Here is a 115,343-nt window from a genome sequence, read left to right on the forward strand (position 1 = left end):
GGACGAACGTGTTGCTGAAGTACGCGGCGGCGATGCCCATGATGCTCGCGCCGATGCCGAGCAGCACGGTGCGCCAGGCGGTGCGCAGGACCTCGACCAGCGGCACCTTCGCGACGGCGGCGTTCGCCTTGGCGCGCACAAACTCCGCCGGTTCCTCGACCTTCAGCCGGATCACCAGTCCCAACGCGACGAGCACGCCGGACAGCAGGAACGGCACCCGCCAGCCCCAGGTCAGGAACTGCTCGTCCGGCAACGCCCCCACAGCCAGGAAGACCACTGTGGACAGAATCGATCCGGCGGGCGAACCCTGCTGCGCGAACATGGCGAAGTACGAACCGCGTCCGGCAGGCGCGTTCTCCGCGGCGAGCACGACCGCACCGCCCCATTCGCCGCCGACCGCGACGCCCTGCACCGCCCGGAGCGCGACGAGCAGCAACGGAGCGGCGATGCCGATCTTGGCGTAGGTCGGCAGCAATCCGACCGCGAAGGTCGCGAAGCCCATCAGCAGCAGCGTCACGACCAGCGTGTTCTTGCGCCCGACCCGGTCGCCGAGGTGGCCGAACACGATCCCGCCCAGCGGCCGCGCGAGGAAGCCGACCCAGAACGTGCCGAACGCGGCGAGCACGCCGGTCGCCGGGTTCAGTTCCGGGAAGAAGAGCTTGCCGAAGACCAGCGCGGAGGCGGTTCCGTAAAGGTAGAAGTCGTACCACTCGATCGCCGTGCCGGCGAAGGAGGCGAGCGCGGCCCGGCGCCCGGCAGTCGGTGCGGCGGCGTGATTCATGGGCTACTCCCTGGCGGCGGTGTTCCCCAGAGTCTTCGTCGCGGGGCCTATGCTGTCCAATACCTGTCCGGACCGATTCCGATACCTCGGAGGCATAGGTGGAACTGCGCGTGGTGCGTTATTTCCTGGCCGTCGCCCGCGAGGGCTCGGTCACCGCCGCGGCACGTGCGGTCCGGGTCGCGCAACCGTCGCTGTCGCGGCAACTGAGAGCGCTGGAGACCGAACTCGGGGTGACGTTGTTCTCGCGCTCGCCGGGTTCGCTCACGCTCAGCGCGGCGGGCACCCGGTTCGTGCCGATCGCCCAGGACCTGGTGCGCCGCGCCGAGGAGGCGAGCGCGGTGATGGCCGCGATCGGCCGCACCGAAGACACCCCGCTCACCCTCGTCGCGCCGCCGAGCACAGTGGACAGTCTGCTGGCGCCGTTCATGGCCAGCGGCAAGGCCGGGCCGGTGCTGCGGGACGCGTTCCCGGTCGCGCCCGACCAGGTTTTCGACCGGCTCCTGCACAGCAGCGCCGACCTTGGCATCTCGACGTCCCCGCCGCCCGCGCAGCTGGAAACCGCCGCGCTGGGCCGGGTGCCGGTCAGCGCGCAGGTGCGGCCGGATCACCGCTGGTACGAGGCGGACTCGATCCCGCTGACGGAGCTGGCCACCGAGCCGCTGCTGGTGATGAACCGCAGCAACGCGGCGCGGCTGGTGGTGGACGAGGCGTTCCACCGGGCCGGGCTCGTGCCGTCGGAGCTGAACGAAACCGGCTCCCCCAGCGTCGCCCAGGCCCGCGCGGCCGGCCGCGGCGAGGTGTGCCTGGTGACCGACCTCGTCCGGTTCGGCCTGCGTGCCATCCCGATCGAAACCGCCGACGGACAGCTGACCGTGCCGCTGTACGCGGGCTGGCGGCCGGATCACTACGCCCGGCCATCGATTCTCGCGTTGATCGAGGGATTACGGGAGTTCCGCGGTGCGCTGGCCTGATTGCCGAAAGTGGGCCGACAGCCGGGCGGATCCGTGCTAGACAGTGCGGCGATGGGAAAACTGACCCGCCGGGCCCGGGCCACGGCCGACTATCTCTTCTTCGTCGGAGCCGGGGAATGGCCGGTCGCGGTGTCCGCGCTCGGCGTCGTGCTCGGGGCGGTCACGATCCTGCCGAGCGCGTTCGGCGTCGTCGTGTCGATCGTCGCGCTCCTGCTCGGCCTGCTGACGCTCGTGCGCGACATCCGCTTGCTGCGGAAACGCTGGGCAGGCTACGAGTTCACCGCGATCGTCGCGCCGTTCCCCATCGCCGAAACACCGCCGCCACGCGCGTATCCCGACTCGCAGTACGTGGCGATTCCGGCCCGTGGCACGGCATTGGTCAGCGACGGCATCGACGCAGCGCTCACCGAAAGCACCTTCAGCATCACCGTCGCCGAGGACCCCTACCGGCTGCCCGCGAAGCTGAAAGCCACCGCGCCGCACGTGCTGCCGCTGCGAGCCCGCGGACGCCTGCTATTCAACGGCCCGATCATCGGCATGCGCGGCGAACCATTGCCCGCGTCCGGCGCGCGCCCGGCCCCGATCGTCCTGCACCGCGCCCGGTTCTTCGACGCCGTCTGCAGCAACGAACTGGCCTCGCTGCGCATCACGAACACCGCCGACGGCCGCGAGTACGACCTGCGCCACGAGGAACTGACCGACTCGTCCGGTGCCCTGCGCAGCCTCGCCGCGAGCACGCTCGCCGATCTCGTCGGCGTGTCCACGATCGCGTTCACCTCCGACGGCCTGCTCGTCGTCGTCCGCCAGTCGGCCCGGAACTCGGCCAGCGGCCTGCTGCTCGCCCCGTCCGGCAGCGGGAGCCTCGAACCGCAGGATCTCCTTACCCCGCAAGGAGGAACCCGGCGAAGCCTGCACACCGCGGTGTGCGCCGGAATGGAACGCGAACTGTGCGAGGAAGCCGCCGTCCGCCCCGACGAGATCTCCTCGACACGGCTGACCGGCTTCGCCCGCTGGCTGGAACGAGGCGCGAAACCGGAGTTCTTCGGCGTCACCCAGTTGTCCGTCGACAGCGCCGAGCTGACCAGCCGCCGACCGAAGGGTGCGGAACGGCTCTACAGCGCCGGAGTCACCGTCCTCGAAGTCGATCTGGCCGCGCTAGGCCAGGAACTGACCGACGGCGTGCCGCTGAGCGAAGCGACCGCACTGCCCGCCCGGCTGCGCGACGACAGTTCGCTGCCGTTGCTGCTGTGCCTGCGCAGCGCCGCGCTTCGGGTCAGTACTCGTTCTTGATGACGAAGTAGGACCCGCGAATCGTCCCGGCCAGCTTCGATTTCTGACGCGCGAACTTGAAGCTGCCGAGTTCTTCGGGGACGTCCATCCCGTCGGAGAGCTTGAACCCGACGGCGCGTTTGCCGGACGCTTCGAGGGTGTACATGACGTTGATCGAGAGGCCGCTCTCGTAGAAGACGTACGCCATCCGGATGCCGTCGACCTCGAATTCGGTGGCCTCCAGCGGCGGTGAGGAAATGACGATGTCGCGCTCTTCCCGGAGAATCCGGTGCACCCAGCCGACGGTCGCCTCGGCCTCGGCCGCGGGCTCGACGGTGAAGACGTGGTCGTACTTGTTCTTGAAGTAGCGCGCCTCATTGGCCCGCAGCCCGGCGAGCGCGTCCGCGACCGGAGAGGACTCCAGGCCGACGGTCGACACGGTGGTGAAATCGACGGCGTAAGACATGATCCGCACTCCCGGGCTGGGTCTGATCGCGACGCCGGGAGAGTACCCGGGCCTGCGGCCGATCGCGACTCGTTCGGCGGCCGGGCCGGGCAGCGTGCGGAGGGCGCTGCCCGGCCGGTGGATCAGCCGAAGAAGTTGCGTGCCTGCGTGATGCGGTCCTTGTCGAACGTGAGGACGCCGTATCCGGCGGCCACCGGCTCGGCCTCGCTGCCGAGGTGCCACGCGTACAAGGCCACGTCGTGGTGCGCGCTGATCAGCCGGGTCAGGCCGAGGGCGAGATCGCCCAGCTTTTCGCGGGCCGCGCCGACCGCGTCGACGATCGCGTCCCGGCCCTCGGCGGTCCAGTCCGGGTCGACGATGCTGGCGTCCTCGGCGAAGATCGTTTCGAGTGTGCTGCGGCGCTGGTCGGCGTCAAAGGTGTTCCATGCCTCGAAGTAAGCCCGCACGAGATCGCTGCCATAGGTGCTCATTGAGGTTTCTCCCTTTCAGTGGATTATTCGGCGGAAGCGCCGACGGCGTCGGGTGCCGTCGGGGTGTGCTCCCGCGAGCGTTTCGCCAGGAACGCGAGGAAGCCGCCGGCCACCGAGGCGATCCCGGCGACCCACAGCGCGACGCGAAGTCCGCCGACCGCCGCGGACGGCTCCGGCGTCGCGCCCGGATGCGGGTCGAGGCCCGCGTTGGCGATCGCGACGAGTACCGCGAGGCCGATCGCGCCGCCGATTTGCTGCGAGGTGGTCGCCAGCGCGGAGGCGACGCCCTGTTCTCCCGGCGCGACGCCGGAGGCCGCGGAGACGAACATCGCCGGGAAGGTCAGTCCGCCGCCGATCCCCCAGACGACAAGTCCGGCGAGGACAGTCCAGAACGACGCGCCGACGGCCATTCCCGCGGCCAGCAAGGCCAGCCCGACGCCGTTGACGAGCATGCCGGTGAGCAGTGTCGTGCGGATTCCCCAGCGGCCGAGGAGGATCCCGGTCAGCTTCAGAGACGCGGTCATCGAGATGAGAGTCAGCGGCAGGAACGCGAGACCGGCCTGCAAAGCGTTGTACCCCAGTACGTTCTGCAAGTACGCGGTGAACAGGTAGTACGCCCCGCCGAGGCCGCTCTGGAAGACGAGGATCACGCCCATCGCGACGATCAGGCCTCGGTTGCCGAACAAGCGCGGCGGGGCCAACGGGTCGCGAGTGCGCTTCTCCACGACGACGAACACGGTCAGCAGCAGCGCCCCGCCGAGCAGGGCCCCGATGCCCCGCCAGGAAACCCAGCCCGCCTCCGGTCCGTTGACCAGGCCGAGAACCAGCAGCGAGGATCCGGCGCTGGCGACGATCGCGCCGGCGAGGTCGAATCCGCCGCCGGGCGCGGAACGGACGGGGTCGGCGGCGAGCACCGGACGGGCGGCCAGCGCTGAGCCCAAGGCCAGCGGTACCAACAGGAACAGCACCCACTGCCAGCCCAGCGCGTTGGTGAGCACGCCGCCGAGCAACGCACCGGCCGCGAGTCCGCCGCTGCCCGCCGCGCCCCACACCGCCAGCGCGCGGTTGCGAGCAGGACCTTCGGCGAAGCTCGTGCTGATCAACGCGAGCGTCGCCGGGGCGAGCAGCGCGGCGCCGAGGCCTTGCACGGCGCGCGCGGCGTCCAGGATTCCGGGGCTGGTCGCGAAACCCCCGGCGAGACAGGCGAGCCCGAAGACAACCAGGCCCGTGACGAAGGTCCGGCGGGCCCCGAATCTGTCGACGATCCGGCCGCCGAACAGCAGGAATCCGCCGAACCCCACGGCGTACGCGCTGACGACCCACTGCAGCGACTGCGCGGTGAAGCCCAGTTCACGGCCGATGTCCGGCAACGCGACGTAAACGATGTTGTAGTCCAGCGCGATCACGAACTGGGCGAACGCCAGCAGCGCCAGGGCCAGCCCGGACCGCCGGGCGACTGAGGTCTCCATCGAGTGTTTCCTCCGAGCCGTTCTACACGGCTATCAATTACTACACGGCGTTCAGTAACAGTACGGCGAATAGTAGCCGAGCACTGTAGAGTGTCAAGCGTGGAAGCTCGGGTGCCCAGCAGACGGGAACGGCTGCGCGCGGAAGCCAGCCAGGAAATCAAGGCGATCGCGCTGAGGCTGATGGCCGAAGGCGGGCCGTCCGCCATTTCGCTGCGGGCCATCGCGCGCGAGATGGGCATGACCGCGGGCGCGCTGTACGGCTACTACGCCACCCGCGACGACCTGGTCAACGCGTTGATCGCGGAGATCTACTCCGCGTTGGCGGACAAGGAAGAAGCCGCCCGCGACGCGGTGCCGGAGGACGATCCGGCCGGCCGGGTGCTCGCCGTCGGCGAAGCCTTCCGGGACTGGGCGGTCGGGCGCCCGGAGGAATTCCAGCTCATCTACGGCGATCCGCTTCCCGGTTACCAAGCCCCCGAAGGCGGGGCGGCGGCGGACGCGGAACACCGGGCTTGCGCGGTGCTCACCGGCCTCGTCGCCGACGCCTGGCCGCAGGCGAGCAAACGACTGTCCGACGACGGCTACGAATGGCCGGATTTCGACCCCGGTTTCGCCGCGGTGATCCGGAAAGGGTTCCCCGGCCTGCCGCCCGCGGCGGTCGCCCTCGCGATGCGAGTCTGGGGGCGGATGCACGGCCTGGTGGCACTGGAGGTGTACGGGCATCTGCGGCCGCAGGTGCTCGACCCGGCGCGGCTGTACCGCGCGGAACTGCTGGACCTGACGAAAACGCTGGGCATCACCCCAGCCGGCCGCACGCGGTGAGCACGCTTCTCCTGATCCACGGCGGACTGTGGGACGAGATGGACGCCGAGCGGTTCTGGACGCGGCCGGGAATCGCCGACGGCCTCCGCCGCGACGGTGCCACGGTGCTGGCCCCCGATCGCCTCCGCCGTCCGGCGGACTGGCTCGCCGAAGCCGCGCATCTAACGGCCGCCCTGCCCGGGCAGCCGGTCGCCGTCGTCGCCGGTTCGAACGGGTGCTCCGCGGCTGTCCGGCTCGCGCTGGCCGTTCCCCAGCGGATCGACCGGCTGCTGCTGGCCTGGCCAGCCACCCCCGTGGACTCCAGCGCCGATCTGGCCGCCCGCGGTGCCTCACCGGAGACGGTCCGCGCCTTCCTGGACGGGCAAACCCTGCGCGGCGTCACCGACGACGAGCTGGCCACGCTCCCCATGCCAGTCAGCGTGCTCTCCTCAGTCCCGGACAACCCGTTCCACCAGCGCCGCACCGTCGATTCACTCCGTCGGCTCCTGCCCGGGTGCGCCGAACTCCCCGGCTGCCCCGAGCCGCCCCGGCCAGGGTTCGAGCCCCACCTGGACGGCCTGCTCGCCTCGATCCGCTCCTTCGCCAGCAGCTGATCTTCCCGCCCCGGCCACGAGGTCAGGGAATTTCGGGCAACGCCTACGGTGGTCTGGTGCGCAACCGCTTGATCGACCTCGCCGTCGCGCTCGGCGTGCTCGGGCTCACGCTGGCCGGCGAGCTGCCGGGGGCGAACCGTCCGTGGTTCTGGCCGATCGCGGTCGCCGTGACGTGCGTGGCGGTGCTGCTGCGGCGGCGGTTCCCGCTGATCGCGATGCTGGTGACAGTCGGGGTCGCGCTCGCCACGCCACCCATGTGGGCGACCTCAGTCACCCTCTACACCGTCGCTTCGGTGCGCGGGCTCCGCTGGCCGACCGCCGTCGCCGTGCTGGCGGAAATCGGGCTGATGGCTTCGTTTTTCCGGCCGTCGACTCTGGAGGACTGGAGGTCGTTCGGGATCTCCCTGCTGCTGGTCGTGCTCCCGGCGCTGGCCGGGCTGTGGATGCACCAGCGCGCGGCCTTGCTCGCCGCCTTGCGTGACCGTGCGGAGCAGGCCGAACGCGAGCGCGACCTGCTCGGCGAGCGGGCCGTGACGGCCGAGCGGCGGCGGATCGCGCGCGAGATGCACGACGTCGTCGCGCACCGGGTCAGCATTGTCGCGCTGCAGGCGGGCGCGCTTTCCGTGCGGGCGAAGGACGACGAGACCGCGCAGCTCGCCGAGGTGATCCGCGAATCGAGTTCCGCCGCGCTCAACGAATTGCGCGACATCCTGCAGGTGCTGCGCGACGACGGTCCGGAGCCGCGATCGCTGCCGGACCCGACGTTGAGCGGGGTCCTCCAGCTCGCCGACGACCTCGCCGCCGCCGGTGCCCAGGTGCGCGCCAGCCTGCCGGACCCGATGCCGGACGTGCCCGATCCGGTCGGGCGCGCGGCTTACCGGATCGTGCAGGAAGCGCTCACCAACGCCGCGAAACACGCGCCGGGAACGGCGATCGACGTGCGACTGTCCACTTCGGACGACGACCTGGTGGTCGAGGTGGCCAACCCGCTCGCCGACTCGGCCGGGCTGCCGGGCGCGGGCTACGGGGTGATCGGCATGCGGGAACGCGTCACGCTGACCGGCGGGACGCTGCACGCCGGTCCGGACGGCGCGGGCAGCTACCGGGTGCGGGCCGCGTTCCCGTTGCGAGCGGAGGAAAAGTGCTGAAGGTCCTGCTGATCGACGACGAGGTGCTCGTGCGCAGCGGCATCCGGATGATCCTCGAGTCCGATCCGGGGATCGAGGTGGTCGCGGAGGCGGGCGACGGCCGCGGGGTGCTGGCGCTGGTCCGCGAGCACCGGCCGGACCTCGTGCTCACCGACGTGCAGATGCCCGAGGTCGACGGACTGGAGGTGACCCGACTGGTGACCGCCGAACCGGACGCGCCCGCGGTGGTGGTGCTGACGACGTTCGACCTCGACGAGTACGTGCACGAGGCGCTTCGCCACGGTGCCACGGGTTTCCTGCTCAAGGACACGCCGCCGCGCGAGCTGGTCAAAGCGATGCACGTGGTCGGCAGCGGCGAGGCGATGCTGTCCCCGTCGATCACCCGACGGCTGCTGACGCACTTCGCCACCGCCGCCACCCCGACCTCCGCCCGTGCCCGGCTCGAACCGCTGACGCCGCGTGAACGCGAGGTGGCGGTGGCCGTCGCGCAGGGTTCAAGCAATGCCGAGATCGGCCGCACACTCGGGCTCAGCGAGGCGACCGTGAAAGTCCACCTTGGACGAATCATGACCAAAACCGAAGCGGCGAACCGGACTCAGGTCGCCATCCTGGTCCACGACGCCGGGCTCGCCTGAATCGTCAGGGCGCGCCCGGCGGAACGAACGGCAGCCCACCTGGAGCGCCCGCCTCCGCCAGCGCCATCAGCATTCCGGTGTCCACTTCGGACTGGATCGCGTCCGCCAGCCGGTCCAGCATGTCCTCGCGCAGGTCCGCGAAGCCCGGTGCGCCCTCGGCCGCCTGCCACTCGATCCCGGCCTGCGCCGCCGCTTCGGTAAGCCAAGCGCGGCGGAACCCGTCGTTCTCCAGCGCGCCGTGCCACGTCGTGCCCCATACCGAACCAACACGGTAACCGTCCAAAAACGACTCCGCGTCGGCCGGACCGGCGCTGCCGTGGTGGATCTCGTACGCCTCGACCCGGTGCCCGCGCCATTCGCCGACCGGACGGCCGAGCACCTTCTCCCCCGCGAACGTCACGCGCGTCGGCAGCAGGCCGAGCCCGTCGACGAGACCGGCCCCGGATTCGACGTCGTCCTCAATGGACTCCGCGAGCATCTGGTACCCGCCGCAGATCCCCAGCACCGGACGTCCCGCGGCGGCACGGGCGGTCACCGCGTCCGCCAAACCTCGGGTACGCAACCAGTTCAGATCGTCCACAGTGGCCCGAGAGCCGGGCAGCACGACGAGATCCGCCGCGGCGACCGTGTCCGGATCGGCGGTCAGGCTGACCGTGACGCCGGGCTCGGCCGCGAGCGCGTCCACGTCGGTGGCGTTGGAGGCACGGGGGAATCTCACGACCGCGACCCGCAAGCCGCGCTGCGCGGCTTCATGCCGCCATCCGGCCGCGGCGAGCGCGTCCTCGGAGTCGATCCACACCCGGTCCAGCCACGGCAGCACCCCCAGAACCGGCCGTCCGGTGGCCTTTTCCAAACTGTTCAGGCCAGGTTGCAGCAGCCCGACGTCGCCGCGGAATTTGTTCACCAGCCAGCCCGCGACCAGCGCCTGGTCCTCGGCCGAGAGCAGCGCGAGCGTGCCGAACATCGCGGCCAGCACCCCGCCGCGGTCGATGTCGCCCACCACCAGCACCGGCAAGGAAAACCGCCGTGCCAGGCCCATGTTCACGTAGTCGCCGGAGCGCAGGTTGATCTCGGCCGGACTGCCCGCGCCCTCGCACACCACGAGGTCAAACCGTTGCTGCAGCTCGGCAAACGCGCCGAAAGCGATCTCCGCGAGCCCGGCGCGCCCAGTGGCGTACTCCCCGGCTTCGAGCGTGCCGTACGGCTTGCCGAGCGCGACGACATGGCTGCGCCGATCGCTGCCCGGCTTGAGCAGCACGGGATTCATCGCCGCTTCCGGCTCCACCCGCGCGGCCCGCGCCTGCAGCCACTGCGCCCGGCCGATCTCCGCGCCGTCCGCGCAGACCATCGAGTTGTTCGACATGTTCTGCGCCTTGAACGGCGCGACCCGCACCCCGCGCCGCGCGAACCACCGGCAGATTCCGGCGGTGACCAGGCTTTTCCCGGCGTCCGAAGTGGTCCCGGCGATCAGCAGCCCGCTCATCGCGCCACCGCGATCCCGGCCGCGACCGCCAGCGCCGCCGCCCCGACCAGCCTCGACAACCGCACCGCCCGGCGCAGATCGCTCGCTCCCGGCGGACGGCCGTCACCCAGCGTGCTCCGGCGTTCGACCTCGCCGTGATAGGTGTTCGTGCCCCCGAGCCGGACGTCCAGCGCACCCGCGAACGCGGCCTCGACCTGGCCCGCGTTCGGGCTCGGGTGCGAGCCGCCGTCGCGTCGCCAAGCCCGCCAAGCCGACCGCGCGCGTCCGCCGGCCAGCGGTGCGGCGACCACCGTGAGCAGCGCGCCGACGCGCGCGGGCACCAGGTTGACCCAGTCGTCCGTGCGCGCGGCGAACCAGCCGAAGTTGCGGTGTTTCGGTGAGCGGTAGCCGACCATCGCGTCCAAAGTGTTCACCGCGCGGTAGCCGAGCAGGCCCGGCACGCCCGCGACCGCACCCCAGAGCAACGGCGCGACCACAGCGTCCGATGTGTTCTCGGCGATCGATTCGGTGGCCGCGCGGGTCAGCTCGGCCGCGTCGAGACCGGTGGCGTCGCGCGCGCAGAGGTGGCTGAGCCGCTGCCGGGCAGCGGGCAATTCACCCGATTCGAGTAATCGCGCCATTTCGCGCCCCTCCGCGGCGAGCCCGCGACCGCCGAGGACGGCCCACGTCGCGACAGCGATCAAGACAAAACGGACACCCGGCCGGTTCCGGACGGCTCGTTCGGCCAGCATTCCCAGCCCGGCGACCGAGCCCGCGCAGACCGTCGCATACGCCGCGCCGCGTGGCTTGGAATCGGCCCACCACCAGCGTTCCAGCTGGCCAGCGGCGGTGCCGAAGACGGCGACCGGATGGCCCCGGCGCGGGTCGCGCAACCACGCGTCGGCGGCGTATCCGGCGATCATCCCGGCCGCGGTGACGGATTGTCGGAGTGGCACGTGGCGAACCGTAGCGCGCGGGAGAGAATGCCGGGTATGACCAAGCTGACGCACCGGCTCGCCGGGTCTCTCGAAACCCTGGCGCAGGCCCTCCGCCGGTACGGACGCGACGACGGCAAGGTGCTCGTTCTCGGCGGGGTTCGCTCGGGCAAGTCGAGGCACGCGGAGCGGCTCGTCGCGCACCACCCCCACCTCGTGTACGTCGCTCCCGGGCTGCCCCCGTCCGCGGAGGATCCGGAATGGGCCGCGCGCGTCGAGGCGCACCGGGCGCGGCGCCCGCGCCACTGGACGACGGTCGAGACCACCGATCTCGCGACCGTGCTGCGCAACGCGACGAGCCCGTTGCTGATCGACTGCCTCGGCACCTGGCTCTCCCGGGTGCTCGACGAGGTCGGCGCGTGGACGGGCAAACCGGGCTGGGAGCACAGACTGGACGACCGGCTCGAGGATTTCCTCGCCGCGTGGAGCCAGGCGCGGGTGCCGGTCGTCGCGGTCAGCAACGAGGTCGGCAGCGGTGTGGTGCCCGCAACGGTGTCCGGACGGCTTTTCCGTGATGTGCTGGGCGCACTCAACAACCGAGTGTCCGCCGACAGCGACCGGGTGTCGCTCATCGTCGCCGGGCGGGTGCTCGACCTTCCGTGAGGAGCTAGCCGTGCCGCGTTTCGCCATCCCCGTCCCGGACGCCGCCGCCCGAGCCGCCGCGCTGGAGCGGCTGGACGGCCTGGTCAAACCGGTCGGCGCGCTCGGCAGGCTGGAGGAACTGGCGGCCTGGCTGAGCGCGGCGCACGGCGTCGTCCCGCCGCGCCCGCTGGACGATGTCCGCGTGGTCGTCTTCGCCGGCGACCACGGGGTGTCGGCCCAGTCGGCTTACCCGCGCGAGGTGACGGCGGCGATGGTGCGCGTGTTCCTGGCCGGCCGCAGCGGGGTGACCGTGCTCGCGGCGCAGGTCGGGGCTCGCGTGCGGGTAGCCGACATAGCGGTCGATTGGGATGCGACGGACGTTCCCGACGAGGTCACCGCCCACAAAATCCGCCGCGGCTCGGGGGCGATCGACGTCGAGGACGCTTTGGCCCCCGGCGAGGCGCTCGCGGCTTTCGAGGCGGGCCGGGAGATCGCTGCCTCGGAGTCCACTGCGGACGTTCTCATCCCCGGCGACATGGGCATCGGCAACACGACGGTCTGTGCCGCGGTCGTGGCTTCGGCGTTGGGTTTGCCCGCTGCCGAGGTGGTCGGGACGGGCACCGGCGTGTCCGGGGAGGCTCTGCAGCGCAAGACCGCGGTGATCGCGGCCGCACTGTCCCGGCGACCGGTGACCGACTCGTTCGACCGCCTCACCGCCCTGGGCAGCGCCTGCCTGGCCGCGACGGCGGGCTTCCTGGTGGAGGCGGCGGTCCGGGGAATCCCGGTGGTACTGGACGGAATCTTCTCCGCGACGGCGGCTTTGGTGGCCCGGGACATCGCGCCCGGCGCGGAGCAGTGGTGGCTGGCCGGGCACCGTTCGACCGAACCGGCGCAAGCGTTTGCGTTGAAGGCACTGGGGTTGACGCCGATCCTCGACCTGGGCCTGCGGCTCGGGGAGGGCAGCGGTGCGGTCCAGGCGGTACCTACGCTGCGGGCGGCCCGGGCGGTTATCGCGGACATGGGTTTGCTGGCGGACCTCGGGTGACGGGGTTGGGTAGGGCGTCGGCTTTGGCTTTGGCTGGGACGCGATTCGCGGTTCGACCCTCGGTTCGGCCTGTGGCACCCCGGCGTTGGTCCGGGGTTCGGTTCGCCGAGGATCGCCCCAATGTGGCATTGGGTGCATCTGACGCACCCAATGTGGCGTTCGGTGCATCCGGCGCACCCGGAACGGCATCCATCGCGGCCAGTTCTGCGTTCGGCGCGGCATCCACTCCGCTACCGCATGCACCCAAAGCGGCATCCGGTGCATCCATCGCGCCCGGTATCGCATCCGGCGCGCACGGTTCCGCGTTCGGCGCGGCATCCGCTCCGCCACCGCATGCACCCAACGCCACATTGGGGCGCAAGCCGTGACCCCGCTCGGCGATGGCATCCGGCTGGCCGTCGGCACCCTGACCACCGTCCCGGTCCCGCTCCGCGCGTGATCGATCGGCGGGTGGCTGGGGTGGCGATGGCGCTCGGGCCGCTCGCCGCGCTCCCCCTTGCCGCGGTGGCGGGGTTGGTCGTGGCGGGAGGGACCGCGATCGGGTTGCCTGCGCTGGCCGTCGCCGCGTTGGCGCTGGGGGCGGTGGCGCTCGGTAGTCGCGGGCTGCATCTCGACGGGCTCGCCGACACCGCCGACGGCCTCGGTGCCTCCTACGACCGCGCGAAAGCCCTCGATGTCATGCGTCGCGGCGATTCTGGGCCCACCGGGGTCGCGACGCTGCTGTTCGTGCTGCTCGTCCAGACCGGCGCGCTGACTGGCGCGATCGCACACGGGCACGGGATCGCCGCGGCGGTCTTGTCCGTCCTGTGTGGACGGTGTGTGCTGTCGCTGTGCTGTGCGCGAGGGGTCCCCTCGGCCCGGCCGGAGGGGTTGGGCGCGACGGTCGCCGGGTCGGTTCCGGTGGTGGTGGCCGCGGTGGTGTTCGTGGTCGCGGCGGGGTGTGCCGCGGTGGCTCCGGGATTGCCGTGGTGGCGCGGGGTTCTCGCGGTCGCGCTCGGTTACGCGGCGGCGGGCGCTTTGCTCGCACGGTGCGTCCAGCGCATCGGCGGAGTGACCGGCGACGTCCTCGGCGGGTGCGTCGAGGTCGCGGTGGCCGCCGCGTTGCTGGCGACGGCTTGACTCACGCAAGATCCCGGACGAGGTAGGCAGCGCCCGTGTACTCCTCGCCAGCGACGATCTCCTCGGGGTCCCGCCAGTAACGCACATAGGCGTAATCCGCGCCATCTACCTGGGGCAGCGGGAATCGGTGTTCCTCCACGTCCAGCTCGACGGTACGCATCGCCGCTGGCTGGGTGACCACCACGGACGGTGGTTCGAGATCGTGCACAGTGGACTTGACCAGCTCCCAATCCACCTGCGCCGGAACGGTTTCCCTGATCCGCAGCGGCACGACTACGGCCACGGTGCGGCCCGTCCGCGCCAAGGGTGTCGCGGCGGTGTCGAGCACGGTCAGCCATCGTGCGGGGTGCTGCCAGTCCAGGCCCAGTTCGTCGAAGTGCGCCGAGCCGCCGCTTTCCGCGACTCGGTTCAGCCACTCCTCAAGCACACCCGGCACAGAGATCGCCGCGGCGTCCGGCAGGGTGGTCGGCGGGTCGGTGTACCAGGCGTATTCCAAACCGGACAGTACGCCCCGGGTGAGCCACACGAGGATCTCGCCGGCCTCCGCCACCATCGCCCGCCGGGGGAACACGCCGGTCAGGTCGCCGTCCGGGATCGCGTTGGGGACTGTGAGGTCGATGCTCACCGAGCCCGGTGCCCAGTTCGAGACGACCTCTGCTTGGTCTACTTGTGCTAGCAGGAGCGGGTGTCCAATCAGGACTCGGCGCAGCACCGCACGCTCGTTCGAGGTCAACGGCCGCGTCATGAGAGCTTCCCGGCGGTGATCCGGCCGGAATGCCAGTACTCGACCAGCACATTCCGGTCCGGCAGGTAGATCCACACGTCGTCTCCCGTGTCCATCAGTTCGCCCGCGTTCGCGGCGGCCAGGCGCGCGGGCAGGCGCACCGTCGGGATCGCCAGGTTTCCCCAGAACACCACCGCGTCGGCGTGCTCCGGCGAATGCTGGAGCACGAGGTCGCCGAGCAGTCGCGCGGCTCGCTCGTAGTCCGGCTCGACGGCTTGGGTCAGCACGTGCTCGGCCGGCCAGCCGAGGCCGTCGAAACGAGCTGGGAAAAGCGTCAGGCTGACCGCGGCCAGAGCTTGATCTTCCTCCCAGGAAAGCTCGTGCAGCAACCGGTTTTCCGGGCCGAGGGCGGTGCGCAGATCCCGCAGGGCCTGACGGTAGGTGCCGTAAACGCGAGCGGGATCTCCGGGCATATCAGTCAGATTACCGCTGTCCAGGCTGCGGCACGGGCCAATTTCGTGTTACCAAGGGATGGTGGCACCCAGCTTACCCCTCAACCGGCGACGGCTGTTCCAGTTGTCCGCGGTGGCCGGTCTTTCGGTTTTCGGCGCGGCCGCTTGTTCGACATCGGACAGTCCGGCACCGGACAAAACAGTGCCGCCGCCGGACGGTGTGCTCGGGGCGAACTTCAACGCCGATCCGGACACGATGGGCTGGGACGAGCTTCAGCGTTCCGGCACGAAGTGGGTCCGCGGGTTCACCGCGATGCCCGACCTGGACAAACACAGTCCGGCCGAAAACCCGACGGTCAAGACTTTGCTGCAGGCCGGCGACCGGGGATACGGAACGGTGCTGTCGCTCAAGTTCCCGTACTTTCCCGATTCCCATCAGCAGATTCCGCGGCCCGACACCCCGGCGATGCAGGCGGATCTCGCGCGGCTCGACAAGCTGCTGCCCGCGGTCATGGACAAGGTCGACATCCTGGTGATCGGCAACGAGCCGTTCATCGAATGCCCGAAGGCCGATTGGAACAACGGCGCGCTCAACGATTTCTACGAGGCCATCGCTGGCCACGTGATCAAGAGCCGCAAGGGCAAAACCGTCCTGTACATGGGCGCGCTCAACAATCTCGAAGATCCGAAGTGGACTGGCTCCGGCACTGAACGCTGGATGAAGTACGCCCGCGACACCCCGGAAATCGCCGGGACCGACATCCATCCCCACGTCGGTGCACCGGACGACGTTCAGGCCTTCCTCGACTACGTGCTGCCCAAGCTGGGCGAAAAGAAGTTCCTCGTCACCGAGTTCTCGCTGGTCCAGCTGTGGAAGAAACACCTCGCCGACCGGATCTCGGCCGAGTACGCGGCCAAATACCACGTCCCCGAGGACACGAAGGTCTGGCAGGTCATCCGCAACGCGCTGCACCAGCCGTTCCCCAAACCGCGATGGGACGATTTCCTCCGCAGCAGTCCGTGGTTCGAGAACAACAAGCACTTCCTGACCGACCAGATGACCAAGTTCCGCGCGACCGGCAAGCTCGCCGTCGCCGCGTACGGCATCGACCAGGGCATTGCCGCGCTCAAGGGAGCGGACTTCGGACCGCAGACCCCGCCGTGGTTGCTGAACAGCGTGTTCGCGCGGGCGACCGTCCAGAAAAACGCCGACGGCACGATCGCGCCGAACTACGCTTGGCTGGAGGAATTCACCGCGCTCCAGAACCATTAACCCAACGCGGCCAGGAAAGCGTCCGTTGTCGCGCGGTCGCGGACGGCGATTCGCAGGTGGTCCGGGCCGAGGCCGGGGAACGTATCGCCGCGGCGGACGGCGTAGCCTGCTTCGCGCAGTCGCAGCCGGACGTTTGCCCCGTCGGGGATGCGGATCAGCACGAACGGTCCGCGCGGGGTGCCGAGTACCGGAATTCCCCGTGCGGCCAGGCCGGATTCCAGGTAGTCGCGGTCGGCTTCGGCGGCGGCGGCCAGTTTTTCGGCCTCTTCCAACGCGGCCGGGCGGCAACAGGCGACCGTCGCCACGGCGGCCAATGTGGACACTGACCAAGGTGGCTGCACCGCGCGCAACTGGGCGATCAGTGACGGTTCGCCGAGGACGTAACCGGCCCGCAAGCCCGCGAGCCCCCAGGTCTTGGTGAGGCTTCGCAGCACCACGACGCCCGGGATTCGTTCTCCGGCAAGGCTTTCGACCTCTCCGGGGACAGCGTCGAGGAAAGCTTCGTCAACCACGAGCACCCGGCCGGGGCGCGCCAGGGCACGCAGAGAGGAAGCGGGGTGCAGGACCGAGGTCGGGTTGGTCGGGTTGCCGACGAAAACCAGGTCCGCCGAAGCGGGAACAAGGGAGGGATCCAGCCGGTATCCGTCCACTTCGGACAGGATGACGCGGTCGACCGCGCGTCCGGCGGCGCGCAGCGCGGCTTCCGGTTCGGTGAATTGCGGGTGCACCACCACCGCGTGCTTCGCCGGGATCGACGCCAGCAGCGTGAACGCTTCTGCGGCGCCGGCGGTCACCAGCACGTCGTCGAAGTCCCGGCCGTGCCGGGCGGCGACGGCTTCCGCGGCGCGAGTCGGGTCCGGGTAGGCAGCGAGATCGTCCAGTGCCGCAGCGAGTTCCGCACGAAGCCACGCGGGCGGAACCGGGAGCCGGACGTTCACCGCGAGATCCACGAGACCGCCGCCGACTTCGCGATCGCCGTGATGGTGGAGGTCGTACTCAGCCATGGGCCGCCGCCAGGGAATGCGCGCGTACCTGCGCGGCGAAGCGGTCCGCCAGCTCGGGATGTCCGGCCCAGTGGACGTGCAGGTACGACGCGTGCAGCGAGGCTGACGCGAACCCGTCCAGGCCGCGATCCCAGCCCCAGGCCGCCGTTTCACCATGTGCGGGAGTGATTTCGGTGCGGTGGAATTCGTGTCCGGTGACCCGCTGTCCGGCCGCGGCGAGGACATTGTCGGCGACCGACACCGCACGGCGGTAACCGAGTTTCCCTCGCGCGGTCATGGTCGCTTCCGCCGCGACGGCACCCACCATCGGCAGGCCGTCCAGAGATTGGCATAGATAGAGCAAACCCGCGCACTCGGCGCTCACCGGCATCCCCGATTCAATCGCGGCACCGACAGAGGCGCGAAGCTCTACATTGGACGATAGCTCGGCGGCGTGCACCTCCGGGAAACCGCCGCCGAAGTACAGGCCAGCGCAGTCAGGCGGCAACGCCTTGTCCCGCAACGGATCGATGTCGACCACGTCGATTCCGCGTGCGGCTAGCAGCTCGATGTTCTCGGCGTAGCGGAAGGTGAACGCCGGTCCTCCGGCAGCGGCGAGTGTCGCACGTGGACCGTCCCACTCCGGACCGGCATTCCACAAAGGACCGGTCAGCGCGGGAGCACTCCGTGCAACCCGCACAACACCTTCGAGATCGACGCCCGCAGCGACCCAGCCAGCAAGCTCCGGCAGCAATCGCTGCGACTCCGCGGCCCGTTCCGCCGCCGGAACCAGCCCGAGGTGCCGACTCGGCGCGTGCACGTTTTCGTTGCGGCGCAACGCACCCAGCAACGGTACGCCAGTCGCTTCCAGCGCGGTGACGATCTCGTCCTCGTGCCGTTGCGAGCCCAGCTTGTTCAGGATCACCCCGGCCAGCCGGACGCGAGTGTCGTACTGCGCGAACCCCAGCACCGTCGCGGCGACACTGCGTGAAGCCGCCGAAGCGTCGACCACCAGCACGACCGGCGCGTCGAGCAACCGCGCGACGTGCGCGGTCGACGCATAGCCTTCGGTGCCCAAAGCACCGTCGAACAGGCCCATCACGCCTTCGATGACGGCGATGTCCGCACCTGCGGAACCGTGTCGCAGCAATGGAACCAGCGCGTCCTCGCCCTGCAGGAACGGGTCCAGGTTCCGCGCCGGGCGGCCGGTGGCCAGCGAGTGGTAGCCGGGATCGATGAAGTCCGGCCCGACCTTGTGCCCGGACACCGTGTGCCCGGCGGCGCGCAACGCGGCCATGAGCCCGGCCGCGATGGTGGTCTTGCCGTGCCCGGAACCGGGCGCGGCGACGACGACCCGCGCTACCACTCGATCCCCCGCTGGCCTTTCTGCCCGGCGTCCATCGGGTGCTTCACCTTCGTCATCTCGGCGACCAGGTCCGCGGCCTCGATCAGTTCCGGCGGCGCATAGCGGCCGGTGATGACCACGTGCTGGTGCCCAGGCCGGGAGACCAAAGTGGACACGACGTCGTCCACCTCGAGCCAGCCCCATTTGAGCAGGTAGCTGAATTCGTCCAGGACATAGAAATCGTGTGTTTCGGCGGCGAGCCGGCGTTTGATTTCCGCCCAGCCTTCACGGGCGTTGGCGGCATGGTCCTCTTCGGACCCTTGTTTGCGCGACCAGCTCCAGCCCTCGCCCATTTTGTGCCACTCGACCGCGCCGCCCTGTCCGGTGTCGTCGTGCAGCTTGCCGAGCGCCTTGAACGCGGCTTCCTCGCCGACGCGCCATTTCGCCGACTTCACGAACTGGAACACGCCGATCGACCAGCCCTGGTTCCACGCGCGCAGCGCCATGCCGAACGCCGCGGTGGACTTCCCTTTCATCTCCCCGGTGTGCACGGCGAGCAGCGGACGGTTGCGGCGCTGCCGCGTGGTGAGCCCGTCCTTCGGCACGACCTCAGGTTTGCCCTGGGGCATCAGGCAGCCCTCCCCGTTCGTTCGCGCACCGCCGAAGCGAGCGACTCAGCGGCCACATCGGACAGTGGCACGTGCTCGGCGCCCAAGTGCCCGGCCAATTCCGCGGCGAGACCGAGGCGCATCCGGCCGCTCTCGCAGTCCATCACGATCGTCGTCACGTCGGTCAGCAAGCCCGCGGCGGCCTTCTGCGCGGGCGACCGCGTCGGAACCGCTCGTGGCCCGGCCGTCGGTGACCAGCACCAGCAGCGGACGACGGCGCGGATCCCGGATCGCCTCGACCCGCAGCACCCGCGCGGCCTCCAGCAATCCCTCGGCGAGCGGGGTGCGCCCGCCGGTCGGCAGGCCGTCGAGCCGGGCCGCGGCGGCTTCGACGCTGATCGTCGGCGGGAGCGCCAGTTCGGCCTCCGCGCCACGGAACGTGACCAGACCGACCTTGTCGCGCCGTTGGTAAGCGTCCAACAGCAGGGAAAGCACCGCGGTCTTCACTTCCCGCATCCGCGCCCGCGCGCCCATCGAGCCCGACGCGTCCACGCAGAACAGCACCAGATTGCCCTCGCGGCCCTCGCGCAGCGCGAAGCGCAGGTCCGGCGACCGCACCTCCAGGCTCGGCCCGGACCGGCCCCTTGCCCGCTGATGCGGTGCCGCGGCCCGGATCGTCGCGACCAGATGCGGGCGTCCGTCGCGCACGCTGGGCGGCTGCACGCCGATCGTCCGGCCGGTGTCGGTGATGGCCCGCGACCGGCGGCCGCGTTCGCCCTCACCGGTGCCCTTCACCCGGAACACCCGCGCACGAAACGTATCCCCCGCATTGACCGTCTTCTGCGGCGAAGACCCGTTGCCCGAAGGAGCCTCCCCAGAAGAAGGCGGAGCCCCCTCGGACGGCCCACCGTCCGGAACCGGCCCGCCGTCGTCCGGACCAGGACCACCGCCAGGGCCGCCGCCGTCGTCGTCCGGCCCCTCGGGCGGCGGCTGCGAATCCTCCAACGCCTGCTCGAGCTGTTCCTCGGAAATCCCCGGCGCGTCGAACGGATTCCGCCGCCGCCGGTGCGGCAGCGCGAGCCGCGCCGCGACCCGGATGTCCTCGGTGGTGACCTCGTCGCGCCCGGCCCACGCCGCGTGCGCGACCGCGGTCCGCGCCGTGACGATGTCCGCGCGCATGCCGTCGACCTCGAACGACGCGCACACCTCGGCGATCTGCCGCAGCGCCTCGTCCGGCAGCTTCACCGACGGCAAAAGCCGTTGCGCCGCCTCGATCTCCGCTGACAGAGCCGCATCCGCCGCCGCGTAGCCGTCGGCGAAACCGTCCGGATCCGCTTCGTAGGCGAGCCGCCGCCGGACCACCTCGACGCGCTGCTCCGGATCCCGGCTCGACGCGACCTCGACAGTCAGCCCGAACCGGTCGAGCAGCTGCGGCCGCAGCTCGCCTTCCTCCGGGTTCATCGTCCCGATCAGCACGAACCTCGCCGCGTGCGAGACGGAAACGCCCTCGCGCTCGACCGTCGCGCGGCCCATCGCCGCCGCGTCGAGCAGCGTGTCCACCAGGTGGTCGTGCAGCAGGTTGACCTCGTCGACGTACAGCAGCCCGCGGTGCGCGGCGGCCAGCAGGCCGGGCTGATAGTCGGTGACGCCCTCGGCCAGCGCCTTCTCCAGGTTCAGCGAGCCGACGACCCGGTCCTCGGCCGCGCCGACCGGCAGCTCCACCAGCCGGGCCGGCCGCCGGTGCGCGGCAACGCCCGCCGCGTGCGGGCCGTCCGGGCACGCCGGGTCCGGGGCGGCCGGGTCGCACGAGAACCGGCAGCCGTCCACCACGTCGACGCCCGGCAGCAGCCCGGCGAGCGCGCGCACCATGGTCGACTTCGCGGTGCCCTTCTCGCCCCGCACCAGCACCCCGCCGACCGCGGGCGAGATCGAGGACAGGACGAGCGCCAGACGCAGGTCCGGCATCCCGACGACAGCGGTGAACGGATAGGGCTTCAAGAGCACTCCCTCGTGGGTCGGCGTCCGGCCGATCATCGCACAGGCAAGCTCTCGCTTAGGGTGGGAAATCGTGCGCGAAGAATCACGCCTGACGGTGGTCGGGATCGGAGCCGACGGGTGGGCCGGGCTCACCCCAGCGGCCCGTGACGCCGTGCGGCGGGCGGACGTCGTGCTCGGCGCGCCACGGCAGCTGAAGTCCTTGCCCGAGGACCTCCGCACCCAGCCCTGGCCCAGCCCGCTGCTGCCCGCGCTCGACGAGATCCTCGCCGGGCAAACCGGCCGCGTCTGCGTGCTGGCCAGCGGCGACCCGTTCCTGTCCGGCATCGCCACCACCCTCCGTGACCGCGGCTACGCACTCGACGTCCTCCCCGCGGTTTCCTCGGCGACACTGGCCCGCGCGCGGCTTGGCTGGTCGTTCGAGGAAACCGAGGTCGTCACGGTCGTCGGGCGCGCCGTCCACCGCGTCGCCCGAGCGCTCGCGCCCAACCGGAAAGTGCTGGTCCTCGGCGGCTCCGCGGCAGAACTGCGCGAGCTGCTCACCGCCCGCGGATACGGCGATTCCGCCCTGACCGCCTTGGAAAACCTCGGCGCGGACGACGAGCGGATCTCCGACGGCTGGGTCCACGACCCCGGCCCGCTGACCGTCTTCGCCGTGCTCTGCCAGGGCCCCGGCCTGCCGCTCACCGGCCTGCCCGACGACGCCTTCGAACACGACGGCCAGCTCACCAAACGCGACCTGCGCGCGTCCTCCCTCGCCCGCCTCGCGCCCAGCCCGGGCGAACTCCTGTGGGACGTCGGCGCGGGCGCGGGCAGCGTCGGCATCGAATGGTCCCGCGCGCATCCGCTCAACCGCGCCATCGCCGTCGAACGCGATCCGGCGCGCGCCGAACGCATCCAGCGCAACGCCAATACCCTTGGCGTACCGGAATTACAGGTGGTCACCGGCCCGGCACCGGAGGCGCTGACCGGGCTGCCCCGTCCGGACGCGGTGTTCATCGGCGGCGGCTTGACCGTGCCCGGCGTCCTCGACCACTGTGTCGAAACCGACGCCCGCATCGTCGCGCACGGTGTCACCCTTGAGGCCGAGCAGATCCTGGCCGCCGCGTACGCCCGGTACGGCGGGGAACTGCAACGAATCTCCGTCGAGCACGCGAAACCGCTCGGCGGATTCACCGGCTGGACACCGTCCCGCGCAGTCACGCAGTGGAGCTGGAAATGACCGTTTACTTCATCGGTGCCGGGCCGGGCGCGGCCGACCTGATCACCGTGCGCGGCCGTGATCTGCTCGCGCGCTGCCAGGTGTGCCTGTACCCGGGCAGCATGACGCCGACCGACCTGCTCGCCTATTGCGCGCCGGACGCCGAACGCGTCGACACCGCGAACCTCAGCCTCGACCAGATCACCGAGAAACTGATCGACGCGCACAAAGCCGGCCACGACGTCGCCCGGCTGTGTTCGGGAGATCCTTCGCTGTACAGCGCGGTCGCCGAGCAGGTCCGGCGGCTGGAACCGGAAGGCGTGCCGTACGAGATGGTGCCCGGGGTCCCGGCGTTCGCCGCGTCCGCCGCCGTGCTCGGCCGGGAACTCACTGTGCCGGGAATCGGGCAGAGCCTCGTGATCACGCGCGCGCAGGCGAGGTCCACCGCGATGCCGGACACCGAAACGCTGGAGAATTTCGCCCGCACCGGCACCACTCTCGCGCTGCACCTGGCGATCAACCACATCGAGCGCGTCACCGAAGAACTCGCCGGGCACTACGGCGCGGACTGTCCCGCCGCCGTCGTCGCGTTGGCCAGCCAGCCAGGGGAAACCGTGGTGCGCGGCACGCTCGCCGACATCGCCGGCCAAGCGCGATCCGCCGGAATGACCCGCGCGGCCACGATTTTCGTCGGCCGGGTCCTCTCCGCGGGCGGTTTTCCGGACAGTTTCCTGTATTCGAGCACCCGCGACCGGGCGAGCCAACCGGAGTCGTTGTGACCGAACTGCGCTGGGGCCTGCTGGCCACCGGGACCGTCGCCGCCGAATTCGCCGCCGGCGTCGAGCAAAGCCGCCACGGCGTGCTGGCCGCCGTCGCCTCGCGCACCGCCGAGCGGGCGCGCGATTTCGCGACCAGGTACGAAATCCCGAAGGCGTACGGCAGCTACGAAGAACTCCTCGCCGACCCGGACGTCGACGCGGTCTACATCGCCACTCCGCACGCGCAGCACGAGGAATGGGCCATCCGGTCCGCCGAAGCGGGCAAGCACGTGCTGTGCGAGAAACCCCTCACGCTCACCGCGCCGGACGCGGAGAAAGTCATCGATGCCGCGCGGCGCAACGACGTTTTCCTCATGGAAGCGTTCATGTACCGGCTGCATCCGCAGACCCGGCGGCTGGTCGAGCTGATCGAATGCGGCGCGATCGGCGAGGTCCGGGCCGTGGACGTCACGTTCAGCTTCGATTCCGACGAGAACGACGCGGCCCGGCTGGGCGATCCCGCGCTCGGCGGCGGCGGAATCCTCGACGTCGGCTGCTACTGCACCTCGCTGGCCCGGCTGGTTTCGCAGGCCGCGACCGGGATTCCGGCCGTGGAACCGACGCGCGTCACCGGTATGGCGCGGCTCACCGAAAGCGGCGTCGACGAGTTCGCGATGGGCCTGCTGCGGCTGCCCGGCGAGATCATCGCCCAGCTGTCCTGCGGATACCTGCTCACACAGAACGACCACATCCGGATCTACGGCACCGCCGGTCAGCTGTACGTGCCGAAGCCCGCCTGGATCCACGAGCTGCGCGCGCCGGGCGTCTCGACCATCGAGCTGATTCCGTCGGGCGGCGAACCGGAAGTCATCGAAATCGAAGCTACCCAAGGGGTTTACGCCCGCGAAGCGGATTACGTCGCCGCGCACGTCGCGGACCGGCAAGGCCCGGAACTGACCTGGGCCGAAACGCTCGCCAACATGCGCACCCTCGACCGGTGGCGCACGGCTGTCGGATACGGGCGATGACCGTCCTGATCCTCGGCGGCACCGCGGAGGCCCGCGACCTGGCCGCCCGGCTGCGCGAACGCGACGTCGAGGTGGTCTCCTCGCTGGCCGGGCGCGTCACGCGGCCGCGTCTGCCAGTCGGCGCGGTGCGGATCGGCGGATTCGGCGGCGTCGAAGGCCTCACCGCCTGGCTGCGCGAAAACCGGGTCCAGGCAGTGGTCGACGCCACGCATCCGTTCGCGGAACGCATTGGCGCCAACGCTTTCCATGCCGCACAGGCAGCGAACGTCCCGCTCCTGCGGCTCGCCCGTCCCGGCTGGCAGCCGACCGACGCCGACCGCTGGCACTGGGCCGCCGACCTCGAAGAGGCCGCCGCGCTCCTGCCCGGCCTCGGCTCCCGCGCGTTCCTCACCAGCGGCCGCCAGGGCCTGGCCGCGTTCGCCGACCTCGATCCGCTGTGGTTCCTGATCCGCTGCGTCGACCCGCCGGACCAGCCGCTGCCGCGCCGGCACGAAGTGGTGCTCGACCGCGGCCCGTTCCGCCTCGACGGCGAACGCGCGCTGATGACCGAGCACGACATCGACGTGCTGGTCACCAAGGACAGCGGCGGCGCGATGACCTCCGCGAAACTGACCGCCGCGCGGGAACTCGGCCTCCCGGTGGTCGTGGTGCGCCGCCCGCCGCGACCGGCGGGCGCCGAAACCGCGGACGTAACCGCCGCCGTCGAATGGGTGCTCCAGCAATGAATGAACAGTTCTACGACGTCCTGCACCGCCGCCGCGACGTCCGCGCCGAGTTCACCGGCGAGCCGATCGACGACGCCGTCCTCACCCGCGTGCTGGAGGCCGCGCACGCCGCGCCGAGCGTCGGGATGAGCCAGCCGTGGGACTTCGTGCTGGTCCGCGACCCGGGCACCCGCGAGGAATTCGCCCGGCACGTGCACGCGGAGCGCGACGTGTTCGCCGCGTCGCTGGAGGGCGAGCGCGCGGAGACGTTCGCCAAGATCAAGGTCGAGGGCATCCGCGAGTCGAGCCTCGGCATCGTCGTCACCTACGACGCGCAGCGCGGCGCCCCGGCGGTGCTCGGTCGGCACGCGATCGCCGACGCCGGGCTGTACTCGGTGTGCCTGGCCATCCAGAACCTGTGGCTCGCCGCGACCGCGGAGGGGCTCGGCGTCGGGTGGGTGAGTTTTTACCGCGAACCCGCGCTCGCGAAGCTGCTCGGCATCCCCGCGGGCATCCGGCCGGTGGCCTGGCTTTGTGTAGGACCGGTAACGAATCTCGCCGAGGTCCCCGACCTCGAACGGCACGGCTGGCGCAACCGTGCGCCGCTGGCCAGCGCGTTACACCACGAGCGCTTCACCCCGCGTGACGAGGGGTCAGCGTAAACCTCTCGGAGTGACCCAATAGATTTCCTCTAATGCGTCCGATTGCCGTAGTGCTGGGGTTGCTTTCGGCGCTGTGCGCCCTGGCCTATCCCTTCCTGCCGGTCGTGCAGGACACCGCGGAAGTCGTGTGGCCCGCCGCCTCCGACACGCGTTCCGTCAACGCGCCATTGACCGGGTACTGGGCACAGAACCTGAAGGCCGAGCTGCCGTGCGACACGATCCGGTCGCTCGACGCGCGCACGAACGGCCCGGCGCTGCTGTTCGGCACCGTCCCGGACGGGCGCACCGGCAAGAACGCGGCCAACGGCGTCGGCATGCAGCTGCGCATCGACAACGGCGTGCTGCTCGCGTCCAGCCAGGGCCAGCAGATCGCGCAGCAGCCGCTCCCGCAGGACGGCTGCGCGGTCACGCTCGACTCGGACGCGACCCAGATGACGCTCTCGGTCGGCAAGACCCCGATCTTCCACACCACCGGCGACGTCCGGCCGCGTGTGCTCGGCATCTACTCGTCGATCAGCTCCGCGCGCGACCCGATCGCCGGGCTGCACGTGTCGGTCGTCCCGGACACCCGCTACCAGACCTCGCCGACCACGCTGAAGCTCGTCGTCGGCATCCTCGCCGCGCTGTCGTTCCTCGGCTGCCTGATCGCGGTGTGGCGGATGGACTCCGGCTTCGCCCGCCGCGCGCCGCGCTGGGCCCCGGTCGGCTGGTGGCGGCTGACCGGCCGCGACGCGACGGTGTTCGGCGTGCTCGGCGCGTGGGTCTTCATCGGGCCGGTGACGTCGGACGACGGCTACATCCTCACCATGGCCAGGGTCACCGAGGCCACCGGATACCTCACGAACTACCACCGCTGGTTCGGCGTCGCGGAGGCCCCGTTCGGCTGGTTCTACCACCTGTACGAGCTGATGACCCACGTCAGCACGGTGCCGCCGTGGATCCGGCTGCCCTCGTACCTGCTCGGCGTGATCAGCTGGCTGCTGATCAGCCGCGAGGTGATGCCGCGGCTGGGCACCCAGGTCCGGCGCAGCCGCGCGGCCGGATGGGCCGCCGCCGCGGTGTTCCTGGTCTGGTGGATGCCCTACAACAACGGCGTCCGGCCGGAACCGGTCGCCGCGCTCGGCTCGCTGCTGGCGATCTGCGCGGTCGAACGCGCACTGGTCACCCGGCGGCTGCTGCCGCTGTGCCTCGGCCTCACCGCCGCCGCGTTCACCCTCGCCGCGACGCCGACCGGGCTGATCGCGGTCGCCCCGTTCCTGGTCGCCGGGAAACCGCTGTTCAAGCTGGTCCGGCAGCGTTCGGCGAGCGGCTGGCTGCCGATGCTCGCGCCGATCCTCGCGTCCGGCTTCCTCGTCCTCGTGGTGATGTTCGCCGACCAGACGTTCGCGACCGTCCAGGAAGCCACCCGCATCCGCACCGCGGTCGGCCCGAACCTGTCGTGGTTCCAGGAACTCGCGCGCTACCAGTTGCTGTTCGAGAACCTGCCGGACGGCTCCGCGCCGCGCCGGTTCCCGGTGCTGCTCGTGCTGCTCTGCACGGTCACCTGCCTGGTCGTGCTGCTGCGCCGCGGCCGGATCCCCGGCGCCGCGCTCGGGCCGAGCCGCAGGCTGATCGGCACCACCGCGTTGTTCTTCCTGCTGCTCGCGCTGACCCCGACGAAGTGGACTCACCACTTCGGCGCGTTCGCCGCGGTCGGCGCGTCGATGGCGGCGCTCACCGCGCTCGCGACCAGTTCCACCGTGCTGCGCTCCAACCGCAACCGCGCCGCGTTCCTCGCGGTCTTGCTGGTGGTCGGCGCGCTCGCCGCGACCGGGCCGAACACGTACTGGTTCGTCTCGCGGATCGGGGTGCCGTGGACGAACGTCGCGCCGTCGATCGGCGGCATCCCGCTGTCGACGATCCTGCTCGGGGCCGCCGCGATCGCCGGGATCTACGCGTTCGTGGAGAACATCCGGGCGCACCGGCCCGGTCCGGCGCTGACCCAGCAGGAGGGCCGGAGCCGGTCGCTGCGGCTCGGTTCGCTGTCGCTGGTCGTGGTGTGCGGACTGGTCGCGGCGGGCGAGATCTACACGATGGGCGCGGCGATCTACTTCCAGCGCGACAGCTACAGCCTCGGCGCGGCGAACGTCGGGCACCTGTTCGGCAAGAGCTGCAACCTGTCCGACCACGTGATGGTGGAGCGCGACGCGGCCAAGAGCATCCTGCGCGCGCAACCGGAACAGCGGACCGTGCCGGAGAAGCCGGTGACGCAGAACCCGCCGAACCCGCTGCCGAACCCGGACCAGGACAACGGCCGGATCCAGACCGGCTTCCACACCAGCCCGGTCGACGACAAGGATCCGCTGGCCGAGCCGCCGCACGGGTTCAAGAAGGACCAGGTGCCGATGTGGAGCAGCTACCTCGACACCCAGACCCGCGCCGGACGCCTGCGCAGCGACTGGTACGCCCTCACCGACCGGACCGAGAACGGCCAGATCGTGGTCGCCACCGCGAGCCAGCCGAGGCGGCCGGCGTCGGTGAGCCTGGAGTACGGCGTGAACACCCCGCAGGGCGTGCGGGTGCTGCGCAGCCAGTTCGCGCTCCCGCCCGGCGCGGGCACCGGCGGCTGGAACGACACCCGGATCAACCTGCGCGACCTGCCGCCGGAAACCACGTCGGTGCGCGTCGTCATGGTGGACGACGACCTCACCGAGGACGGCTGGATCGCCGCGTCCGCGCCGCGCGTGCCGACCTTCACCACGCTCACCGACAAGCTCGCGGGCAAATCGGTGTACATCGACTGGCCCGCTTCGTTCGTGTATCCGTGCGCGAACCCGGTCACCTCGCACGACGGCATCTCCGCGGTGCCCGACTACCGGATCACCCCCGGCCAGCTCGGCGACGAGGCCAAGTGGGCCTCCAGCACCAACGGCGGCCCGAACGGCTGGCTCGAGGAGATCGCCAAGGAGCCCGAGGTGCCGAGCTATCTGAGCGGCCAGCCGTACCAGTCGTGGGGGCAGTTGCTGCAGATCGAGCCGTATACGACGGGGATCGCGCCGACGGTGCGGCATGGGGAGAAGACGGTGTGGGGCTGGTGGTCGCCCGGGCCTGGGCCTTCGCAGCCCAACGGCAAGGACCCGACGCGCTAGTCCCGCGGCTCCCGCAACCTCCGCGCCGCGTACACCGACATCACTGGCAGCGTCGCCAGCGCCAGCAACGCCCACTGCAACCCGACCGCGTTGGCCAGCGCCCCGACCGCGGGCGAGACCACGCCGCCGACGCTCACCGCCAGCCCCAGCGTCACCCCGCTGGCGGTGCCAAGGCGGTTCGGCAGGTAGTCCTGCCCCAGCGTCACATGCAGTGAGAACGGCGCGTACAACGCCAGCGCGGCCAACGCGACCGGCAGAAACACGCCGTACCCCGGCACGAGCGCGATCCCGGCCACCGCTGGCACCGACACCGCATAGGAGACGTAAACCGTCCGAATCCGGCCCCAGCGTTCCGCCAGCACACCGCCGAGCAGCGTGCCCAGCGCACCGACTCCGAACAGCACCACCAACGCCACTTCCCCGGCGAGCGCGCTGCCGGTCCGCTGCGTGACCCAGATGGCGAGGAAGGTGTTGAGCGAGAAGGCCGCGATGGAGCGTCCGACCACCACGACGGTCAGCCAGCCGAACTGCCGCCAATCGTCACGACCTGCGTGCGCGCTTTGCCGCGCCGCGGAATGCAGGTCGCCCATCCGGCGGAACAGCGCGGTGATGACCACCCCGGCGACCAGCGCTGGCAGCACCAGATACGGCGTCGCGCCGAGACCGCCCGCCTGCAGCACCGGGGTGACGAGGATCGGCCCCAGCGCGAAACCGACGTTGCCGCCCAAGGAAAACCAGCTCATCCCGACGTGCCCGCGCCCGGCGATCCGGCGGGCGATCCGCGCCGACTCCGGGTGGTACGCGGCGACGCCGAGCCCGGACAGCGCGATCGCGAGCCAGGTCAGCGCGTAGGAATCGGCCAGCCCGGACAGCCCGATCCCGGCGCCGGCGACCGTCAGCCCGGCCGGCACCAGCCACGGCATCGGCCGCCGGTCGGTCAGCACCCCGAACAGCGGCTGGACCACCGAGGACAGCAGCGTCGCGGCCACCGTGATCCCGGCCGCGGCGAGGTAGCCGTAGTGCCGTTCGGCGACGAGAAACGGCACGAGCGCGGGGACTGCGCCCTGGTAGAGGTCGTCGACCGCGTGGCCGATGACCATGAGCGGCATCGGCCAGCGCGCGGTGCGGGCTGGAGCTTGGAGTGTTGTCACCCGGTCATGATCAAACCGGCTGCCCCCTTCGCGATTCCGTTATTATGCCGACTTGTGTCGATTTCCGGCCACCTGCCGACCGCACCCACGAACACCCGGGACCTGGCGGCGACCGCGAGCATCGCCGAGCACTGGCACGACGAGCACCAGGTCGTCTACGCCAGCAGCGGCGTCTTGGCCGTGCACACGGACCGGTCGCGATGGATCACGCCCGCACACCGCGCGCTGTGGATTCCGGCGGGCACCGTGCATTCCCACCGCGCTTACGGCGTCACCCGGCTGCATCTGTTCGGTTTTGCGCCGGAGCTGAGCCCTCTGCCGGTGACTGAGCCGACCGCGCTCGCGGTCACCCCACTGCTGCGCGAACTACTGATCGCGTACACCGAACTCGGCGAGGACCGCGCGACGCCCGCTGGCCAACGGATGCGAGCGGTGCTGTTCGACCAGCTCACGCTCGCGCCGGAACGTCCGGTGCAGGTGCCCGCCGCGCGCGATCCGCGGTTGGTCGCCGTGTGCCGGATGCTGGAAGAAGATCCGTCCGACTCGCGCAGCCTCGAAGCGCTGGGCCGCACCGTCGGAGCCAGCGGCCGGACGCTGACCCGGCTGTTCCGCACGGACACTGGAATGACGTTCCCGCAATGGCGCACACAACTCCGGCTGTACCACGCACTGCGCCTACTGGTGGAGGGCCAGTCGGTGACGTCCGTGGCACAGCGCTGCGGATTCGCCACGACCAGCGCGTTTATCGACGTGTTCCGGCGTTCTCTTGGCCACACGCCGGGGTCTTATCTCCACAGTGGACAATACCCGCCGCGAGCCGGTTGACTCCTAACGAGACTCAGCCGTGCCACCTCGCCGAGGCGGCACGGCTGCTCCATGCAGGTCAGGAATAACTCCGCGGCGTCCACACGACCGACCGCCCGTCCGGGCCTTCCTCCACCACCGTCCGCGACGAACCCACGATCAGCAGGCACCGCATGTCCACAGTAGACGGATCAAGCCCGCCAAGCGTGGTCACCCGGACGTCCTCCTCCGGTCCCCCGACGTCGCGCGCAACCACCACCGGCGTCTCCGGATCCCGGTGCCGCAGCAGGACTTCCCGCGCGTTCTCCAGCTGCGTCACCCGAGTCCGCGAGGCCGGGTTGTACAGCGCCAGCACCAAATCCGCCGCGCCCGCCGCGTCCAGCCGGCGTTCGATGATCTCCCACGGCTTCAACCGGTCCGAAAGGGACAGTACGCAATAGTCGTGCCCCAACGGCGCGCCCACGCGCGACGCGGCCGCCTGCGCCGCCGTCACCCCGGGCACGATCCGGACCCGCGCGCCAGCACCGTTACCGGCCGAAACCTGTTCCAGCACCGCCGAAGCCATCGCGAACACGCCCGGGTCCCCCGAGGACACCACGGCCACCCGCGCACCCGTCGCGGCCAGCTGCAACGCCTCGACCGCCCGGTCCGCCTCGACCCGGTTCCCCGACGCGTGCCGCTGCTGCCCCTCCCGCTGCGGAACCCGCGCGACATACGGCCCGTAGCCCACAATGTGGTCCGCCGCCGCCAATTCCGCGGAAGCTTCCGGCGTCAGCCATTCCGGCCCGGCCGGACCGAGCCCGACTACGACCACCTCGCCGCCTTCAGCCGGAGCAGGAGCCGCAGAAGCAACCGCGGGCTCACCCTCCACACGCGACTTGTAGGCCGGGCTTGGCAGCAATGCCAAGGAGAAATACGGCACCGACTCCGGATCGACGTCCGCGAACGGCTCGACCCGCTGCTGCTTCCAGGTCGCCCGCTCGATATACCAGGCGTCATCGAGCTTGCCCGCCTCCGCGAGCGCTTCCCGCACGGAACCGAAGGTGCGGCCCAATTTCAGCACCGCCGCCGCTTCGGTGTCCGCCAGCCGCCGCGCCAATTCGGGCGCTGGCAACGTTCCCGGCAAGACGGTGAGCACTTCGTCGCGCTGCACCAGCGGACGGCCGAGCACCGACGCCGCCGCGCTCACCGACGTCACGCCGGGAACCACCTCGGCCTCGAACCGCCCGGCGAGCCGCTCGTGCATGTACATGTAGGAGCCGTAGAAGAACGGATCGCCCTCGCACAGCAGCACCACGTCGCGTCCGGCGTCGAGATGCTCGGCGAGCTTTTTCGCGCTCAGCTCGTAGAAATCGGCGATCGCGCCCTCGTAGCCGCCCGGATGGTCGGTGGTCTCGGTGGTGACCGGGTAGACCAGCCGCTCTTCCAGCTGCCCCTCGCGCAGATACGGCTCCGCCACCGAGCGCGCGATGCTGCGCCCGTGCCGCGCGCTGTGGTAGGCGATGACGTCCGCCTCGCCGATCAGCCGCGCCGCTTTGACCGTCATCAGTTCCGGATCGCCGGGGCCCAGCCCGACGCCGTACAGCCGCCCCGTCATTCGACCGCGCTCGCAATCGCGTTCACGGCACCGACGGCCATCGCACTGCCGCCACGACGGCCGTGTACGACCAGGTACGGCGCGGGTGCCCGCTTCGCCAATTCCACTTTGGACTCCGCTGCGCCGACGAATCCGACTGGCACGCCGATGATCGCGGCCGGTGCGCCGACGCCCTCGTCGAGCAGCTCCAGCAACCGGAACAACGCGGTCGGCGCGTTGCCGATGGCCACCACGGAACCGGGCAGCCGGTCGCGCCACAGCTCCAGCGCGGCGGCCGACCGCGTGGTGCCGAGCCGTTCGGCGAGCCCCGGCACGCTCGGATCGTCCAAAGTGCACACGACGTCGTTCGACGCGGGCAGCCGTTTGCGCGTGATGCCGCTGGCGATCATCTTCGCGTCGCACAGGATCGGCGCGCCCGCCTCCAGCGCGGCGCGGCCCGCTTCGACCACGTCGAGCGAGTAGCGCAGGTCGTCGACCAGGTCGACCATGCCGCAGGAGTGAATCATCCGGACCGCGACGCCCGCGACGTCGTCGGGCAGGATCGCCAGGTCCGCCTCTTCGCGGATCGTGGCGAACGAGTGCCGGTAGATCTCGGCCCCGTCCCGCAGGTAGTCGATCACGAAGGTCCCTTTCTCGCCAACGCATCCGCTAATCCGGACGCCGGAGTCCAGCGTCCGTCGACACGGTAGCCGCCGTCCTCGGCGACAACGTCGCGGTGGGCCCTGGACGGCCGCCCGCAGCGGCGTGCACAGCCCGAGACGTGCACCCGCGTCCCATCCGCGACCAGTGTCGCCGCGTCGGCGCGGACGTCGGCGAGAGACTTCGCACACCCCGGCGCCCCGATGCACGCGCTAAGCTCCGCCGTCGCCGGATCCGTCGAAAGCCCCGCCGCGTGCAGGCGTTCGACGTCCGCGCCGCCGGGCAGCAGCATCGAACGCCACGGCGTGACCACCGCGTCGCCGCAGTCCGCGAGCGTGCGCAACTGCGCGGCAGTCAACTGACCGAACCGGGGCGCGACCCCCACTGCCTCGCCGCCGTCGTCGCGCCGGATCCGGCCGACCGTCGGGTCAATCCGCGTCGACATCACCTGCGGGGCTTCGAGCGGACCGTCCGGCAGCAGCGTCGAAGGATCGGCCAGTTCCCCGACCCGCCACGCCGAACCTCGCGTACGCGCAAACGTTTCCGCCACCGTAAGCAGCGCAGACACCGCTTCGACCCGCGATACCCGCCAGCCCGAATCGGCTCCGGCCAGCAGCACCGCACCGGTCGTCGGCCCGGTCGCCCGCCAGCAGACGTCCGTGCCCGCGACGTCGCCACGACCGTCGTCGAAACCGAACAGGAACCGGCCGGGCAGCTCCGCGAGTTCCGGCCGCGCGCACAGCGCACGATCCAGCGCCGCGGAAAGCCCCCGGACGTCCGCGAGCCCGCCACGCACCCCGCTCAACGGCGAGGCCAGCACGTTCCGCACGCGTTCGTGACTGGGCGACGGCAGCAACCCGGCTTCGGCCAGCCGTCCCGCCAGCCCTGGCCTTCGCACTCCGCGCAGCTGGACGTTCGCGCGCGAGGTCAGATGGACGTCGCCGTCGCCGAGGTCTTCCGCACAGGTTGCCAAGGCCCGCAACCGATCCGCGGTCACCACGCCGCCGGGAAGCCGGACCCTGGCGAGCGGCCCGTCCGCCGCGTCGTGCGTCGCGAAAACCCCAGGGCAGGCGTCGGCGCGCACGCGGGCAGGGGTGGACATGGCCTCACTGTAACCCGAGGCAGATTCAACAGGCTTGCGATCAGATGTAGTACATCTGCTACATTTCATCGCACAGGCAGGATGGGGGTCATCCAATGAGAGATCAAGCGGACACCGTGCTCCGCGTCGAAGGCTTACGCATGCGCTACGGCGCGAACGACGTGCTGCACGGCACGTCGTTCACCGCGCATCGCGGCGAGGTGCTGTGCCTGCTGGGGCCGAACGGGGCGGGCAAAACCACGACGATCGAAATCCTCGAGGGGTTCCGCATGCGGTCCGCGGGCGAGGTGTCCGTGCTGGGCACCGACCCCGCGAAAGGCGGCGAGGACTGGCGGGCGCGGCTGGGGGTCGTCCTGCAATCCTGGCGCGACCACGGCAAATGGCGCGTGCGCGAACTGCTCGACCTGCTCGGGTCGTACTACTCGCCCTACTCCACCGACCGGATCCGCCGGCCATGGAACACCGACGAGCTGATCGAGGCGGTCGGGCTCACCGAGCACGCGGGCAAGAAGATCCGGATGCTGTCCGGCGGGCAGCGGCGCAGGCTGGACGTGGCGATCGGCATCGTCGGCCGTCCCGAGCTGCTGTTCCTCGACGAGCCGACCGCGGGCTTCGACCCGCAGGCGCGGCGCGACTTTCACGAGCTGGTGCACCGGCTCGCTGACGACGCCACGACGATCCTGCTCACCACGCACGACCTCGACGAGGCCGAGAAACTCGCCGACCGGATCCTCATCCTGAGCGGCGGCCACATCGTCGCCGACGGATCGCCGGACCAGCTGAGCAGGCAGATCGCGGGCGAGGCCGAGGTGCGCTGGAGCGTCGGCGGGCAACGGTTCGTGCACTCGACCACGGAGGCGACGAAGTACGTGTACGAGTTGTTCAAGCAACACGGCGAAGCAGTCGCCGACCTGGAGGTCCGGCGCGCTTCGCTGGAAGACACCTACCTGACGCTCGTGCAGCGCGCGGAGTCCGGGCTGACCTCGGCGGGTGCGCTATGACAGCGTCGGCGCAGCGAACCGCGGCGCGGGTGGGACTCCGCCGCGGGTTCATCGAATTCCGCCAGCAGTGGACGAACCGCGACGATCTGATCGGCCAGCTCGTCTGGCTCGCGATGATCTTCGGCACGCTGTTCTTCATGCGCGGCGCACACCTGCCGGGCACCTCGTTCTCGCTGGGCGCCGCGACGGTGCCGGGCGTGATCGGCGCGGGCATCGTGTTCAACGGCCTGACCAGCGTCGCCGGATCGCTCGTCATCGACCGCGAGGACGGCACGCTGCTGCGCGCGAAGGCGACGCCGAACGGGATGTTCGGCTACCTCGTCGGCAAGGTCACGACGTTCTCGCTGGTGCAGGTCGCGAGCATCCTCGTGATGCTGGTGCCGGCGCTGTTCCTGTTCGACGGACTGGCCCCGGACGGGTTCTTCTCGATCCTGAACCTGCTGTGGGTGCTCGCCGCCGGGCTGGTCGCGACCCTGCCGATCGGAGCCGCGATCGGCTCGCTGATCCAGGACTCCAGGATGCTGGCCCTGGTCATGCTGCCGATGTTCGGGCTCGGCGCGATCTCCGGGATCTTCTACCCGATCACCTCGCTGCCGGGCTGGCTGCAAGACGTCGCGCAGGTGTTCCCGATGTACTGGCTCGGCCTCGGCATGCGCTCGGCGCTGCTGCCGGACCAGGCGGTCGTCGTCGAGATCGGGCAGTCGTGGCGGCCGTTGCCGACCCTGGGGGTGCTGCTCGCGTGGGCCGTGATCGGATTGGTGCTGGCCCCGATCCTGCTGAAGCGGATGGCCCGGCGCGAATCGGGGTCGTCGGTGGCGGCGCGACGGGAAAGGGCACTTCAGCGTGTGTGAGGCGCGGTGAGCGAGAACGTCTACAACCGCATCGCGGTGCTGCGCGCCGAACGCGGCATCTCGCGGCGGCAGCTCGCGGACGCGCTCGGCGTGCACTACCAGACCATCGGGTACCTGGAGCGCGGCGAGTACAGCCCGAGCCTCTACCTCGCGTTGCGGATCGCGGAGTTCTTCGAGGTCGCGGTGGAGGTGCTGTTCTCCACCGCGCCTTTCCCGCGCATCGGGGACGAGAGCAGGCCGGCGTGAGGGTCTGCTCACCTTGACGGCGTCCGCGCGCCCCGCGAGAGTAAGAAGGCACACGCGTCGGCACGCGGAGGAACCCGGTGGAAATCCGGGGCGGTCCCGCCACTGTGACCGGCGGCCCCGCGGCCGCCGGCAGCCAGGAACTCCCGCCGGCGTGCCCGACGACCCGGGGCGCGGACACCCCGAGTGAGGAACGCCGTGATCCTGCTGCTGTCCACTTCGGACACCGACCTGCTCAGCGCCCGGGCCAGCGGCGCGGACTACCGGCTCGGCAACCCGTCCCGGCTTCCGCTCGGGGACCTGCCCGCGCTGCTGGAGGGCGTGTCGATCGTCGTCGTCCGGATCCTGGGCACGCCGCGGACCTGGCAAGAAGGCCTGGACACGCTGCGCGCGTCCGGGGCGCACGTGGTCGTGCTCGGCGGCGAGCAGACCCCGGACGCGGAGCTGATGAAGCTCTCCACCACTCCCGCTGGGATCGCCGCGCAGGCGCATCTGTACCTCGCGCAGGGCGGTCCGGAGAACCTCACGCAGTTGCACCGGTTCCTGTCCGACACCCTGCTGCTCACCGGCGAAGGCTTCGAACCGCCCGCCGAACTGCCGTCGTGGGGCGTGCTTTCCCGGCCCGCTCCCGAGGGTGATGGACCGGTCGTCGGGATCCTCTACTACCGCGCGCACCACCTGTCCGGGAACACCGGTTTCGTGCACGCCCTCGCCGACGCGGTCGAGTCCGCGGGCGGCCGCGCGTTGCCGATCCACACGGCGTCCCTGCGCACACGCGCGCCGGAGATGATGGCCGAGCTGGGCAAGGTCGACGCGCTGCTGGTCACCGTGCTGGCGGCGGGCGGCACCCGTCCGTCGGAGGCCGGGGCCGGCGGTGACGACGAATCCTGGGACGTCGCGGAAATGGCCGCGTTGGACGTCCCGGTGCTGCAGGCGTTGTGCCTGACCAGCGACCGCGAAACGTGGTCCGCCAGCGACGACGGTCTGTCCCCGCTCGACGCGGGCAACCAGATGGCGGTACCGGAATTCGACGGCCGGATCATCACGGTCCCGTTCTCCTTCAAGGAATTCGACGACGACGGCCTCCCCCGCTACGTCGCGGACACCGAACGAGCCTCCCGCGTCGCCCGCATCGCGCTCGCGCACGCCCGGCTCCGGCACACCCCGCCTGCTTCTCGCAAGATCGCCCTGATGCTGTCCGCGTACCCCACGAAACACTCGCGCGTCGGCAACGCGGTCGGCCTGGACACGCCCGCGTCCGCGATCAAACTCCTCCGCCTGATGCGCGAACGCGGCTACGACCTCGGCCCCGACGCCTTCCCCGGCGTCAACCCGACCGGCACCGACCAGCCGGACGGCGACGCGCTGATCCACGCCCTGATCGCCGCGGGCGGCCAGGATCCCGAATGGCTCACCGAGGAACAGCTGTCGGGCAACCCGATCCGCGTCCCCGCCGCCCGCTACCGCTCTTGGTTTTCCCAGCTGCCCGCCGAACTGCGGGAAGCGATGGAAGAACACTGGGGCCCGGCCCCGGGTTCGCTGTATGTCGACACATCGGCAAACCCCGAGGGCGACATCGTCCTGGCGTCGCTGCAGTCCGGCAACGTCGTGCTGATGATCCAGCCGCCGCGCGGTTTCGGCGAGAACCCGGTCGCGATCTACCACAACCCGGACCTCCCGCCGAGCCACCATTACCTCGCCGCCTACCGCTGGCTGGAAGAGGAATTCGGCGCACACGCCGTCGTACACCTCGGAAAACACGGTTCGCTGGAATGGCTGCCGGGCAAAACCGCGGGCCTGTCCGCCGCCTGCGCCCCCGACGCCGTGCTGGGCAACCTGCCGCTGGTGTACCCGTTCCTGATCAACGACCCCGGCGAAGGCGCACAAGCGAAACGCCGCGCGCACGCGACGATCGTGGACCACCTGGTCCCGCCCATGGCCCGCGCCGAATCGTATGGCGACCTGGCCCGGCTGGAGCAGCTCCTGGACGAGCACGCGAACATCGCCGCGATGGACCCGGCGAAACTCCCGGCGATCCGCGCCCAGATCTGGACCCTCATCCAGGCCGCCAAACTCGACCACGACCTGGGCGTCGACGAACGCCCGCACGACGCCGAGTTCGACGACTTCCTGCTGCACATCGACGGCTGGCTGTGCGAGGTCAAGGACGCCCAAATCCGCGACGGCCTGCACATCCTCGGCGAGGCCCCGGCCGGCAAGGCCCGCGTCAACCTGGTCCTCGCGATGCTGCGCGCCCAGCAAATGTGGGGCGGCAAGCAAGGTGCCGTCCCCGGTCTGCGCTCCGCACTGGGCCTGAAGGAGAACTCGGACGCCCCACTGTCCGAAGTGGACGCCATCGAAACCACCGCGCACACGCTGGTTTCCCTGATGGAGACCCACGCATGGTCCCCCGATTCGGTTTCCTCCGTGGTCACCGAAGTCCTGGGCGCTTTCGACGCCGAAGTCGCCCGCGTCCTGACCTTCGCCGCCACCGAAATCGTCCCCCGCCTAGCCGGCACGACGTCCGAAGTGGACGCCGTACTCCACGCCCTGGACGGCGGCTACATCGCCGCAGGCCCCAGCGGTTCCCCCTTGCGCGGCCTGGTCAACGTCCTCCCCACCGGCCGGAACTTCTACACGGTCGACCCGAAGGCCATCCCCAGCCGCCTGGCCTGGGAAACCGGGCAAGCACTGGCAGACTCCCTGCTCCGCCGCTACCGCGAAGACACCGGCGACTGGCCGCGGTCGGTCGGCCTGTCGGTCTGGGGCACCTCCGCCATGCGCACCTCCGGCGACGACGCCGCGGAAGTCCTTGCCCTGCTGGGCATCCAGCCGGTCTGGGACGAAGCGTCCCGCCGCGTGACCGGCATCGAACCGATCCCGCTGTCCGAACTGGGCCGCCCTCGAATCGACGTGACAGTCCGCATCAGCGGCTTCTTCCGCGACGCCTTCCCCCACGTCATCACCCTGCTGGACGACGCCGTCCGCCTAGCCGCCTCCCTGGACGAACCGGAATCCTCGAATTTCGTCCGCGCCCACGTAGCCGCCGACCTGGCTCTCCATGGCGACAACCGCCGAGCCACCACCCGCATCTTCGGCTCAAAACCAGGTGCCTACGGAGCCGGTTTGCTCCCCTTGATGGACTCCGGAAACTGGCGAGACGACAAAGACCTAGCCGAGGTCTACGCAGTCTGGGGCGGCTATGCTTACGGCCGCGATCTGGACGGCCGCCCCGCCCGCTCCGACATGGAAACGTCGTACAAACGCATCGTCGTAGCCGCGAAAAACACCGACACCCGCGAACACGACATTGCCGACTCGGACGACTATTTCCAATACCACGGCGGAATGATCGCCACCGTCCGCGCCCTGACCGGCTCGGCCCCCGCCTCGTACGTCGGCGACTCCACCACACCCGACGCCGTCCGCACCCGAACCCTTGGCGAAGAAACGGCCCGCGTATTCCGCGCCCGGGTAGTGAACCCACGCTGGCTGTCGGCAATGCGCCGCCACGGCTACAAGGGCGCCTTCGAATTGGCGGCAACCGTCGACTACCTCTTCGGCTTCGACGCAACAGCGGGCGTCGTGGGCGACTGGATGTATGAGAAGTTGTCGCAATCGTATGTTCTTGACGAGGAAAACCAGCAGTTCCTGCGGGATGCCAACCCGTGGGCACTGCGCGGAATCATCGAACGCCTGACGGAAGCCGCGGATCGCGGACTGTGGGAGGAACCGGATCCGGATTTGCTGGCCCAGATGCGTGAGGTGTACTTGACTTTGGAAGGCGACCTGGAGAACGACTGAGCGGGTTCGCTGTCCTGGCTGGTTTTTGTCGAGTTCGCCTGTTCCGGTGCTCGGTTGTTGACGCTCGCCGCACAGCGACCGGGTGCCGCTCCTTACAGCTGCTTGGCTTCGTCTCTCTTCGCCGTGTGACTCTGCCGACGAACCCGCCCAGCCCGATCACGCCTCTGCCCGATCACGCCTCTGCCCTACTGCGCCTGCCCTACCGCGCCTGCCCGGCCGTGGTCCCTCCCCGGCCGACCGGCCATCACGGTCCCGCTGAACAACACCGCTCTTCCAACCACCCACGCCACCACTCATCAGCCGACGCGCCCGCCAACCAGCCACCACCGCGCTCGACCCCACACAACCAACCAGCCACTACCCGCGCTCGGCCTACGCCACCATCCGCCCAACCGCCGCCCCCTCCCGCGCCGACCAGTCACCACGACCCCGCTCCGCCTGCGGGTCCCCGTCCACGCCAGCCGCACCGTCACCGTCTCCCCCTCTCCCCAGCGGACCACTCGCCCCAGCGGTCCGCGTCCCTTTGCGCGAAACCGTTGCGCCGCAAGGGTGAACCCGCCGCACCGAATTCCGGCATACCTCCCGAACCAGCCCCTCACCGGACGAGAGCAGCCGCTCGCATCTTGACTTCATAATGGTCTAGTCCAATGCTTACCGCATCACTTCCGCATGTTCGCCGGAGGACAGATGCAGCGAAGCAGACTGGCCGCCACCCTCGTCGCCGCCGCGACCGTGGTCGGGACGGCCGCCGTCGTGGCCGCGACCGCCCACGCGCAGGCCGGAGCGTCGAGCGGCCTCGACAACAACTGGTACGCCGCCGCGCCGTACCTCATGCCGCAGAGCAACAACCCGCCCGACCCGGTGACCGTCATGAACGCGACCGGGCAGAAGGCGTTCCAGCTGGCCTTCATCCTCGCGCCCAAGGGCGGCGGATGCAGTCCCACCTGGGACGGCACCTCGCCGGTTTCGACGGACACGACGGTCGGCGACGCGATCAACCGCATCCGCGGCAACGGCGGCGACGTGTCCGTGTCGGTCGGCGGCTACGGCGGCACGAAACTGGGCCAGACCTGCGGCACTGTCGACGCGACCGCGGCGGCCTACCAGCAGGTCGTGACGAAATACAACCTGAAGGCCATAGACTTCGACCTCGAAGAACCCGAATACGAGGACACCGCCGCGATCGCGAACGAACTCGGCGCCGCGAAAAAACTGCAGGCGGACAACCCCGGCCTGTTCGTGTCGGTGACCATGCCGGGAACCGCGGCGGGCACCGGCTGGTTCGGCACCCAGTTGCTGGACAAGGCGAAGTCGATCGGCTTCTCTCCCAACAACTTCTCGATCATGCCGTTCGACGGCGGCTTCAACGGCGGCGGCGCGTCGCAGGTGTCGGCGCTCGAGGCGTTCCACGGCCTGCTCCAAAGCCACCTCGGCTGGGACAGCGCCACCGCGTATTCGCACGAGGGTTTCTCCGGAATGAACGGGAAATCCGACACGTCGGAATACTTCAACGTTTCCGATTTCCAGACCGTGTACGACTACGCGACGAGCCACCACCTCGGCCGGTTCACCTTCTGGGCGGTGAACCGCGACCGGCAGTGCACGACGACGACCGACAACAGCGTGTGCTCGAACGTCCAGCAAAACGACTGGGACTTCACGAAGTTCACCACCCGGTTCGCCGGAGCCACCCCGCCGCAGACTACTCCGCCGACGAGCCCGACCAGTCCGACTAGCAATCCCCCGGGCACCTGTTCGGCACCGGAATGGCAGAAAACGCAGGTCTACACCGGCGGCAACGTGGTTTCGCACAACGGCCACAAATGGACCGCGAAATGGTGGACGCAAGGCGAGGAACCCGGCACGACCGGACAGTGGGGCGTCTGGACCGACAACGGAGGATGCTGACCGGCTAGTTTTCCCGATCGGGCGCTGCGGTTTCCCTGCCGCAGCGTCCGATCCGTCAAGTCAGGGACGCACGCCGGGAAGATGCGTATTCGCCCGGCGGACCTCCGAAGCCAGCGCCGGCACCTCGATCACCCGCCGCCCGGCCGCGACCAGCCGTTCAACCCCTTCAGCCTCGACAAACAACGACGGTTCCCGCCAGGCCATCACTACCCGCGGAATGGCCGTTTCGAGGATCAGCTGCGTGCAGCTCTTGGGATGGGACGCGCGATCGCTGCACGGCTCCAGCGAGCTGTACATGGTCGCGTCGGCGAGCCGCGGGTCACGCGGATCGAGCTTCGCCAGCGCAGCCTCTTCCGCGTGGTTACGCGGATCGCCCTCGCCCGAATGCCCGGTGGCGAGCACGGTTCCGTCCGGCAGCCCGACGACCGCACCGACCCGAAACGTCGAACTCGGCGGGCATTCGTCGGCAAGCTCGATCGCCTGCCGCAGCCGCAGCACGTCAAGCGACGACGGTTCAGCCGCGGCGCGATACCGCAACACCGCGACCTCCCCGAGCCGCCGCACTTCCGTCAGCTCCAACGGTCGCGGGAACGCACCCGGCCCGAGAAACCGCGGTGCCCGAGGGTCGCCGACCATGATCGGCGCGACCGCGAGCCGAAGCTCGTCGGCGAGCCCGGCGTCGAGGAACTGCGTGTGCACCGCCCCGCCGCCTTCGACCAGCAACGTCCGGATCCCGCGCGCGCCAAGGTCATCCAGAACGCGCTCGAGCCGCGGTGGGCTGCCTGCGTCCACCACAGTCGCAACCGCACTCAGACTGTCCGCGCTACCCAGCGGCGCGTAGACAAGCTTCGCGGCATCCCCGACGGTGAAGAACCGCGACGCCGGATCCAGCTTGCCGCTGCTCGTCACCGTCACTTTGACCGGTTGCTCCGGCCGCCCCGCCGCGCCCCGCTCCCGGCGCAGTTCAGCCGAGCGCACGAGAAGCCGCGGATTGTCGGCCCGCACCGTGCCCGCGCCGACGAGGATCGCGTCGGCCTCGGCACGGAGCCGGTCGACCTCGGCGAAGTCGGCCTCATTGGACAGGAGCAGACGGGTGCTGCCGGCGTCGTCGAGGTAGCCGTCCAGCGATTGCGCCGCGGACAGCAGGACGTGCGGCCGCCCGGTCATCGTGCCCATCCGCTCATCGTGCTCCGGCCAGGTCAGGCAGGCACCACGGCGTACTGGCGGACGTACAGGTCGGTGTACGTCACCGGCCCGCGCGGACCCGGCACCCGGTCGAGGTTGATGCCGGTTTCGGGCACCGCGAGCAGCTTGAAGCCGTCCAGCAGCCGGGTCGGCGCGTTCCAGAACACGCCGGTGCCGGTGTAGCCGTCGAAGAACTGCTCCGCGGCCGCCGGGTTCTCGGTCGCGATCCCCGCGGCCAGCCCGGACGTGCGCTCGTTCGCGATCTCGACCGCGTCGACGAGCCCGCCGACCTTCTCCACGGTGACCGTCGCCTCCCGCTCGGAGTCCAGCGCCCACTCGTAGCCGATCGGATGCTCGTGCGGCGCGAGCGACGGCGTGACGCCACGCTCGGCCAGCGCCGACTCGATCTGCGGCCACACCGCGTCGTGCACGTCCTCGTGGATCAGCAGCAGGTTCAGCCGGTTGCAGACGCCGAGCCTGTCCAGGCTCGCGAACACGAGGTCGCGAACCTTGGCCGAGTCCGCCGCAGCGTCGACGTACAGCACCCCGCCCCCGTCAGCGTGCGCCAACGTGCGCACCCCGTGCACTGCGGCCTCAGTCGCCAGCTCGCGCGTGCTGTCACCGCTGCCGCGCAGGATGACGAGCGGCACCAGCCCAGGCAACCGAACCAGCGCCGACGCCGCTTCCCGCTCAACGCGCGGCACCAGCTGCACGACGTCCGGGTTGATCCCGGCCGCCTCGAGCGCGGGCGCGATCACGACGTCCCGCAACCGCTGCGCCGACCCCAGCGCCGCCGACCCAGTCCGCAGCACGCCGCCGTTGCGCGACTTCACCAGCTGCGACGCCACGTCGACCGTCACGTTCGGCCGCGCCTCGTAGTTCGCGCCGATGACGCCCACCGGACGCCGCCGCTCGACCAGCCGCAGCCCACCGTCCAACGTGGACACGGGAACGGACCGCTCCTGGTGCGGCGCACCGGCCAGCAGCCGCAGCTGCGCGGCCATCCCGTCGAGCCGCTCGGGCGTGATGGTGAGCCGATCGAGCAGACCCGCGCTCATCCCGTCGGCCGTCGCCTTGGCCACGTCGGCCCGGTTGGCCTCAAGCACCTCGTCCCGGTGCGCGACGAGCCGCTCCGCCATCCCGACAAGCGCCGCATCCACCGCATCGTCCCCGGCAGCGGCCAACGACGGCGCAGCCGCCTTCGCCGCCCGCGCACACTCCTCGACGGCCTTCGCGACCTCGTCCATCGCCTGTCTCCCTCCGGCGGCTCAGCAGACGTCCAGTCTGCCGTACCGCCCACATGGGAAGACGACGGGCTCAGCCCTCGGGACACCCACGGTGCCGCTCACCTGGTCGACAACGCCGTCGACCACCTGGTCGGCAACACCGCTGCTCAGCTGGTCGACGACGCCGCTCAGCCGGTCGGCAGCACCGCCGCTCACCTGGCCCGGACGACGTCCGCCGCTCACGACCACCGCGCCTGGCCGCGACCGGCCAGCGACCGCCAGCCACCGACCAGACCAGCAGACAAGCCGCGACACCTCCAGCCCCAGCGAGGAGCCGAGGAGCCGAGGAGCCAGCCCAACCGTCCACAGCGTCCGCTGCAACCGAACGTCCACAAACGTCGCCACCGAACCATCACCGGCTCCGCCGCACCCCAGCCGCACCGCGCCCGTCACGCCGCACAATCCAGCCACCAGCCCGCCGCACCGCAAGCCAGCGGCGGCCAAGTCACAACGCCAACGGCTGCAGCAACCACAACCCGCCAGCGATGACACAGCTCACCGTGAGCACGCCGAACACCAGCACCCACAGCACCGCGGGCACAGCGGTCAACCGGCTCAGCTGGTCGGCGTCGGAGTCCCGTGCCTGGCCACGTCGCCGCTTGAGCTGGAGTTCCACCACCGGCCGGACACCGCCGAACAGCAGAAACCAGGTCAGCAGATACACGAACGGCGCCTGCACCACCTTCGGCGCGACCAGAGCCACCAGCCCGAGCACAACGGCGCTCGCCACCACCGTGAACACGCCGTAGGCGTTGCGCACCATGATCAGCACGCCCAGCAGCAGCAACGCGACCAGCACGAGCACCGCGGTGATCAGGTCCGCCCCGACCAGCGTCGCGAACAGCAGTCCCAGGACCGACGGGGCGACGTACCCGGCCAAGGCCGTGAACGCCATGCCCGGCCCCTCGGGCTTGCCGCGCGACACGGTGACCCCGGAGGTGTCCGAGTGCAGCCGGATCGACCGCAGCCGCCGCCCGACCGTCACCGCGGCCAGCGCGTGACCGGCCTCGTGCACGATCGTGATGACGTTGCGGGCGAACCGCCACGGCGTCCCGCCGGCAAGCACCACCAGCAGGGCAATCCCGCCGGTGACCAACGTGATGACGCCCGGCGTGTTCGCCTGCTCCAGCGCCGCACCGACTGTCCCAGCGCCCGCTGCCATGGCCACACCAGAGATTTCTCCGGTGCCCGGTCGAGCACTGAGCACAGTCGAGACGGCGAGTACAGGCGTAATCACGCGGACACCTCACCACAGGCCCTATTTGGCCGCTGTGAGTGCCCAGGCGACAACCGTCGACCGCGGTTCGATATAGGGCGCGGCCTCACTCCATAACGTCTCCCTCCTGCCGGTCCTTGACGTCAGCCGCCGCTCAGTCCGCCACCTCGCCTTCCGCCGTCTTCCTCAGCCGATCGAGCCGGAAAAGATGCGCGACCCACGACCGATACGGACGCCAGTCCTCAGCCAGCGGCTCAAGCTCGTCCGGTGGCGTATCGGGCGGCAATGCGTACTCCTCGCACAGCCTCTGGTGCAGCTGAGTGTCCAGCCGGGGGAAGAGATCGGGATGTCCCGCACCGTGCACCAGGATCTGCTCGGCGGAGAACGCCCCGATGCCCGGAATCGCGCAAAGCCGCGTGATCGCGTCGGAGATCGGCATCTCCAGCAGCTCTGCGGTATCCAGCCTGCCGTCGATCGCTGCCCGGGCGACAGCTCGGAGCCGCGCGAGCCGGAACGGTCCGACCGACGGCTCGTCCCCCAGTTCGGCCAGGATCTGCGGCGAGGGAAAGGAAAACGGCCCGTCCTCGCCGACCTGACGCCCGTGCCGAACCGCGAGCTGCTCGCGGAACCGCATCGCCTGCAGCGTGCGCATCCCTTGGGTGAGCACCGCCCAGCAGGCTGCTTCATACAGCGACGGAGACAACACCGGGCGCGCTCCGCTGTGGCGGGCGTGCAACCGCCGGACCACCGAATCGCGGCTTGCGATCTCGGCGAAACCGGACTCGTCGACATCGAGCGAGAGCATCCGGCTCACCTGCGCGACCACCCGCGCGGCGATCTCCACCGGCGCCGCCACGCCAACTTCGACCGTGCCAGGGGATCTCTGCCGGATCGCGGCTCCGGCATGGGTCCAGGTCCCTTCCACCGGGAACGCCAAGCGCAGCACGCCCGGCTCGATCGCGAAGGACCCCGCCGGCCCGGCCGCGGCGAGCCACTGCGACGCGGCGCTCAGGTCGAAGGCCCCGTGCACGGCGATTTCGCCGGTGGGCAGGTCGATCGGACGCAGGATCGGTGCGGTCATCAGAGTGCCCCTCCTCGCTGGTCTCCGCGGGTCGGAGACCGTGCGGACGACGTTAGGAACAGGCACCGACAATGCCGGGGCTCGAACGCTTGATCGGACAGATCTTCACTCGAACGAGCTAACGGCTCATGCCGCATACTGCCGGTATCCCCACCGAGAGGACCCCCGTGCCCCACCACAGCACTCAGCAGCGGCTCACCGATCTGCTCAGCGAGCCGGCCACGACGGTCGACGGCTTCCTCGACACGCTCGGCGACGCCGCCCAAGCCGGCCCGCCCACTGGACTCACTCAGCGGCTCATGCGCACCACCCTGCTGCCGCAGGTCTACGAACGCTACTGGCGGCCGGTGCTCGGCCGAGCCCTCAAAGGCCCCAGCGGCCCGAGCATGGCCGGCGAGGTCGAACTCGCCGCCGAACGTCTCGCACTGCGGCCGGGCCAGGTGGTGCTCGACGTCGCATGCGGGACCGGGCGGTTCACGCGCGCGTTCGGGGACGCCGTGGGGCCAGGCGGTCTCGCGATCGGCCTCGACGGCGCGCGCAGCATGCTCGAGCGCGCCGTCGAGGAAACCGATTCGCCGACCGTGACTTACCTTCGCGCCGACGCGGTCGAACCTCCCCTGCGATCGTCCACTGTGGACGCTATTTGCTGTTTCGCCGCGTTGCACATGTTCGCCGAGCCGGAACGCGCGCTCGATTCGTTCGCCCGGATTCTTCGCCCCGGCGGCCGGATCGTCCTGCTCACCAGCGCCCGGCGAGACTGCCAGCTGGCCAGGATTGCCGACACCGCAGGAGGAATCGCGAGCGGACAGCGCATGTTCGATCGCGGGGAGATCGCGGCCAGCTTGCGCGCGCGTGGCTTCGACGAGGTGCGCGAGAAGTACTTCGGCGTCGCCCAACTGGTGTCTGGCCGGCTTTCTGACGTGCAGTGATCCATTTTTGTCGGGGTTCGGCGATAGCATTCCCCGCATGACCCACGCCGCTCCCGTCCCGCCCGACGACAGCCACCTCCGTTCCCTCATCGAAGCCACCGCCGAAGCCGTGGCCGCCGCCGAACCGCTCGGCTCCGACCACGCCGGAGCCGACGCGGAAACCCGTGCCGCGGTTGAAGAAGAAGTCCGCTCCCGAGCCGACGAACTCGTCGCGCTCAGCCAGGATCTGCACGCACATCCGGAAGAAGGGTTCGCCGAACACCGGTCAGTCGGCGCGCTCGCCGAACTGCTGCGGGCCCACGGCCACGACGTCACCGTCGGTCTCGGCGGACTGGATACCGCGCTGCGCACCGGAACCCCGGACAACAACGGGCCGCACATCGCGGTCCTGTCCGAGTACGACGCGCTGCCGGGGTTGGGGCACGGCTGCGGGCACAACGTCATCTGCACTGCCGGAGCGGGCGGGTTCCTCGGCGCGGCGGCTGTGGCCGAACGGCTCGGCGGTCGTGTGTCGCTGGTGGGCACACCCGCGGAGGAAGGCGGTGGCGGCAAGGAAACGCTCGCGCGGGCAGGGGTCTTCGACGACGTCGACGCAGTGATCATGCTGCACCCGTTCAGCCATGACATCGCGCTGCACCCCTTCCTCGGCAGGCGGCAGCTGGAGATGGTGTTCCACGGCGTCGGCGCACACGCTTCTGCGCAGCCGTTCATGGGGCGCAATGCGCTCGACGCGGCGGTAGCGGCTTATCAGGGAGTGTCCGCGCTGCGGCAACAACTGCCGTCGAGCGACCGAGTGCACGGCATCTTCACCGACGGCGGCGCGCGGCCGAACGTCATCCCCGCTCGGGCGGCTCTGCTGTTCTATCTGCGGTCGGCGAATCCGGAGACGCTGCGCGACCTGGCCAGCCGGATGACCTCGATCGCCCACGGCGCAGCCGAAATGACCGGCTGCGGCGTGGAATTGCACTGGGACGCACAGCCGGCGTACCTGCCGATCCGGTTCAACACCACACTGGCCGGCCGATGGTCGGTCAATCAGCTCGGCACCGGACGGAAACCGCTGCCGCCGGGCATCGTGCCGGAGTTCCTGACCGGGAGCACGGATCTCGGGAACCTGTCCTTCCGGATGCCGGCGCTGCACCCGATGATCGCGGTGTCCGGGCCGACAGTCGCGTTGCATACCAAGGAATTCGCCGAAGCTGCTGGGTCACCGACGGGTGATCAGGCGGTAGTCGACGGTGCGCTGGGCCTGGCGCTGACTGCCGCCGATTATCTCGCCGACGCGGACCTGCGCAAAGCCGTGCACGACGAGTTCGAGGCATCGGGAGGGGCGCTGGACGTACCGAGTTTCTTCGACTGACCGGTGCCGGGAGAAGGAGGATGGCTGTGATCGAGAGGATGGAGAGGAGGTGCGTCGCCGGGATCGATGGGGCGAGCCGACAGCTGCGGCCGCAAGGGCAGTGAAGTGCTGGCAGCGCTCAGGTTGCACGGCACGGCACGGCACGGCACGGCACGGCACGGCACGGCACGGCACGGCACGGCACGGCACGGCACGGCACGGCACGGCACGGCACGGCACGGCACGGCACGGCACGGCACGGCACGGCACGGCACGGCACGGCACGGCACGGCACGGCACGGCACGGCACGGCACGGCACGGCACGGCACGGCACGGCACGGCACGGCACGGCACGGCACGGCACGGCACGGCACGGCACGGCACGGCACGGCACGGCACGGCACGGCACGGCACGGCACGGCACGGCACGGACGAGGATGCGCTCTTCCTGAGAATGGCTGAGAATTCTCAGCTGATTCTTCTCAGGAAAGCCTGAGGGTTTTCCACAGCCTGTTCATAAGCACGGGCGCGAGTCTTGGTTCATGACCGAGAACGAGAGCCGGCCCGGCCCCGCTACCACCGGTGGGCACCAGCCGCACCAGAGCAGTGAGCAGTACGGCCAGTACTGGGCCGGGTCGAGTCCGTTCGCCGCTGGGCGGGGACGTCCGGGCGATGCCGGAAGCGGTGCCGCTGGGCAAGCCGGGATGCCGGTGGGCGGTGGAGTCCCGGATCGCGGCAGGATCCCGGGCCACGGCGGGGCTTCGGCTGGCAGCGGCATCCCGGCTAGCGGCGGGGTCCCGGCTGGCAACAACGTCCCTGCTGACGGCGGCGTCCCAGCTGGCGGCAGAGTCCCGGCCAGCAACACTGTCCCGACTGGCGGCGGGATCCCATCGGGCAACAGCGACCTAGCTGGCAACGGCATCCGGACTGACGGCGGCATCCCAGGTGGCAGCATCCCGGCTGGCGGGCCGAACACCGCTCCCCTGCCGAACCAGCACACCGCGCCCCATCAGCCCGGCACCCCGCACTACGGACCAATGCCGCAGCCCCCGCAACCGCCCGCGGCTCTCGCTGGTCCGCGGAAGCGGACCGGACGACTGACTGCCCTCGTGGGAGCCACCGCGCTCGCCGCTGCTCTTCTCGGCGGCGGGGCTGGTGCGGCGATCGTCGGGCTGACCGGCGGTTCCAGCGCGTCCTCGAGCACCGCGTCGTCCTCGGCTACCGGGCAGACCATCAGCAACACCACGGCCTCCGGAGACGTCAGTACGGTCGCCGCGAAGGTGGTGCCCAGTGTTGTGCAGGTGAACGTCACGACCGGGCGGGGCACGGCGATCGGGTCGGGAGTCATCCTCACCGCCGACGGCCGGATTCTCACCAACGCGCACGTCGTGCAGGGCGCGCAGACGGTCACGATCACGACGTCGGACGGCAAGAAGTACCAGGCCAAGGTCATCGGTTCGGACACCAAGAGCGACATCGCGGTGCTGCAGGCGCAGGGAGCGAGCGGACTGACCGCCGCGACGCTCGGCGATTCGAGCAAGCTTTCCGTCGGGCAGCAGGTCATCGCGATCGGGTCGCCGGGCGGGCTGCAGAACACCGTCACCACCGGCATCGTCAGCGCGCTCAACCGGCCGCTTTCCGACGTCGGGGGCGGCGACGGCGGCCAGCAGGACTCGCCCTTCGGCAGGCAGACGTCGAACGTCACGTCCGGGCCCAGCTACACCGCGATCCAGACCGACGCCTCGATCAACCAGGGCAACTCGGGCGGCGCGCTCGTCGACGGTCAGGGCCAGGTGATCGGCATCAACTCCGCGCTCTACAGCCCGAGCGCGTCCGCGGGCAGCGTCGGGATCGGTTTCGCCATCCCGATCAACGACGCCAAGAAGATCGTCGACCAGATCGTGAACGGCTGACCGGATCCACGGAGGCGGACCGCGGTCGGGGCGGCCCGCCTCCGGGGCAGTGCGGGAAACCTGGCCGCTCTCTCCGGGAATTCGGGGTCCGGAGAGAGCGGCTTTCTACGCGTCCGGCAGCTCGTAGGCCAGCGTGAACGTGTGCTTGCCCGCCTCGTCCACGGCGATGTCGGCGGTCCCGGAGATGCCCGCCAGCTCATCCGTGCCCGAGCCGGGAAGCAGGACCAGCGACAGACCCTCGTCACCGGCCGTGTGTCGGAGGACGAAGCTGCCCTTCCGTCCGTCGACTGAGCCGGCGAACCGCTCGAATGCGACGTACGCGCGCGACGTCTCGTTCGACGCCGTCAGCATCTCGACCCGGCTGGTCCCCTCGACCGCGCCGGTGAACGTCTTCTCGATCAGCACCTGCGCGAACGCCGTGCCACCGGCCTCGTCCTGCGCCTGCGGCTCCCACTTGTCCAGCTCGAACGCGGCGACGGCGGTCCTGGTCATGCTGTTGCTCCTGGATAGTCAGAAACTCGGTCCAGGACAGTCAACCGCCGATACCTGCCATCTCCTGTCAGGTATCTCAACGCCGCCGGTTGCCGAACAGCCCGCGCGTGAACTCGCGCCCGAGCGAACTCGCCGCCGAGCGCATGAACGACTTCACCGCCGGGTTGCTCAACGCCTGCGCGAGCAACCCCGGCTCTTCCTTCTCCGCCTTGGGCGCGGCCGGAGCCTCGGGTTCCGCGGCCGGCGCGGAAGGCTCGGCGGCGGGCACGGCCTTGGCTGCCAGCTTCTCGTACGCCGACTCCCGGTCGATCGTCTCGCCGTACTTCGCGTTCAGCTCCGACGACGCGACCGCCGCGCGGATCGCGTCCGCCCCGATCGATCTCATCTTCGACCGCGGCGCACGCAGCCGCGTCCACGCGACCGGCGTCGGTGCCCCGCGCTCGGACAGCACGGTCACGATCGCCTCGCCGATCCCCAGCGACGTCAACGCCGTCTCGAGGTCGTAGTGCGGCGACTTCGGATACGTCTTAACGGTGCGCGCCAACGCTTTCTGGTCGTCCGGCGTGAACGCGCGCAACGCGTGCTGCACCCGGGCGCCGAGCTGGGACAGCACGTTGTTCGGGATGTCCGTGGGCAGCTGCGTGCAGAAGAACACGCCGACGCCCTTCGACCGGATGAGCTTCACCGTCTGCTCGATCCGCTCCAGGAACGCCTTCGACGCGTCGGAGAACAGCAGGTGCGCCTCGTCGAAGAAGAACACCAGCTTCGGCTGGTCGAGGTCGCCCTCCTCGGGCAGCTCCTCGAACAGCTCGGCCAGCAGCCACATCAGGAACGTGGAGAACAGCGCTGGCTTGGACTGCAGGTTGTCCAGCTCCAGCAGGGTGATGACGCCTTTGCCGTCCTGCTGGCGCATCAGGTCGTGGACGTCCAGCTCCGGCTCGCCGAAGAACTCCTCGCCGCCCTGAGCCTCCAGATTGGACAGAGCACGCAGGATGACGCCCGCCGTCGCCGCGGACACCCCGCCGATGCCCTTGAGGTCTTCCTTGCCCTCGTCACTGGTCAGGTGCGTGATGACGGACCGGAGATCCTTCGTGTCCAGCAGGGCGAGACCGCGCTGGTCAGCCCAGTGGAAGATCAGGCCGAGCGTCGATTCCTGGGTCTCGTTCAGCCCGAGCACCTTCGACAGCAGGACCGGGCCGAAGCTGGTGATCGTCGCGCGCACCGGAATCCCGGTGCCGCTGGTGCCGAGCGACAAGAACTGCACCGGACCCGCCGCCGGCGCCCAGTCATCACCGAGTTCCGCGGACCGTTTCGCGGTGCGGTCGCTCGCCTCGCCAGGCGCGGACAGCCCGGACAGATCGCCTTTGACGTCGGCCAGCACGACCGGAACCCCGGCTGCGGACAGCTGTTCGGAGATCAACTGAAGCGTCTTGGTCTTGCCGGTACCGGTCGCGCCCGCGACCAGACCATGCCGGTTCAAGGTCGCCAACGGCAGCCGGACCGCGGCCGACGCTTCGGTCTTCCCGTCGATCACGACGGCGCCCAGTTCGACCGCCGCCCCGTCGCTCACGTATCCCTGCGCGATCTCCGCCGCTGGTCCCGACGCTTGCTCGGCCACTGGCCGCACCCCGTTCCGAGTCCGAAATCACACCTCGCTGCACTGGCTGACCGAGCGTAACGCGCCGGAAGCGCAGGTGACGCCGCTGATATCCCCGTGTCGGGTTAGGGTGGTGCGGGTGAACGACCATCTTGTCTGGATCGACTGCGAGATGACGGGGCTGGACCTCGGCAAGGACGCGTTGATCGAAATAGCCGCGCTGGTGACCGACGCCGACCTGAACGTGCTGGGCGAGGGCGTCGACATCGTCATCCACGCCGACGACGCCAAGCTCGACGGCATGCCGCAGGTCGTCCACGACATGCACGCCAAGTCCGGCCTCACCGACGAAGTCCGCGCCTCGACGACCACGCTGGCCGAGGCCGAGCAGCGCGTGCTGGAGTACATCCGCGAATGGGTGCCGGACCCGGCCAGCGCGCCGCTGGCGGGCAACTCGATCGCCACCGACCGCGGCTTCATCGCCCGCGACATGCCGGAACTCGACAACCACCTGCACTACCGGATGGTCGACGTTTCGTCGGTAAAGGAACTCGTGCGCCGCTGGTACCCGCGGATCTACTACGCCAAGCCGGAGAAAGGCCTGGCCCACCGCGCGCTCGCGGACATCAGGGAGTCCGTCGGCGAACTCGAGTACTACCGCTCGATCGCCTTCGTCCCCCAGCCCGGCCCGACGAGCGACGAGGCCAAGGCCGCCGCCGCCGAAGTGCTGGAACGCCACCGAGGGTGACCCCCTGAAAAGCGCTCGCGGGCACCCGCTAGGATTGCTTCCAGCAAGGCGATCGCGAGATCTTTTTGCCAGATGGTGGCTATAGCTCAGCTGGTAGAGCACCTGGTTGTGGTCCAGGAGGTCGCGGGTTCGAGCCCCGTTAGCCACCCTTGCACCCCGGCTTCACCGAGATCATTCGGCGGAGCCGGGGTTTTTGTCATTTCCGGGGTTAGACTGCTGGTGTCGCGCAGGTCACGAAGGCTTCGCACCCGCCCGGGCACCTCCTATGGCAGGGTCGCTGGCCCGGGTTCACGGCGGGTTACCGTCGCTGACCTGGGCTGTTGCCCCGGCGCACCGGAAAGGGGACCCCCTGGAACGGGGCCTGAACGCCCTGCTAATCTTTTCCACGTCGCCGAGGGAAACCACAGCGGCGGGAAGCACCAAGCGCCATTAGCTCAATTGGCAGAGCAGCTGGCTCTTAACCAGCGGGTTCGGGGTTCGAGTCCCTGATGGCGCACCCTCACTCCCCAGGTTATCGGAAACGTTAACCTGGGGTTTTTGGTTTTCTGGAAGGATTTCTTCCGGTTCCGGACTGTCCATTGTGGTCGTCGGCGAGCCCGAGACTTCGCGTCTGCTGCCGCGGGACGATCGCCGCCGTCGCTTCCCCGCCGAGAACGCCACTTGAGGCAGGACGGTGGAGTAGGTGTTGGCGGTGACGGTGATCGAGGAGCGCCGCAGCATCCGCTGCACCACCTTCATCTCTACCCCTGCAGCGAGCGCCGGTGTCGCCGCGCCGTGGCGCATATCGTGCAACCGGATCGGCGGCAACCCGGCCAGCCGGCACAACTCGTAGAACACGTCGGTCACATGCGCGGGATGCAGCGGACTGCCGTCCCACTGAGTGAAGGCCAGGTCGTAGTCCCTTCCACTGCATTCCTACGCGCTCTCGTTCCGCGTCCTGCACGGCCAGACGCCGCGCCAGCACCAGGGCGGTGTCCTGGTCGATCGCGACCGCGTTCACCGACTCGTTCGTCTTCGGCGGAGTCTCGCCGGTTCCCAGCCCCACTGCACGATCTGGTTCGACGCCCGAACCTCCCCGGCGGCGAGATCGATCTCCGAGCGCCGCTTCCCACACGCCTCGCCCCGCCCCGCCGCAACCCGATATGCGCCGCCACGTCGAGAAAACGACCGGTCTGCTCCGGCAGTCCACACCAACGGCGTCCACCGCAAGCTCCATCAGCGGCGCCACGTTCACCGCCAGCAGACCCTCATTGGCCGGACGGTTCAGGCACGTCTTCAGCGTCCCGTTGATCCAGTGGATCGACGACGGGCCGACCGGACGCTGCCATTTCACCGCCGCGACCTTTCGCAGGGTCACCGCTGGCCCGGTAGACCGCGATCAGCTCGTTGTGCTCCTCGATCGCGTCGTACATCGCGTCCAGATGCCGCACCCGCAACTTCCGCGTCGCACCTGCCCCAGATACAACCGCACATGCGACTCGTACGACCGGATACGTGTTGCGCGAAACCTTTCGCTTCTTCGCCGCCAGGAACCCCGCGAACTCCTCGGCCGTCAACAGGTCATCGGTCACATCCGCGCGCGCCCGGACAAGTCGTCGCGTCTCGTCGACGTCCGGGAACTTCTCGCGATCAGCGACATCAGCAGCGTCGTTTCCCGCGCGGCGGGGGTGTGGTCCCGGCACGACCGGCTACACCACACTGGGCTGTCGTGTCTTCCCCGCACGAGCGGGGTGGCTGAGTTGTCCGCGCCGGGGCAATGTCACGATAGACATGATCACGACGGGTAGCTCACAAGCTGCGATCGCGCAGCATCTCCGGAATGCCGTGGTTTCCATGTAACGAGCCCGACTGCAGCGACGTCTGTCTTCCCGTAGGGACATTGAACAACGAAGGTCGGTAATCGGGATGGCCAGTCATGCGCGGCTCGCTTTCACCCGGAACTGCGGCGACATCGACCGGCTCCTGGCAATTCACACAGAACAGGCCGGTGACGGTCCCGGCCGCAAATGGCAGGTAGAGGCCCTTCACAAGTCCGCCATCGTACTGCTGACCGCATTCTGGGAAGCCTTCTGCGAAGACCTGGCCGCAGAAGCCCTACAACACCTCGTCAAACACGCCGACGACGTTGTCACATTGCCCAAAGCGCTGCGCCAGCGCGTCGCGAAGGAGTTGAAAGAAAACAAAAACGAACTCGCGCTCTGGGGGCTCGCGGGCAACGGCTGGAGAGATGTCCTAACCGACCGCCTCGACCGACTGCAAGAAACGCGGAACCGTGCTCTCAACACCCCCAAGACCAGGCAGATCAACCAGCTTTTCGATGAGACCGTCGGCATCGAAGGAGTCTCCAGCAGCTGGTACTGGCCCGGAATGAGCGCTCAGCGCGCCGGAGCCAAACTCGACGAGTACATCGTCCTCCGAGGCGCTGTCGCACACCGAGGCGCTGCAGCCGACAGCATCAAGAAAAGCCACGTCACCGCCTACTACACGCACGTAAAACGTCTTATCGGCCGCACCGACTCCCACGTTGCAACAAACATCGAAAGGGTCTCGGGAGTGGAACCGTGGCCCGACGGCGCGTGACCACGGGACGGACGAGCCGCCCTGGAATGCAGAGCAGCACATCACCGACTTGGGCACTGGCAGGACGACCAGCAGCAACGCGAACCGCCTCAGCGCCTGACCGACTGCGGGTGCCGAGCAACTGCGTCGGTGCTACTGATCGGGATCCTGTTCGGACACCCAGGTGTCCAGTTCAGTGAGGACTTCAGCCGGAGTGCGGCCCGTAGCGGCTGCCAGGTCCTCCAGCAGTTTCTTCTCCAGGGCCACGTGTGCTGCGACGGTCGTGGTAAGGACCCGGTTGCTGGTCTCGCTGAGGACACCGACGACATCTGCGACCAGCGCGCCTACCGCCTGTCCGAGATCGGTGCCGCTCCGAGCCGCTTTGCGGAACGATTCCCCTGCTCTGCGCGCAACCGGTTCGACTACGTCCTTGGGGAACCCGGCCTGGAGCGTGCCATAGATCGTCCGCCATTGGTCCAGGTCGTCCGTGTTGTCTGTGGCGATTGCGCGCAGCAGCTCCGCAGCCGCATGCACGGAGTAGCTGAACTCGGGAGCGCTCGCCGCGCGGGCGTCATCTTCTGGCACGCCACGAGCGTACGGGCGGGAACAGCGACCGGAACGTTCACCCTTTATGTCACGGTGTATCTGCGTTGTCAGCCGAACCGACGCGGGCACCAAGAGGGAACGGCCGACGCGCCGTGATCACCGCCCGGGTCGCCCCAGCCCCCGCTGCTGGATGCTGTTGCTATCGACGTTGTGGTCGAAAAGGAGCGAAGACGCTTCGTTCGTGCGCGCGAGCGGGGTGGTCCTCCGAGCCGCTCGTCGAGCGTCTGCAGCTTCGCGCGTGCTCCCCGCGCGAGCGGGAGTGATCCGCCCGAACCATCCGGGTCTGAGCCGGATGGTTCGTCTTCGCGCACGGCGACACTGAAATGCCTCCCGCACCCGCAGCGCGCCAGCACCGGCGATGACGTGCCGGTCCAGGATGGACACATGGGCCGAGATCGTGTCCGGTGACTTTGTGCATTCCTGCACATCCTGTCGCAGCTAGCCTAGCCAGACCTGACCGGGACCACGTCCTCGAGCCGCGTTCCGCGGGTAATCTCGCCAGTCGACGAGCCCTTCCATTCGCGGATAGCGTCGCGAAGCCGTTGAAACGATGTCGATCCCGCAAGGGAGCATCAAACGCGCCACGACAGTACTGCGGCCATTGAGACGATCAGGTGATTCTCGTCTTCTCAGTTTTCGACCAGCTCTTGTTCCGGCAAAGTCGAGCCGTCGCCCGACTCGACTCAGGAGCGCAGCGCGTGCCTTTCGACCCGAACCAGCCCAGAGGCCCCGACGGCAAATGGATCAAAACAGGCGGGGTTTTCGCCGCGGCAGCCTTGGCGACAGTCGTGGCGGCGGCAAGCGGCGGAGACGCAGTCACTTCGGTCGGAGCCGGACTCGACGCTGCGACGACCAAGAGCGTGTCCGACGCGGACGCGGCCAACAGCAAGAAGGCCGCGCAGAAGGGAGATCGCGCCGAGGCATGGCGACGGCTGACTCTCAAGGAAGTCAGGAAGAAGATCGAGAAAGACCTGCACTGCGCCGTACAATCGTACGGCCAGGTTCAGCAGTTCTTCCTTCGCCACCCGTGCAAGAAGCTCGACCAGCTGCTGTTCGTCGTGCAAGACAAGAACGGAAACACAATCGCCGGATCGGTCACCTGGGTGAAAATGCCGTCGGCCGAATCAGCAGCACAGCTCCGCAACCTGGAAGACACGTACGGATCCGGCGACGTCACCCCATTCGGAACAGAGGTTCTCGAAGCAGCAGGCTTTCGTTTCACCGGAAAGCGCTACCGATCGCGGCTGGACGGCAAGCTGGTCGTCATCGCCGAAACCGACCCGATCAACGGCCGCCCATCCGACGCGTTCCTCAAGCAGGTCGCCGATGTCGCGGATGTCCTCCCACCGCCATGACGACGTGGGCCGGTCCTCATGGATGCCGACCCGTTCTGATGGCGTCATGCTTCGGGATCTCGTCGAAAATCGACGACCTGCCGTACCTCGACCTCCGCATCGTCGAGCAGCACCGCCCAGCTCAGGGCCGTCCGCCGGACCGCTGTCTTGACGTTCTCCCCGCGCGAGCTGGGTGGCCCCGCGATCCGGGGACAGTTCGCGCAGCTCCGGTGGTTCTCCTCCCGAGCGGGGGTCCCGGCGGCGTCCGAACGAGACCGTCGATGCCGACGTTCTCCCCGCGAGCGGGGGTCCGTGTCGCGATCTAACACAGCAGGTTCTGGCCGCGTTCTCCTTGCGCGGGCGGTCGGCATGGACTGCGACCGCAGCTCGTGTTCTCAAGCACGCGCCTACCGGTTTCCTCGTGCCAGGGATTCACGCGCACCCGTCGGGCTAGCGGAATCGCCAGATATCGGTGGCGTTGTTGTCCTGCGGCGGCATAGGCTTTCCGGTGCGGGGAACAGCATGGAGTAGATCAGCGGCAGATCGCCCGGCTCGGGACAGGGAGGGCGCGGGTTCGAATCCTGCCTCCATGTCGACCCCGCGCGTCTTGGAGTAGTTCAGCAGGCAGAACACCCGGCTGTATTCCGGGAGGGCGCAGGTTCGAATCCTGCCTCCAAGTCTTGACACCAGGGGGAATCCGCATGGAACACACGGCGTCGCCGGGGTACGCCTACGGGCAGTTGCGGCGGGCTGCGCGCACCGCCCTGTCCGCGAAGGACAGCGCGACTCGCAAGCGGGCACAGGAGAAAGCAAGCCGGTGGCAGGACGTCCTGACCGGCATGGCCGACGGTTCCCTCCGGATCGGCTCGCGGACCCCGGTCGCGGACGCTCCGGCGTGGGTGACCCTCGAAGTCGCACACGGCGGATTCGCCACCGGCCGCTTCCTCGCCGAAGTCCCGCTTTCCCCTGCCGAGGCCGCTCTGTGCACCGACAGCCCGGGCACGACCGACCGCGAACGGCTCAACCTCTGGTACCTCACCGACGCCGGGCTCGCCGCGCTGCGCACCATGCTGGCCTCCGGCTCCTACCGGATCGAGGTCCCGGAGGACGCCGCGCTGCCGACCGTCGCGTGGCTGCTGGACCACGGGCACGCCGAAGCCGCGCTCGACCTCGTCGCCGAGCTGCGTCCGCACCTGCATCGCCTGCGCCTGGCCCCACTGCCCGGCACGGCACCGCGACCAGCCGGCGCGCTGGTACGGCTGAGCACTGTCGGCGAAGTCCGGGAATCGCTGCGGTCGGCGAGCACCCCGCCCGCAATTGCAGCGATGCTGGAAACGCTGACGGTGTGGCACCCGCTGTTCGACCAGTTGGTCGCACTGTGGTGCGACACCGTGGAGGGCGACCTGCCGCGGCTGGCCGAAACCGGCGTGACCGGCGGCTGGCCATGCCGCACCTGGCCGCGGGACTGGGCACAGCGCCGCGCCCAATGGCTCGCGGACTACGCGAGCGCGAGCGCCCAGCACACCAGGCCCACCGCCCACACCCACCCGAAGAGCAACTTCGCCCGCCTGCACCGCGCGTTGCTGGCCTGCGAACACGACAGCACGGAACTGGCCGGCCGCGACGTGGGCTGGATCCGCCGCGCCCTGGCGAACACGATCGCCAAACACGGCGAACCAGGCTCAGAACCGCGAGCCGCGCTGCGAGCGCTGCAGGCCGCAGTCGCCGCGCGACCCACCCACGCCGAACTCGCGGCCGCGCTGGCCGAACGGCTGGACCGCTACCCGACCGACGGCGGGATCCCGGCGATCGAGCCGATCACCGAGGACGCGCCCGCACACCTGGTCGCCAAAATCGCCCGCGCTCTGGAAGCACCGATCGAGGAACTGGTCGCGCGCAACGTGATCACCTCAGCCGACGTCCTCGCAACAGTCCTGCCGCAGATCACCGCACAACTGCTCGCGGCGAGCTTCGAAAACGAGCAGCTCGTGACGCTCTACGCCCAGACCGACGCGGCCTTCCGCCGCCGCCGAAGCCTCCTGCTGCTCGACCTGGAACACCAAGTCCGGATCGAGGAACTGCCCTGGGTCCACGCGATCGACCCATTACGAATGCGACGTCCGGACACCGCCCGGGCAGCACGCCAGACGCTGGCCCAGACAGTGCTGCTGGCGCTCAGCGCGTTCCCGCACGCGATCCTGCCTAACACGCTGGTCCGCGAACTGGGCGCGCTGGCGAAACAGGCCGGGCTGCCGATGCCGCTAGTGGAGGAGGTCGCCGCCGACATCTTCATGGGAACCTTCACCACGAAGTGGCGCACCGCAGCGGAACTCGCGAGCCGCACGATGGCGAGCACGCTCTACGCTCGCTACTACGACCTGCCGCAGTCCTGGCCTTCGACGCCGCGGCCGCGGCCGTTCCGCGCACTCGCCAAACACACCGCCGACGACTTCGCCGACGTATGCGAGGCTCGCGCCGCCGAAGCCCAGCCGACGCGCAAATTCCTCCGCTCGGTGGCCGCGAACGGCACAGTGCTGGAGCAGAGCCAGATCCTCACGACACAGAACCTGGCAGTTCTGGTGGACAACCTGGATCTGCGGGAACGGATCCGGGCATCCGCACCCGAACTGGCTGCCGAGTCGTTGACGTGGACGGTGAGCCGGCTGGCGACCCGCACCGACCACCACCACGCGGCCCTGCAGGCAATCAAGAACGCGGCCTACGCCTGGCGGCAAGCGCTGTACTTCTTGAGCTTCTGCGACATCGACACCCAGCGCGCGACCGTGCATCGGCTCGCAGAGCAGGCGACCCGAGCAGGCCTGACCGACCGATTCACCCCGGCAGTCACCGGTTTGGCACACGTAGTGGAAGGCGGCAGGTTCCCCCAAGACGGCCGAACGCCCGACGGAACCGGACGGCGGTTCCTCGGCTGGACCACCGGCAGGCACTGGTGCCTGCCGGACCCCACCGACCACGCACGCTAAAGCATCACCGCCCCGTTCACGACCGCAATGCAGCGCGGGGCCTTCGGACTCGGCGATAAACATCCACAGACCGCCTCGCCCGTGACCGCACCCACCCGGAATCCCCAACTACACCGACACCTCAACCCGCACCGCCACACAGACCAACAACACAACCGCCGGAGGAAAGTGAACGAGAACGCACCCGAAGCCCCGTAAACCTGCAGGTCACAAAGCGTCTTTCCCGCGCGAGCGGGGGTGGTCCTGCGTTTCCCTCAACGTAGTAGTTGATCGTGGGGCTGGTCGAGCCGCGCCCAGCCCTGAGTTCATCGGGATCCCGACGAGAAGGTGCCGTCGTGGCAGGAGATGACCCCAGGCGTATCGATCGATGCCGGGGGGAAGATCGTCTCGACGAAGAACGCGATGCCGTCCATGGTGAACAGCGGGCCGGCCACCTTGCCCGTAGGTGTCCACCTGCCAGGGCAATAGGACGTCCATCGCGGACCTGCGGATCATGTCCAACGGTGCGCCGACCGCGAACAGCGCTCCCATCCGCCTGAGCCGACCGCGTCCCGCCGCTCCGCGACCAACCTCAGCGCAGGCATCCCCAAACGAGAACTGCCCAAGGACTAGCGCCCCGGACGGATTCCCGTCCGGAGTGAGCACGCCAGGCAGTTCGTCGGGCCAGCTGTTCGTGTTGAGCGGGTGCACGGGCTCGTGGCAGGAGAAAGTGATCCGGCCGCGGCCAGGCCTCGCAGGCTCATCCGCGCGCAGCGTCGCGGTGCCGCTGCCGAAACCCGATATACGCCGCCGGACATTTCAACCGCGGGTGTCGTGGCTAGCACCATCGTCCGCTGTCCTTGTTCAGACGATGCCCTCGAGGACAGACCGTCAAGAACGCGCAACCCGACCTGCCGGTCGGGCGATCCTGCGGATGGGCCGGCTGAAGAGTCCCGCCGCGGCGCACATAAGCAGCCCGGCCGTACACACGAGGGCCCCGGCTCGAGGTCCGAGCGCATGGGCAACCGAGCCGATGATGTTGTTGGTCGCCAACAGGGTCACACTCTGGATCACCGAGAGGATTGCCTGGACCCGAGCGAGATGAGTATCAGGAGCGGCGCTGAGGAGCAGCGGGCTGAGGTGGCTGACGAACATACCGCTCGCTGCGCCGACGCCTAACGCGCCCGTGATGGCCATTAGCAGCGCCAGCGCGAAGCCGACCGCCAGTTCCCCCACGGCGACCACAGCCAGAGTGAGCGCGGCAACAATGCCGGGGCGGGCGAAGATCCCGCGGCGACTGATGATCAGGGTTACGACGATCGTGCCCATGCTCTGGGCTCCGACCACAAATCCCGCGCCGGTCGAACCCCATCCGTGTTCTCGCGCCAGCAGCGGGATCAGCAAAGTAGCAAAAGGCAGTACGAATCCCGCCGCTCCCGCGACGAGCAACAGGACGGGTCCCAGTCCGGAGGTCCTGACCGCGACCTGGATCCCTTCCCACACCTCGCGCAGGATGTGCTTGCGCTGTGCGGGCGACGGCGGGGTGAACGGCGGACGCACCATAACCAGCACGACCAGCACCACAGCGAAGGTAATCGCGTCGGCCCATGCCGCTGCGGAGAGCCCGGCGAATGCCACCAAGGCACCGCCGATGGGAGCACCGACCAGACTAATCACCTGCGTTCCGCTCTGACGAAGCGCGACTGCCCGCGGGAGCAGTTCGGGCTCGACGAGCCGGCGGGGCATCGATCCGGACGAGGGCAGGTAGAAGGCATCGTTCGTGCCGACGATGAGAGCGGCTATCACGAGAATGGCCAACGGCGCCCCAGTTGCCCCCGACACGACAGCCAGTGTTACGGCGACGACCAGCATCGCGGCATCACCGATGATCATGACCTGTCGGGCTCCGAGCCGATCGCCGACGGCACCGCCTAGCAGGAGCAGAATCGTCCGCGGCAGCGCGACCGCCGACAGCACCCATCCGGCCGCCAGGCCGCCGTGCGCCGAGGCCGCCCACCCCAATGCGAAATACAAAGCGGCGTCGCCAAGCTGCGACACCAGAGCACCGCCCAGCCACATATGAAAAATGCGGGGAAGCCCGGCTTTCTCCGCCGTACTGGACGACGCTGTCACCACGAATCTCCCCCACCGGCGCACGTGCGCGACCGGCATTCCGGCCGTCGGAAGCCACCCACAGCGCGCTCGACCTCAGCTGCAAATACCGAGGGCGACCGATCATATCCACGGTGTGCGGACAGCATTACAGCGGATGGGGCCCGGGTGGGCCGGGGGCCCAAACCGCCAGTGGCGCGTCCACGGGGCACAGCGGAGGCATGCTCTCGGTCCAGTCCCAGCCTTCGGTCGGATCGTCGAGGACCAATTCGCGGCTGCCAGGATTCCACGACACCATGAGATGGAAACCGGATCGTTCCAGCTCCGTGGTGGAAATCGCGCCGCGGAGCCAATCCTCGCCACCTCTCCGCAGGGGGACTCCGGGTCATCGTCGTGCCACGTCTCGAACTCTGTTTCCGCTCATCCAGCTCGCAGCAATGGGGCAACAAGGCGACACAGCATCTGCGGGCCCGCAGCCTCACGCGACCGCGGCGGTATCCTCCACGACCACACAGCCCCTACCTCCGTGACATACATCGACGTCAAATTTCCGCATGGCGCGAGACTCGCCATGCTCGGGCTCAGCATCCGAGCTGTGCATCCCGTTCGCTGGTCGCACTTCGCCGCTTCCCTAGCAGGAGTCTTATTGACGTGAGCCAGGTCGTCGCCGACTACGTGGTGCTGCTCCGGCAGCGAGCGCTGTCCCGTCTATCGCGGCGCTCAACGCCGGCAGGCATTGCTCACGGGTCAGTCTGGCGTCCGAGACACCGCTGCCGAAGCCGTGCAGGGAGGAGGACGACCGTTCTGTCGTCTCGCGCTCCGGTTCACGAACACCCGGCCCGCGTTCCCGAACGTGCCGGGCGAGGTCCGGCTGCCCGAGATCGATCATGAGGTTGCGCAGGAACAACGCGGCAGTCGATGCGTCGAAGCGGTGCATGCGCTCGTTGTCCAGCACGAGGCCGGTCAGGCCACGCTCGCGTTCGGTCAGGAACAGGCTGAACACCGCCGGCACTTTGGCCGCGATCCAGTTGAACTCGCGAGTATCGAGGCTCGCGTGCGGGATGACGGTGTCGAACAAGTCGCGCAAGTCCCAGCCAAGCCCGAGCCGGTACCGGTGGAACAGTGCGAAAACCTCGCCGGGATGCCCGATGGCGACGCCTTCCAATCGGCGGGTCCACGCCGCCGCTGTCGCCAGCCAAGCCTCTCGGATACTGCGGTGAAAGTCTTCACCTTCCTTGCGGTTCCACTGCTTCGCTCGTTCAACCTCCCTGTCGACACGCTTCTTGGTCTCGTTCGGAGGCCACGTACCGCGCGCGACGCCGGCCAACCAATACGGGAGCACCTTGTCGTTCGTGAAACTGCGAATGCCGGATGTCGCGTCGATATCACGTTGGTCGCACTCGTCCTCAGCCACCTTAAGGAACGAGACATAACGCTCCTGATGCTGGCGCGGAGTGCGACCGTTCTCCACCCACGCCGCAGCGAGCATGACAGGAAGCCGGTCGTCGAGCTTCCTGCGGATTTCCGACACAACACGTGCCCGCCGGGCCTTGCACCTCTCCCAGTACCCCGCCAACGGGTCCCCGCCGAGGACGTCTTCAGCCGAATCTTCCGCGCTCGCACCGTGCGCGCCGTCGTCGAGCACCGCCAAGGTCAGATCTTGGCGTTTCAGCGCGGCCGTGGCGGCGCAGGTGGCTTCGTCGAACGCCACGATGGCGTCGACGGCTCGCCGGTAGTCGCCAAGTTCTCCAGCCGGATAGCAATGCGTGCGGTCCGGCAGACGGATGTCGGCCATCGTCCCGGTGGCAGGCTGTAGATAAGCCTCGGTCCGTGCGCGGTTGCGCAGGCTTGAACAGTTCGGATCGCAGTGCCACACGGTGCCCGTCTTGCTCGCCCATGCCTGCACCTCCGCACCCGACCACGGTCCCAATGGAAGGTCGCAGACAGCCAACCGGTCGTCCGGCTGCCCGCCGCCTTCAAGCACGGTCAGCATGGCCAGTCCAGGCGATCGTCCCGACATTCAGTCATGACCAGCACGATGCACCACTCCCCAATGCGTTGCACTTCCCGCTAACGTCCTACGACGCCCGTGGCTGCACGTCACTTCTAGGTCGGAAGACCAGCACGGCTGGTTGCAGCTCCAGCCGAGCCAAACAGGTGGACCGCTCGTCACTGTGATCCCTCGAACAGGCCTAGCAGCAGCTTCGCCTTTTGCACCAGTTCGTCGAAGGTGATCACGTCAACGTCGGGCATGCTCGTGCGGAACAACTCGAAGCTGCGTACCCGGTCCGCGTCGTTCTCCCGTGCCAGATTCCCGATGATCAGCAGCAACTTCGGCTTGAACACCCGGAACTCCGGATCCGTATCGCTGACCAGCGACCGGTACGACTGGCGCAAGGTGTGGTGGTCTTGGAGAACCTGCTGCACCGCACCCGCGAGCTCTTTGCTCGGTGGGTAGGCGTTGTTCCGGTACTGCCCGTCCGTGGTCAGCTTCGTCGCAGGAGTCTTCATCTCGACGATCAGCGCATCACCGGTCATCTGGTTGCGCAGCAGGAAATCCGCGGTGTTGCCGCCGGTGTTGCGAATCGACTTACCACCCAAGTAAGCCTCGCGCTTCACCAGAACCAGCGGATGCGAGAAGATCTGGCCGATCACCCACACGTTGCGCTCGATGATCTCCTGCCAGCGCTTCTCGTCAGCGCTGTCCAGCTCTGCACTGGCTTCGGCGATGAAGCCGCGCAGACGCGCCAGCCCCGCGGCGACAACGATCTGGGATGAGACCTCGGGCTCCGCTTCCTGCAACGCCTCGGCGAGCTGGGCCGGGTCTTGTTTCGTCATCCATCCAAGGACCCGCTTGACTTCGTCGTTCTTCCCGATCGCGGCGATCGCGTCCAAGATCTGCGAGACATCGGCACCGACGTCCACCGGCAAGAGACGCTTGGTCCCGGACTGAAGTCCTCCATTGCCAACATGCTCGTACAGCGCGCCCACGCACTTGTACAGCTGCAGCAACTCAGCGCTGCCCAGCTTAAGCCGGACGCTCTCACCCGCCCCTACGCTGCGAAGATCAAACGGCGTGTCCCGTTCCCACTCGTCCGCGGCGTTCTTCGACTGATAAGCCAGCTCTCCACGCACTGAAGCCTCGGGATCCTTCCCGTTGTCCACCAGCATCGGCGTGAAGACCAGCCGCGTCCGCGGGCCTTCCCGCAGGACCACCTGAGTGACCTCAGCAGTGCTGCCGCTCGTGCTAGTGATCCGCACCAGCCCTGGCTTGACCACACCCACCTCCAACGACTCGTAACGATAGGTCGCAACAACGACGTCGATCGTTTCAGGAGGCAACCAGTCCCAAGCCGTCGCCACAGCCAAACGCCGACGGGCTGAGGAGCGCACAGCTCCGATGTTCGAGGCGGACGTCTTCTCCGCCATGCGCGGAAAAGACGTCCGCCCACTGGCAGTGAGGGGCCAGCCGTGCTGTTCCCACAGGTCAGGAACACCCGGCTAACACGGTCTCCCGATCCCGCACACCCCGCTCACGACTGCTCGAATACCTCCTCAACGAGATATACGGCTGCCACCTGCTCTGCGGCTCGCACTCCGACGGCGAGGACAAGGATGAGATCGAGGAACTCAACGAACGACTCGACAAATTCGCAAACGCGGTCCGGACCGAAGCCGCAGCCAACATCGATGCCTGGTCCCTGGTGTTCGAGTAGTGCCCCCCAAACTAACGGGAGTATTTGGATACACGGTGGCGAATTTATTCGTTTTGGTTATTCGAAGCAATCCGACCGGCACCCGCTCAGGGGTTCGCCACCGAAGATTTCCACCGTGGTCGTCTAGCTGCTTCCACATCCGGACCCCCTCAAGAACGGCACGCTCCCAGTCGGCTGCTGTGCGAGCACCGACCTCGAACTGGGCCGTAGGGGTCGCGATCGAGGCGAGGACGTCGCCGTCGACGTGGGTTGCGCGACTGAGGTAGTCACGCGTGGCCGCGCAGACGAAGATTGATGCCGCGAGCCCTTCTTCGAAATCGATCGCACGGCCGCCGTCTTCGTTCTCGTCGATCGCCGGATCGCTTCGGCTCTTGCACCCGAGCAACGCACGGGTGACCGGAGAGCAGCCGAGCAGACATGCGTAGCTCAGATGGAACACGTCGCGCGAGCGGTAGCTGTCGGCGTTGCGCAAAGCGTCGGTGAGGGTCGCGCCGACTGTTGACCGGAGCCTCAACCGTGATGGCAGTTTCCCAGGAGGTTGACCGGTCAATAACAAGTCGACCAGTTTATATTCAAGCCACAATAACCATTGCTCGTTCCAGGCCACAGGGCAGTTCAAGCGGAGTCGCGGACGTCAACCGCCTTTAAATCGTCTATCGATCATTCCACGCAACCCACGGGCAGCGCTTCGCAACAAAAATACTAGGATCGCATTCGACAACCAGCCACAACGATCTTTACACACCGAGCAACTTTCGCGTGAGACGCAATCTTAGTCCATCCCGGTGGTGATTCCACCATGCGACACAGCAGTGATCTACCTTTGGGATCTGGCGAGAGGGGGCCAGATGCTGTCCTGGTACGCGGCCATGGGGTGCGGCGCTATCGGCGGCTTGGTCGTGGAAGCGGTCGTGTTCTGGGGGCGGTTGCAGGCCTGGCGTGAAACACGGCTTCAGACACTGGCTACGGACAAGCCCAAACCCACACTCCGCGAGTTCCTCGATCCAGCTCCTGATCTGGCGGTCGCCGTTACCAGGGCGCTGCTGGGCGCTGTGATGGGCGCTTTGCTTCACAGCCAGCTGACCGGCGTCTACGCCGCCGTTGCGGTGGGTGCAGCCGCACCGAGCCTGCTCACCCAGATCAGCAGCCGAACCAACCTGCCTCCGGAGACGACCGAATGACCTTCATGCGTCGCTACTGGGATTCCCTCAGCGGCGGTGGGCACCCGCCGAGGATCGCGGCGCGCGTCCACGCGGGCTACGGCTTCTGGCAACGGTACTGGGCATCGCTCACCGTCAACGATCTTCCGGCAAAGCCAGCGCGGTCCGCCCCAGAGCGGGCGTTCGGCACGTCCAATTCGTTGGTGATGGCCGCTACCGGCGATCGGGTGATCGATGAGACCAGCTCACCCGATGGCAAGGTGGCGTTGTTCCTGCGCGCCTCGGGTGGATACCGCCTCGAAGCGGTGCTCCGGGACGCCGATACCGCCCCGGCGGTGGTGTCTGTGTCGTACGGTCCCCGTCACCTCCTGATCCCACTCATCAGGCAACGCCTTGGGCCCCCGACGGCCCAACTGCTGTTGCCGGGCTTCGAACCGGGAATGCCGTGGCAGAGCTCACCAGCGCTGCCGATGGAACAGACCAAGCTATGGGCTCCTGAGACGATCACTGCCTCTATCAACGCCGCCGCGAACCAGACAACCAGGCACGCCTGGCGCGCAGTCCGCGAGGTCGTCACCGAGGACCTCGCCGCCGTCATCGACCAGGCATTGCGATGAGAGAGCTGCCGTATCGGGCTGAACTGGCCAAGGTAACAGACGAGATCGGTTCCGCTACCAGCATGCAGGCGGTCTTCGAGGTGCTCACCGGACCTCGGCTGTTGTGGTGGCATTGCTGCCGGGAGGCTGTACGAGACGAACCCGGCTGGCTGGAGAGTGCCGCGGCCGAGGACGTCCGTACCTTCGTCAACGGACAAGCCTCCGGCGCGATGCCCGTCGCCGATCCCGCCTATGTGGTTGCCCGGTCCCTCACCGTGCCGGATGTTCCGGCCCTGACCGAGTTGGTTGGACACTGGTCCGGCACCCGGTTGCTGCTCAACCCGACACCGCCAGGCCGGGAGCTGCACGCGGACGGTGCGGATTCCACGGTCGAGCCACGGTTGCGTGGCCGGCTGGTGGAGTTCTTCGACGCGGTAGCCGCCTTGCCGGAGGACGACCCCGCCGCCGTCACCATGGTCGCGTTGACAGCGCTGTTGCTGGCCGGCCTAGAGCCCCGCGACCGGCCCGTGGTCCGGGTCTCGGTGGTCTTCGCCCGCCCGGAAGGCCAGGAGCAGGGTGTCTCCGGCGTCCTGGAGTTACGTGAGTTCCCTGCCGGCCCCGAAGGCTTCTACCCGGATCCGCGCGCCATGGCAGGTGCCAGCAGCCCCGGCACGGAGTTCCGGGAGTCGTTGAGTCACGCGTGGCAGGCCACGCCCTGGCCCGGCACTGGGCGTTGCGTGCTGTGGCGCATCGTGCTGGCCGACGAACCGGGGCAGCCGCCGGAGATCGACGGCGGCTCGTTAGGCGCTGCCTTCGCACTGGGGCTGAGGAAGCTGTTCCAGCGGCCTAGTCGCGTCAGCTTGCGCGGTCTGTTGTACGGTCCGCGTCCGCACACCGCGGTGACCGGGATCCTGCGAGGCGGCGAGCGGCTCGAGGCGGTGTCGGGGATAGACGCGAAGCTGCACGTCGTGCGACGGAAAAGCTGGCGGCTGGTCGCGCCCGAGCTGAACCGGCGCGATGTGCCCGCCGCTGATCTTCCCTTGGTGCGGTTCGCCGAAACCCTTGCCCAGGCGGACAAACATCTCCGGCAGTGGCGCACCGGGCGCCTGGCGGTGGCTACCGCGCTCGTCGTGGCGATGGTGGTCAGCGGAGTGCTGTTCTCCCGGCATGAAGCGGCTAATGATCGGGAGCGGACCGCCGCCGAGCTTGCAGCCGCCTCAGTATCGCTGAAGGACACCGATACGGGTCTGGCGCAACTGTTCGCCGTCCAATCCTATCGACGGAATCCGAATCCTCAGGCCCGGGCCGCGTTGTTCCAGGCGGTGACCGCCAACCCCCATCTGGTGCGCGCGCTGCAGACCGACGGCCAGGTCTCGGCGACCACGGCATCGGCGGATGGGCGCACTGTGGTAGCCGCGACGCAGACCGGGAACGTGCATCGCTGGACACTGCCGGATCGCACCGGGCAGATCGTGTTGCGGCTTCCGGGGTCGGTAGACAAAGTGGCGACGAGCCAGAACGGGGACGCCGTCGCTGCTATCGGCTCGGGTGTGGTGCAGGTGTGGTCGGCGAAACCGGGCACCGGCGAGCTACGGGTTCCGAAGAACGAGCAGCCCAAGACGATCGGGGTGTCGCCGTCGGGCCGGTTCGTCGCGGTGGTCAGCAAGACAGACCAGTCGGACGTGCCGCCGACGTTGCAGGTGCTGGACCGGACCACCGGGAGCATCACCCAGACCCGCCTGGTCAGCTATAAGGACTCCTCGCCGAACTCGGTCGTGTTCCCGGATGACAACACGGTGCAGCTATTCGACGGAAGCGGCTTCGGAGCGTGGGAACGACTCGCACTGCCTGAGCTCACTCACAGGGCCGGCAAGAGCCTCGGCTTCGGAGTGCACAACAGGGGGTCGGCGACCTCAGCCGACGGCCGGTACGTCAGCTACACCAACGGCGCCCCCAAGCTCCCGCTGTGGACGACCGAGGAAACCAGCGACATCGACATGCCCAATCTGATAGCGCGGATCAAGCCGACCCCTACCGCTGCACTGGCGATCAGCTCCGACGCGAGCTCAGTAGCGCAGGCCGTCGACAAGACCCTGTACGTCTCGGCCACCACACAGCCCACGCAGGAGCCTGCCGAGCCGGTCGCGCTCGCCGCCGGTGGTCCCGTCGTACCGGGGAGTGTGGTGTTCCTCGGAGCCAGCCGCACCTCATTGCTGTCGGCCAGTGGACACGCGGTGACGCTATGGGACCTCGGACAGTACTCGCGCATCGCCGAGTACACGCAGCTCGACATCCCAACGTCATGCAACGGCTGTGTGGGCCCGTACATCGGGCTGCAACAGGGCAAGCCGGGGGTCGCCGTCGTGCCCGGCGACGTCACCTCACTCATTACGTGGACACCAGGTCCCCGCGTATTCTCCGTGCAGTCACCGACCAAGTCCAACGTCTCGCCGCCGTTCTGGTCCAACGTCTCGCCGCCGTTCTGGCTGCCGGACGCCGACCAGATCCTCCTCGTCAATGATGAGGACGCTTCGGCCAGTATCCGCGCGGTTCGACCAGGCCTGCCCGAAGTCGGCACCTGGCCTCCCGCCCCGAATGCGATGGCCGTGCCCGACGGGGTGGCGCTGATGCAGCTCACACCGGATCGCAAACACATCTTCGTACTCCACAACTCCGGCGCCGTGCGGATCCGCCTTTTGAACGGTCAGGTCGTTCGCCAATTCGACGGACCGCCCAGCATGGCCCCTACCAGGAACAGCAGTTCCTTCCTTAGCCAGGGATACGCTGCCGTAGACGCCCAATCCGCCCATACCGCCGTCATCGACACCTCGGGCGGGTTCCTCGGCACAGGCCCTCGGAAGGTTCACGTGTTCACCGTCGAGCACGGCACCACTCGGACGATCGAAGGTGAGGACATCTCCGGTGTCGCCTTCGCTGGTGGTCACCTGTTGATCCAACGCAGATCCGGAGAATTGGAGGTCTGGAACGCTGACGGCGGTGCCCGAACCGGTTCGACCCAAGGACTGGCCAACACAGTGGTAGGACCGGTCAGCGACGGCGACCGCACCATCGTTGAGATATCCGCGGACGACACCGCCCACATCATCGACTATCCCTCGGGCGTATCGGTCGGCGTACTGCCACATCCCGCCGGAACAAAGGAAGTCTCCACCAGTCTGGCCTTCTCCGCTGACGGCAACCGTCTCGTATCCGTCACCGAATCCGGCTACGAGAACGCACCTGGCGGGCTCGTCGACTGGAGGATGAATCCGGAAAGCTGGATCCAGGCTGCCTGCGAGTCGGCGGGCCGGGATCTCACCGCGGACGAGTGGTCGCTCTACCTGAAAAGAGCCGTTCCGTCCGATCTTCGCTGTCAGGGGTGAGACGGTCTTCCCCACACGTGCGGGGTGATCCCGGATGCCCGCCAAGCGGTGGTTTTGCGAACAACCCCTCTGAGAGATTGCGCGGCGAAACCGGTTCAGCTCAGGAAACCCCCGACAGAGCAGAACCGGGCCTGTGGCGCCACTCCGCGCGGACCACTCGGGTCAAGATGCGGGAGCGTTTCGCCCCGGGCCCCCAATGCCTTCCGCAACACCTCGGCCGAGACCGGACGCTGATGCCGGGCACGATGCTCCGACCGCCGCAGTCCGCACGCCCGGCCCGCCGCCGCTCGATGATCAGAGGGAACGACAGGTGCCCGGGATGGTTGACTGTGACGTCGAGAAACGGCCGGTCCGCTTCGGGGCCACACCGTCACCGGGGCACCGTTGATCCGGTGGATCGGCGAAGGCCCGACCGGCCGCTGCCATTCGCCGCCGCGATCTCCCTGCGGGTCGCCGCAGTCGCGGTAGACCGCATTCACCCTCGATCGCGCCCAGATGCCGCACCCACAGCTTCTGCGCGCCGCCGATGATCCGCGACCACGTCGGTTCGCCCGCGACCGTCCACTGTGGTCAGCCGGGACTAGACCAGCGCGCCCCTTTCCACCTGCCGCGCAGGAACCTCCAGCACCTTGTCCGCCGCGACGATCGCCTCGTACAGCCGCTGCATTCGCGGGCACGGCAGCAGTCCCAGCTCGTCTCCGAGGACCTGGCTCAGCCGGTGGAACACCCGGACCGCCCCTGCCTGCCTGCCGGAGCGGTAGAGCGCGACCATCAGCTGTGCGTGGATGTTCTCGTGCATCGGATAGGCGGTGGACAGCTTGCGCAGCTCGCCGAGGAGTTCGCGGTGGCGGCCCAGTCGGAGGTCGGCCTCGATGCGGTGTTCGAGCACGCCTAGGCGGCACTCCTTCATTTCCAGCTGGTACGCCGAAATCGCCGGGCCGGGCAGCACGTCGCCCAGCACCGGGCCGCGCCAGAGGGTGAGTGCGGATCGGAACAGCTCCGCCGCGCGGTAGTCCTCGTTGCCCGCCAGGGCGGTGTGCGCGTCGAGGACCAGCTGGTCGAAGATCGTGCGGTCGAACCGTTCCCGGGGGACCAGCAACTGGTACCCCTGCTTCCGCGTGAGCAGCAGCTCGCCGCCGTCACCGTCCGGAATGGACCGCAGCAGCCTGCGGATCTGCAGCACGTAGGTCTGCAGCGTGGACATGACGCTCTTGGGCGGATCGGCGGACCACAGCTCCTCGATGCAGTAGTCCACCGAGACGAACTCGTTCGCGTTGATCAGCAGCAGCGCGAGCAGCTGCCGCGCCTTGGGTGCGCTCGGCACGTACGAAACACCGTCTTTGACCACGCATAGTGGTCCCAGAACGCCGAATTGCATCAGACTGTCCCCCAGCCGATTGGTTGCGAAAAGCCAAAGATTGTCCGTCGGGCCCCCACAACGTCGAGCCGCCATCATATCCGTGCCCCGCTGGTCCGCACGAGTGATTCTCGAAACGTGGCCGTTACGCTCCGCTGAGCCACCGGCGAAAACCAAGATCATGAACCGGATCGGCGCAGCTGAACGGTGGAAAGCGGGAACCGCCCGAACATCAACAACTCGGCCATTCGCCCCGATACCGCAACGAAATCACTACGCAAAGTAGCCGCGGCCGCGAACACCCGGATACTCCGGGCGCACAAGCGCTTTCGCACCGTTCCCGGACTCGCGAAGCCCCGATAAACGCACCTCCGGGCCACTCGGGCGAAACTCCATAAACTCCGCGGGAATCAATTGCCGAGGAACTCGCCCGGGCTACGGCGGAAATTAACCGACCCGCGCCCGTCCCCGCCGACATCGCTCGATCCTTTAGCCGGTCCTGCGACGGTATGGCCATGAGCCCGACACCACGAGCAGGAGGTGCGCCATGGCGACGCTGCCCCTGACCGGCAAATCCTTGCGACTGGCCCGACTGTCCCGGCATGGCGACGACCGCTTTCTCTTCATCCCTCTCGACCATACGATTTCCGACGGCCCGATCTCGACCGCCGCCGGGTTCAACCAGCTCGTCCGGGACATCGCCGACGGCGGGGCCGACGCGATCGTGGTGCACAAGGGGCGCGCCCGCACGATTCAGCCGGAACTGTTTTCCCGGTGCGCGCTGGTGGTCCACCTGTCCGCCAGCACCGCGCACGCCCCGGACACCAACGCGAAGGTTCTGGTCGGCGAGGTCGCCGAGGCGGTCCGCCTCGGTGCGGACGCGGTCAGCGTGCACGTCAACATCGGCTCGGACACCGAGGCCGCGCAGCTCGCGGATCTGGGGACCGTCGCCAAGGCCAGCGACCGGTGGGGCATTCCGCTCATGGCGATGATGTACCCGCGCGGGCCGCGGCTGGCCGAGCCCGGCGATCCGGTGCTGCTGTCGCATGTGGTCAACATCGCCGCGGACCTCGGCGCGGATCTCGTCAAGGTGCCGATGGCCGCGCCGCCGGACCGCATGGTCGAGGTGGTGGCCAGCTCCCCGCTGCCGATCGTCGTCGCGGGCGGTTCCGGTGCGGACACCAGCGTGGCCCAGCTCGCGACGAACGCCCTCACCGTGGGCTGTCACGGGCTGGCGGTCGGGCGCCGCGTGTTCACCAGCGCGGCTCCCCGGCAGACAGTGCACGAACTCGCCACGATCATCCATGGTCCGGAGCTGGGCTCCGAATCCACGCCCCAATCCCGAATGGCAGGTGTTCCGTGAAATTCGCCTGGATCGACATCCGTTCCGTCCCCGAGAACCAGCGGGAGGCGATCGTCGACGCCGCCATCCACGCCAGGGTGGACGCCATCGTCGACTCCGACCTCGCCACGCTCGAAACCCTGCCGAACACGGTGAAACGGGTGCTGGCCGGCGGAACCGCCGAGGGGGAAGGCACGCTCGCGCTGCTCGATGTCGCGAACGACGACGAGATCGGCGCGCTCGCGGGCCGGGTCCGCGGCGGGGACCAGAACGTCGCCGCGCTGGTGAACGTCGTGGACGACGCGACGCTCACCCTGGCCTGCCACGCCGCGGTCGCGCTGCCCTACACCGTGGTCCAGTTCCGCGATCCGACCAAGATCCCGCTGGAGATCGTCATCGCCGCGGCGGACCCGGCCCCGGGTTCGCTGATCTGCCAGGCGAACAGCCTCGAGGACGCGCAGATCATCGTGGACGTGCTGGAGAAGGGCTCCGACGGGATCATCCTCGCGCCGCGCAACGCCGACGACGTATTCGGCCTCGTCGAACTGCTCCAGGCGAAGACCCCGTCGCTCGCGCTGAACAAGCTGACCGTCGAATCGATCGAGCACTGCGGGCTCGGCGACCGGGTCTGCATCGACACGTGCACGCATTTCGAGGAGGACGAGGGCATGCTCGTCGGCTCCTACGCGCACGGATTCATCCTGTGCTGCAGCGAAACGCATCCCCTGCCGTACATGCCGACCCGCCCGTTCCGGATCAACGCCGGCGCACTGCACTCGTACGTGCTCGGCCAGGACAACCGCACCAACTACCTCAGCGAGCTGAAGTCGGGCAGCGCGGTGCTCGCGGTCGGCGCGGACGGCCGTACCCGGCGGATCGTCGTCGGGCGGATCAAGCTCGAATCCCGGCCGCTGCTGAGCATCACCGCGAGTTCCGAGGAAGGCGTGCGGACGAACCTGATCGTCCAGGACGACTGGCACGTCCGGGTGCTCGGGCCGGGCGGGATCGTCCTCAACGTCACCGAACTCAAGCCCGGCGACCAGGTGCTCGGCTACGTCGCCACCGACAAGCGGCACGTGGGCTGGCCGGTCGGCGAGTTCTGCGTCGAGAAGTAGCCCAGCCCGTCGAATCGTCCGCCGAAAAGGAGACCAAGGTGCCGCTGGATTCCTGGTGGGGTGCCGAACTGCTCCGCGGCGGTGCGGACGACGCGGTGTGGGCGCGGGCGGCGGGCCCGGTCACGAACGGCAGTCTGCGTGCCGAGGTGGCCCGGCTCGCCGCCCTGTTCGGCGGACAGGGCATCGGCCCAGGCTGCACCGTCGCGGTGCAGGGCACGCCGAGTTTCACCCAGCTGTGGTCGATTTTCGCGCTGTGGTCGCTCGGCGCGCAGGTGCTCCTGCTGGATCCGCGGCTGCGCGGGAACGACCGGGCCGCGCTGTTCGCCCAGTGCTCGCCGCAGGTTCAGCTCGTCCTCGGCGGCGCTCTCCGAACGGAAACGTTCACCGAGGAATGCGAGATCCTGGTGCGGCGGCTGCCCGGCGGCGCCCCGGCGCGCACCGGCCACTGCCTCGTCCAGTTCTCGTCCGGGACCACCGGGCGGATCAAGGCGATCGGCCGGACCCCGGAATCCCTGCTCGGCGAGCTGAACCGGCTCGCCGCGATCCCCGGCATGCCGGGACGCGGCGAGCGGGTGCTGCTGCTCGATTCGGTCACGCATTCCTTCGGCCTGATCGGCGGGGTGCTGCACGCACTCAACACCGGCGCCACCCTCGTGTTCGCCACCGGGTCGCTCGCGGCCGCGGCCCGGAGCGCCCACGTCATCCTCGGCAATCCGCGGCATTTCGAGCTTCTCGCCGCCGCCCCGGACGCGCTGTCGCTGCCCGGGCTCCGGCTCGCCGTGTCCTGCGGGGAAATCCTGCCGCAGCGCGGTTACGACGATTTCGCCGAACGGTTCGGGGTGCTCATCGGCCAGGCCTACGGCACCACCGAAACCGGGATCGTCGCGACCGATCTCGGCGGCCGGTCCGGGCCGCGCAGCATCGGCCTGCCAGCGCCGGGGATCCGGACCGCCATCATCGAAGGCGTCCTGCACGTGCACGTCCCCCAGTCGCCGTACCTCTACGAACACCATCCGTGGGTCGGCGGCTGGCTGTCCACTCAGGACCTGGTCGCCTGGAACCCGGAGCACCGCGCGCTGCGGCTGCGCGGACGCGTCGACGCCGAACGGGCCGGCGGCACCGACGTCGACCTGCTGGAGATCGAGACCGTGCTGCGCGCGCACCGGCTGGTGTCGAACGCGGTGGTGCTCGGCGATCCGGTGGAGGCGCACGTCGTCGGTGCGGCCGAACTGGACGAGGCGGAGTTGCGGGCGTGGTGCCGCGGGTTGCTGCGGGACGGGAATCTCCCGTCCCGCTACCACCTCATGCGCGAACTTCCCTTGACTCCCAACGGAAAGGCCCTGCGCAGCCGGAGCGGGCTGCGGAAGCACCGGCTCGCCGTGGAGAGCCGGTGAACAGGTCCGGCGGGGGGCCTGGCCGGTGTGCGCGGCCAGGCCCGCCGAGTGCGCCGACCATGTCGAGGGAAAGCCTCGAACGCGTGCTCGACGGCGGATCCAGGGTGGCGTCGGCGGACAGGATGTTGGTGTAGAACTCGTGCAGCCGCCGCGAAAGCGCGCCGCCCGAGTCCTCGGCCACTGCCTTGCGCAGCTGGTGGAACGCGGCCAGCGCGTCCACCTGGCGGCCCGAGCGGTAGAGCGCGAGCATCAGCTGCGCGGTGAACTCCTCGTGCGTGCGGTGGTGGTGCACGAGCGCGGTCAGTTCGCCGATCAGGTCGTGATGCCGCCCGAGTGCCAGATCGGCGTCGATGCGGTGGCTGATCGCGTCGAGCCGTTTGCGCTGGAGCACCGTGATCGCGGCCCGCAGGATCGGCCCGGCCACCACGTCGACCAGCGCGGGCGCGCTCCACAGCCGCAGTGCCTCACGCAGACCGTGCGCCCGCATCGCGGTGTCGGGCACGGCCAAAGCCGCGCGCGCCCGGTGCTCGAACACGTCGAGGTCGAGTTCGCCCGGGTTCACCACGAGTTCGTACCCGCCCTTGCGGGTCAGCAGCCGCCCGCCGGACCCGTCGGGAAGGCGCAGCTGTTCCAGCGCCTTGCGCAGTTGCATGACATAGGTGTGCAGGGCCGCGATGGCCCTGGCGGGCGGGGCCTCCTCCCACAGTTCCTCCACGAACTGCGGGAGCGGCACCACGCTGTTGGCCTTCAGCAGCAGCAACGCGAGAACCTGGCGTTGCTTCGCCGCGGTGGGCGTGCGGCAGCGACCACCGTCCTCCACGGACAACGGCCCGAGCACCCGGAAGATCATCGGCTCATCCCGGGATCGTCGCCGGCGCCGCGACCAGGAGGTGAGTCTCCAGCGGCAACGCGTGCACCGAACTCAGCGCGAACCCGGCCTTGTCCAGCAGCGTGCGGTACTCGGCCTCGTCCCGTTCCCGGCCGCCTCCGAGCACCACCAGCATGTGCATGCTGAAGCCCAGCGCGAGCGAGGCGTCCTCGCCGGTGATGAGCCGTTCCAGGATCACCAGCTTCCCGTCCGGAGCCATCGCGCGCCGGATGTTGGCCAGGATCCGGTGGCACGCCTCGTCGTCGAAGCAGTGCAGGATCCGGGACAGCAGGTAGACGTCCCCGGATTCCGGGACCGCTTCGAAGAAATCGCCGCCGACGCGTTCGCAGCGGTCGCCGTGGTCGAGGGCGATCGGGTACCGCTCGGACTCCTCGATCACGTGCGGCGCGTCGAACAGCACCGCACGCGGTTCCGGATTCGCCCGCAGGAGGTGGTCGAGCAGCGACCCGTGGCCGCCGGCGACGTCGACGATGCGCCGGGCCCGCGAGAAGTCGTAGGCGCGGCCGACCTTGGCGAAGAACGGCGCGCCCGCGTCCATCATCCGCTCGTAGGCGTGCGAAGCCTCGGGATTCTGCCGGAGATAGGCGAACAGGTCGCTGCCGAACACCCGGGAGAACGCGGCCCCGCCGCCGCGCAGCGAATGCGCGAGTTCTCCCCACGCGCGGTAGAAGTGGTCGCCGTAGAGGCGCATGTGGTGCCGCATGGCGCTGGGCGAATCCGAGCGGAGCAGCTCGCCGACTTCGCTGAGCGCGTAGCCGTCGGCCTCGTTCCCGTTCACCACTCCGAGGCTGCCGAGGTAGGCCAGCAACCGGCCCAGCGCGTCCGCGTCCAGATCCAGGGCCAGCGCCAGCTCGGTGCCGGACATCGGCTTCGGCCCGGTGAGGCGGTCGATGACGCCCAGCTCGGTCGCGAAGTAGACGGCCTCGGTCTTCCAGAAGCCGGTCATCAGCTCGATCAGGTGCCGCTCGGCGGAACTCGCGGTCGTCATGCGCCTTTCCCCTTTCCGGTCGCGGTGCGCGCGGCCGCGCCGCGGTCCTCCCGCACCAGTTTGGCCAGCTGGTGCCGCTGGATCTTCCAGGTCGAGGTCCGGGGCAGCTTCGCGAAATCGAACTGCCATACCGGAGCCATCGCGGGCAGGTCGCCGGTGGCCCGCCGCCAGCGCTCCGGATCGAGCGGGCCGTCGTCGCGGGTGGCCACCACCGGCACCGGCTCGCCGTGCGGCCCGGCCACGATCACGATCTCCCGCAGCTCGTCGAGCCGCGACATGAGGATGTCCTCGACCTCCAGGTTGCTGGTCATCGACTCGATCTGGTCGACCTCCCGGTCGAGCAGGTGCAGCAGGCCCCAGCGATCCCGGTAGCCCATGTCGCCGAGCCGCCACCAGCCGTCGCGGACCTCCTTCGCGTACCGCGCGTCCTCCCCGAGATAGGTGAGGATGCGGGTCCGGCTGCGTACCTCGAGATGGCCGACCGCACCGGTTTTCACCCGTTTGCCGTCGGCCCCGACCACGCGCATCGAAATGAATCCGGGCAGCGGCATCCCGACGCACCGGCCGTCGGCGTTCTTCGCGCTGCGCCGGGTGTACCACCGGCCCGCCACCGGGCCGATCTCGGATTGCCCGTACGCCTGCAGGAAAAGCGGCCGCCGGCGATGCGAGGCCCCCAGCATGCGCTGGATGGTCCGCGGGTGCATCGCGTCGAAGGTGGCGCCGAAGTAGCGCACGCCGGACAGCGGTTCGGCCGGATCGTCCGCGAGCACTTCCCAGTCGACGTAGTTGTTGGGATGCGTCTCGACGTAGCCGGGCCGGGTCCGGGCGAACAGCGGGCCGACCCGGCCCGGGTCCGCGTCCACCGCGATCACGAGCGGATTGCCCAGTTCCAGCCACATCGCCAGGGCCTGGTAGAACCGCGAATGCACGAACGTCATGCACAGCGCGGCCTTCTCCTTGCCCCGGATCGGCCAGGCCGCGAGCTTCTGCGGGATCAGGCGGTGGTAGCCCGCTTCCGGGCAGTGCACCGCGAGTTTCGGGATCCCGGTCGTGCCGGAACTGTGCGAGATCAGCGAAGGCTGGCGCGGATGCAGCAGAACCGCGTCGCGGCGCGGAGCCTCGGCGATGGCGGACAGGTCGACGGCGCCGACCCGTTCGGCCCCCGCCGCGAGCAGCACGCCCCGGGTCGCCGCGGCGACCGGGATCTCGTGCAGCGGACCGTCGATCGTGTCGCTGTCGGTGAGCAGCCACGGCCGCTCGAGCCGGTGCAGCAGCGTGAAGACGATCTCGCCGTCGAGGAACGGCGACAGCAGCGCGGGCACCGCGCCGATCCGGGCCACCGCACAAGCGAACAGTGCGATGTCGAAGTTGTTGGTCTTGTACAGGGCCACGCGTTCGGCCGGCCGCACCCCGGCCGCCCACAACCGGGCGGCGAGGTCGTCCACGAGGTCGGCCAGTCCGGCGACGGTGAACTCGGTGCCGCGGTCGGGTGCCCATCGCAACGGCTGGTCGAGGGTCACCTCGAGCCCGGGATCGCGGCGGGCGGCTTCCTCGAAGATCTTGCCGATGTAGAAACCGTTTCCGCGCAACGCGCGGCGGATCAAAGAATGCATCAGTCCTCCAGTACCGCTGAATGCGAATACTCGCCCGCCGCCGCAAAGACCACCCCAGATGCGGTGCGCCGGGTTCGCTGACCGATCGCGCGCGAGGTCTAGGAAACGACCTCGGGCCGATGGTCCCCCAGCGCGGCCCGTCCGTTCAGCGCTTCGAGCTGCGCCGGGGTCAGGGCCGCGTCAAAACCGTAAAGCCAGGCCAGATCGTTCAGAGTTTCGCCGGCCAGACGGAAATCCCGTTCCTGCTGCCGCGTCCCGTCGGCGAAATGGAAGGTTTCCGCCCGTACCCGGGACTGCCGGTGCACCTCGGCCGTCCTTGGCCGGCGCAGAGCCTCGTAGTGCCGCAGCGACCGCACCGGATCGCGGCCGGCGTCGTCGAGACAATCGGTCAGCACCACGGCGTCCTCGAGCGCTTGGTTGGCGCCCTGGGACAGATACGGCAGCATCGGATGTGCCGCGTCCCCCACGAGAGCGATCCGGCCGCTGACATACCGGTCGGCGAGATCCCGGTCGAACAACCCCCAGCGGGTCACCGAAGCCGCGGCGGTGACCACCCGCCGCACCTCCGGATTCCACCCGGCGAACGCCGCGGCGAGTTCTTCGGTTTCCGCTCCCGTCGTCGAAGAGCCGGACCGCCCGTCCTCGGTGGCGCACACGGCGCTGAAGTGAACGGTTTTTCCCGCGGCGATCGGGTAATACGTGACGTGCCGCCGCGGGCCGAGCCAGAAAATCACCCGGGGATCGGCCGCGAAGGAAGGCACCACCTCGGCGGGGATCAACCCGCGATACACGGAATATCCGGAAAACTTGGGCTCGTCCCGCACGACGGCGCCGCGGACGGCGGAATGCACCCCGTCGGCGCCGATCACCAGCTCCGCCGTGGTGTGTCCCCCGTCGGCGAAGTGCAGCTCGACATGGTCGGCACGTTCGACCACGCGAGCCACACCCCGCCCGAGGTGAACCGTGCCGGGGGCAAGCATGTTCACCAGACAGCGCTGGAGATCAGCGCGATGGATCAGGTAGTACGGCGCGCCGAACAACTCCTCGCACGCCGTACCGTGCGGGACCCTGGCCAGCAAACCGCCGTCGTCCCAGCGCCTCGTTTCGATCGAACGCGCCTGCACGCCGTGCTCCGCCAGTGCCGGGGCGACGCCCAGCCGGTGCAGGATCCGCACCCCGTTCGGGGAGAGCTGAATTCCCGCGCCGACCGCGTCGAACACCGGAGACTGTTCGTACAGTTCGCATCGCACGCCACGCCTGCGCAGGACGGTCGCGATCACCAGCCCGGCGATTCCCGCGCCGACGATCGCGACCCGTGCTCTTCTTTCGGAAGCCACCTTTTCCAAACCCCCCAGCTCGGATTTCTTGGGTAAGTGCTCGTTCCCCTTACTTCGACCGGGCCAGCCGCCGAGGCGACAGCCCCGCGATCGGGAGAACCATCAGTGCGGTGACCGCGGCCAGCAGGATGAACGCCAGCTTGAAATCGCCAGAGGCATCCCGCAGGAAGCCGACGAGCAAGGGGCCGACCGCGGCACAGGCGTAACCGATGAAGAAGGCCATTCCGCTGATGCGCCCGGCATGCGTCGCGTCCCGGGCCGCGGTGACCGGCAGTGCGAGCACGAGCGGGAACAGCCCGCCGTGGCCGACGCCCATGAGAATGATCCACAACCAGGTCGCGGTCCCCGGGAACAGCGCGAAGCCGAGGAATCCGGCGGCCGTCATCAGCGTGGTGACCGCGAGGCCGAGCCGCTGGTCGGTCCGCTCGCCCAGCAGTGCGGGCACCGCGAGCATGGCCACCACCTGGATCGAGATCATCGCGGTGAGCAGGCCGCCCGCGGCGGAAACGCTGCGGCCGCCGTCGTTGGTGAGCAGGGGTGCCACCCAAGCCAGCTCGCAGTAGTACAGCGCGGAGTTGCCCGCGGAGATCACGGTGATCTTCCACGCCGTCGCGCTGGTCCAGGGCAGGCCCTTGGTCATGAGCTTGCGCGGGGCCGCGTCGCCGAGGTCCAGCGACCGTTTGGCCGCCGACCACATCACCATTCCGGCGAGCGCGAGGACCGCCCACGAACCCACGGCGACGGGCCACGAACCGAACGCGTCGGCCAGCGGCGCCGTGACGCCGGCCGCCACCGCGCCGCCAAGGCCGAGGCCCGCGGTGTAGATGCCGGTGACCAGTCCCGCACGATTGGCGAACCGCGCCTTCACCACGGCCGGAAGCAGGGTCTGGGCGACCGCGATGCCCGCGCCCACCACGAACGCGGTGGTGAGCTGCAGCCAGGTGGCGTGCCCGAGCGCCCGGGCGATGGTGCCCACGCCGATGATCGCCAATCCGATGAGGACCCCGCCGTGCAGCCCGGACCGGCGCGCGACCAGCGCGGCCGCCGGGGCGCACAGGCCCATGGCCAGCGTCGGCATCGTGGTGAGCAGGGAAGCGCCGACGGCGGACAGGCCGAGATCCGCCCGGATGGTGTCCACCAACGGGGAAATGGCGGCGATCGCCGGCCGGAGGTTCACCGCCGCGACGAACAGCGCCACCGCGGCGAGTCCCAGCGCGGCCCGGTCGGCCGTCGTCGCGGAGCCGGAGCCCGCGGCGGGACTCGGCGACCGAGGCTGATTCTCAGTGTTGGTCAAGGCAAACCCCTCAACTCGGACAGTTAGTGTCCGGATCGTAGCACGCAACCGGGGCGACTTGGACATAAATTGTCCGAGACGTACACTGAGGCCATGAAGCTGTCCAAGGGCGTCGAGTGGGTGCTGCACTGCTGCGTCACGCTCAGCCAGGCACAGGATCCGGTGCCGGCACAGCGACTCGCCGAATTGCACGACATTCCGCCGGCGTATCTCGCCAAGCACCTGCAGGTGCTGTCGCGGGCCGGAGTGGTGCACTCGTCGCAGGGGCAGGACGGCGGATACGGGCTCACCCGGCCGCCGCAGGAGATCAGCATGCTGGACGTCGTCGCGGCGATCGACGGGCCGGCGGAATTCTTCCGCTGCACGGAGATCCGCAAGCGCGGCCCGCTCGCGGCGGCCCCCGAGCGCTGCTCGACGCGCTGTTCCATCGCCCGCGCGATGGCGAACGCCGAACTCGCCTGGTCCGAAGCCCTGTCCAAGATCACCATCGCCGATCTGGCCGCGAACATCGACGTCGACAGCGGCGGCACCGCGCTGGGCGACGTCCGGGAATGGCTGAAGGCGCGCTGACCCGGATATCGGCACGCGGTCCGGCTTCGGACACCAGAAGCGATACTGAACAACAATTCCCCCTTGTCGCCGCTAATGCGACAGCCGCGCGCGGTGCACTACGAAAACCGTCCCGATCAGGTCGCGGAACAGCCGTCCTGGACCGCGTTCCCCTTTCCCGGTTACGAATTCGGCGGGCACCGTCGCTTTCGAGCGCGTCTGCGACGTTGCCCGCCGGTGCCGCGCCGATCGCGGTGGGAAACTTACCGCGCCGCTCTGAATTATCGGTCAAGCCGCCGCGGAAATAGGGCCTCCAGATCAACGACTAGGCTGGATGTCGTAATTACCGCCGGCTTGTCTTGACGGTCTCGTCCGCCTGCCGCTAGCGTGCGTGGTCCCGCCAAGCGCACATATCGATCTGGGGTCGAATTCAAGCCGAAAGCATTGCGCTTTGGCCGACGTCATTCCGTTCTCTCGCAGGTTGTCGTGTCCACGCGAATGGACGGCGCCTGCGCACGCGGTGAGAAAGAGGCAATTGCATGTACACGCGAAGGTCATTTTTCCGGGTGGGCTCCGGCGTCGCCGCGGCCGCCACCCTCGGCGGCGTCGGAATGTTCGGCACCCCCTCAAGCGCGTCCACAACGGACTGGAACCAGTTGCGCGGGCAGCTCGCCGGCACCCTGGTCCTCCCGCCGGATTCGGGCTATCTGGAAGCCAAACGGCTGATCAGCGCGGAGTTCGACCCGATCAACCCGCAGGCGATCGCCTACTGTGTGTCCACTGAGGACGTTCGCCGGTGCGTGCTGTTCGCGCGGGATCACGGGGTGCCCGCGACGCCCCGCAGCGGCGGGCACAGTTTCAACGGCTGGTCCACGACCCCCGGGCTGATCATCGACACCTCGAAGATCAACCACGCCGCGGTGGGCACGACCGTCAGGTTCGGTCCCGGGCTCAAGGGCGTGGACTCGATCCCCGCGCTGAAGGCGCACGGGGTCACCCTGCCCATCGGCGGCTGCCCGACGGTCAGCCCCGGCGGGTTCCTGCTCGGCGGCGGCCTCGGCTGGCAGACCCGCAAGCACGGCCTCGCCGCCGACCGGCTGGTCTCCGCCCGCGTGGTGCTCGCCGACGGCCGCGTGGTGCGCGCCTCGGCGAGCCAGTACCCCGACCTGTTCTGGGCGCTGCGCGGCGGGGGCGGCGGGAACTTCGGCATCGTCACCGAGTTCGAATCGCGGCCGACCGTGGTGGACAAGGTGATCAGCTACCGGGTGACCTGGCCGTGGGCCAAGGTCTCCGACGTGATCGCCGCCTGGGCCCCCTGGCTGATCGCCGGCCCGGACGAACTGGCCACCACACTGGTGATCGTGCTGCCGGACGCCGCGCCCGGCGCGGTCCCGATCGTGCAGGTGGTCGGAGCCTACCTCGGCCCGAAGGCGGACGCGGACGCCGCGATCAACGGCCTGATCTCCGCGGTCGGCTCCCCGCCGGCGACCAACGCGGCCGAGGAACTGCCCTACGACACGGCGATGATGCGGGCCTTCGGCTGCGGGGACAAGACCGCCGACCAGTGCCACGTCGTGGGCCAGACGCCCGGGGCGCTGCTCGGCCGGACCAAGTTCGTCGCGCACCGGTACCGCACGTTCACCAGGCCGATCCCGGCGGCCGGGATCAACCCGATCGTCACCGCCTTCGACGCGGACCGGCGGACCGGGCAGAACCGGTCGCTCGTGTTCGCGGGCTGGGGCGGGCAGGCCAACCGGGTGCCCGTCGGCGACACCGCCTGGCCGCACCGCGACGCCGAGTTCGCCGTGGGCTTTTCCGGCGAGGTCACCAAGGCGGATCCCACCCCGGACGACACCGGCTCGGCTACGGCTTGGGCGAACAACGGTTTCGCGGCCATCGACCCGTACTCGAGCGGCCACACCTACCTCAACTACGGCCACAACGGGCTGCCCGACTGGCAGTGGGCGTACTACGGCTGCAATTACGACCGGCTGGTGACGGTCAAGCGGAAGTACGACCCGGGCAACTTCTTCAAGTTCTCGCAGAGCATCGGGAGCTGAGCGCATGGGAAGACGTCGCCGGTTCTCGATCGCGATCCTCGCCGGTGTCCTCCTGGGCGGCGGGCTGAGCCCCGTCGCCCAGGCGGACGAACAGGGCACCGGCTTCTCGGTGCCCGGGCTACGGCAACCCGTTCAGCTCATCGTGGACACCTGGGGGGTCCCGCACATCTACGCGGCGAACACCGACGACCTCTTCCTGGCCCAGGGGTTCAACGCCGCCCGCGACCGGCTGTTCCAGATCGACCTGTGGCGCCGGCGCGGGCTCGGCGAGCTTTCCGCCGTCCTCGGACCGTCCTATGTGGACCAGGACCGGGCCACCCGGCTGTTCCTGTACCGCGGGAACATGCGGCGGGAATGGGAAAGCTACGGGCCGGACGCGAGGCAGGCGGCGACCCGGTTCACCGAGGGCGTCAACGCCTACGTCGACTGGCTGGCGAAGAATCCGGCCGCGATGCCGGAGGAGTTCCGCAAGCTCGGCTACCTGCCCGCGAAGTGGAGCCCAGAGGACGTGGTGCGCATCCGCACGCACGGGCTCAGCAAGAACCTCACCAGCGAGGTGCAGCGCGCCAAGGTGGCCTGCGCCGGCGACGTGCGGCTGGACAAGATCCGGGTGAAGCTCGAGCCCGACGTGGATCCGGCCGTCCCGGCGGGGCTCGACCCCTGCACGGTGACCGACGACGTCCTGAACACCTTCAAGCTCGCGACCCAGGACGTCGTCTTCGCCCAGGGCGGGGTGCGGGTGGCCGCCGCGGAGGACGACGTGCCCGCCGAGGGGTCCAACAACTGGGCGGTCTCCCCCGCGCGCACCACGACCGGGCGGCCCATCCTCGCCAACGACCCGCACCGCGCGCTCAAGGCGCCCTCGCTGCGGTACGTCGCGCAGCTGTCCGCGCCCGGGATCGACGTGGTCGGCGCGGGCGAGCCGTTCCAGCCGGGCATCTCGATCGGGCACAACGGAACCGTGGCCTTCGGGCTCACAGTCTTCGGGCTCGATCAGGAGGATCTGTACGTCTACCAGCTCGATCCGAATGATCCGACCCGGTACCGGTACGGCGACGGCTGGGAATCGTTCCGCACGGTCACCGAGCAGATCCCGGTGGCCGGGCAGGCGCCCTGTCCGGCGGAGCTGCGGTTCACCCGGCACGGTCCGGTGCTCAAAGTGGACGAACAGCGCCACCTCGCGTTCGCGCTGCGCACCGGCTGGTCCGAACCCGGTATGTCGCCCTATTTCGGCAACCTCAAGCTGATGCGGGCACGCAACCTGGACGATTTCACCCGCGCGATGCGCAATTGGGGCGCGCCCGCGGAGAACCAGGCGTACGCGGACACCAGCGGCACGATCGCGTGGGTGCCCGGCGGGCTGGCCCCCAAGCGCTCCGGCTACGACGGCCTGCTGCCGGTGCCCGGCGACGGCCGCTACGAGTGGACCGGTTTCTACTCCGGCGACGAGCTGCCCCGTTCGGTCAATCCGCCGGAGGGGTTCGTCGCCTCGGCCAACCAGTACAACCTGCCGCCGGATTACCCGGCGCGGGACCGGAAACTGGGCTTCGAATGGGCGAATCCGTCGCGGTACCAACGCATCGCCGACGTGCTGTCCGCCACGCCGCGCAGTTCGGTGGAGAGTTCGGCGGCGTTGCAGAACGACCAGCTCGACCTGCCCGCGACCCGGTTGCGCGCGTTGACGGCGCACCTCGCTTCAGCCGATCCGGACACCCGCGCCGCACTCGACCTGCTGCGCGGCTGGGACGGGGTCGACCGCGAGGATTCCGCCGCGGCAGCGTTGTATCAGGTGTGGTTCTCCCGCCAGCTGCTGCCCGGTTTCTCGCGCGCCGTGCTCCCTCCCGCGGTGCAACCGCTCATCCCGGTACCGGACGCGGCGGTCGCCGTGGAAGCGCTGGAGCATCCCGAGACCTGGTTCGGCCCGGACGCGGCGGCAAAGCGGGACGCGCTCCTGCTGTCGACCCTCGCGGCCGGTTACGCGGACGCGAAACGCCTGCTCGGTCCCGACCCCGCCGCGTGGCGTTGGGGCAACCTGCACCAGACGACCTTCGGGCATCCGCTGGGCGCCAGCGTGGGCCCGCTCCCGCGCGGCGGCTCGGCGTACACAGTGGACGCCGCGACCTATCCGGCGACCGGTGCCTTCGGCCAGACCAACGGGGCGAGCTTCCGGATGGTGCTCGACGTCGGCGGCTGGGATAACTCCCGCGCCGTCAATGCTCCTGGCCAATCCGGCGATCCGGCCAGCCCGCACTACCGAGACCACGCCGAACGCTGGCACTCCGGCGGTTTGTTTCCCCTTCTCTATACTCGCGCTGCGGTGGAACGCAACGTCGAACACCGGTATCTGCTTCGTCCCTGTTAGCCCAGTTTCGTGCGGTTCAGCCCCCGGAGGTGCTTGCGCTTTCGGGGGCTGGACCGTTCGCCGACGAAGTGCGGGACAATGCCAGGGACTTAAGGCGGCGCTATGGGCACGGTTTCGCCGGGTCTGCCCAGATTGAAGGGCCGGGATGGCTCATCGCGGGGCCATGCGGGCGGAGGCGGGAGCGGGCGCTGTGGTCCGTGAATGACCCCTTAAGGGAATCAGATTCCCATGCCGGGGACCTAAGCCCGGCGGTCCCGGACCGCCGACCGTCCACAAAGGACTCCAATCCCGGTGAAATGCCGGGTTGATAACCATATGGCCATGCCTGCTTGTCCGTGAGGGACTCACGGACAACAACCCGCCCGCGCCGACCCGCGAACGCGAACAGGAACACATCGATCAGGCATTCGCACGGGTTGGCATCCTGGATGGACAGTCGGCAGGCAGGCTGAGGCCACCCGGCTTAAGTCCCTGGCATGGGAATCAGATTCCCTCAAGGGGCCCTTCACGGACCTGCCCGCGCAGCTTTATGCGGAGGGTGGGGGACCTGAATGCGGGATTCGCTCGCCGAACGGGGAACTCAGGCGAGAAGCGCAGCAGCCCGGGTGAGGACACGGGCGGTCAGCTCCGCCGAGGCACCCAGATATCCCTCCGGGGCCAGCAACTCGGGCAGCCGATCAGCAAGACCGTCGGCCAGTTCCGGAGCAGCGGCCAACACCTCAGCAAAGGAGCGCCCTTCCTCAACCGCCCGGCGCGCCACCCCGGCGAGGAGCTTCTTCGCGTTCGCCTTGCCCAAGACACCGGCCAGTTCGGCGTTGAGCCGTTCGGACACGATGCTCCCACCAGTCAGCCCGAGATTTTCGCGCAACCGCACCGGATGCGCGGTCAGCCCCTCGGCCAGCTCAGCGGCAGTGCGCGCGGCCCCGGCGGTGAGCCGCAACGATTCCCGCAATGGCTGCCATTCCGCGTGCCATCCGCCCGCCGACCGCTCGTCCTCGGACACCAAGCACTGCACCAGGATCGAGGCGTACGCCGGCACCTGCCGAGCCGCGGAAATCAGCAGCGTGGCCAGCACCGGATTCCGCTTCTGCGGCATCGCCGACGAAACTCCCCGGCCGTCCGCCGCCGGTTCGGTCACCTCGCCGATCTCGGTGCGGGACATGATCTGCACGTCGGCCCCGAACTTCCCGAGCGCCCCGGCCACGAACGCGCAGGCCGATCCGAGATCCGCGATCGGCGTGCGCAGCGCGTGCCACGGCACGACCGGCTCGGCCAGCCCCGTCTCCTCGGCGAAGGCACGCATCAGCTCCACGCCCCCGCCAGCCGGGGACCCCGTAGCGAGCCGCGCATAGGCCACATAGGACGCACACGTGCCCGCCGCGCCGCCCAGTTGCGCCGGAAGCACTACCCTCGACGCGCGTTCCAACGCGTCGAGCGCGAGCTGCAACCATCCGGCCGCCTTGAGCCCGAACGTGATCGGCACCGCGTGCTGGGTCAGCGTGCGCCCGGCCATCGGGGTGTTCCGGTGCTCGGCCGCGAGCCGTGCCAGCGCCCGGCCCAGCCGCCGCAGATCCGCCTCCACCTCGGCCAGCACCCGCCCCGACACGACCATCGCCGCCGAATCGAGGATGTCCTGGCTGGTGCCGCCACGGTGCACGAACTCCGCGGCCGCCGGATCCCGTGCGGCGACCGCGGCGGTGAACCGCTCCACCAGCACCACCACCGGATTCGCCGCACCCCGCGCCCGTTCGGCGACGTCGAGCAGATCGACCCCGCCCTCGCGGGCGACCGATGCGATGACCGCGGCCGCCGGCTCCGGCACCACGCCCAGCCGCGCCTGCGCCCGGGCTAGCGCCGCCTCGACGTCCAGCATCGCCTGCAACCAGGCCTCGTCCGACACCAGCGCCCCGAGCCCGGTGCCCGCCCAGACCGGAGCGAGCAAACCCGAATCGGTGCCGAGTGTCATGGCCGGTTCTCCTCGCGCCGCGGCCGGGTTTCGCTCAGCGCTTCGGGCTCGTCCATCGCCAGCGCGGTCCGCGCGATGGCGTCGGCGTCGCCGAGGATCACCGAGTTCACCCCGGGCCGGATCCCCGCCGCGGTCAGCCAGTGCACGGTTTCGGTCGGCACCCCGAACGCGAACCGCTTCGGATGCGCGCGGCCGGTGACGTCGACCAGGCGGTACGGGCGCGGGGTCACCATCAGCCCGCCGGTTTCGTAGGCCACGCCCGGCGCGTGCTCGCCTTCGGGAATCCGGTACCCGCGGCCCTGCCCGGTGGAAACCAGGTAGCGCAGCAGCGGATCGGTGGTCCGCGCGATGTCGTTTTCCGGCAGCCGCGCCTCCACCAGGGTCGTCACGTCGTACTGGGTGCCGGGCAAACTGGTCGCGCCGACGCGGAACTTCCGGCCGCCCGGCGCGGGCCCGGCCACCATGCCGGGCGGCAGCACGCGCAGCACGCCCGCCTCGATGAGCGCGATCATCTCCTCGATCCGCCGCACCGGCGGGCCGATCGACAGAAACGCGTTGAGCGGGTTGTACCACTGCTCGAGTTCGTCGCGATACGAACTTCCGCTCAGGCCGCCGTGGTCCACCACGAGCCGGATTTCGTTGCGCAGATCGCGAAGCACGTCCACGGCGGCCTTCAGCGGGCCGCGCACGTTGCCGAGTTTGGCCTGTGCCACGTCTTCGGCCAGATAGCCGAGCAGCCAGCGCAGGTACTCGTCGTGGTCGCGGAAAAACCGGGGGCCCCACGGCCGGACCACCCGGTCCCAGTTCCACCGGTGCACCGGCGCGATCCGGTACCGGTCCAGCAGCTCCGACTCGGACAGCCCGTCGACGTCCAGTTCGGCCAGCGCCACGTAATCCCGCTCGAACATCTCCCCGACGGCCACGCCGTCTCGTTCGGTGAGCAGGGTGCGGTAGTAGGCCAGCCGCACCTCGCGGGTGATCAGCGGCCACAGGTCGCGCCGGAAGCGCAACGGCGCGCCGTCGGCGACCCGGGAGCGGAACCAGCGGATCACCTCCGAGGTGAGGAACTTCGGCTCGTGCCGCCCCGAAGCGCCCTTCTGGTTCTCTCCCCTCGCGTGGTAGGGAATCCCGCGCCGCGAACCGGCGTACATCAGGGGTTCGCGTCCCGACGGCAGGTACTTCAGCCGCCCGGACGCCCGCCGGAAGGTCCCGCCGCGGCCGACGGTCAGCAGGGCCAGGCAGTCGAAGAAGTTCAGGCCCATTCCGCGCAGTGCCACGGATTCGCCCGCGCGGATCCGGTCCAGGTCCGCGTCGGCGGGATTCCCCGGCGGGAAGTACCGGAGCCCGTGGTCCTCGGCGAACCGGAGCAGCGCGCGTTCCGATTCGGTCAGTTCCATGCCGACGTGCCCCTGCGCCAGCACCACCACGTCCACGTCGCCGAGCCGGGTGCCGTCGTCGAGGGTCACCACCTGCGTGCCGTCGACGTTGTCGTCGAGCGCGACCGCGACCCGGCGGTGCGAGACGATCGAAACCCGCGCCGGCGCGGTGCTCACCACGCGCCGCAGCACCCAGCCCACGTAATGGCCGTAGAACGACCGGGACGGATAGGAGTCCGGGGTCAGCCGCCGCGCCTCGGCGTGCACCTGCTCGGGATACTCGTCCAGCCCGTCCATCACCGTGATGACCCTGGCCCAGTCGTACAGGCTCGGTCCGGTCACTATCGGGCCGCGGCAGTCCACGCTGTCGTCGGTGAACATGGTCACCTGCGAGGCCACGGTGTTCATCAGCAGTTCGCCGGGCTGCGCGGTGCGCCACACGCGGCCGCCGCCGTCGCAGGCCGCGTCGATCAGGTGCACGATCACCGGTGCGCCGGGCGCGAGCGCGGCGTTGGCGCAAACGCGTTCCACCACCGAGACGCCACGCGGACCGGCACCCACGACGCAGATCACTAGGGAAGCAGAACCGACCTCGTCGACCGACATCATTCCTCCGGCTAAGTGCCGTACTCGATCCGGCGGCAATCGAGTCCCACTTTCGCATTGCCCGCTAAAGAACCGAGCGACCGAGAGCAGGAACCGCCACAGACCGGCGAGCGCTTCGGGGTTCGCCGCGTGCAGGTCGTGGATTTCGAGGGCGGCGCCGCGTTCCGGGTCGAGGTAGGTGTTCTGCAGCACGACGAGGAACCTGGCGAAACCGTCGTCGCCGTCGGGTCCGGTGTGGACGGCGACGCGATGGTGGCCGCCGTCGGCGTAGAGATGCCAGTTGAACGCGATCGGCCACCACAGGTCCGGGCGGGCGAACGCGACGGCGAAGTCACCCCAGCCGCGTCGGCATGCCGTTCCGCGTACTGTCGTCGTGCTTCTTCGCAAACCCCGGCGCGACGTTCGGCTCGCGGTTCTGGCGTGGGCCGGCAACCGGTGGCGCTGTCCCGGCGGGCGGCTGGCGTTCCAGTTCGGCTTCCCATCTCACCATCGCCGACGGGTTGTCCCAGCTGAGCACCCCGACCAGCCGGTGTCCGGCGAGATATCCGGTGACGCTCGACGTGCCGTCGTTCTGCAGATCGACCGTGTACTGGCCAAGAGACGGCATTCCGGCCGCCTGGATGCGGACGCCGAACTGCTCGGACCAGAACCGGGGAACCGGCTCGAACGGCCGTGCCCGTCCCTGCCCGGCGAGCAGGCTTTCCGCCGCGGCGCGGCCCATTTCCACCGCGTTCAGCCAATGTTCGACCCGGCGCGGCTGGGTGTCGAACCGATGGTTGGGCCACGCGGCCACATCACCGGCCGCCACCGCGTCGCCCGCGCCGACGACATGGCAGGTCGGCCAGCACAGCACGCCGTCATTCAGGTAGAGATTGCCGCCGCGCAGCCAGCCCACCGTCGGCACGCCGCCGATCGCGACGACGACGCAGCCCGCCGTCAGCGGCTGTCCGTTGGACAGCAGCATCGTGACGCCGAACGGCTGCGAAAGCCATTGCACCACCTCGGCACCGGTGATCAAGGTGACCCCGTTCTCCCGGTGCAGCCGGGTGACGCGCTCCCCGATCGCCGGCCCCACGGCGCGGCCGAGCAACGTTTTCGAGCGGGAAACGATGGTCACGTCGCGGCCGAGTTCGCGTGCGGTCGCGGCCACCTCGCAAGCCGTGAAGCCGCTGCCGATCACCACCACCGGACCCGCGTCGGCGGTCAGCGTGCGGTGCATCGCGAAGGCGTCGTCGAGGGTGCGCAGGACATGCACCCTCGGGTTGTGCGCGGGAACACCGGGCATCTGCCGCGCGTGCACCCCGGTGGCGATCACCAGGCCGTCATACCGCAGATACTCCTGTCCCGGCAGTTCGAGCACGCGCGACGCGGTGTCCACGCGCAGCCCGGAAACCGAGTCCCGCCAGGTCGCCTCCAACGGCAGATAGCTGCGCAGCTGAAGATCGGCCGGCGCCAGTTCACCGGTGATCAGCTGCTTGGACAGCGCGGGCCGGTGATAAGGCCGGTGCTGTTCCCCGTTCAGCATCACCAGTTCGCCGCCGAAACCGAGTTCACGCAAGCGTTCCGCCGCCCGCAGCCCGGCGACCCCGGCACCGGCCACCACGATCCGTTCCGCCGTCATCGCCTCGTCTCCACCGTGATCGCCTGCATCGGACAGCAGCGGGCCGCCGTCCGCACCTCCTCGTTGTGCACCGATTCCGGGTGCACGGTGTACCGCAACTGGCCCCCGTAGTGATCTGGAAGACCGCGGCCGCTTCGCGCTGGCACACGCCGTACTGGTGGCAACGGCGGCTGTCGACGCTGACGGCCAAGCCGGACCACGGCGGGGGATCCCCTTCCGCACGGCTTCCCAGCCACCGGGCAGGGATGAAGCGCAAGACCGCTACCACCGCGGTCGGCAGCAACAGCGCCACGGCGCCGATCGCCAGGACCACGAGATGTCCGTTCACCACCGCTCCGAACACGGAGTGAACCGCGATCAGCACGAGCGCGGTGTAGGCCAATCGGTGCAGCCACAACCACCGCCGCAAGGACAGGAACCGGCGCACGGATACGGAGACCGCTATGGCGAGCATCAGTTCGAGGCCGATGATGCCGAGCGCGTGCCGCAGCGTTCCCCCTGCGGCGAACGGCACGATCAACCGCACCAAGCTGAACGGCGCGTTCGCCAGAAACAGAAACGCGGTGGCGTGGATACCTCCGAACGCGAGCGCGAGCGTGGCCAAGACCATGTGACTGTTCGTTGTCGCCTTCCGCCCGCTGAGCGCCCGCAACCACCCCGTCTTGACGAAAACTCCCCAGGAGAGCGCGAAGCAGGTCAAGGCAAACGACAGCCGCGCGGCCATCGCGGCAAGCTGCCGGATGCCCACGTCCTCGCGGGGCACGAAAGGAGCGGACAAGAAAACCGCACTGAGCATGAGTAGACACCCCCTCTTTCGCCGAATCCGATTAACGCGGAGCAATACCGGTGCTATCGCAGGATTGTCGGTGAATCGGCCGACGGCAACGGGAATGGCAGTTTGCTGACGTCTTGGCCTGTCTCGCCCAGACCCCGGATCACGCGAAAGCACCCCTATCCTCGCCCCGGGCAAGGGCGGTGAACGCGATCATTGGTCGCGTCCACCACTTTCTGGAGGGGAAACGTGCACAGATACCGGTTACTAGGCGGCGCGGTGCTGCTCGCCGCGGCCTTGCTCGTCCCGACCTCGACCGCATCCGCCGCGGCGGCCTGCACCTGGCGTCCGACGGCACTTCCCGTGCCGGGCGAAGGCGGGCTGCCGACCGCGACCGACCACCAAGGCGGCTTCGCCGGCCCTGCCAGGATCGGCATCCGCGACTGGCCGATCGCCTGGAAGAACGGCGCGTACTCCGTCTTCTCCGTGATGAACGAAGTGCTCGGCTACGAGGTGGCCGACGAGAACCGCGCGGGCACGATCGTCGGCACCGCACGGGTCAGCTTCCCGGGAGTCTCCGTGACCACGGCGTACCGCTCTCGCGGCAACGTGCTGGAAGAGCTGCCGAAGCTGGGGAAAAACACCAAGTCCGCCGCGCTCGGCATCAACGACGCGGGCGACATCACCGGCTACGTCTGGGGCGACGGCAGCGGCCTGACCACGGTGGTGCGCTGGCCCGCCGCGCAACCAGGCACCGTCACCACGCTCCCCGGCCTGCCTCCGGAAATCGGCGCGCCCCAGGCGGTCGACAAGGACGGTTCGGTGCTGCTGCGGCGCGAGTCCGCACTCGCGATCTGGCGGGCCGGCACGATCACCCAGCTCGGCATGCTGCCGGGCCTGCGCTTTCCCGACGGCTCGGCGTTCTCCAACGGGCGCGTGGTCGGCACCGCCGACTACAACGGCAAGATAGTCGGTGTCTACTGGGACCAGCAGGGCACCGCGCACGTGCTGCCCAACTCGGGCCACAACATCCCCAGCGGCAACCCGGATTACGACATCAACCGGGACGGCCTGATCACCGGCCGGATCGACGAGGCGCACGGCGGAAACGACAGCAAGGGCACCGGCTACGGCGTGTGGCGGCAGGGCGTGTGGGTGTCGACCTTCGGCGACGTCAAGCTCGACCTCCCGTCCCGGATCAGCGACGACGGCACGGTGGGCGGGGGACGCGAGGGCGACGACCAGACCTACCACCCGTACGTCTGGCGCTGTTCCTGATCGACAGCCGAGCATTGGCCCCGGTCGCCTTTCACGGGCGGCCGGGGCCGATGTCACCGGCGTGCGGTGTCCGAAGTCATGCGCTTCCGTCCGGTGTAGACAGTCCTCAGTGGACGGGAGGGTGGTAGGCGAGCGTGGGCGCGAGCAGGGTGAGCAGAGCAAGCACGAGCGGCAGCAGCACGATCAGGTAGGTGAAGGTGAATCCGACGATGTCGCGTGCCTTGAGGGACAGCACGCCCAGCAGCGGAAGCATCCAGAACGGGTTGATCAGGTTGGGCAGGGCTTCGGCCGCGTTGTAGATCTGCACGGTCCAGCCGAGGCTGACGTGCGCGTCGTTGGCGGCCTGCATGACATACGGCGCCTCGATGACCCATTTCCCGCCGCCGGACGGGATCAGGAAGCCGAGCACGATGGAGTAGCCGCCGATGAGCAGCGGGAACAGTCCGCCGACGGTGGCTCCGGTGAACGCCGCGCCGAGGTAGTGGGACACGCTGTGCCCGGCGCTGTCGGTGGCTTTGGTCAGAATCGCGGCGATGCCCGCGTAGAACGGGAACTGGATGAGCACGCCGCCGGTGGCGGGGACGGCTTTGGTGACCGCGGCGAGGAACCGGCGCGGACGCCAGTGCAGCAGCAGGCCGAGGGCGAGGAACAGCAGGTTGTAGGTGTTGAGCCCGGAGATCGCGGCGATCGGGTCCTTGCCGCCGAACTCCCCCACCGCCCAGCCGCCGACGAGCGCGACCACGACGATGGTGAGCAGCGGGCTGTACTCCAGCCATTCCCCGGGCCTGGTGCGGGGCGGGTCCTGCTCGACCGGATCGCGCGGGTCGACGCCGAGGTCGTCCGCGGTGCGGATCAGGCCGCCGCGCGGAGCGGAGAAGAACGCCACCGCGACGCAGACCGCCACGACGACGGCGGCCAGCAGCAGCGACTGCCAGGAGAAGATGGTCTCGCGGAACGGGATCACCCCGGTGACCGGCAGCAGCGACGACGGGATGCTGGCGCGGTTGGCCTGCAGCTGCGCGGCCGAGGAGCTGAGCCCGAGCGCCCAGCTGCCGCCGAGGCCGAGGTAGGCCGCCGCCCCGGCGGCCCGGTAGTCCATCCGCAGGTCCGCTCGTACGGCGAGGCGGCGGACCAGCAACGCGCTGAAGATGAGGCTGAATCCCCAGTTGAACAGCGCCGAAACGAGGCTGAGCGCGGCGACCATCGCGATCGCGCCCCGTCCGGTGCGCGGCAGCCGGGCGAGCCGGTCGATCGCCTTCCGGACCGGCCCGGCGGTGGCGACGACGTAGCCGCCGATCGCGACCATCGCCATCTGCATGGTGAACGGGATCAGGTCCCAGAACCCGCCGCCGAAGGTCGTGGCGACCCGCATCGGGGACGCCCCGATCGCGATCGCGGCCACGGCGACCAGCGCCACGACGAGCAGGGCGAACACGAGCGTGTTCGGGAACCAGCGTTCGGACCAGTTCGCGGCGCGGATCGCTGTCCTGGCGAGGAATCCGGCCTTCGGCGGTGCGGGCGGGGACTGGGACATGGCAGCTCCTTTGCTGCTCGGGACGTGCTGGCGGGTCAGGCGACGGTGCGCAGGACGTGTTCGGCGGCGGCGAGGTCGGCGAGGCCGCTGCCGACGGCTTTGAAAAGGGTGATCTGGTCCGGATCGCGGCGTCCGGCGACCTCGTCGCGGCAGAGCTGGCCCAGGGTGCCCGCGATCGTCTCCGGATCGAGGACCCCGTCGGCGACCGGCTGGACGAGGTCGCCGGATTCGGTCAGCGCGGTCGGGGTGTCGATGTACACAGTGGACAGACGAAGGCAGTCGTCGTCGGCTTCGCGCATGTGCGGGCGGAAGCTGCCGATGAGGTCGAGGTGGGTGCCGGGGCGCAGCCAGGAGCCGCGGATGATCGGCGTGGTCGCCAGCGTGGCGCAGCTGACGATGTCGGCGTGTGCGACCGCGTCGGCGAGATCCGCGACGACCTCGGCGTCGATGCCGTCGGTACGCAGGGCTTCCGCAAGCCGTTGCGCGGCAACGGGATCGGTGTCGTGGACCAAGACCGTGCGCAGGTCGAACTGGCTGCGATAGGCGGCGGGGAGCATTCCGCCGATGTGGCCGGCACCGACGACGAGGAGCACGCGGCTGTCCGGTCGAGCGAGGCGCGACGCCGCCAATACCGAGGTGGCGGTGGTACGTCGACGGGTCAGCTCGTCGCCGTCGATCACGGCGAGGTGCTCGCCAGTAGTGGCGCTGCTGAGGATGTAGGCCGACGACAACGCGGGCCGTCCGAGCGCGTTGTTGCCGGGGAAGATCGTGACGAGCTTGACGCCGAGATACGCGTCGTCGCTCCACGACGGCATCAGCAGCAGTGAAGCCCCGGAGGCCTCGTCGAGGGAGTGGGTGTGCCGGTCTGGAGTGTGGGCACCCCGGCGGAAACCCTCCCGCAGCGCGGGAATCAGCGCGTCGAAGCGCAAAGCGTCCGCCGCGTCGTCGGCGGTGATGGTGAGCAAGGGGTGTCTCCTCAGTCGTCGAGGTCGCCGCCTCGGACTTGTTACTCGTCGGTAATCGGTCACCGGTAACCGCACACCGGTGACGTGTAAGATGCATCGCGGAAGCCAGGAAGTCAAGAAACACCTCGAGGGAGAACGCGTGGCCGAGCCCACCGCCGGCCTGCTGCGGCACGCCAGCCTGCGGGATCAGGTGCTGGAACTCGTCCGGCACGCGCTGGTGTCCGGCGAGATCAAGCCCGGCGACATCTACTCCGCCTCAGCGCTGGCCGCGCGGCTGCAGGTGTCGAGCAGTCCCGTCCGGGAAGCGATGCTCACGCTGGTCAACCAGGGTCTGATGGAGCCGGTGCGCAACCGCGGATTCCGCGTGATCCCGATGAGCGATCAGGATCTCGACGAGGTCTACGAGATGCGAGTCCTGCTGGAACTGCCCGGCACGCTCAAGGCCGCGGCCCGGATCACCGACGCCGATCTCGAGCGGCTGCGCGCGCTCGCCAAGGACATCGAGGCCGCCGCGGAAGACGGCGACGTCGTCCGCTTCCTCGACGCCGACCGGCAGTTCCACCTCGACCTGCTCGGCTGCGGCGGCAACAAGCGCCTCGTCGACTCCGTCGCCACGCTGCGCGACCAAACTCGCCTCTATGGCTTGGAAAATCTCGCCGAACGCGGCGTGCTGATCGACTCCGCGCGCGAACACCGCGAGATCCTCGCCGCCATCGCCGACGGCGACACCGCCGGTCTGGAAGAACTCCTCCGCACGCACCTGCGGCACATCCGCTCCGACTGGGCACGGAGCTGAGGGCCGCCCCGCACGCTCAGGGAGCGACCAGCCCGGCTTCGTAAGCGAAAATCGTCAGCTGGACCCGGTTGCTGGCGTCCAGTTTCGCGAAAATCCGGGTGATGTGGGTCTTCACCGTGGCCTCGCTCAGGTGCAGTTCCATGCCGATCTCGGCGTTGGTCCTGCCTCGGGCGACGGCGGCGACGATCTCCCGTTCGCGTTCGGTCAGCGTGCTCAGTCCGGCTTGTGCCCGGTGCCGCCGCGGGCTCATCCGGGTCGCGACGAAGTGGCCGATGAGTGTTCGCGTCGTTCGCGGGGAAAGGATCGCCTCGCCGGCCGCGACCACGCGGACCGCGTCGATGATTTCCTGCGGGGAGCCTTCCTTCAGCAGGAAACCGCTGGCACCGGCGCCGAGCGCGTCGAAGACGTACTCGTCGAGGTCGTAAGTGGTCAGCACCAGGACCTTCGGCGGATTGGCCAGCGCGACGACGGCGGCCGTCGCGGCCAGGCCGTTCATCCGCGGCATCCGGATGTCCATCAGGACGACGTCGGGGGCGTGCATGCTCACCTTCGGCACGACCTCGTCGCCGTCGCCCGCTTCCGCGACCACCTCGATGTCGTCCGTGCTGGACAGGATCATCGACAGTCCAGTTCGGACGAGGGGGTCGTCGTCGACGAGCAGCACGCGTATGGGGCGCTGGTTCACCCGGTCAGATTAGTGCCGTCCCACGGCAGCCAAGCCCGAACGGCGAAAGTGCCCTCTCCGGTCGGCCCGGCGCTGACGTTTCCGCCGATCATGGTCACGCGTTCGCCGATCCCGGTCAGGCCCGCCCCGCCCGTTCCCGCGGCGTCTGTCGCGGGGACGGGGTTGACGACTTCGACGGTGATCCCGTTGCCGGGGCCGCCGCGGACGGAAACCTCGGCCGTGGTTCCCGGTGCGTGTTTCAGGATGTTGGTGAGCGACTCCTGGACGATCCGGTAGGCGGTCATGCCGAGCAGCGCGGGCGCGCCGCCGACGTCGTCGATCAGGATCGTCACGTTCGCGCTCAGCCCGGCCTGGCGGGCGTTGGCGATCAGCTCGGGAATGTCGGCCAGGGTCGGCTGCGGCGGTTCGGGGTGCGGTCCACGCTCGCCTCGGTCCTCGAAACCCTGCCCGTCGCGGAGGACGCCGATGACCTGCCTGAGGTCTTCGAGCGATTGACGCGCGGTCGTACGAACGGTTTTCGCCGACTCCGCGGTCGCCGGCCCTTTGCTCACTTCGAGCGCGCCGGCTTGCAGCGACAGCAGCGAAAGCCGGTGCCCCAGTACGTCGTGCATCTCGCGCGCGATCCGGGTGCGCTCCGCGCGACGCGTCATCTCGGCGCGGAGTTCCTCTTCCTTCGCGTCGCGGATCGCCAGCGTGTCCCGCATTCCGCGCACTACGCCGACGGTGAGCGGCACGGCCATCATCACGGACGCGAGCACCAGCGTCGCGATCACCTGCACCACGGAGAACTGCTTGCCGACGATCTGGCCGGCGATGGTCACGTCCGGATGGCGATTGGCGTCCCCGAACAACGCCCACGCCGTGGCGACGTAAACCGGCACGCTCCCGATCCACAAGAGACGGTCGCGGCGGCGGACGGCCAGCGCCGCGAGGGCGATCAACGCGGCCAGCGCGTCGGACCGGAAGCAAAGCGGCGGCACCAAGGCGATCGCGAGAACAAGTTCCGGCCACTGGTGCCGCCAGCAGAGCATGACCGCCGCGGCGATCCCGGTGCAGAACCCGAGCACGGACCACCAGGTCGCGGTGAACGACCCGGAAGCGGGCACGTACCCCTGGGTGCTGAAGACGAACACGCTGCTGATCACGCTCGCCGCGACCGCCACCACCGTGACCACCACGCTGAGCACACGCCTCCCCATGCGGTGAGCGTACGCGGCCGCCCCAGACCGCCCGCGTCGGCGGAACCGGTTCTTCCGCGGCCGCGGATTACGACTTTCGTCGTAACTGGTCCGCGCGCCGAGTACGACGTGCTCGCGTGGTGATCGCTGGTTGGGTGCTGCCCGCGATCATCCGTTCGGAAAGGAAAACCCTGTGACCCAGCAATCCCCCCACCCGCCGGTCTACGCCCCCGCCCTGCCGCCCCGCAACGGCATCGGCATCACGGGCTTCGTCCTCGGCCTGGTGGGGCTGGTCTTCTCCCCGATCCCGTTCGTCGGCGTCGTCGCCTGGCCGCTGGTGGTCCTAGGCCTGGTCTTCTCGATCGTCGGACTGGTCCGGGTCAAGGGCGGAAAGGCCACCAACAAGGGGCTGTCCATCACCGGCATCGCACTGTCCGCACTCGGCCTCGTCGTCTGCGTCGTGTGGGTCTTCGTATTCAACGCGGCTGTCGATGAGGTCCAGACTGAGATCAACCGCACGGCTAAGGTGTCTTACGAGGTCAGCGGGGATGCTAAGAACGTCGATGTTGTTTATGGCGAGGTTCTGAATCCGATTAACGAGACTGTTGCGGCGCTGCCTTGGAATAAGGAAGTTGAGAACAAGGGCGTTTACAAGGGGGGCACGTTGACTGTGACGACCAGCGAGACTGGTGGGTCGGTTACGTGCAAGATCACTGTGGACGGCAAGGTGGTCTCGACCAGGAGCGCTTCTGGCGAGTTTGCTACGGCGGCTTGTACGGGTAATTGACGGGGGTTCGGGGGAAGGCCTCCTTCGCCGTTTTCGGATGGCGAGGAGGCCTTCGCGGTTCCGACCTGGCTGTGATGCGCCGCCGCCGGATGGCGGCCGCACACGCCTGCAACACTCGGCAACTCGTCGCGCCAGCGATGACAGCCCGGCGCGAAGCGACCTGCCGGGCCAAGGACGGCCGGCCGGGGCCGTTGCCGGGAGCATCAGCATGCCAGGACCGAGTCTCAACGACCGCAGTCTCCGCGACTCCTGGTTCAGCACCGTGTGCGACCAACACAGAACACGGCGAGACACGGGCTCCGACGAAACCCGCCCGCTTGCCTACCGGCACGGGCAAGCGAGCCGCAGCCTCTAGCGGCTAGCGATACTCCGGCTTCGGCAGCCACACGCCGTTCCCCATATGCGTGGACGGAACACGGAATACCACCGGCTCGTCATCAATGGAGAATCAGAGAATATTGTCATCGCCTACCGGATGCACACTGCATCGCCGCTTCGATACATCGACCCGCATTTTCGCGACCCTCGACGATCAGCGGTAACCCGCATTCGCAATCCACTCGCCGCCCCCCAGATACGTCGACGGAACTCGAAAGACGGGCTGCTCATGGTCAAGATTGCGCCGGAGAATGTTGTCGCGACCTGCATGCGCGAGAACTTCCCAAATTATCTCAACCACTCCGCCGTCATGTTCGAACCATTTAAGGAAATCTGCACTGTAATACGCTATCGGCCATTGGTTCGGATCATCGGGTTCGGTCCGCCAGCAAAAGATGCCACCCTGAAGATCGTTTCCCCACGGCAGCAGGCCGCCAGACTGGGGGAAAACCTGGCAATCAGTGGACTGGAGGTATTCCAGGTCAGGATTGCCGAGCGCTCCGATCGTCCGCTGGACGCGGTTCCGCACGAAATCGTCCAGGTCGACACGGGAGTCGATCGGGTTCTCGAAAGACACCGCGTTTCTGAAGAATCCAGAGGGAAACCGGCCCATCATTTCCTTGTAATCATCCGGAAGAGCGGTCCCGATTCTCTCTTCCACAACGTCCCAGTCTCGCCCTTTTTTTATACCGCCAGACCAAGAAGCGGCCTCGACTAGCTCATCCATTGATCGCGACGGACGTGACTGAACCATGATTTCCACCTCTTCGACGGCGAGCAATCCGTGAATACGCTATCAGTAGCAGCCCTTACGCTCGACCTTGCCTCCCAGCCGCACGTTTTTGATGTTGGCGTAGCAGACGTAGCCGTTGTCGCCGATGGCGTCGATGAAGATCCACAGTGGCACTGCTGCGGTACTGGGCACGCACCTCGTAGATGATCTCACGGTTGGTGCGCAACGCCGCCGCGATGCGGCTCTCAATCCCTTTGACATCTATCTGGTTTACATCGATGTACTGGTTAACAATATTGATCAGCGACCCGGAGCCGCTGAACCGGTTGGCGATCAGATGGCCGCGCTGCATGGAACTCCCGTCGAATCCGGGCGGGATGGACCTCGTCCACCCCAACCAGCAATCGTCTGACCGCGCAACACCTTGACGGGCCGGTCGCCGACGCACTGCTCGGCGGCCGGCCCTCGTTGTTTCACCGGGGCACACCCGCGCTTCATGTCATTCGAGCACAACCGGGTCGCCGCGCGATGCTCCACCGGTGGACACAGCCTGGAGGCCGCAGCAGTCCGGTGACGTTCCGGCAACGCCACGATCGCAGTGCCGAGACGGGCTGAATGCCATCCTGCTCCCGCCTGGTACTCCGAGCTGACCAGTGAAGGCACCGGATGCCCCCACTCACGAAGGCCCGCGGTCCGCGACCGATCGCTTCGACGGCGTCGCCGGTTGTGCGGCGGCGTCCGGAGAATCCGAGCGCGACGGATCCGGGTACGGCGGATGTGGTCCGCGCGCGGGCGCAGGTGGGCAATGCGGCGGTGACCGCGGCGATGGGCGGGCTGCCGCGAGGTGCGGAGCCTCGGCAGTCGGCGTGGACCGGGCAGATGATGCTCGCTGCCCAGAATCTGGTGGGCAACCAGGCGGTCGCGAACCAGGCCGCGGCGCGTGTCCCGGCCAAGCCTCAACCGGTGCCGAAGCCTCTGCCTGCCAAGCCGGTCGTCCGGAAGGCCGAGGCACAGCCTGCGCCTGCCCCGGACAAGAAGGATCTGGCGAAGGACAAGCCGCCTGAGGAAAAGCCGGAGAAGGGTGCCAAGAAGGAGAAGAGCACGGGCGCGCGCTCGCCGGGTGCGGACCCGAAGTTCCAGGCGTTGAAGAAGGACGTCAACGCCAAGAAGAAGGCCGTCGGCGCGAGTCATCCGCCGGCTGCGGCCGAGGCGGGGGCGGCGCAGGACGCGGCGGAGGCTCCGGCGGACGACCGGGAGGCGCGAGGCAAGGCGGCGCATGCCGAGGACATGGATGCCGCGCAGCCGAAGGAGTTCAACAAGCAGGAGTTCATCCAGGCGGTCAAGAAGGCGTTGGCCGACAAGGCTCCGAAGAACCTGGACGAGGCGGACAAGTTCGGCGAGTCGGGCAAGGCCGAGGAGGTTAAGACCGAGGTCCAGGGCAAGGTGGGCCAGGGCAAGGACGCCTCGGCGCAGGAGATCGCGGACACGACCGCGGCACCGCCGCAACCGGCGCCGGACGCCAAACAGGTCGTGCCGATGGCCGCGGACAAGGTCCCGGGCAAGCCGGGTGCCCCGGACCCGGCTCAGGCGGCCCCGGACCAGCTGCCCGCGTCGGCCACGGACATGTCGGCCGGTCCGGAGCAGGTCGACCGGCAGATGGCGGACGCGCAGGTCACCGAGCAGCAGTTGGCGTTCAAGAATTCGCGGGAACCGCAGTTCGACAAGGCGGTCAAAGAGAAAAAGACCATGGAGGCGCACTCGGAGGCCGCGCCGAAGAAGCTGCGCGCCGGGGAGGCCGGAGAACTCAAGCAGGTCAAGAACTCCGCCGCCGTACGGGCTTCCGCCACGATGGCGGGCATCCACGCGACCCGGGTCGCCACCGGTCAGCAGGTCGGCACCGGGAAGAAAGGCGCGAAGAAGACCGACGAGGACAAACGCAAAGAGGTCACCGACCTTTTGCAGAAGGTCTTCGACCAGACCAAGTGCGACGTCGAGAAAATCCTGGCCGATCTGGACAAGAAGGTCGACGACCAATTCACCAGGAAAGAAAAAGAGGCACGCGACCGCTTCACCCGCGAACACGAAGAAGGCATGGAGCGGTACAAGGACGAACGCTACGGAGGCGCGTTCGGCTGGGCGCGGTGGACGCGGGATCTGTTCGCAGGCCTCCCCGAAGAAGCCAACCGCATCTACGAACGCGCGAGAGACCACTATCTGGCGGCGATGGACCAGATCGTCACCGAGATCGCCGACACGGTGGAAGCGGAACTGAAGCGTGCCAAGAACCGCATCGCCGCGGGCCGCAAGGAACTGAAGGCGGCAGTCGACAAGCTTCCGGCCGATCTGAAAGCGATCGGCCGCGAGGCCGCGACGGAATTCGAAGGCAAGTTCGACGAACTCAAAGACACGGTCAACGACAAGGGCACGGAACTCGTCGACACCCTGGCCACCAAATACGCCGACGCGGTCAAGTCGGTCGACGACGAAATAGCCGCCGAGAAGGAGAAGAACAAGGGCCTGGTGGCCAAGGCGGCCGACGCGATCGGCGGCGCCATCAAGGCCATCATCGAACTGGGCCGCATGCTGCTGGGCATCCTCAGCAAAGCCGTCGCGGCCATCGGCGCGATCCTCAAGGACCCGGTCGGCTTCCTGGGCAACCTGGTCACCGGCGTCGGCGGCGGACTGAAACTGTTCATGAAGAACGCGGGCCGCCACCTGGAAGCCGGCGTGCTGGCCTGGCTGCTGGGCACCGGCGGGACGATCGGCCTTCAGCTGCCCAAGACGTTCGACGTCCTCGGCATCCTGACGATGATCGCCATGATCCTGGGCCTGTCCTGGCCGAACATCCGCGCCCGGCTGGCCCGCAAGGTCCCCCACCAGGCCCTGGCCGCGGCGGAAACCGCGGTCCCGTTGGTCGCGCAGGTCAAAACCCGGGGCGTGGCCGGGATGTGGGACGACCTCAAGACCAGGGTCGGCGATCTGAAGAAGAACCTGATCAGCAATCTGGTCTCGTATCTGCTGCCCACGATCATCATCGCGGGCATCACGTGGATCGTGTCCCTGTTCAATCCGGCGTCGGCGTTCATCCGCGCCTGCAAGATGATCATCGACATCATCCGCTTCATCGTCACCAACGCGCGCCAGATCATCGACTTCGTCAACGCGGTCCTGGACGCGGTACTGGCCATCGCCCGAGGCGGCACGGGCGGCGTGCCCGCGTTGGTGGAACGGGCGCTGGCTCGCGCGATTCCGGTTCTTATCGGGGCGTTGGCGGCGTTGCTGGGTATTGGCGGGATTGCCAGCAAGGTCAAGGAGATCTTCCAGAAAATCGCGCGGCCGGTGAACCGGGCCATCGACTGGGTGATCGACAAGATCGTCGGGTTGGTCAAGAAGCTGTGGGCCAAGATCAAGCCGAAGCCGAAGCGGCCTCGCAGAAAGCCCTGCAAGGACAGTAGACCCGCGAGGCTACGGAGGCCGCGGGCAAAGACACGACCGCCCAAGCCCAAGGGTCGTCCGGACAAGACCAAACGCCCGGACAAGCGGAAAAGCGAACAAGACAGCCGCAACCGTGATCTCGAACGGGCGGCACGGGATCTGCCACCCAGGATCCGGGCCATGCTTGCCAAAGGCATCGGGAAGCTCCGGCTACGAGTCGCGTTGCTGCGCTGGAAGCTGTCCTACCGACTGCGCAAACTGGCTGTGGAGTTCGGCAGCGGCGCAGCACGGGTCATCGCCGCGAACAGCCCGGAGAAGACCCTGGTCGACCAGATCATCGACGCCCAGGGAAGAAACCTCAACCGGATGCTCCGAGACCTGTCGAACGAGGTGATGAACGATCCTCGAGTCCAAGCTCTCGCGGCACAGATAATGCAGCAGCGGCAAAGCGGCGCAGGCACCGCCGCTGACCCGATCAACGTGCCAGGCGGGTTCGGGGGTGCGGTCGGAGCACGCGACCTCCGGGAGCAGGCCATCACCGGTCCCGGAGCCCCAGGCACGCGCCGCGTCGGGCCTGGAGGAATGTTCACCGCCATGGCGGTCGGCCGTGGCCGGTCCTTCCCGCAGGAGGAACACCTGCGCTTGGCTCCCGAAGGCCCGCTCGTGCGGGAGCTCGCCGCGGGCAGTCTCCACCCCGGCCACGTCGTCGTCGCGGCTCCCGTTGGCCAACCGGGACAGGGCAGCTACCGCAAGGTCGCCCAAGACCCGCCCGGCGATCCGCAAAAGTTCATGCGAGCCCTGTTCGCGGTCCAAGCCGGCCAGGCACCGCCACCGGGCTTGTCAGTCGAGCAGCTGGCCAGGGTGACCGAGCTGGCGCGGCTGAGTCAGGTCGAGTCTGCACGCAGCACGAGCGGACTGGTCACCGAGCGCCTCGGCACACATCTGGCAGGCGAGGGAGCCCTGAGCTGGCAGAGCCGCTACGGTAGCCGGGAGCAGCCGATGGTGGCCGGTCGCTCAGGCGCGGTTGGCCGCCGTACGACTCGAGACCTTGGGTTGCCGCCGACGCCCGGACTTGGCGAAGGGATCGGACGTGCCACGGCGGCCGATGTGAACAACTTCCTGCGAATGGAATTGGACCTGGTGCGTAAGTTCGTGGAACGGCATGTAGCCACGCAGGGACACCTCTTCGACAACGACGCGGCGTTGCGCAGGTATGTGAAGAAGGAGCTGCAAGATCATCTGCGGACGGTGCTCTTCTCCCACCACCCGTCGGGCGGGAACAAACCATGACCAGTGAGCAACGAACGGTTCTGTCGCCAGTCGTCGGTCGCGAAGAATTCCAGGACCTGGCCCTTCTTTCTGGCTGGCAGTTGCACACCGTTGTCCAGCCGGACGAGAGCAGGCCGTACGAGGAAATTTGGACCGCCGACTACGGCACCAGTTCGGCGCACTACGTCGAAGATTACCTTCTGGGAGTGGCCTCGGTCGTTACCATGGGCGACCGCGCGGCCGAACTGGCGGAGTTCGTGGCTCAGAACCTCTCCACGCTGACACAAGCCGAAGTGCTGGTGTGGGTATACGCGGTCGTGGATGACCCAGGGCAGCGCGTCCAGGCCCTTGGCTATCTGGCCGCGGTAGCTCCCCCTCAGGCCGCCGACGCATTCCTTGCCGTGCTGGAGGATGCGCTGCACGCCAGCCAGCCAGAGGTACGCCAAGCCGCGCTTTATGCATGCGTATACCTATCCTGGCCCGAAGTCGTACCACTGGTAGAAGCCGTGCACAACGGCGACCCAGACGAGACAACCCGGTTCAACGCCGCGCAAGTCCTGGAGGCGATCCGCCGGCACCAGAACCCGGCATCCTGAGCTGAGTCAAGTCGCCGGGCTTCCGACCGTGGTTCGCGCCCGTCGGCTTTCCCGCTTCGGGACTGCTTATCGGGATCGATCTCATCGCAGCTCCGACGCCGGACCAGGCAACCCGTCCCAGCGGGTGCGAGCCCTAGGCAGGCCGCGACGCCATCCGATACCAGTGCGCCAGGCTGCGAACTGTTAGCTAACGAGTTCGGGCTTCGAGTTCTCCATGACGCACCTGCGCACTCCAGATTCGAGAGGCTTTCGGACCTGGGAATGTGTGACAGCCAGACCAGCCCCGGACGCAGGAACCACGGATCGAGGTCGCCCAGCAGCTCCTCGCGCACCCTCGCGAGCCCCAGAACTCCAGTCCACCGCAGACCTTCAGCTCTGCGTTCGGGTTGCCCCCGCTGGAGGCATCTCCCCCGCACCACCGTGCAGCGACTCCCAGCCTTGAGCCGATCGAGCGGCAACGCTCGCCACACCCGCTGCGCAAACCGCAGGCACGCAGGAAGAGCGATAGCCCATCGACATGGGACTCCATGAGTCGGTCTTCCCGGCTCATCAACTGTGTCTCGCTCGTTCGACTCCGCGATCGTCTCCACCGCTCTGCCGTCGACGCAGCGGGTACTGGCGATCTCCGCTGCAAACTGGCGACGGACGATGTACACAATGGAGCTTCGAAGCTCGACGTCGAAATCGCGCCAAAGCAGACACTCATCCCGGCCAGGGCGTCCGACCCCATACCCGAACTCGCGATAGTAGACTTGCCCGGGCACAGGAGCGAACCGGGGAGGGATCGCTGTGAGTCCGCTGAAAGCTACCGTCGGATGGCTGCTGCCAGCCGCGCTTGACCTGACGCCCGAGCTTGACCACTATTTGCCCCAACCTGGCCGTCGCCCCCTACGCCCCACTCGACCAGTCGTGACCACGCGCCTGCTGCTTGCACCCGGCTGCTACCTGCTCGCCCTGGCTCTGATCGTCTGTTTCGGCTCACTGCAGAGCCAAAACACAGAAGGGTTGGTTTCCGCACTGGGGCTTATCGGGATCCTAGTCGTCCTCTACCTGACCGCCGCCGTCCGACTACCGACTTACCGTTGGTCATTCCGGTCCGCCGACACATTGCAGCCGGGAATGTGGGTTTCTGTCAATACCGAAAAGAAGGGACTTACCCGAGTAACGCAGATCCTCTGCATATTCGAACATCACGGCCGAGCACATCCCATTATGGTCGGCCTACATAATGGCCGGCAGCTGCAATTAAGACGCGATGAAAAAGTACAAGTTTTCAAACTTCGCGATCCTTTCTCAATCATCCGTCGACCGCGTCCGAACATACAGGCGAGATTCAAGGTCCTCAGGTCGCCAGTCGCAGCGACGACGAGATTTCTTCACGCCAACAGAAACTCGACGATATCCGACATCTGCTCTGACTTATCCACGCATGGTCACGACCGCAAGATCATCCTAGATGCCATCGACGCTACCCGAAGGCTAGGCATCACCAGCCGGAGAACTCATGGGAAAATTGGACTGACCGCCGCAGGGGAGGTGTGGCATTACGAACAATCCCGCCGCCACGGCGTCGAGGTCTTTCATCGAGCAAAGGAGAAGGAACCGGTGAACATTGTCAATAGCGGGCTCATGCAATTCGGCAACAACAATAATGCACACTATGCACGAAGCTCTGGCGACGGCAGTGCGGCCCAGGCGTCCAGTTCAACGACCCCGATCGATCGCGACATTGATATCCTGCGCGAACTTCTGACAGTTCTGGCACGACCGGCCGTTCGAAAAGAGATCCACGAGGATGCACTGCCGGTCCTCGACGAGCACGTCCAGACCCTGTCCGACGCCGTCAACCATCGAACGCCATGCAACGAAGGAACCCGGCGCGCAATCAAAACTATCCTGGCCATTGCAGGTCAGTTGGTCATCGGCGCCGCAGGAAATGGGCTCTACGAAGCCCTCAAACAGATCGTTGCATAATCGCACTTATAGTCAACGTAACCCAAGGACAGCGCCGAGCCGCAGTAATCTAACACCTGCCAAGTTCACGACAGCTGATGTTCGCATTGATGTCGGCTGACTGAGGGTTTCCCTGGGCCGACCGAGCGGGAGACCCAGACAAGACAACGGGCCATGTTGTGGACAGTTTCCGATGCCGGTCAAGCTTGCGATCACGCTGGCAAGTACACGCCGACAGCAGCAGAACAATCCACACTGGGACGGTCTCGAAAGTCAGATGGCTCAGCATCCTGCCCGCCACCGCGATTGCCGCCCAACCAGCAGCACGGCCAACTGAGGGCTGCGGAGTTCTCTACGGTCCTGGGACCGCTTCTGCTGGATCCGGCCGCCAGCGGCACCCTGCGTCCACCCGCCTCGACCTTGGTCCCAGGCTCTCCTCAGAGCTGCAGGCGCACCCGTCTCTATCAACCAGATGCCTGGCGAAGACAGTAGACCGGTCTCCGCTAGCCGACAGACCGGTCTCCGCTAGCCGACCGGTAACACCGCATAGCAGCGGATCACCGCGGAACTGCGAGAACACTCACCGGCCACCGCATTGGCGATCGCACCTACTGGGTCGGCGGCGAGCCGGAGAGCCCGTTCCCGGAAGATCTCACCTGGTATTGCGCCGGTCATCCGAACCTGGCCTGCCGGTGGTCTCGGACGCCGTGCCGCTGGACGCCGGGACCGACTAGGCCGCAGTCGTCTCCGCCGCCATGCTGGAGAAACCGTTCCGGCCACCCGGCGTCGAGATTCGCCAGGCGTGGCTGGTCCTGCCGGAACGCATCGTCGAGCCGGAACGGCAGCGGCTCCTCGATCTGCTTCCCGGTGGCGATACGGAAGCCGACTGACCGAGGCTTTTGTTGCCTGGCAACGAGGAGTGGCTTTCATCGCGCCGGACGCGGCGGTGGCGTGCCGAGCGGGCTGCGGTCGGTGCAGCCGCTGGCTCCGCATTCGCAGGCCCACCGGTACGGCACCGTGGTCACGTCGCGTCCGGTGGCCGCCGCCCAGAGGTGTCCCTGGCGGGCGGCGACGTCGTTCTCGAATGCTCGCTGCGCGGCCAGTTCGCGTCCCGCAGCGAGCTTGGCGGTGATGCCGGGTTCGAGAGCGGAGTACACGGCATCGTACGTCGCCGGCCAGTCCGGGTTCTCTGGCACCTCGATCACCGGGCGGCCCGTGGCGGCGGCCTCGCTGCGGACCAGGTCGGCGAGCACGGTGTCGCGAGCGACGAGGCGTTCGAGCCGATCCGGGCGAGTATCCGGCCGAGACGCGCGCCCTGCACGGGTCCGCTCCGGTGTGGGGAGGAGAAACACAGCGCTTCCGATCGGCAGCGGGGCGGCCATCGACGGCATCAGCTGCGGCCCCTCGACCAGGACGGGCACCGGTTCCGTGGCTCGGGCGCGAACGTCGGCGATGACGGGTGGTAGGCGCGCGTGCGCGGTGGCGACGAAGGCGGAAGCTGCCTGCTCAGGGCCCTGCGCGAGTTCTTCGTCAAGTGTCGTGCTCGCTGCGGGGAGCCGCTCTTGGTGGTCGTAGGTCCACATGTCCACTGGATGCAGCGGCAGGTCGAGATGACGGCTCAACAGCCACGCGATCGTTGACTTGCCAGCTCCCTGCGCACCGCCGAGCCAGAGCATGGCCGGCCACGAAATGTCCTCCGCTGACACCGGTACTGACACCGCCCCTCCCCGCGTCCGCGCCGTGACAGCCCCGTGTCCGCCCGGCTGGCGAATGTGGTCACAACAAACCACAAACCCAGCCAGGGAGAACCGAAAATGTCCACCTTCACCACCCCCAACCCCATCACCGCCGCCATCACCACCGCTGGGGCGAACGTCCGGATCACCGCAGGTCAGAGTGCCGAGACCGTCGTGCAGGTGCGGCCGGTTGACGCGGCGAACTCCACCGATGTGAAGGTCGCCGAGAAGACCAAGGTCGACCTCGCAGGCGGCGTGCTCTCCGTCAAGACCACCAAGTCCGGCCGTCAGACCGGTTCCGTTGACATCTCCATCGAGCTGCCCGCCGGGTCCAAGCTCGTCTTGAACACGGCCTGGACTGAGGTGCGGGCGGACGGTGTCCTCGGCGACTGCGAGGTCAACATCGGCTCGGGGCAGGTCCGGCTTGACCAGGTCGGCGCGCTGCGCGGCAACCTCGGGGCGGGTGGGCTCGCGGTCGGGCACGTCGCTGGGGACGCGGTCATCGAGGGCAGCGCGGCGGGGTTGCGGATCGGCGAGGTCGACGGCGAGATCCGCTACCAGGGTACTAGCGGCGAGGTCTGGATCGGGCACGCCCGCTCCGACGTGGATCTCGGCGGGTCGAATGGCAGGTTCGACATCGGGACGGCGGACGCGAGCGTCGTCGCCAAGGCTGCTAACTGCCCGATCCGGATTGGGCGGGTTACGCGGGGGCAGGTGGAGCTGTCGAACGCGGCTGGCGGGATCGAGGTCGGCGTCAGTGCGGGAACGGACGCCGACGTGGACGCGAAGAGTACGAAGGGAGCTGTGCGGAGCACGCTCGGCGCGTCGGACGGCTCGGGGGCCACGCTCAAGGTCCACGCGCGCACGCGGCTCGACGACATCGTCCTCTATTCCGCTGCCTGACCGGCCGGGTGGATGGCAGGATCTAGCAGGTGCAGATCAAGATCCTGGGTCCCTTCGAGGTCCGCGACGGCGACCTGGCCGACGTGCCGGGTGCGCGGTTGCGCGGGCTGCTCGTCGCGCTCGCGCTCCGGCCGGGGCAGGTGGTGCCGAAGGCGACGCTGATCGACTGGATCTGGGGCGAGCATCCGCCGGCCGAGGCGGCGAATGCGCTGCAACGCCTGGTTTCCCGGCTGCGCAAGGCACTGCCGGGAGCCGTCGTCGAGGGGCTGACGGACGGGTACCGGCTGGCGATCGACGCGGAGGCGGTCGACGCGGTGCGCTTCGAGCGGCTCGTTGCCCAGGCCCGGGAGGAGCGCGGGCCTGGGCGGCTGCGCGAGGCGCTGGAGTTGTGGCGCGGGCCGGCGATGCAGGACGTCGGTTTGCAGGAAAGCGAGGCGTTCGACGCGGCGGCCACCCGGTTGGAGGCACTGCGCCTCGCGGCGATGGAGGACCGGTTCGAGGCGGAGATCGATCTCGGGCACGGGGCGGATCTCGTCGCGGAGCTGACCGACCTGGTGGCCGCGCATCCGGTCCGGGAGCGGCTGGTCGGCGCGCTGATGCGGGCGCTGGCCGCTGCGGGGCGCACTACCGAGGCGTTGCAAGCGTTTCAGCGCATCCGGGAAACGCTGGCCGACGAGCTGGGAGCCGATCCGTCGCCTGAGCTGTCCGCGTTGCACGTCGCGTTGTTGCGGGGCGAGGTGGGGCGGCGCGAGGAGAGTCGTAAGACCAATCTGCGCGCCGAGTTCACCAGCTATGTCGGCAAAGAGGCGGATGTCGCCGCGGTTCGTGATCTGGTGTCGGAACAGCGGCTCACCACCCTGATCGGGCCCGGTGGCTCGGGAAAGACCAGGCTGGCAACGGAAACCGCCCGTACGTTGGTCGCCGGTCTGCAGCACGGCGCGTGGCTGGTGGAGCTGGCCGCCATCGGGACCGGCGACGACGTCGCGCAGGCCACGCTTTCCGGGCTCGGCCTGCGCGACGCGCTGCTCGGCGAGGCTTCCGCCGCGGATCCGGTCGACCGGCTGGTCTCCGCGATCCGCGACCGCGAAATGGTGCTGGTGCTGGACAACTGCGAGCACGTCATCGAGTCCGCGGCCGCGCTCGCGCATCGGCTGCTCGGCGAGTGCCGCGGGTTGCGGATTCTCGCGACGAGCCGGGAACCGCTGGGGATCACCGGGGAGGCGTTGTGGCCGGTCGAGCCGCTCGCGCGGGCTGAGGCCGTCCAGCTGCTGCGGGATCGGGCGACGACGCGGCGCCAGGACCTCGCCGACGACCGGACGCTGGGCCGCATCTGCGCCGCGCTGGACGGGATGCCGCTCGCGATCGAGCTGGCCGCGGTCCGGCTGCGCACGATGTCCGCCGAGCAGCTCGCGGACCGGCTTGACGACCGGTTCCGGCTGCTGACCGGCGGCAGCCGCACCGCGCTGCCCCGGCACCGGACGTTGCGCGCGATGGTCGACTGGAGCTGGGAACTGCTCAGCGACGGCGAACGGCTCGTGCTGAGCAGGCTGTCGGTGTTCGCCGGCGGCGCGAGCCTGGAAGCGGCGGAACGGGTCTGCGCGGGCGATCTGGTCGACGAGTACGAGGTGCTGGACCTGCTCACCGCGCTGAGCGACAAGTCGCTGCTCGTCGCGTTCGGCGAAGGCGCGCCGCGGTACCGGATGCTCGGCACGATCAAGGAGTACAGCGCCGCACGGCTCGCCGAGGCAGGGGAAACGGACCTCGCCCGGCAGGCGCATCTCGCGTACTTCACCGAGCTGGCCGAGACCGCGGAGCCCCACCTGCGTCGCGGCGAGCAGCTGGAGTGGCTCGCCGTGCTCAAGGCGGAGAACGACAATCTCGTCTCGGCGATGCGCGGCGCGCTCGCGGCAGGCGACGCGCACTCCGCGATGCGGCTCGCGGCCGCCTGCGGCTGGTACTGGTGGCTCGTGGGCCGCAAGGCCGAGGGCATGGAGCTGATCAGCGCCGCGATCGCGATTCCCGGCGAGGTCCCGGACGGAACCAAGGCCGTGGTGTACGCCCTGACCTCGATGTTCGTCACGTCCGGACCCGGCGACGTGCCGGAAGCCGCGGAGTGGATCCACCAGGCGTACGAGTTCGGCAAGCACGTCCGGCACTGCCACGCGGCGCTGCGGCTGGTGGTGCCGCTGGAGATGATGCTGGGCGACACGACCGCGCTGATGCCCGCCTGGGAGTCGCTGCTGGACGACGAGGACCCGTGGGTGCGCGCGCTGTCCCGGCTGCACATCGGCAAGATGCGGATGATGCTCGGCCAGGACTGCGAATCCTGGTTCGACGAATCGCTGGTCGAGTTCCGGGTGCTCGGCGAACGGTTCGGCATCTCGTTCGCGCAGACCGAACTGGCCGGCTGCGTGGCCATGCGCGGCGAGTTCGCCGAGGCCAGCGAGCACTTCGACCAGGCGATCGCCGTCG

92 protein-coding genes, 4 tRNA genes, 3 pseudogenes and 1 riboswitch (2 of these 100 cut by a window edge) are annotated in these 115,343 nt (G+C 68.9%); of the genes and pseudogenes, 52 read left to right on the top strand and 47 right to left on the bottom strand.

Translation table 11 applies throughout. The features are described from left to right. Nucleotides 1-781, bottom strand: partial view of an MFS transporter gene (locus tag RPX00_RS00495; RefSeq protein ID WP_406636335.1) — the 5' portion only. 530 nt of this gene lie to the left of the window's left edge; the window shows 781 of its 1,311 coding nt (coding positions 1-781); its start codon is at nucleotides 779-781; its stop codon lies beyond the left edge, outside the window. A 98-nt stretch (nucleotides 782-879) separates the two neighbouring features. Between RPX00_RS00495 and RPX00_RS00500 the strand changes: the two genes are divergently transcribed. Together RPX00_RS00500 and RPX00_RS00505 are read left to right on the top strand one after the other, a co-directional pair. Continuing rightward, nucleotides 880-1,752, top strand: coding sequence for a LysR family transcriptional regulator (locus RPX00_RS00500; protein ID WP_406636337.1), 873 nt, complete (start codon nucleotides 880-882; stop codon nucleotides 1,750-1,752). 51 nt (nucleotides 1,753-1,803) lie between these two features. Next, nucleotides 1,804-3,042 (top strand): hypothetical protein, encoded by a 1,239-nt coding sequence (locus tag RPX00_RS00505; RefSeq protein WP_406636339.1) that lies wholly within the window; start codon nucleotides 1,804-1,806, stop codon nucleotides 3,040-3,042. Here the strand turns inward: RPX00_RS00505 and RPX00_RS00510 are convergent. The 3 genes from RPX00_RS00510 to RPX00_RS00520 all read right to left on the bottom strand — a co-directional run bounded on the left by RPX00_RS00510 (nucleotide 3,026) and on the right by RPX00_RS00520 (nucleotide 5,426). Next, a complete protein-coding gene (locus tag RPX00_RS00510) occupies nucleotides 3,026-3,487 on the bottom strand; it encodes a phage tail protein (RefSeq protein ID WP_406636341.1) in 462 nt (153 codons plus the stop codon). The two genes, RPX00_RS00505 and RPX00_RS00510, sit on opposite strands and share 17 nt — an antisense overlap. Before the next feature lie 122 nt (nucleotides 3,488-3,609). After that, nucleotides 3,610-3,957 (bottom strand): nuclear transport factor 2 family protein, encoded by a 348-nt coding sequence (locus RPX00_RS00515; protein WP_406636343.1) that lies wholly within the window; start codon nucleotides 3,955-3,957, stop codon nucleotides 3,610-3,612. A 23-nt stretch (nucleotides 3,958-3,980) separates the two neighbouring features. Next, nucleotides 3,981-5,426, bottom strand: a complete 1,446-nt coding sequence (locus RPX00_RS00520; RefSeq protein WP_406636345.1) for an MFS transporter — start codon at nucleotides 5,424-5,426, stop codon at nucleotides 3,981-3,983. A 99-nt stretch (nucleotides 5,427-5,525) separates the two neighbouring features. Here RPX00_RS00520 and RPX00_RS00525 point away from each other — a divergent pair, with 99 nt between their 5' ends. From RPX00_RS00525 to RPX00_RS00540, 4 genes are read left to right on the top strand one after another with little or no spacing between them, the layout of a single operon-like run. After that, nucleotides 5,526-6,248, top strand: coding sequence for a TetR/AcrR family transcriptional regulator (locus RPX00_RS00525; protein WP_406636347.1), 723 nt, complete (start codon nucleotides 5,526-5,528; stop codon nucleotides 6,246-6,248). Beyond that, a complete protein-coding gene (locus RPX00_RS00530) occupies nucleotides 6,245-6,841 on the top strand; it encodes an alpha/beta fold hydrolase (RefSeq protein WP_406636349.1) in 597 nt (198 codons plus the stop codon). The genes RPX00_RS00525 and RPX00_RS00530 overlap by 4 nt, the downstream gene beginning before the upstream one ends. A gap of 56 nt (nucleotides 6,842-6,897) precedes the next feature. Then, nucleotides 6,898-7,989, top strand: coding sequence for a sensor histidine kinase (locus tag RPX00_RS00535; protein ID WP_406636351.1), 1,092 nt, complete (start codon nucleotides 6,898-6,900; stop codon nucleotides 7,987-7,989). Then, nucleotides 7,983-8,624, top strand: a complete 642-nt coding sequence (locus RPX00_RS00540) for a response regulator (protein WP_406636353.1) — start codon at nucleotides 7,983-7,985, stop codon at nucleotides 8,622-8,624. Before RPX00_RS00535 ends, RPX00_RS00540 begins: the two co-directional genes overlap by 7 nt. A gap of 4 nt (nucleotides 8,625-8,628) precedes the next feature. Here RPX00_RS00540 and RPX00_RS00545 read toward each other — a convergent pair whose 3' ends face one another. Both RPX00_RS00545 and RPX00_RS00550 read right to left on the bottom strand, forming a co-directional pair. After that, nucleotides 8,629-10,107, bottom strand: coding sequence for a cobyric acid synthase (locus RPX00_RS00545; protein ID WP_406636355.1), 1,479 nt, complete (start codon nucleotides 10,105-10,107; stop codon nucleotides 8,629-8,631). Next, a complete protein-coding gene (locus RPX00_RS00550; RefSeq protein ID WP_406636356.1) occupies nucleotides 10,104-11,042 on the bottom strand; it encodes a cobalamin biosynthesis protein in 939 nt (312 codons plus the stop codon). Before RPX00_RS00550 ends, RPX00_RS00545 begins: the two co-directional genes overlap by 4 nt. Before the next feature lie 36 nt (nucleotides 11,043-11,078). Here RPX00_RS00550 and RPX00_RS00555 point away from each other — a divergent pair, with 36 nt between their 5' ends. The 3 genes and pseudogenes from RPX00_RS00555 (at nucleotide 11,079) to RPX00_RS00565 (ending at nucleotide 13,827) form a co-directional block, all read left to right on the top strand. Next, nucleotides 11,079-11,684 (top strand): bifunctional adenosylcobinamide kinase/adenosylcobinamide-phosphate guanylyltransferase, encoded by a 606-nt coding sequence (locus RPX00_RS00555; RefSeq protein WP_406636358.1) that lies wholly within the window; start codon nucleotides 11,079-11,081, stop codon nucleotides 11,682-11,684. A 10-nt stretch (nucleotides 11,685-11,694) separates the two neighbouring features. Then, nucleotides 11,695-12,708 (top strand): nicotinate-nucleotide--dimethylbenzimidazole phosphoribosyltransferase, encoded by a 1,014-nt coding sequence (gene cobT, locus RPX00_RS00560; protein ID WP_406636360.1) that lies wholly within the window; start codon nucleotides 11,695-11,697, stop codon nucleotides 12,706-12,708. Between the two features lie 391 nt (nucleotides 12,709-13,099). Beyond that, nucleotides 13,100-13,827, top strand: a pseudogene (locus RPX00_RS00565) (adenosylcobinamide-GDP ribazoletransferase). A gap of 1 nt (nucleotide 13,828) precedes the next feature. Here RPX00_RS00565 and RPX00_RS00570 read toward each other — a convergent pair. Both RPX00_RS00570 and RPX00_RS00575 read right to left on the bottom strand, forming a co-directional pair. Then, nucleotides 13,829-14,572 (bottom strand): hypothetical protein, encoded by a 744-nt coding sequence (locus RPX00_RS00570; protein WP_406636362.1) that lies wholly within the window; start codon nucleotides 14,570-14,572, stop codon nucleotides 13,829-13,831. After that, on the bottom strand, nucleotides 14,569-15,024 hold the full coding sequence (locus tag RPX00_RS00575) for a hypothetical protein (RefSeq protein ID WP_406636364.1): 456 nt from the start codon (nucleotides 15,022-15,024) through the stop codon (nucleotides 14,569-14,571). Before RPX00_RS00575 ends, RPX00_RS00570 begins: the two co-directional genes overlap by 4 nt. A 61-nt stretch (nucleotides 15,025-15,085) precedes the next feature. On the opposite strand from RPX00_RS00575, the gene RPX00_RS00580 reads away from it, so the two are divergent. Next, a complete protein-coding gene (locus RPX00_RS00580; protein ID WP_406636366.1) occupies nucleotides 15,086-16,276 on the top strand; it encodes a DUF2613 domain-containing protein in 1,191 nt (396 codons plus the stop codon). Here the strand turns inward: RPX00_RS00580 and cobC are convergent. The 4 genes and pseudogenes from cobC to RPX00_RS00600 all read right to left on the bottom strand — a co-directional run bounded on the left by cobC (nucleotide 16,273) and on the right by RPX00_RS00600 (nucleotide 21,210). Then, on the bottom strand, nucleotides 16,273-17,280 hold the full coding sequence (gene cobC / locus RPX00_RS00585; RefSeq protein ID WP_406636368.1) for an Rv2231c family pyridoxal phosphate-dependent protein CobC: 1,008 nt from the start codon (nucleotides 17,278-17,280) through the stop codon (nucleotides 16,273-16,275). The two genes, RPX00_RS00580 and cobC, sit on opposite strands and share 4 nt — an antisense overlap. Then, nucleotides 17,273-18,625 carry a cobyrinate a,c-diamide synthase gene (locus RPX00_RS00590; RefSeq protein WP_406636370.1) on the bottom strand — a complete coding sequence of 451 codons (1,353 nt, stop codon included), beginning with the start codon at nucleotides 18,623-18,625 and terminating at the stop codon, nucleotides 17,273-17,275. Before RPX00_RS00590 ends, cobC begins: the two co-directional genes overlap by 8 nt. Continuing rightward, nucleotides 18,619-19,233: a cob(I)yrinic acid a,c-diamide adenosyltransferase gene (gene cobO, locus RPX00_RS00595; protein ID WP_406636372.1), complete on the bottom strand. Its 615-nt coding sequence runs from the start codon at nucleotides 19,231-19,233 to the stop codon at nucleotides 18,619-18,621. The genes RPX00_RS00590 and cobO overlap by 7 nt, the downstream gene beginning before the upstream one ends. Then, nucleotides 19,233-21,210: pseudogene (locus tag RPX00_RS00600) on the bottom strand (putative cobaltochelatase). The gene cobO and the pseudogene RPX00_RS00600 overlap by 1 nt, the downstream one beginning before the upstream one ends. 70 nt (nucleotides 21,211-21,280) lie before the next feature. Here RPX00_RS00600 and cbiE point away from each other — a divergent pair. Genes cbiE through RPX00_RS00630 form a run of 6 tightly spaced genes read left to right on the top strand, consistent with a single transcriptional unit; the run spans nucleotide 21,281 to nucleotide 28,688 of the window. Then, nucleotides 21,281-22,429 carry a precorrin-6y C5,15-methyltransferase (decarboxylating) subunit CbiE gene (gene cbiE, locus RPX00_RS00605; protein WP_406636374.1) on the top strand — a complete coding sequence of 383 codons (1,149 nt, stop codon included), beginning with the start codon at nucleotides 21,281-21,283 and terminating at the stop codon, nucleotides 22,427-22,429. Next, nucleotides 22,426-23,187, top strand: a complete 762-nt coding sequence (gene cobM, locus RPX00_RS00610; RefSeq protein WP_378306729.1) for a precorrin-4 C(11)-methyltransferase — start codon at nucleotides 22,426-22,428, stop codon at nucleotides 23,185-23,187. Before cbiE ends, cobM begins: the two co-directional genes overlap by 4 nt. Then, nucleotides 23,184-24,194, top strand: coding sequence for a Gfo/Idh/MocA family protein (locus RPX00_RS00615; RefSeq protein WP_406636376.1), 1,011 nt, complete (start codon nucleotides 23,184-23,186; stop codon nucleotides 24,192-24,194). Before cobM ends, RPX00_RS00615 begins: the two co-directional genes overlap by 4 nt. After that, a complete protein-coding gene (locus tag RPX00_RS00620; protein WP_406636378.1) occupies nucleotides 24,191-24,919 on the top strand; it encodes a cobalt-precorrin-6A reductase in 729 nt (242 codons plus the stop codon). The genes RPX00_RS00615 and RPX00_RS00620 overlap by 4 nt, the downstream gene beginning before the upstream one ends. Beyond that, nucleotides 24,916-25,560, top strand: a complete 645-nt coding sequence (bluB, locus tag RPX00_RS00625) for a 5,6-dimethylbenzimidazole synthase (RefSeq protein WP_406636380.1) — start codon at nucleotides 24,916-24,918, stop codon at nucleotides 25,558-25,560. Before RPX00_RS00620 ends, bluB begins: the two co-directional genes overlap by 4 nt. Nucleotides 25,561-25,592: 32 nt before the next feature. After that, nucleotides 25,593-28,688, top strand: a complete 3,096-nt coding sequence (locus RPX00_RS00630; protein ID WP_406636382.1) for an arabinosyltransferase domain-containing protein — start codon at nucleotides 25,593-25,595, stop codon at nucleotides 28,686-28,688. Here RPX00_RS00630 and RPX00_RS00635 read toward each other — a convergent pair. Further along, nucleotides 28,685-29,839 carry an MFS transporter gene (locus RPX00_RS00635; protein WP_406636384.1) on the bottom strand — a complete coding sequence of 385 codons (1,155 nt, stop codon included), beginning with the start codon at nucleotides 29,837-29,839 and terminating at the stop codon, nucleotides 28,685-28,687. The two genes, RPX00_RS00630 and RPX00_RS00635, sit on opposite strands and share 4 nt — an antisense overlap. 54 nt (nucleotides 29,840-29,893) lie before the next feature. On the opposite strand from RPX00_RS00635, the gene RPX00_RS00640 reads away from it, so the two are divergent. Beyond that, on the top strand, nucleotides 29,894-30,664 hold the full coding sequence (locus RPX00_RS00640) for an AraC family transcriptional regulator (RefSeq protein WP_406636385.1): 771 nt from the start codon (nucleotides 29,894-29,896) through the stop codon (nucleotides 30,662-30,664). 58 nt (nucleotides 30,665-30,722) lie between these two features. On the opposite strand, the gene RPX00_RS00645 is transcribed toward RPX00_RS00640, so the two are convergent. Genes RPX00_RS00645 through RPX00_RS00655 form a run of 3 tightly spaced genes read right to left on the bottom strand, consistent with a single transcriptional unit; the run spans nucleotide 30,723 to nucleotide 33,981 of the window. Continuing rightward, the gene (locus RPX00_RS00645) at nucleotides 30,723-32,240 is read right to left on the bottom strand and encodes a precorrin-2 C(20)-methyltransferase (RefSeq protein WP_406636387.1); all 1,518 of its coding nucleotides are present in this window, start codon (nucleotides 32,238-32,240) and stop codon (nucleotides 30,723-30,725) included. Beyond that, nucleotides 32,237-32,860 carry a precorrin-8X methylmutase gene (locus RPX00_RS00650; RefSeq protein ID WP_406636389.1) on the bottom strand — a complete coding sequence of 208 codons (624 nt, stop codon included), beginning with the start codon at nucleotides 32,858-32,860 and terminating at the stop codon, nucleotides 32,237-32,239. Before RPX00_RS00650 ends, RPX00_RS00645 begins: the two co-directional genes overlap by 4 nt. After that, nucleotides 32,857-33,981 carry a precorrin-3B synthase gene (locus RPX00_RS00655; protein WP_406636391.1) on the bottom strand — a complete coding sequence of 375 codons (1,125 nt, stop codon included), beginning with the start codon at nucleotides 33,979-33,981 and terminating at the stop codon, nucleotides 32,857-32,859. Before RPX00_RS00655 ends, RPX00_RS00650 begins: the two co-directional genes overlap by 4 nt. Before the next feature lie 95 nt (nucleotides 33,982-34,076). Here RPX00_RS00655 and RPX00_RS00660 point away from each other — a divergent pair, with 95 nt between their 5' ends. The 5 genes from RPX00_RS00660 (at nucleotide 34,077) to RPX00_RS00680 (ending at nucleotide 41,788) form a co-directional block, all read left to right on the top strand. Beyond that, nucleotides 34,077-34,982, top strand: a complete 906-nt coding sequence (locus RPX00_RS00660) for an ABC transporter ATP-binding protein (protein ID WP_406636393.1) — start codon at nucleotides 34,077-34,079, stop codon at nucleotides 34,980-34,982. Then, complete coding sequence (locus tag RPX00_RS00665; RefSeq protein ID WP_406636395.1) at nucleotides 34,979-35,833, top strand: ABC transporter permease; 855 nt, start codon at nucleotides 34,979-34,981, stop codon at nucleotides 35,831-35,833. Before RPX00_RS00660 ends, RPX00_RS00665 begins: the two co-directional genes overlap by 4 nt. A gap of 6 nt (nucleotides 35,834-35,839) precedes the next feature. Then, entirely contained in the window at nucleotides 35,840-36,079 is a 240-nt protein-coding gene (locus RPX00_RS00670; RefSeq protein WP_406636396.1) for a helix-turn-helix transcriptional regulator, read from the top strand. Between the two features lie 67 nt (nucleotides 36,080-36,146). Then, nucleotides 36,147-36,222, top strand: a riboswitch (cobalamin riboswitch). Between the two features lie 52 nt (nucleotides 36,223-36,274). After that, nucleotides 36,275-39,880 carry a cobaltochelatase subunit CobN gene (gene cobN, locus RPX00_RS00675; RefSeq protein WP_406642719.1) on the top strand — a complete coding sequence of 1,202 codons (3,606 nt, stop codon included), beginning with the start codon at nucleotides 36,275-36,277 and terminating at the stop codon, nucleotides 39,878-39,880. 687 nt (nucleotides 39,881-40,567) lie between these two features. After that, nucleotides 40,568-41,788: a chitinase gene (locus RPX00_RS00680; RefSeq protein ID WP_406636398.1), complete on the top strand. Its 1,221-nt coding sequence runs from the start codon at nucleotides 40,568-40,570 to the stop codon at nucleotides 41,786-41,788. A 60-nt stretch (nucleotides 41,789-41,848) separates the two neighbouring features. Here RPX00_RS00680 and RPX00_RS00685 read toward each other — a convergent pair whose 3' ends face one another. From RPX00_RS00685 to RPX00_RS00705, 5 genes are all read right to left on the bottom strand, one after another. Then, entirely contained in the window at nucleotides 41,849-42,955 is a 1,107-nt protein-coding gene (locus RPX00_RS00685) for a dihydrofolate reductase family protein (protein WP_406642721.1), read from the bottom strand. A gap of 32 nt (nucleotides 42,956-42,987) precedes the next feature. Next, nucleotides 42,988-44,220, bottom strand: a complete 1,233-nt coding sequence (locus RPX00_RS00690) for an aldehyde dehydrogenase family protein (RefSeq protein WP_406636400.1) — start codon at nucleotides 44,218-44,220, stop codon at nucleotides 42,988-42,990. A gap of 21 nt (nucleotides 44,221-44,241) precedes the next feature. Further along, on the bottom strand, nucleotides 44,242-44,652 hold the full coding sequence (locus RPX00_RS00695) for a hypothetical protein (protein WP_406636402.1): 411 nt from the start codon (nucleotides 44,650-44,652) through the stop codon (nucleotides 44,242-44,244). 52 nt (nucleotides 44,653-44,704) lie between these two features. Continuing rightward, entirely contained in the window at nucleotides 44,705-45,421 is a 717-nt protein-coding gene (locus RPX00_RS00700) for a M50 family metallopeptidase (RefSeq protein ID WP_406636404.1), read from the bottom strand. 208 nt (nucleotides 45,422-45,629) lie between these two features. After that, complete coding sequence (locus RPX00_RS00705) at nucleotides 45,630-46,556, bottom strand: DNA-3-methyladenine glycosylase family protein (protein WP_406636406.1); 927 nt, start codon at nucleotides 46,554-46,556, stop codon at nucleotides 45,630-45,632. Between the two features lie 167 nt (nucleotides 46,557-46,723). Here RPX00_RS00705 and RPX00_RS00710 point away from each other — a divergent pair, with 167 nt between their 5' ends. From RPX00_RS00710 to RPX00_RS00725, 4 genes are all read left to right on the top strand, one after another. Then, nucleotides 46,724-47,485: a class I SAM-dependent methyltransferase gene (locus RPX00_RS00710; RefSeq protein ID WP_406636408.1), complete on the top strand. Its 762-nt coding sequence runs from the start codon at nucleotides 46,724-46,726 to the stop codon at nucleotides 47,483-47,485. A gap of 37 nt (nucleotides 47,486-47,522) precedes the next feature. After that, nucleotides 47,523-48,845, top strand: a complete 1,323-nt coding sequence (locus RPX00_RS00715) for a M20 family metallopeptidase (protein ID WP_406636410.1) — start codon at nucleotides 47,523-47,525, stop codon at nucleotides 48,843-48,845. 66 nt (nucleotides 48,846-48,911) lie between these two features. After that, nucleotides 48,912-49,277 carry a hypothetical protein gene (locus RPX00_RS00720; protein ID WP_406636411.1) on the top strand — a complete coding sequence of 122 codons (366 nt, stop codon included), beginning with the start codon at nucleotides 48,912-48,914 and terminating at the stop codon, nucleotides 49,275-49,277. Nucleotides 49,278-49,778: 501 nt separating this feature from the next. Further along, nucleotides 49,779-50,738, top strand: a complete 960-nt coding sequence (locus RPX00_RS00725; RefSeq protein WP_406642722.1) for a S1C family serine protease — start codon at nucleotides 49,779-49,781, stop codon at nucleotides 50,736-50,738. Between the two features lie 105 nt (nucleotides 50,739-50,843). On the opposite strand, the gene RPX00_RS00730 is transcribed toward RPX00_RS00725, so the two are convergent. Then, nucleotides 50,844-51,230, bottom strand: coding sequence for a DUF3224 domain-containing protein (locus tag RPX00_RS00730; protein ID WP_406636413.1), 387 nt, complete (start codon nucleotides 51,228-51,230; stop codon nucleotides 50,844-50,846). 76 nt (nucleotides 51,231-51,306) lie between these two features. Beyond that, nucleotides 51,307-52,848, bottom strand: a complete 1,542-nt coding sequence (locus tag RPX00_RS00735) for a helicase HerA-like domain-containing protein (RefSeq protein WP_406636415.1) — start codon at nucleotides 52,846-52,848, stop codon at nucleotides 51,307-51,309. Between the two features lie 118 nt (nucleotides 52,849-52,966). Here RPX00_RS00735 and orn point away from each other — a divergent pair, with 118 nt between their 5' ends. The 3 genes from orn to RPX00_RS00750 all read left to right on the top strand — a co-directional run bounded on the left by orn (nucleotide 52,967) and on the right by RPX00_RS00750 (nucleotide 54,071). Next, nucleotides 52,967-53,575: an oligoribonuclease gene (gene orn, locus RPX00_RS00740; RefSeq protein ID WP_406636417.1), complete on the top strand. Its 609-nt coding sequence runs from the start codon at nucleotides 52,967-52,969 to the stop codon at nucleotides 53,573-53,575. A 75-nt stretch (nucleotides 53,576-53,650) separates the two neighbouring features. Beyond that, nucleotides 53,651-53,723: transfer RNA gene (locus tag RPX00_RS00745), tRNA-His, on the top strand. 275 nt (nucleotides 53,724-53,998) lie between these two features. Then, nucleotides 53,999-54,071 (top strand) — tRNA-Lys (locus RPX00_RS00750). A 233-nt stretch (nucleotides 54,072-54,304) separates the two neighbouring features. On the opposite strand, the pseudogene RPX00_RS00755 reads toward RPX00_RS00750, so the two are convergent. Both RPX00_RS00755 and RPX00_RS00760 read right to left on the bottom strand, forming a co-directional pair. Beyond that, nucleotides 54,305-54,421: pseudogene (locus tag RPX00_RS00755) on the bottom strand (hypothetical protein); the annotation flags it as partial. Nucleotides 54,422-54,822: 401 nt separating this feature from the next. Continuing rightward, the gene (locus tag RPX00_RS00760) at nucleotides 54,823-55,146 is read right to left on the bottom strand and encodes a hypothetical protein (RefSeq protein ID WP_406636419.1); all 324 of its coding nucleotides are present in this window, start codon (nucleotides 55,144-55,146) and stop codon (nucleotides 54,823-54,825) included. A 334-nt stretch (nucleotides 55,147-55,480) separates the two neighbouring features. On the opposite strand from RPX00_RS00760, the gene RPX00_RS00765 reads away from it, so the two are divergent. Continuing rightward, the gene (locus RPX00_RS00765) at nucleotides 55,481-56,155 is read left to right on the top strand and encodes a HEPN domain-containing protein (protein WP_406636421.1); all 675 of its coding nucleotides are present in this window, start codon (nucleotides 55,481-55,483) and stop codon (nucleotides 56,153-56,155) included. A gap of 132 nt (nucleotides 56,156-56,287) precedes the next feature. Here the strand turns inward: RPX00_RS00765 and RPX00_RS00770 are convergent, their stop codons facing one another. Further along, nucleotides 56,288-56,719 carry a hypothetical protein gene (locus tag RPX00_RS00770; RefSeq protein ID WP_406636423.1) on the bottom strand — a complete coding sequence of 144 codons (432 nt, stop codon included), beginning with the start codon at nucleotides 56,717-56,719 and terminating at the stop codon, nucleotides 56,288-56,290. Between the two features lie 719 nt (nucleotides 56,720-57,438). Here RPX00_RS00770 and RPX00_RS00775 point away from each other — a divergent pair. The 4 genes from RPX00_RS00775 (at nucleotide 57,439) to RPX00_RS00790 (ending at nucleotide 61,058) form a co-directional block, all read left to right on the top strand. Next, complete coding sequence (locus RPX00_RS00775) at nucleotides 57,439-58,095, top strand: hypothetical protein (RefSeq protein ID WP_406636425.1); 657 nt, start codon at nucleotides 57,439-57,441, stop codon at nucleotides 58,093-58,095. A gap of 500 nt (nucleotides 58,096-58,595) precedes the next feature. Continuing rightward, a tRNA-Pro gene (locus RPX00_RS00780) sits at nucleotides 58,596-58,667 on the top strand. A 13-nt stretch (nucleotides 58,668-58,680) separates the two neighbouring features. Then, a tRNA-Tyr gene (locus RPX00_RS00785) sits at nucleotides 58,681-58,753 on the top strand. 22 nt (nucleotides 58,754-58,775) lie between these two features. After that, the gene (locus RPX00_RS00790) at nucleotides 58,776-61,058 is read left to right on the top strand and encodes a hypothetical protein (RefSeq protein ID WP_406636427.1); all 2,283 of its coding nucleotides are present in this window, start codon (nucleotides 58,776-58,778) and stop codon (nucleotides 61,056-61,058) included. A gap of 870 nt (nucleotides 61,059-61,928) precedes the next feature. On the opposite strand, the gene RPX00_RS00795 is transcribed toward RPX00_RS00790, so the two are convergent. The 4 genes from RPX00_RS00795 to RPX00_RS00810 form a co-directional block, all read right to left on the bottom strand. Beyond that, nucleotides 61,929-63,170, bottom strand: a complete 1,242-nt coding sequence (locus RPX00_RS00795) for an MFS transporter (protein WP_406636429.1) — start codon at nucleotides 63,168-63,170, stop codon at nucleotides 61,929-61,931. Between the two features lie 622 nt (nucleotides 63,171-63,792). Further along, on the bottom strand, nucleotides 63,793-65,142 hold the full coding sequence (locus RPX00_RS00800; protein ID WP_406636431.1) for a hypothetical protein: 1,350 nt from the start codon (nucleotides 65,140-65,142) through the stop codon (nucleotides 63,793-63,795). 176 nt (nucleotides 65,143-65,318) lie between these two features. Next, on the bottom strand, nucleotides 65,319-66,578 hold the full coding sequence (locus tag RPX00_RS00805; RefSeq protein WP_406636433.1) for a Shedu immune nuclease family protein: 1,260 nt from the start codon (nucleotides 66,576-66,578) through the stop codon (nucleotides 65,319-65,321). A gap of 201 nt (nucleotides 66,579-66,779) precedes the next feature. Beyond that, nucleotides 66,780-67,472, bottom strand: coding sequence for a hypothetical protein (locus RPX00_RS00810; RefSeq protein WP_406636435.1), 693 nt, complete (start codon nucleotides 67,470-67,472; stop codon nucleotides 66,780-66,782). 241 nt (nucleotides 67,473-67,713) lie between these two features. Between RPX00_RS00810 and RPX00_RS00815 the strand changes: the two genes are divergently transcribed. The 3 genes from RPX00_RS00815 to RPX00_RS00825 are packed head-to-tail and all read left to right on the top strand — an operon-like array spanning nucleotide 67,714 to nucleotide 72,004. Then, nucleotides 67,714-68,046, top strand: a complete 333-nt coding sequence (locus RPX00_RS00815; RefSeq protein WP_406636437.1) for a hypothetical protein — start codon at nucleotides 67,714-67,716, stop codon at nucleotides 68,044-68,046. Continuing rightward, nucleotides 68,043-68,642 carry a hypothetical protein gene (locus RPX00_RS00820; protein WP_406636439.1) on the top strand — a complete coding sequence of 200 codons (600 nt, stop codon included), beginning with the start codon at nucleotides 68,043-68,045 and terminating at the stop codon, nucleotides 68,640-68,642. Before RPX00_RS00815 ends, RPX00_RS00820 begins: the two co-directional genes overlap by 4 nt. Further along, nucleotides 68,639-72,004 (top strand): hypothetical protein, encoded by a 3,366-nt coding sequence (locus tag RPX00_RS00825; protein ID WP_406636440.1) that lies wholly within the window; start codon nucleotides 68,639-68,641, stop codon nucleotides 72,002-72,004. Before RPX00_RS00820 ends, RPX00_RS00825 begins: the two co-directional genes overlap by 4 nt. 580 nt (nucleotides 72,005-72,584) lie before the next feature. Here the strand turns inward: RPX00_RS00825 and RPX00_RS00830 are convergent. After that, the gene (locus RPX00_RS00830; protein ID WP_406636442.1) at nucleotides 72,585-73,328 is read right to left on the bottom strand and encodes a BTAD domain-containing putative transcriptional regulator; all 744 of its coding nucleotides are present in this window, start codon (nucleotides 73,326-73,328) and stop codon (nucleotides 72,585-72,587) included. Between the two features lie 580 nt (nucleotides 73,329-73,908). Here RPX00_RS00830 and RPX00_RS00835 point away from each other — a divergent pair. The 3 genes from RPX00_RS00835 to RPX00_RS00845 are packed head-to-tail and all read left to right on the top strand — an operon-like array spanning nucleotide 73,909 to nucleotide 77,212. Continuing rightward, nucleotides 73,909-74,724 (top strand): 2-amino-3,7-dideoxy-D-threo-hept-6-ulosonate synthase, encoded by an 816-nt coding sequence (locus tag RPX00_RS00835; protein WP_406636444.1) that lies wholly within the window; start codon nucleotides 73,909-73,911, stop codon nucleotides 74,722-74,724. Continuing rightward, nucleotides 74,721-75,818 carry a 3-dehydroquinate synthase II family protein gene (locus RPX00_RS00840; RefSeq protein ID WP_406636446.1) on the top strand — a complete coding sequence of 366 codons (1,098 nt, stop codon included), beginning with the start codon at nucleotides 74,721-74,723 and terminating at the stop codon, nucleotides 75,816-75,818. The genes RPX00_RS00835 and RPX00_RS00840 overlap by 4 nt, the downstream gene beginning before the upstream one ends. A 38-nt stretch (nucleotides 75,819-75,856) precedes the next feature. Further along, complete coding sequence (locus tag RPX00_RS00845) at nucleotides 75,857-77,212, top strand: class I adenylate-forming enzyme family protein (RefSeq protein ID WP_406636447.1); 1,356 nt, start codon at nucleotides 75,857-75,859, stop codon at nucleotides 77,210-77,212. On the opposite strand, the gene RPX00_RS00850 is transcribed toward RPX00_RS00845, so the two are convergent. The 5 genes from RPX00_RS00850 to RPX00_RS00870 all read right to left on the bottom strand — a co-directional run bounded on the left by RPX00_RS00850 (nucleotide 77,121) and on the right by RPX00_RS00870 (nucleotide 83,333). Further along, nucleotides 77,121-78,062, bottom strand: coding sequence for a BTAD domain-containing putative transcriptional regulator (locus RPX00_RS00850; RefSeq protein ID WP_406636449.1), 942 nt, complete (start codon nucleotides 78,060-78,062; stop codon nucleotides 77,121-77,123). The genes RPX00_RS00845 and RPX00_RS00850 overlap by 92 nt on opposite strands. Nucleotides 78,063-78,066: 4 nt before the next feature. Continuing rightward, entirely contained in the window at nucleotides 78,067-79,089 is a 1,023-nt protein-coding gene (locus RPX00_RS00855; protein ID WP_406636452.1) for a methyltransferase, read from the bottom strand. Then, nucleotides 79,086-80,702, bottom strand: a complete 1,617-nt coding sequence (locus RPX00_RS00860) for a class I adenylate-forming enzyme family protein (RefSeq protein WP_406636454.1) — start codon at nucleotides 80,700-80,702, stop codon at nucleotides 79,086-79,088. The genes RPX00_RS00855 and RPX00_RS00860 overlap by 4 nt, the downstream gene beginning before the upstream one ends. A 98-nt stretch (nucleotides 80,703-80,800) precedes the next feature. Continuing rightward, a complete protein-coding gene (locus RPX00_RS00865) occupies nucleotides 80,801-82,039 on the bottom strand; it encodes an FAD-dependent monooxygenase (protein ID WP_406636456.1) in 1,239 nt (412 codons plus the stop codon). A gap of 49 nt (nucleotides 82,040-82,088) precedes the next feature. Then, nucleotides 82,089-83,333, bottom strand: a complete 1,245-nt coding sequence (locus tag RPX00_RS00870; protein WP_406636458.1) for a CynX/NimT family MFS transporter — start codon at nucleotides 83,331-83,333, stop codon at nucleotides 82,089-82,091. Nucleotides 83,334-83,426: 93 nt separating this feature from the next. On the opposite strand from RPX00_RS00870, the gene RPX00_RS00875 reads away from it, so the two are divergent. From RPX00_RS00875 to RPX00_RS00885, 3 genes are all read left to right on the top strand, one after another. Next, complete coding sequence (locus RPX00_RS00875; protein ID WP_406636460.1) at nucleotides 83,427-83,903, top strand: RrF2 family transcriptional regulator; 477 nt, start codon at nucleotides 83,427-83,429, stop codon at nucleotides 83,901-83,903. 518 nt (nucleotides 83,904-84,421) lie between these two features. Further along, nucleotides 84,422-85,942 (top strand): FAD-binding oxidoreductase, encoded by a 1,521-nt coding sequence (locus RPX00_RS00880; protein ID WP_406636462.1) that lies wholly within the window; start codon nucleotides 84,422-84,424, stop codon nucleotides 85,940-85,942. Nucleotides 85,943-85,946: 4 nt separating this feature from the next. Further along, complete coding sequence (locus tag RPX00_RS00885) at nucleotides 85,947-88,304, top strand: penicillin acylase family protein (protein WP_406636463.1); 2,358 nt, start codon at nucleotides 85,947-85,949, stop codon at nucleotides 88,302-88,304. Nucleotides 88,305-88,884: 580 nt separating this feature from the next. On the opposite strand, the gene RPX00_RS00890 is transcribed toward RPX00_RS00885, so the two are convergent. The 4 genes from RPX00_RS00890 to RPX00_RS00905 are packed head-to-tail and all read right to left on the bottom strand — an operon-like array spanning nucleotide 88,885 to nucleotide 94,597. Further along, entirely contained in the window at nucleotides 88,885-90,270 is a 1,386-nt protein-coding gene (locus RPX00_RS00890) for an adenylosuccinate lyase family protein (protein ID WP_406636465.1), read from the bottom strand. Beyond that, nucleotides 90,267-92,639 carry an FAD/NAD(P)-binding protein gene (locus tag RPX00_RS00895; protein WP_406636467.1) on the bottom strand — a complete coding sequence of 791 codons (2,373 nt, stop codon included), beginning with the start codon at nucleotides 92,637-92,639 and terminating at the stop codon, nucleotides 90,267-90,269. Before RPX00_RS00895 ends, RPX00_RS00890 begins: the two co-directional genes overlap by 4 nt. After that, a complete protein-coding gene (locus RPX00_RS00900; protein WP_406636469.1) occupies nucleotides 92,584-93,873 on the bottom strand; it encodes an NAD(P)/FAD-dependent oxidoreductase in 1,290 nt (429 codons plus the stop codon). The genes RPX00_RS00895 and RPX00_RS00900 overlap by 56 nt, the downstream gene beginning before the upstream one ends. After that, nucleotides 93,803-94,597: a ferredoxin gene (locus tag RPX00_RS00905; protein WP_406636471.1), complete on the bottom strand. Its 795-nt coding sequence runs from the start codon at nucleotides 94,595-94,597 to the stop codon at nucleotides 93,803-93,805. The genes RPX00_RS00900 and RPX00_RS00905 overlap by 71 nt, the downstream gene beginning before the upstream one ends. A gap of 297 nt (nucleotides 94,598-94,894) precedes the next feature. Between RPX00_RS00905 and RPX00_RS00910 the strand changes: the two genes are divergently transcribed. Further along, nucleotides 94,895-95,923, top strand: coding sequence for a hypothetical protein (locus RPX00_RS00910; protein ID WP_406636473.1), 1,029 nt, complete (start codon nucleotides 94,895-94,897; stop codon nucleotides 95,921-95,923). Nucleotides 95,924-96,029: 106 nt separating this feature from the next. On the opposite strand, the gene RPX00_RS00915 is transcribed toward RPX00_RS00910, so the two are convergent. Both RPX00_RS00915 and RPX00_RS00920 read right to left on the bottom strand, forming a co-directional pair. After that, complete coding sequence (locus RPX00_RS00915; protein WP_406636475.1) at nucleotides 96,030-97,457, bottom strand: TIGR00366 family protein; 1,428 nt, start codon at nucleotides 97,455-97,457, stop codon at nucleotides 96,030-96,032. 35 nt (nucleotides 97,458-97,492) lie between these two features. Further along, nucleotides 97,493-98,422 carry an ornithine cyclodeaminase family protein gene (locus tag RPX00_RS00920; RefSeq protein WP_406636477.1) on the bottom strand — a complete coding sequence of 310 codons (930 nt, stop codon included), beginning with the start codon at nucleotides 98,420-98,422 and terminating at the stop codon, nucleotides 97,493-97,495. A gap of 139 nt (nucleotides 98,423-98,561) precedes the next feature. On the opposite strand from RPX00_RS00920, the gene RPX00_RS00925 reads away from it, so the two are divergent. Continuing rightward, complete coding sequence (locus RPX00_RS00925; RefSeq protein ID WP_406636479.1) at nucleotides 98,562-99,218, top strand: GntR family transcriptional regulator; 657 nt, start codon at nucleotides 98,562-98,564, stop codon at nucleotides 99,216-99,218. A gap of 16 nt (nucleotides 99,219-99,234) precedes the next feature. On the opposite strand, the gene RPX00_RS00930 is transcribed toward RPX00_RS00925, so the two are convergent. Continuing rightward, a complete protein-coding gene (locus RPX00_RS00930; protein WP_406642724.1) occupies nucleotides 99,235-99,882 on the bottom strand; it encodes a response regulator in 648 nt (215 codons plus the stop codon). 17 nt (nucleotides 99,883-99,899) lie between these two features. Further along, nucleotides 99,900-101,102 carry a sensor histidine kinase gene (locus RPX00_RS00935; protein ID WP_406636481.1) on the bottom strand — a complete coding sequence of 401 codons (1,203 nt, stop codon included), beginning with the start codon at nucleotides 101,100-101,102 and terminating at the stop codon, nucleotides 99,900-99,902. Nucleotides 101,103-101,274: 172 nt separating this feature from the next. On the opposite strand from RPX00_RS00935, the gene RPX00_RS00940 reads away from it, so the two are divergent. Further along, a complete protein-coding gene (locus RPX00_RS00940) occupies nucleotides 101,275-101,868 on the top strand; it encodes a DUF4190 domain-containing protein (protein WP_406636482.1) in 594 nt (197 codons plus the stop codon). A gap of 532 nt (nucleotides 101,869-102,400) precedes the next feature. Here the strand turns inward: RPX00_RS00940 and RPX00_RS00945 are convergent. Together RPX00_RS00945 and RPX00_RS00950 are read right to left on the bottom strand one after the other, a co-directional pair. Beyond that, nucleotides 102,401-103,027, bottom strand: coding sequence for an SMI1/KNR4 family protein (locus RPX00_RS00945; RefSeq protein WP_406636484.1), 627 nt, complete (start codon nucleotides 103,025-103,027; stop codon nucleotides 102,401-102,403). Nucleotides 103,028-103,055: 28 nt separating this feature from the next. Continuing rightward, a complete protein-coding gene (locus RPX00_RS00950; RefSeq protein ID WP_406636486.1) occupies nucleotides 103,056-103,331 on the bottom strand; it encodes a DNA/RNA non-specific endonuclease in 276 nt (91 codons plus the stop codon). A 314-nt stretch (nucleotides 103,332-103,645) separates the two neighbouring features. On the opposite strand from RPX00_RS00950, the gene RPX00_RS00955 reads away from it, so the two are divergent. From RPX00_RS00955 to RPX00_RS00970, 4 genes are all read left to right on the top strand, one after another. Then, the gene (locus tag RPX00_RS00955) at nucleotides 103,646-107,704 is read left to right on the top strand and encodes a hypothetical protein (protein WP_406636488.1); all 4,059 of its coding nucleotides are present in this window, start codon (nucleotides 103,646-103,648) and stop codon (nucleotides 107,702-107,704) included. Continuing rightward, on the top strand, nucleotides 107,701-108,279 hold the full coding sequence (locus RPX00_RS00960; RefSeq protein WP_406636490.1) for a HEAT repeat domain-containing protein: 579 nt from the start codon (nucleotides 107,701-107,703) through the stop codon (nucleotides 108,277-108,279). Before RPX00_RS00955 ends, RPX00_RS00960 begins: the two co-directional genes overlap by 4 nt. A 909-nt stretch (nucleotides 108,280-109,188) precedes the next feature. After that, entirely contained in the window at nucleotides 109,189-110,253 is a 1,065-nt protein-coding gene (locus RPX00_RS00965) for a hypothetical protein (protein ID WP_406636492.1), read from the top strand. Nucleotides 110,254-110,987: 734 nt separating this feature from the next. After that, nucleotides 110,988-111,122, top strand: coding sequence for a hypothetical protein (locus tag RPX00_RS00970; RefSeq protein ID WP_406636494.1), 135 nt, complete (start codon nucleotides 110,988-110,990; stop codon nucleotides 111,120-111,122). Between the two features lie 36 nt (nucleotides 111,123-111,158). Here the strand turns inward: RPX00_RS00970 and RPX00_RS00975 are convergent, their stop codons facing one another. Next, a complete protein-coding gene (locus RPX00_RS00975) occupies nucleotides 111,159-111,950 on the bottom strand; it encodes a hypothetical protein (RefSeq protein ID WP_406636496.1) in 792 nt (263 codons plus the stop codon). A gap of 96 nt (nucleotides 111,951-112,046) precedes the next feature. Between RPX00_RS00975 and RPX00_RS00980 the strand changes: the two genes are divergently transcribed. Continuing rightward, a complete protein-coding gene (locus RPX00_RS00980; protein WP_406636498.1) occupies nucleotides 112,047-112,871 on the top strand; it encodes a hypothetical protein in 825 nt (274 codons plus the stop codon). A gap of 29 nt (nucleotides 112,872-112,900) precedes the next feature. Further along, nucleotides 112,901-115,343, top strand: the 5' portion of a protein-coding gene (locus tag RPX00_RS00985; protein WP_406636500.1) for a BTAD domain-containing putative transcriptional regulator. The gene runs 617 nt beyond the window's last position; only the first 2,443 of its 3,060 coding nucleotides appear in the window; the start codon lies at nucleotides 112,901-112,903; the stop codon falls past the right edge of the window.

Source organism: Amycolatopsis sp. WGS_07 (genome assembly GCF_045278895.1).
In the GTDB taxonomy this organism is placed as follows: Bacteria; Actinomycetota; Actinomycetes; order Mycobacteriales; family Pseudonocardiaceae; genus Amycolatopsis.

Excerpts from the sequence above, each read along its gene's own strand:
- RPX00_RS00885 (WP_406636463.1), top strand. The coding sequence starts at position 85,947 with ATGGGAAGACGTCGCCGGTTCTCGATCGCGATCCTCGCCGGTGTCCTC.
- RPX00_RS00800 (WP_406636431.1), bottom strand. The coding sequence starts at position 65,142 with ATGCTGACCGTGCTTGAAGGCGGCGGGCAGCCGGACGACCGGTTGGCT.
- RPX00_RS00850 (WP_406636449.1), bottom strand. The coding sequence starts at position 78,062 with ATGATCTTCCGGGTGCTCGGGCCGTTGTCCGTGGAGGACGGTGGTCGC.
- RPX00_RS00655 (WP_406636391.1), bottom strand. The coding sequence starts at position 33,981 with ATGTCCACCCCTGCCCGCGTGCGCGCCGACGCCTGCCCTGGGGTTTTC.
- RPX00_RS00815 (WP_406636437.1), top strand. The coding sequence starts at position 67,714 with ATGCTGTCCTGGTACGCGGCCATGGGGTGCGGCGCTATCGGCGGCTTG.
- RPX00_RS00980 (WP_406636498.1), top strand. The coding sequence starts at position 112,047 with ATGTCCACCTTCACCACCCCCAACCCCATCACCGCCGCCATCACCACC.
- RPX00_RS00970 (WP_406636494.1), top strand. The coding sequence starts at position 110,988 with ATGCTGGAGAAACCGTTCCGGCCACCCGGCGTCGAGATTCGCCAGGCG.
- RPX00_RS00510 (WP_406636341.1), bottom strand. The coding sequence starts at position 3,487 with ATGTCTTACGCCGTCGATTTCACCACCGTGTCGACCGTCGGCCTGGAG.
- RPX00_RS00805 (WP_406636433.1), bottom strand. The coding sequence starts at position 66,578 with ATGGCGGAGAAGACGTCCGCCTCGAACATCGGAGCTGTGCGCTCCTCA.
- RPX00_RS00720 (WP_406636411.1), top strand. The coding sequence starts at position 48,912 with ATGGGGCGAGCCGACAGCTGCGGCCGCAAGGGCAGTGAAGTGCTGGCA.
- RPX00_RS00890 (WP_406636465.1), bottom strand. The coding sequence starts at position 90,270 with ATGACACTCGGCACCGATTCGGGTTTGCTCGCTCCGGTCTGGGCGGGC.
- RPX00_RS00685 (WP_406642721.1), bottom strand. The coding sequence starts at position 42,955 with ATGACCGGGCGGCCGCACGTCCTGCTGTCCGCGGCGCAATCGCTGGAC.
- RPX00_RS00905 (WP_406636471.1), bottom strand. The coding sequence starts at position 94,597 with ATGGCCGCGCGGCTGTCGTTTGCCTTGACCTGCTTCGCGCTCTCCTGG.
- RPX00_RS00875 (WP_406636460.1), top strand. The coding sequence starts at position 83,427 with ATGAAGCTGTCCAAGGGCGTCGAGTGGGTGCTGCACTGCTGCGTCACG.
- RPX00_RS00700 (WP_406636404.1), bottom strand. The coding sequence starts at position 45,421 with ATGGCAGCGGGCGCTGGGACAGTCGGTGCGGCGCTGGAGCAGGCGAAC.
- RPX00_RS00680 (WP_406636398.1), top strand. The coding sequence starts at position 40,568 with ATGCAGCGAAGCAGACTGGCCGCCACCCTCGTCGCCGCCGCGACCGTG.
- RPX00_RS00505 (WP_406636339.1), top strand. The coding sequence starts at position 1,804 with ATGGGAAAACTGACCCGCCGGGCCCGGGCCACGGCCGACTATCTCTTC.
- RPX00_RS00705 (WP_406636406.1), bottom strand. The coding sequence starts at position 46,556 with ATGACCGCACCGATCCTGCGTCCGATCGACCTGCCCACCGGCGAAATC.
- RPX00_RS00715 (WP_406636410.1), top strand. The coding sequence starts at position 47,523 with ATGACCCACGCCGCTCCCGTCCCGCCCGACGACAGCCACCTCCGTTCC.
- RPX00_RS00915 (WP_406636475.1), bottom strand. The coding sequence starts at position 97,457 with ATGTCCCAGTCCCCGCCCGCACCGCCGAAGGCCGGATTCCTCGCCAGG.
- RPX00_RS00690 (WP_406636400.1), bottom strand. The coding sequence starts at position 44,220 with ATGGACGAGGTCGCGAAGGCCGTCGAGGAGTGTGCGCGGGCGGCGAAG.
- cobC (WP_406636368.1), bottom strand. The coding sequence starts at position 17,280 with ATGGCTGAGTACGACCTCCACCATCACGGCGATCGCGAAGTCGGCGGC.
- RPX00_RS00855 (WP_406636452.1), bottom strand. The coding sequence starts at position 79,089 with ATGACGACCGCGAGTTCCGCCGAGCGGCACCTGATCGAGCTGATGACC.
- RPX00_RS00825 (WP_406636440.1), top strand. The coding sequence starts at position 68,639 with ATGAGAGAGCTGCCGTATCGGGCTGAACTGGCCAAGGTAACAGACGAG.
- RPX00_RS00570 (WP_406636362.1), bottom strand. The coding sequence starts at position 14,572 with ATGACGCGGCCGTTGACCTCGAACGAGCGTGCGGTGCTGCGCCGAGTC.
- RPX00_RS00620 (WP_406636378.1), top strand. The coding sequence starts at position 24,191 with ATGACCGTCCTGATCCTCGGCGGCACCGCGGAGGCCCGCGACCTGGCC.
- RPX00_RS00790 (WP_406636427.1), top strand. The coding sequence starts at position 58,776 with ATGGAACACACGGCGTCGCCGGGGTACGCCTACGGGCAGTTGCGGCGG.
- cobM (WP_378306729.1), top strand. The coding sequence starts at position 22,426 with ATGACCGTTTACTTCATCGGTGCCGGGCCGGGCGCGGCCGACCTGATC.
- RPX00_RS00575 (WP_406636364.1), bottom strand. The coding sequence starts at position 15,024 with ATGCCCGGAGATCCCGCTCGCGTTTACGGCACCTACCGTCAGGCCCTG.
- cobO (WP_406636372.1), bottom strand. The coding sequence starts at position 19,233 with ATGCCCCAGGGCAAACCTGAGGTCGTGCCGAAGGACGGGCTCACCACG.
- RPX00_RS00880 (WP_406636462.1), top strand. The coding sequence starts at position 84,422 with ATGTACACGCGAAGGTCATTTTTCCGGGTGGGCTCCGGCGTCGCCGCG.
- RPX00_RS00900 (WP_406636469.1), bottom strand. The coding sequence starts at position 93,873 with ATGACGGCGGAACGGATCGTGGTGGCCGGTGCCGGGGTCGCCGGGCTG.
- RPX00_RS00660 (WP_406636393.1), top strand. The coding sequence starts at position 34,077 with ATGAGAGATCAAGCGGACACCGTGCTCCGCGTCGAAGGCTTACGCATG.
- RPX00_RS00835 (WP_406636444.1), top strand. The coding sequence starts at position 73,909 with ATGGCGACGCTGCCCCTGACCGGCAAATCCTTGCGACTGGCCCGACTG.
- RPX00_RS00765 (WP_406636421.1), top strand. The coding sequence starts at position 55,481 with ATGGCCAGTCATGCGCGGCTCGCTTTCACCCGGAACTGCGGCGACATC.
- RPX00_RS00630 (WP_406636382.1), top strand. The coding sequence starts at position 25,593 with ATGCGTCCGATTGCCGTAGTGCTGGGGTTGCTTTCGGCGCTGTGCGCC.
- RPX00_RS00545 (WP_406636355.1), bottom strand. The coding sequence starts at position 10,107 with ATGAGCGGGCTGCTGATCGCCGGGACCACTTCGGACGCCGGGAAAAGC.
- RPX00_RS00955 (WP_406636488.1), top strand. The coding sequence starts at position 103,646 with ATGCCCCCACTCACGAAGGCCCGCGGTCCGCGACCGATCGCTTCGACG.
- RPX00_RS00820 (WP_406636439.1), top strand. The coding sequence starts at position 68,043 with ATGACCTTCATGCGTCGCTACTGGGATTCCCTCAGCGGCGGTGGGCAC.
- RPX00_RS00860 (WP_406636454.1), bottom strand. The coding sequence starts at position 80,702 with ATGCATTCTTTGATCCGCCGCGCGTTGCGCGGAAACGGTTTCTACATC.
- bluB (WP_406636380.1), top strand. The coding sequence starts at position 24,916 with ATGAATGAACAGTTCTACGACGTCCTGCACCGCCGCCGCGACGTCCGC.
- RPX00_RS00730 (WP_406636413.1), bottom strand. The coding sequence starts at position 51,230 with ATGACCAGGACCGCCGTCGCCGCGTTCGAGCTGGACAAGTGGGAGCCG.
- RPX00_RS00555 (WP_406636358.1), top strand. The coding sequence starts at position 11,079 with ATGACCAAGCTGACGCACCGGCTCGCCGGGTCTCTCGAAACCCTGGCG.
- RPX00_RS00935 (WP_406636481.1), bottom strand. The coding sequence starts at position 101,102 with ATGGGGAGGCGTGTGCTCAGCGTGGTGGTCACGGTGGTGGCGGTCGCG.
- RPX00_RS00520 (WP_406636345.1), bottom strand. The coding sequence starts at position 5,426 with ATGGAGACCTCAGTCGCCCGGCGGTCCGGGCTGGCCCTGGCGCTGCTG.
- RPX00_RS00960 (WP_406636490.1), top strand. The coding sequence starts at position 107,701 with ATGACCAGTGAGCAACGAACGGTTCTGTCGCCAGTCGTCGGTCGCGAA.
- RPX00_RS00665 (WP_406636395.1), top strand. The coding sequence starts at position 34,979 with ATGACAGCGTCGGCGCAGCGAACCGCGGCGCGGGTGGGACTCCGCCGC.
- RPX00_RS00515 (WP_406636343.1), bottom strand. The coding sequence starts at position 3,957 with ATGAGCACCTATGGCAGCGATCTCGTGCGGGCTTACTTCGAGGCATGG.
- RPX00_RS00950 (WP_406636486.1), bottom strand. The coding sequence starts at position 103,331 with ATGCAGCGCGGCCATCTGATCGCCAACCGGTTCAGCGGCTCCGGGTCG.
- RPX00_RS00645 (WP_406636387.1), bottom strand. The coding sequence starts at position 32,240 with ATGACGGGGCGGCTGTACGGCGTCGGGCTGGGCCCCGGCGATCCGGAA.